The following is a 113,781-nucleotide window of genomic DNA, read 5'->3' on the forward strand; positions in this document are numbered from 1 at the left end:
TGACCAAGATCGGGCTGTGGAAATGACGGCGGCGGCCCTGCGTTTCGACGCTATCGGCAAAACCTTTCCCGGGGTCAAGGCGCTGGACGGCATCAGCTTCACCGCCCACCCGGGGCAGGTACACGCCCTGATGGGCGAGAACGGTGCCGGTAAGTCGACGCTGCTGAAGATCCTCGGCGGCGCCTATATTCCCAGCAGCGGCAGCGTGCAGATCGGCGCGCAGACCATGGCGTTCAAATGCGCCGCCGACAGCATCGCCAGCGGCGTCGCGGTGATCCACCAGGAGCTGCACCTGGTGCCGGAAATGACCGTCGCCGAAAACCTGTTCCTCGGGCATTTGCCCTCGCGCTTCGGCGTGGTCAACCGGGGCCTGCTGCGCAAGCAGGCCCTGGCTTGCCTCAAGAGCCTGGCGGATGAAATCGACCCCGAGGAAAAACTCGGGCGCCTGTCCCTGGGCCAGCGCCAACTGGTGGAAATCGCCAAGGCGCTGTCCCGTGGCGCCCATGTGATTGCCTTCGACGAACCCACCAGCAGCCTGTCGGCGCGGGAGATCGACCGCTTGATGGCGATCATCACGCGCCTGCGGGACGAGGGCAAAGTGGTGCTCTATGTGTCGCACCGCATGGAAGAAGTGTTCCGCATCTGCAACGCGGTCACCGTGTTCAAGGACGGCCGCTACGTGCGCACCTTCGATGACATGAGCGCGCTGACCCACGACCAGTTGGTGACCTGCATGGTCGGTCGCGACATCCAGGACATCTACGACTACCGCCCGCGCGAGCACGGCGAGGTGGCGCTCAAGGTCGACGGTTTGTTGGGCCCGGGTTTGCGTGAGCCGGTCAGTTTTGAGGTACGCAAGGGCGAGATTCTCGGCCTGTTCGGCTTGGTCGGGGCAGGGCGCACGGAGCTGTTCCGTTTGCTCAGCGGCTTGGAGCGCGCCAGCGCCGGCAGCCTGGAGCTCTGCGGTGAAGCACTGACACTGCGCTCACCGCGTGATGCCATCGCCGCCGGTGTACTGCTGTGCCCGGAAGACCGCAAGAAGGAAGGCATCATTCCGCTGTCCAGCGTCGCCGAGAACATCAATATCAGCGCCCGTGGCGCCCACTCTTCGTTCGGCTGGTTACTGCGCGATGGCTGGGAGAAGGGCAATGCCGACCAGCAGATCAAGGCGATGAAGGTTAAAACCCCGACCGCCGCGCAAAAGATCATGTACCTGTCCGGCGGCAACCAGCAGAAAGCCATTCTCGGCCGCTGGCTGTCGATGCCGATGAAGGTGCTGCTGCTCGACGAACCGACTCGTGGTATCGACATCGGCGCCAAGGCCGAGATCTACCAGATTATCCATAACCTCGCGGCCGATGGCATTGCGGTGATCGTGGTGTCCAGCGACCTCATGGAAGTGATGGGCATCTCCGATCGCATCCTGGTGCTGTGCGAAGGCGCGATGCGCGGCGAACAAACCCGTGAACACGCGACTGAATCCAACCTGCTGCAACTGGCCCTGCCGCGCGGCCTGGCGAACTGAGAGAAGACCATGACCACTCAAAACAACGCGCTGCCGACGGCACGCAAACCCCTCGATATGCGCGCACTGCTCGACAACTGGGCGATGCTGCTGGCGGCGGTGGGCATCTTTGTCCTGTGCGCCTTGCTCATCGATAACTTCCTTTCGCCGTTGAACATGCGTGGCCTGGGCCTGGCGATTTCCACCGTGGGCATTGCCGCCTGCACCATGCTGTTCTGCCTGGCATCGGGGCACTTCGACCTGTCGGTGGGCTCGGTGATCGCCTGCGCCGGCGTGGTGGCGGCGATTGTGATGCGCGACACCGACAGCGTCATGCTGGGCATCGGCGCGGCGTTGCTGATGGGCCTGATCGTGGGGCTGATCAACGGCATCGTGATCGCCAAGCTGCGGGTCAATGCGTTGATCACCACCCTGGCGACCATGCAGATCGTGCGCGGCCTGGCCTATATCTTTGCCGACGGCAAGGCGGTGGGCGTATCCCAGGACCAGTTCTTTATCTTCGGTAACGGCCAACTGTTGGGCGTACCGGTGCCGATCCTGATCACCATCGTGTGCTTCCTGTTTTTCGGCTGGCTGCTCAACTACACCACCTACGGGCGCAACACCATGGCCATCGGCGGCAACCCGGAAGCGGCGTTGCTGGCGGGGGTGAATGTCGACCGCACCAAGATCCTGATCTTCGCCGTGCACGGCCTGATCGGCGCATTGGCCGGGGTGATCCTCGCCTCGCGCATGACCTCGGGCCAGCCGATGATCGGCCAGGGCTTCGAGCTGACGGTGATCTCCGCCTGCGTGCTGGGCGGGGTGTCGTTGAGCGGCGGCATCGGCATGATCCGTCACGTGATCGCCGGGGTGTTGATTTTGGCGATCATCGAGAACGCGATGAACCTGAAGAACATCGACACCTTCTACCAGTATGTGATCCGCGGTTCGATCCTGCTGCTGGCGGTGGTCATCGACCGCATGAAACAACGCTGATGGTGGTAAACAAGCCGGTTGTAGTGAGCGGGCTTGCCCCGCGCTGGGGCGCGAAGCGGCCCCAACACAGTCACTGCATTCTTCCAGGCTGAACCGGGTCGCGGGTTTCAGGGCCGCTTCGCGCCCCAGCGCGGGGCAAGCCCGCTCACCACAAAAAAAGCCCGCTTCGTTAACCGAAGCGGGTTGATGTCAGGTTAATCAGCGGAGAACTTGAAGACGGTGTTCTGGGTATACGTCTGCCCTGGATTCAAACGGGTCGAGGCAAACGTCGGTTGGTTAGGCGCATCCGGAAAGTGCTGGGTCTCCAAGGTAAACCCGCTCCAGTGCAGATAGGTCTTGCCACCTTTGCCCTTCACCGAACCATCCAGGAAGTTGCTGGTATAGAACTGCACGCCCGGTTCGCTGGTGTAGAGCTGCAAGCGCCGGCCTGACGCCGGGTCGTGCACCTCGGCGGCAAGTTGCTTGACGTCGCCCTTGGTGTCCAGCGCCCAGTTGAAGTCAAACCCACCCTGTTTCGGCTCGGCAAATTTGAGCTGCGGGTGATCTTCCTTGATGTGCTGGCCGACCGAGGTGGGCTTGAGGAAGTCCATCGGCGTGCCCTTGACCGGCGCGAGTTCGCCGGTAGGAATCAAGGTGGCATTCACCGGCGTGTAATGGCTGGCATGCAATGTAGCGACGTGCTTCAGGATGTCGCCGTTACCCGCACCGGCCAGGTTGAAGTAGCTGTGATTGGTGAGGTTGAGTACCGTCGGCTTGTCGGTGGTGGCCTTGTAGTCGATGTGCAGTTCGTTCCTGTCGTTGAGGCGATAGGTGACTTCGGTTTTCAAATTACCGGGAAAGCCCATCTCGCCGTCCTTGGACAGGTAGCTCAGCTTCACGCCGACCGAGTCCTTGTCCTTGACCGGCTCGGCCTTCCACACCTGCTTGTCGAAGCCCTGGGCGCCGCCATGCAGTGAGTTGGGGCCGTCGTTGAGCGGCACCTGGAAGCGCTTGCCATCGAGTTCAAAGGCACCGCCGGCCAGGCGATTGCCGAAGCGGCCGATGGTTGCGCCGAAAAACGCCGTACCGGCTTGATAGCCTTGCACGTCGTCAAAGCCCAGCACCACGTCGTCGACCTTGCCGTTTTTGTCCGGCACTTTCAGCGACTGCAACACGCCGCCGTAGGTGATCACCGTGGCTTGCATGCCGTGGCTGTTGCGCAGGATGTACTGTTCGACGGCGGTGCCGTCGTTGGTTTTACCGAAAGGTTTTTGCTCGCTGCTCAGGCCGGCCGCCTGGGCGCCGCCGCTGGCGATCAGCATGGACAGCGCCAGGCCGGACAGCAGGTATCGAGGGTGCTTCATGGTCGAACTTCCTTTTGTTGTTTTGAGTGGAATAGTTCTACTAATAGCGATATTTTGTCGGTTGGACAGCGAATTTATAGCCTTTAAAGCCGATTTCGTAAAATAAAATAAGACTAATTGATCGAGGCATCCTTTTATGAGTACTGAACACGCCGTTTATCCCGACCTCAAGGGCAAGACCGTACTGATTTCCGGGGGCGCCTCGGGGATCGGCGAATTCATGGTGCGCGCCTTCGCCGTGCAGGGTGCCAAGGTCGGGTTTGTGGACCGCGCGCAAAGCCAGGGCGAACGCCTGGCGGCGTTGTTGAGTTCCCAGGGGCATGCCGTGGAGTTCGTGTGTTGCGACATCACCGATGAAATCGCCTACAAGGCGGCCATAGGGCGCTTCGAACATTCCCTGGGGCCGATCAGCGTACTGGTGAACAACGCCGCCAATGACGTGCGCCACACCCTGGAAGAAGTCGATTCGGAAACCTTCGACAAGCTGATCTCAGTCAACCTCAAACACGCCTTCTTTGCCGCCAAGGCCGTGGTGCCGATGATGAAACGCGCCGGCAGCGGCTCGATCATCAACCTCGGCTCCGTCGGCTGGATGATGGCCTCCGCCGGCTACCCGGTGTACGCCGCCAGCAAGGCCGCCGCCCACGGCATGACCCGCGCGCTGGCACGGGAACTGGGGCCGAACCGTATCCGGGTGAACACACTGGTGCCGGGCTGGGTGATGACCGAAAAACAGCTGGCCATGTGGGTGGATGACGCCGCCAAGGAACTGATCAGCCGCAGCCAGTGCCTGCCCGGCAGCGTACTGCCGGAACACATCGCCAATATGGCGCTGTTTCTCGCGTCCGATGCCTCGGCGATGTGTTCGGCGCAGAACTTTATTGTGGATGGCGGCTGGGTCTGAGCCGAACACGTCAGTTCATGCAACCCAAATCAATGTGGGAGGGGGCTTGCCCCCGATAGCGGTGGTTCAGGCAGTACTTCTATAACTGATCCACCCTTATCGGCGGCAAGCCCCCTCCCACATTTGAACTGCTGTGCTTAGGCGATGGGGTAACGCCTGAACGCCGGATGCTGCTCCAGCCTTTCGGCATGCCGTTGCAGGTTGGGAAATGCATCCGCCTTGACCACCGATGCCACGGTGAACTGGCTGAACGACCAGGCCACCGCCGCCGTAATCGACGCCTGGGTCAATGCTTCGCTGTCGCCCAATTGCTTGTCCAGCAACCCATAGGCCGCAAGCAATTGCCCGCTCACGCGCTCAAGCCATGGCGCATGCAGCTTCTCGGCCGGGCGCAGGTTGTGTTCATAGACGATCTGCACGCTCTTCTCGCAGGCTGCCAGCGCCAGTCCCAGAACGTGCAAGTCCTTGGCCAGTGCCGCAGGTTGCCGGGGCAACAGCTTCCTGTCAGCCGGGGCCAGGGTTTCCAGGTACTCCAGGATCAGGCTGGAGTCCATCAACACCGTGCCATCGTCCAGCACCAGGGTAGGGGCCTTGACCACCGGGTTGATCTGCGCAAATTCGTCGAAGGTGCGGAACACGGACAGGGGTTCATGCACGAAATCCACCCCGTACAGGTCCAGGGAAATAGCCACGCGGCGCACGTAGGGCGAGTCCAGCATGCCGATCAGTTTCATGAAGCCTCCATTGCTGTCAGGGTGACGAGCCCAAGAGATTAAGGGCACTCGGTCGCCCGGCGCAATTGTTGATACGCCTGCACCAGCTGCTCCAGGCTGAACGCCAGGTTGCGTCCGCTGGGATTGGGCAGCACCCACACTGACGCACCGCCCAGCACCTTTGGCTGCAAGCCCCAGGCGATCTCGCGTTGGCCGCTCAACGCGCTGTAGCCGGACTTGCCCATGAACGCCACGAAGCGCGGCGCGCAGTGGCGGATCTTGTGTTCAAAGCCCGTCGCGGCCTGGGTGAACTCATGCCGTGCCAATTCGCCCGCGCTGGCCGTGGGACGTTCCACCAACGTGGTCAGGCCGCAGTGGTAGTGCAGCAGCGTACGCCCGTGTTCGGGGCGGATTTCATGGGGCGTGAAGCCGGCCAGGTGCAGGGTGCGCCAGAAGCGGTTGCTGCGGTTGGCGAAATGCAGGCCGAGGGCGGCGGAACCCTTGCCGGGGTTTATGCCGCAGAACACGACCTTCAGGTGTTTGGCGAGAATATCTTCAAGTCTGTCGGCCATGTGGGGGTATCTGAATGTGAGCCAATCGGTAAGATGCGCTTTGAATTCATCCATCCCAAGCGCCTCAGGAGCAGTGAGCATGACCGATTCATCCAGCTATGTCCCACCCAAGGTCTGGACCTGGGACGCCGAAAGTGGCGGCACCTTCGCCAGCATCAACCGGCCCATCGCCGGCGCCACCCATGAAAAGCAATTGCCGGTCGGCAAGCATCCGCTGCAGCTGTATTCCCTGGCCACGCCCAATGGGCAGAAGGTCACCATCCTGCTCGAGGAACTGCTGGCCCTGGGGCACAGCGGCGCGGAATACGACGCCTGGCTGATCAAGATCGGCGACGGCGACCAGTTCGGCAGCGGCTTTGTCGGGGTCAACCCGAACTCGAAGATCCCGGCCTTGATGGACCATAGCGGCGTCCAGCCGATTCGCGTGTTCGAATCCGGCGCGATCCTGCAGTACCTGGCCGAGAAGTTCGGCGCCTTCTTCCCCACCGAGCCGGCGGCCCGCGCGGAATGCCTGTCGTGGTTGTTCTGGCAGATGGGCAGCGCGCCCTACCTGGGCGGCGGCTTCGGGCATTTCTATGCCTATGCGCCGAGCAAGATGGAATACCCGATCAACCGCTTTGCCATGGAAACCAAGCGCCAACTGGATGTGCTGGACCAGCGCCTGGCCGTGAGCGAATACATCGCCGGGGATGAATACACCATCGCCGATATCGCCATCTGGCCGTGGTACGGCGGGCTGGTCAAAGGCCGCTTGTATGGGGCGGCGGAGTTTCTCTCGGTGCACGAGTACAAGCACGTACAGCGCTGGGCGGACGCGATTGAGGCGCGGCCGGCGGTGCAGCGTGGGCGGCGGGTGAATCGGGTGTCGGGCGAGGAACAGTTGCCCGAGCGCCATGATGCAAGTGACCTGGACTGATTGAGATCCAAGTGTGGGAGGGGGCTTGCCCCCGATAGCGGTGGATCAGTCACGGATGTATCAACTGACCCACTGCCATCGGGGGGCAAGCCCACTCCCACATTTTGATCGCCTTATCTTCGATTTACTTGTAGCGCTGTTCGAACACCGCCACCTGTTCGGGCTTGATGAGCTCGAACGGCACCCACACCTCGGACTCGATCGGCTCGCCCTTGATCATCCTGATCGCCGACTGCACTGCCTGAGTGGCCTGGGCCTTGGGGTCCTGGAATACCGACGCCGTGAGCATGCCGCGCTTGATCGCCGCCAGACCGTCGGGCAAGCCGTCGATGCCGATAATCGCAATCTCGCCCTTGGCCTTGCCCGCCTGTTGCAAGGCCATGGCCGCGCCAATCGCCATTTCATCGTTATTGGCCACAATCGCATCGAACTGCGTGCCGGCCAGCAGCCAGTTGCTGGTCAGGTCCATGCCCTTGTTGCGTTGCCACTCGGCGCTTTGCTGCTCCACCACCTTGATGCCGGGAAAGTCCTTGAGCACCTGCTTGACGCCTTCGGTGCGGTCATGGGTGGCGTTCTGCGCGAGGTCGCCCATGATGATAGCCACATTGCCTTTGCCGCCGAGCTTTTCCGCGAGGTAGCGCATCTGCAATTGCCCGGCCTCGATATCGTTGGATGCCACGGTGACCACGCCCTTGGGCAAGGTGCGCTCATCCGGGTGGCGGTTGACGTACACCAGTGGCGTCTTGGCCGCCACGGCGGCGCGGGTCATGTTGGCGGTGGCGGCGGTGTCCACCGGCAGCACGATCACGGCGTCGACTTTCTGGTTGAGAAAGCCTTCGACCTGGTTGAGCTGGCGCACCACGTCGCCCTGGGCGTCTTCGAACTGGATCTGCACGTCCTGTTGCTTGGCGGCATTTTCCAGGCCGGTGCGCACGTAGGTCATGAAGTTATCGTCGACCCGCGCGATGCTCACGCCGATGCGATACGCGGCGAAGGTCCATTGGCTGAACAGCAGTAAAAACGCAGCAACAAGCAATGAATAGCGATGCATGAGGGTGTTCCTTTTATTGTTATAGGGTGAACGCTTGACGGAAACGCTCCAGGGCCAACTCGCTGTCGCCGCTGGCCCAGCCTTCGAGGCCGACCACGCCGTTGTAACCCATGGCGTGCAGGGCCCTGGCTATGGCCGGGTAGTGGATTTCGCCGGTGCCGGGCTCCTGGCGTCCGGGCACGTCGGCCACCTGGATTTCACCGATGGCGCTGCCTGCGCGCTGGATCAGCTCGATCAGGTTTCCTTCGCCGATCTGCGCGTGGTACAGGTCCAGGTTCATTTTCAGGTGCGGGCTGCCCACGGCTTCGATCAGCGCCAGGGTGTCGTCGGCGCGGGCGAACGGGGTGCCGGGGTGGTCGACCTCGGTGTTGAGGTTTTCCAGCAGGAACACGCGGCCGGCGTCTTCGCCCAGGCGCGCGATCTTTTCCAGCGCCTTGCACGCGCTCAGCCACATGCGCCCGGTGGTCTGGCCCACGGGCTGCACCGGCAGGCCGCCGTCACCGAGTCCGGTGCCGTGCAGGTTGAGGCTGGGGCAGTTCAGGCGCTCGGCGACGCCGATGGATTCGCGCGCACTGTCGAGCAGTTGGCGGATGCCGTCGGGGTCGGTGAGGGTGCCGCTGATATAGCCGGTCATCGAAGTGAAATCGGCGCCGGTGGCGGCCAGGGCGCTGATGTCTTTATTGGTCCAGTTCCAGATTTCGGCACTGAAACCCAGTGCATGGATGCGCTTCACGCGCTCGACGAAGGGCAGGTCGAGAAACACCATCTCGGCACTGATCGCCAGTTTGAACGGGCTCATCAGCGGGCTCCCTGCACGGCCACGGCCTTGCCGGTCTGGAACGACTCGATGCAGGCACGGGCAATCGCCAGGGCGGCGCGCGCGTCTTCGCCACTGGCCATGGGCTTGGCGCCGCTGCGCAGGCAGTCGACAAAGTGGTTGAGTTCGGCGATGTAGGCGTCGCGCAGCAGGTCGGTGTCCATGCGCTGGGTGTCGGCCTGGATGCCCTCGGCCAGGTAGCGCACCAGGTCGGAGTCGTTGAGGCTGCCCATGCTCAGCATGCCGGCGCTGCCGAACACTTCGCCGCGCACGTCGTAGCCGTACACCGCCTGGAAGTTGGCCTCGGCGGTGGCGATGGCGCCGTTGTCGAAGCGGATCGCGACCACGGCGGTGTCGAGGAAGCCTTTGCTTTTGTACTCCGGCGCGATCAATGCGTCGGCCATCACATACACCTGCACCGCTTCGGCACCGGGGTTGAGGTAGCGCAGGGTGTCGAAGTCGTGGATCAGGGTTTCCAGGAAGATCACCCATTGCGGCGAATTGGCCGGGTTGTTGAGTGCCGGGTCGCGGGTCAGCGAGCGCAACAACTGCGGCGTGCCGATGCGGCCGGCCGCCACGTCGAGGTGGGCCGTGCGGAAGCTCTTGGCGAAACGCCGATTGAAACCGACCTGCAGCGGCACGCGCGCATCGGCCGCGGCGGCAATGGCGCGGTCGGCTTCGTCGAGGGTGATGGCCATGGGTTTTTCGCAGAAGATCCCCTTGCCGGCGCGGGCGGCGCTGATCACCAGTTCGGCGTGGCTGCGGGCGGGGGCGGCGATGAGGACGCCGTCGATGTCCGGGTCGTCGAGCAGCTGCTGTGGGTCGGTGTAGACCTTGTCCACGCCCAGTTCGGCCGCCAGGCGTGCGGCTTGGCCGGGAGTGGGGTCGGCGATGGCGGCGAGGGTTGCGCCGGGGATGTGTCGCGCAGCGGTCAGGCCGTGGAAGCTGCCCATGCGACCTGCACCGATCAAGCCCAGGCGGATGTTCTGTGTACTCATGAAATAACCCCTTTTTATTGTTGGCCGCAGGACAGCCCTGGCTGGCAAAGGGGCTGGAGCAAAGGTTATGCCAATTTATAACTGTCTGATAATTAAGGCTTTATAAAATACAATAAACAAAATGTGTTCATTCTGATGACATGCCTATACTGACATGTCAAAAACATGAACATGGATACCGCCCGATGAGCATGGCGTTCAGCGTACAAGACCTCGACTACCTGGCGGCCCTGGGGCCTGCGGCGCTGAACGACGGCCCGGTTGCTGCGCTGGAACAGGCGTGGCGCGCGTGCCTGGCCGGGCGGGTGCAGCGCCCGGCCGAGGTGCGGCAGGTGATCTGGGATTCCTGGCGCCGCAGCGTAGAGGCGGGTATCGACCCGGATGACAGCCAGTACCGCTTCGTGGCGCCCCACGATCTTGCTGCCACCCTGGCCACCCACCGCGTCCTGATCGCCGCCGCCGCGCAGGTCATGCACGGCTTGTTGGCCTACAACCCTCGCGGCCATATCAACCTCACCGACGCCGAGGGCACCACCCTGTATTTCTGCGGGCTGGACATCACCCCCGTCGGCAGCCGCCTGCTCGAATCGGTCCAGGGCACCAACTGCACCGGCCTGGCCCTGGCCGAAGACCGCCTGGTGTACGTGCTGGCCGAGGAGAACTTCGGCAGCGGCCTGCGCCAACGCCGTATGCACTGCGCCGCCGCGCCGATCAGGAATGCCCAGGGCCAGACCCTGGCGATGCTGACCCTCACCGCCGAACCCGGCTGGTTTCATTTTCACACCCTCGGTACCGTACAAGCGGCTGCCGAAGCGGTCTCCCGCCAGATGGCCCTGCAAGCGCTGTTGGAAGAGCAGCAAACCGTGCTCGAAGTGCTTAACGAAGGCCTGGTGGTGCTCGATGAGCGTGGCTGCATCAAGGCGCTCAATCGTTATGCCCGGCAACTGTTCGGGGTGGGGCTGGAGCTGATCGGCAGCCCCTTCCAGCGCCTGGGCCGCAGTGAATTGAGTGACGCCATGCTTTTACGCGGCGGTGAGCCGGTGCGTGACCTCGATTGCACCTTCCACCTGCACGACCGCAGCCAGCTCGCCTGCCTGGTCTCGGTGTGCCCGCTGGAGCAGGGCGGGGTGATCGTGTCCCTGCGCGAAAACCGCCGCATCCGTGAAATCACCCGGCGCATCATCAGCACCCAGGCGCGCTACACCTTCGATACCATCCAGGGCACGTCGCGGGCGATCCAGGACGCGCTGCACCTGGGACGCATCGCCAGTCGCAGTGAATCCACCACCCTGATCCTCGGCGAAAGCGGCACCGGCAAGGAGCTGTTCGCCCAGGCCATCCACAACGCCAGCGACCGCGCCAACGGTCCGTTCGTGGCGGTCAACTGCGGCGCGATCCCACGGGACCTGGTGCAGAGCGAGCTGTTCGGGCACGTCGAAGGCGCATTCACCGGCTCGGCCCGGGGCGGGTCGGCGGGCAAGTTTGAACTGGCGGATGGCGGCACCATCTTTCTGGATGAGATTGGCGATATGTCCTTCGACGCTCAGGTCAGCCTGCTGCGGGTGTTGCAGGAAGGCGAAATTACCCGCGTCGGCGCGAAAAGTTCACGGCCCGTGGACGTAAGGATCATTGCCGCCACCCACCGCAACCTCAGCCAGGCGGTGGCCGAAGGGGCGTTCCGTGAAGACCTCTACTACCGCCTCAACGTCCTGAACCTGACCGTACCGCCGCTGCGCATGCGCCGTGAAGACATCCCGTTGCTGGCGCGGCACTTCCTCACGCGCTGCGCCCGTTCGCTGCGCAAATCGGTACAGGGCTTTGCCCCGGATGCGCTGGAATTGCTCTCGGCCTACGCCTGGCCAGGCAATGTGCGCGAGCTGGAAAACAGCATCGAACGCGCCACCAACCTGGCGACGGGCGAACTGATCCAGGCGGCCGATCTACCCCTGGAAACCAGACCGCGCGCCACGCTGCGCCACCACGAACCTCAGCCCGCCCAGGACCTGAGCAGCCACGAAATGCACGCCATCGTCGCCGCCCTCAAAAGCACCGGCGGCAACATCCGCCTGGCCGCCCGGCAACTGAACGTGTCCCGGGGTGGGCTGTACAACAAGATGAGTCGGTTCGGGTTGAGTGCCGCAGATTTTCGCGGCGCATAGGGTCGACATGTGGGAGGGGTTTTGCCCCCGATAGCCATAGGTATCTACCCAACGTTGGCTCAACGCTGAAAGCGCGGCGGATAGGGCTGTCGTGGTGAGCGGGCTTGTCCCGCGCTGGGCTGCGCAGCAGCCCCAAAACCAGCCTCTACAGAGTGTCTGATACACCGCGATCTTCTTGACTGGGGCTGCTGCGCAGCCCAACGCGGGACAAACCCGCTCGCCACAGGGAGATTTGTCAGGGTCTGAAAAGTTGCGTAGATGCCCTTGCCCCGATAGCGGAGTGTCAGTTGACATCTACTTAACTGATCCACCGCCATCGGGGGCAAGCCCCCTCCCACATTTTGATCTCCATGTATCAGGCACACATGTTCTCCGACGTCACAATCTGCGGCGCGATATACACCCGATGCCGCTCCGGATCAAACCCCTCGGCACTCTGCAATTCCACCAGCAACTGCACCAGCGCGTTCGCCGTCTGCCTGGGCTGGGAATCCATCACCACATCGATCAACCCCTGGCTCAGCGCCTGGCGTGACAGCGCCGTGGACTCCTGCAAAATGCAGCACAAGGCCGGGCGCTTGGGCAGTTGCGCCAGGGCGCTGATGATGCCGTCGCCACCGCCACCCACCACGCACAGGCCGCGCAGGTCGGTGTGGCGGGTGAGCAGGTCGAGGGTGGCTTCTTCGGTGATGTCGCAGTTGTCCAGGTTGATCAGCGGCTCCAGCGGTTTGAGCCCCGGGGCGTGTTCAGCCAGGTAGCTGTGCAGGCCTTCGACCCGTGCCTGGTGACCGAGGAAGCGATGGCCGCCGAGCAGGATCCCCACGCTGCCTTTGCGGGCGCCGCAGGTGCGGGCGAGCAGCCAGCCCATGGTGCGCCCGACCACGTGGTTGTCCTGGCCCACATAGGGTTCCAGGGCTTGCTCGTGAATATCCGAAAGCAGGGCCACCACCGGCACACCGGCCTCGCGGATCTGCGCCAGGCAGGCGTTGATCAGCGGGTGGGCGAAGCTGACCACGGCGAGGGCATCACACTGCACGGCCAGTTGTTCGATCTGCGCGACGATGACGCTGGGTGTGCGGTCGTGGATGTAGTCGAATTGGCAGGTCAGGTTGGCGCTGGCGTGATGCTGCGCCGCCTCGCTGATCGACTGCGCCAGGTGGGCATAGAACGCCTGGGCGGTGCCCAGCAGCAGGATGCCGAAGCGATAGGTGGGCCGGCGTTCGCGTATGCGCTGGCCGATCAACCGTGCAGCAAAATAGCCCACCGCTTCGGCAGCCTGGAACACCTGCTCGGCCGTTTGCGGATTGACTGGCGCGCGCGCATTCAGCACGCGGTCGACGGTGGCCACGCTGAGGCCCGCATGGGCGGCGACGGTGGCGATGGTCGGGCGTTTATTGTTGTTCATGACAGCCCCCTTGAGCGTCTTGATAGAAAACTATCAAGCCCCGCTGGGCCTGGATGATAGCTTGATAGGGAATGGATTCAAGGCCTTGAGGGTGATTTAGCCGCGCTCTATCGTTGGTTTCGCAAAGCACCTGAAACCTCTCGCTTGCGGAGAACAATAACAATGCCTGAACACACCGCTCACACCGCTCGGCGCGACTACAGCCTCACCGGCCCCGAAGCTGCCCGCGCGGCGGAAAAAGGCCTGGTCTCGGCCAGTTGGTACCAATCGCCGATTTCCCGTAAACGCATGAAAGAACTGATGCAACGCCGCGACGGCCCGGCCTTGCTCGACACTGCTATTTGGGCGGCCGCGCTGTTGGCCACCGGATTCGGCGGCTACTGGTTCTGGGGCACGTGGGCCTGCGTGCCGTTCTTCCTCGCCTATGGCGTGCTGTACGGCACCGCGTCCAACCCGCGCTGGCACGAAACCGGCCACGGCACCGCGTTCAAGACCCGCTGGATGAACGACGTGCTGTACCAGGTCGCAAGCTTCATGTGCATCTTCGAACCCCACGTGTGGCGCTGGAGCCATGCCCGGCACCACACCGACACCATCGTCGTCGGCCGCGACCCGGAGATCGTCGAGCCACGCCCGCCTAGCCTGCCGATGATGTTTCTCAGCCTGTTCAACCTGCCCCTGGCCTGGAAGACCTTCAGCGGCGTGGCGCGCCATGCCATCGGCCAGATGAGTGCCCAGGAGGCGGATTTCATCCCCGAATCCGAGTGGCCCAAGGTGTTCCGCGCTGCGCGTATCTGGGTCGGTATTTATGCGCTGGTGATCGGCACCGCGTTGTACCTGCACAGCTGGCTGCCGCTGATGCTGGTTGGGCTGCCAAGTATCTACGGCGCCTGGCTCGGCTACGTGTTCGGCCTCACCCAGCATGTGGGCCTGGCCGAAGATGTGCTCGACCACCGCAGCAACTGCCGCACCATCTACATGAACCGCGTGCTGCGCTTTATCTACATGGACATGAACTACCACCTCGAACACCACATGTACCCGATGGTGCCGTACCACGCCTTGGCGCAATTGCACGAAGAGATCCGCAGCGACTGCCCGCCGCCGTACGCCAACCTGTTCGAGGCGTACAAGGAGATCCTTCCGACGATCTGGAAGCAGCGCAGCGATCCGACTTACTTCGTCCAGCGTCCCATCCGCCCCAGCGCTGAACCGGCCGCCAGGGCCCCGATGCATGCAGAAGCCACTGCCGGCTGAATCCCACCCAAGAACAAGAGAAAACGCCATGAACGATCAATGGATCGACGTCTGCGCCGTGGGCGAAATAGACGCGGAAGACGTGCTGCGCTTCGACCACGGGGCGCACACCTACGCGGTGTTCCGCTCGGCGGACAATGAGTTTTTCGCCACCGCCGGCCTGTGCACCCACGAGAAAATCCACCTCGCCGACGGCCTGGTGATGGACCATGTGATCGAGTGCCCCAAGCACAACGGGCGCTTCGATTATCGCTCGGGCAAGGCCCTGGGCGCGCCGGTGTGCGTCAACCTCAAGACCTACCCGGTACGGGTCGAAGCGGGGCGGGTGTTGCTCGCCGTCACGGCTTGATGATGAACGCAGCCCTGATCATCGTCGGCGCCGGCCATGCCGGTGGCCGCGCGGCACTGACCCTGCGCGAGGAAGGCTACAGGGGCCGTCTGATCCTGATCGGCGACGAGCCGCACGTGCCCTATGAGCGGCCGCCCCTGTCCAAGGGCCTGTTGCAGGGCAGCATGGACCTGGCCGGCTGCAGCCTGTGCGACAGCGCCCGGCTCGCCGAGTTGGGCATCGAACATATCGCCGGTAACCCGGTCCGCGAACTGGACCCGCCGCAGCACCGCCTGCAATTGGCCGACGGCCAGTGGCTGTCCTACGCCGGCCTGTTGCTGGCCACCGGGGGCAGGGCGCGGCGTCTGCCCCAGGCGCAGGCCAACGTGTTGTACCTGCGCACCCACGATGAAGCGCTGGCGCTGAAATCCGCGTTGCGGCCCGGAGCGCGGCTGGTGATTGTCGGCGGTGGGTTTATCGGCCTGGAAGTCGCGGCGACCGCTCGTGGCCTGGGCTGTGAGGTGACGGTGCTCGAAGCCGGGCCACGCTTGGCGGGCCGGGTGCTGGCGCCGGTCATCTCCGAGGCGCTGCTGCAGGTGCATCGCCAACAGGGTGTCGACGTGCGCTTGAATGTGGCGTTGGAGTCGATCCATGCAGAGGCGGTGCAACTGGTGGACGGGCAGTTACTGCCCTGCGACCTGGTGGTGGTCGGCATCGGCATGCAACCGAATATCGAGCTGGCCGTGGCGGCGGGGCTGGAGGTGGGGCAGGGCATTCGCGTCGATGCGCATCTGCGCACCAGCGTGCCGGACATCTACGCGGCAGGTGACGTGTGCGAGTTTCGCCTCGGCGGTGAGTACCAGCGCCAGGAAACCTGGCGCAATGCCGAGGCGCAAGGGCGGCATGCCGCATTGAACATGCTCGGGCGTGAGGAGCCGTTCGAAGCGCTGCCCGGCTTCTGGTCCGACCAGTACGACTGGGGCTTGCAGACTGTGGGCGTGATCACGCCGCTGACCGTCAGCCGTGCCTTGCCGGGCGCGGGGCTGTTGCTGTTCTACCTCGACGCCGACCAACGTTTGCAAGGCGCCTGCGGCTGGGGCCCCGGCAACAGCGTGGCCAAGGACATCAAGCTGTGCGAACGCCTGATCAGCGCGCGCATCGCCCTGAACGCGGCCAGCCTGGTCGACCCCGACGTGTCCCTCAAACACCTGCTGCGAGGCTGATATGCGCCAATTCCTGGTATTCCAATCCCTCTGGGCGATGCACACCGAGCCCGGCCCCCTGGAGGCCCAACTCGACCGCATCAAGGCCGCCGGTTTCGACGGCATTACCGATCACTACTGGCAAGCCGCCGATGTCGCGCGCCTGCACGCCGCCGCCACGGCGCGGGGCCTGCAGATCGAAGGCCAGTTGTTCCCGCAAAGCGTCGACGACCTGGCGGCCGCACTGGATGTGATCAGCCGCCATGGCTGCCACCACCTCACCCTGCAAGCCGATGTGCGCCCGCGCACCCAAACCGAAGCCGCCCGCTTGATCGAAGGCTGGCAACGCCTGGCCGAGCAGGTGGACTTTCCGGTGCTGCTGGAAACCCACCGCTATCGCCTCACCAACGACCTGCTGTTCACCCTCGACCTGCTGGCGCAGATGCCCGATTTGAAGCTGCTGGCCGACCTGTCTCACTACGTGGTCGGGCGCGAGCTGCCCGAGCCCGGCGCCGTTGAAGACGATGAGCAGATCCGCACGATCCTGCGCCACAGCTGGGGCTTTCATGGTCGTGTGGCCAGCAGTGAACAGGTGCAGGTGTCGCTGGCGTTCCCCCAGCACCAGGCCTGGGTGCAGCGCTTTACCCAGTGGTGGCGCTACGGGATCGAGGACTGGCTGGCCCGCCCCGACACCCCGCACAGCCTGTCCTTCACCTGCGAACTGGGCCCGCCGCCCTATGCCATCACCGGTGCCGATGGGCGTGAAATCAGTGATCGCTGGGCCGAGGCGTTGCAGCTCAAGGCCTTGATTCGCGACGTGTGGCAGGCGTGCCGGAAATGATCTGCTAACCTGCGCGGGTTCACTCCCGCCCTTAGCCTGGATTTGCCCCATGCCGACTTCCTCCGTTCAGCCGCCTCTTGAACCGCAGTCCGTCTGCCACCCGATCACCAGCAGCGCGATCTTTATGGTCGCCACCATCGCCCTTGGCAGTGAAGACGGCGTGCGCGCCTGGTGCGCAGACATCGCCGGGCTGGTGCGTTCGGTGGGCAAGCGCGTGCCGGCGGGCAACCTCACCTGCGTCTGCGGCTTTGGCTCGCAGGCCTGGGACCGCTTGTTCGGCGCACCGCGCCCGGCGGCGTTGCACCCGTTTCGCGAGTTCGGTGTGGAAGGGCGCATGGCGTTATCGACGCCCGGCGACATCCTCCTGCATATCCGCGCCGAGCAGATGGACCTGTGCTTTGAACTCGCCACCCAGCTGATGACAGCGTTGGGCGATAGCGTGAAGGTGGTGGATGAAGTCCAGGGTTTCCGCTACTTCGACATGCGCAGCATCATCGGCTTTGTCGACGGCACCGAGAACCCGGTGGGGCGCAAGGCCGTGGGCTTCACTATCGTTGGCGACGAAGACCCCGGATTCGAAGGCGGCAGCTACGTGCTGGTGCAGAAGTACCTGCACAACATGACCGCCTGGAACGGCCTGACGGTGGAAGCCCAGGAGAAGGTGATCGGGCGCACCAAGCTGTCGGATATCGAGTTAGGCGAAGACGCCAAGCCGAGCAATGCCCACAGCGCCCTGACCGTGATCACCGACGAGAACGGCGAAGAAGTGAAAATCCTGCGCGACAACATGCCCTTCGGCCGCCCCGGTGCCGGGGAGTTCGGCACCTATTTCATCGGCTACGCACGCTCGCCGCAGCCGCTGGAGCAGATGCTGGAAAACATGTTCGTCGGCCGCCCGGCAGGCAACTACGACCGCTTGCTCGACTTCAGCACGGCGGTCACCGGCGGGTTGTTTTTCGTGCCATCGGCCGACCTGCTCGAAGCACTGGCGGAGCGTACGGGCGGGCTGTAAAGCAAAGCAGTTCAAATGTGGGAGGGGGCTTGCTCCCGATAGCATTGGGTCAGTTAAAGTTGCATCAACTGACACGCCCTCATCGGGGGCAAGCCCCCTCCCACATGAGATTGATGCCGGGTGTTATATCAACCCAGCAGCCCGGTACTGACGGCCACAATCAGGAACACCCCCAGCAGCGCGCGATAGATCACAAACGGCCAGGTGGAGAACCGCTCGAGGAACTTCATCAGGCCCCAGATCGCGAAAAACGCCGAGACGCTGGCCACCACCAGCCCGAACAACAAATGCGGCCAGGCATGGGCGGGCATATCGGCATGCAGCAGCACCCACAGCTCCTTCAAACCGGCGAGGGCGATGGCGGGCAGGCCCAGCAGGAAGGAGAAGCGCGCGGCTTCTTCGCGTTTGAAGTTGAGGAACAGGGCCGCGGTGAGGGTCGAGCCGGAACGCGATACGCCCGGAATCAACGCGCCGATCTGCGCGACCCCGACGATCAGCGCATCCCGCAGGCGCATCTGGCTGACCTCGCGGGTATGCCGGGCACGCAGCTCGGCCGCCGCCAGCAGCACCGCCATTACCACGCAGGAAATACCGATCACCAGCAGCCCGCGCAGCGGCGAATTGCAGGCGTTCAGGGTCGACGACAAGGCCAGCCCGGCGATCCCGATCGGAATGGTCGCCAACACAATCGCCACCGCGAGCTTGAACCATGGATCGTTGTAGTCGCCCCGGCGCACCGCGTCGATGCTGCCCGTGGTCACTTGGCGCACATCGCGCCAGAAGTAACTGACCACCGCCGCCAGTGCCGCCAGCTGCATGGCCGCCGAAAACGCCGATCCGGGGTCTTGCCAGCCGAGCAGGGCGGGCACCACACGCATATGGGCGGTGGAGGAGACCGGCAACAGTTCGGTAATGCCCTGGATCACGCCCAGGATAAAGATCTGCAGGTAATCCAGGGAGGCGAAGCCCACATCCAGGCCGGCGGTACAGACGTTGGTCAAAGTGCGTGTCCTTGAAAAAGTGGCGAGCCGGCGGAGTTTATTCGAAATGTTTCAGCGCTTCGGCAGGGCTCGCCGCTATTTGCAATCGGTTCAGCAAGTAGAAAGGTTCGCGGCGCTATTGGACTGCGCCGAGGTTTTGTGAACAATGGCGCCCTGCGTTTTTTGACCGAGAGCCCCATGCCTGAAACCACCGTGGAATTGATCCAGACCGGCCCCGAAGAAGCCGAGCTGATCCGCAATCTCTACCAGTACTACGCCTATGAATCGTCGGACTGGGAGCAGGAAGATGTCGAGGCGGACGGCCGTTTCTACATCCATGACCAGCACCTGAACCGCTATTGGCAAGACCCGCACTGGAGCGCCAACCTGTTGCTGGTGGACGGCTATATCGCCGGCTTCCTGCTGATCGAAGGCAGCGAGTTGCCGGGCATCGACGCCCTGGAACTGGCCGACCTGTTTATCCTCAAGCGCTATCGTCGCAAAGGCATCGGCCGCGCCATCGCCACCCAGGTGTTGTGCAGCGGCGAGGCGGATTGGCTGGTGCGGTTTTATGACCAGGACGAAGTGTCCCAGGCGTTCTGGCGTACGGTGCTGGATAACCTGCCGCGCCCAGTGCAGGCCCTTGAGCTGGCGGATGACCCGCAGTTGATGAGTTACCTGGTTACGCGGGCGGTGTTGCATTAAAGGTGTGCTGCATCGCCTGAGGCGGCTGCCCGAACGCCCTTAGAAACGCCTGGCGCATGCGCTCGCGATCACCGAACCCGGTTTCGCGGGCCACCACTTCCACCGGATGACGGCTGGTTTCCATCATCGCCCGTGCGGCTTCAACCCGCAGGGATTCGATGGCCTTGGCCGGCGTCTGCCCGGTTTCTTCGCGAAATACCCGGCTGAACTGGCGCGGGCTCAGCCTGGCCACCTCGGCCAGGGCGTCCACCGACAGGTCATGGGTGAGGTTTTCGCGGGCGTAGGCCAGGGCCAGTTGCACACGGTCGGACTTGGGGTCCAACTCCAACAGTGCAGACAACTGCGATTGCTCGCTGCCCCGACGCTGGGCGATCACCAGCTTGCGCGCAATGCGCCGGGCGAGGTCGCTGCCCAGGTCGTTCTCCACCATGGCCAGCGCCATGTCCACCCCGGCACTCATGCCGGCGCCGGTCCATACCTGGCCGTCAACGATAAACAGCTTGTCTTCTTCCAGGCGGATATCCGGGTAGCGCTTGCGAAAGGCCGGCGCGTGGATCCAGTGGGTGGTGGTGCGTTTGCCGTCGAGCAAACCGGCCTCGGCCAGCACGAAGATGCCCATGCACAGCGACGCGACACGCCGCGATTGAGCCGAGGCGGCCTTGACCAGTGCCAGCAGGTTGGCCTCCGGCAGGCGAAACTCCAGGTAACCGCTGACGATCAGCGTGTCGTAGCCTTGGGGCCGCAGGGGCGAGGTGTTCACCGAGAAGCCCTGGGACGTCATCACGGCGCCGCCGCTTTCCGACACCAGGTGAAACTCATAGGCGGGCTCTCCACGCAGCAGGTTCGCGCACTCGAACACCGAGCCCAGGCTGAGGCTCAGGGATTGGAAGTTCGGGTAAACCATCAGCGCAACGCTGTGCATCGCATGTCTCCAGGGGCGTGGGAGGGTGGATTGTCGGCGGCTGCCGGGAAAACGGCAACCGACTTCGGGTCATGTCCGGAATCCTTGCGCATATGACATTGTGAGGGGTTGGCGCGGCCTCTAACATTCCCTCAACGAACTAGACGACTGGTCTAATCGGACGGAGTGAAGCATGAGCAGCGAAACTAAAAGTGCACGGCAGACCATTCTCGACACGGCGCAGTTGATTGTTGGCCGTAAAGGATTTTCTGCGGTGGGCTTGAACGAAATACTGCAAGCCGCCCAGGTGCCTAAAGGTTCGTTCTATCACTACTTCAACTCCAAGGATGGCTTCGGTGTCGTGTTGCTCGACACCTACTTCGACAACTACGTGCACGGCATGCAGCAACTGTTCGACCAACCCGGTCTATCCCAGCACGCCAAGTTGATGCGTTATTGGCAGGCCTGGATCGACAATCAGACCGGTTGCACCGATGCGGGCAAATGCCTTGCCGTCAAACTGGGTGCGGAGGTGTCAGACCTTTCAGAGCCCATGCGCCTGGCGCTGGAACGTGGCACGTCGCGCACCATCGATTTACTCGCCATCGCCATACAGCGTGGCCTTGAGGACGGTTCCCTGAACGTCGACCAAGCCCCTGCAAGCCTGGCCCGGCGCCTGTACGCGCTGTGGCTGGGGACCAGCGTCATGAGCAAGATCACCCGGACATCCGCGCCGTTTGATGAGGCGTTGCTGCTGACCCGACAGCTGTTGGGTTGCCCTGGACACACAGACATTCACTGATCGAGGCACTGGAAAATGAAAGTATTAATGGTACTGACCTCTCACGACCAGCTTGGCGACACCGGCCGCAAGACCGGCTTCTGGCTCGAAGAATTTGCCGCACCCTATTACGTGTTCAAGGACGCGGGCGCCGAACTGGTGCTGGCGTCCCCGGCCGGTGGCCAGCCGCCCCTGGACCCGGTGAGTGACGCGCCCGACGCGCAAACCGAGCAGACCCGCCGCTTTGCCGCCGACCCTGCCGCGCAACAGGCCCTGGCCAGCACGGTCAAGCTGGACACGGTCAACGCTGACGACTTCGACACCGTGTTCTACCCAGGCGGCCACGGCCCGCTGTGGGACCTGGCAGAGTCGCCGGTGTCCATCGCCCTGATCGAGTCCTTCGAGCGTGCCGGCAAGCCCATCGGCTTTGTCTGCCACGCACCGGGCGCCTTGCGTCACGTCAAGGCGGTCAATGGCGAGCCGCTGGTCAAGGGCCGTCGCGTCACCGGCTTCTCCAACTCGGAAGAAGCGGCGGTGGGCCTGACCGAGGTGGTGCCGTTCCTGATTGAAGATGATTTCAAGGCACTGGGCGGCAACTATCAGAAGGGCGCCGACTGGCAATCCTTCGTGCTCGAAGATGGTTTGCTGATCACTGGGCAGAACCCTGCCAGTTCCAGTGACGTGGCCAAGGCGCTGCTCAAACTCACCGCGTAAGTTAATTAACCCTTTCATTCATTGGCGACTTGCAACAGTCGCCAATGCGTTTGCTCGTCTCGAATTTGGAATACCCCAATGACTAACAGCGTTTTAAGTACCCCGGTCAAACTGGGTCATCACACCTTGAACAACCGTATCGTGCTGCCACCGTTGACACGCCAGCGCAGCGCCCAGCCCGGCGATATCGCCACCGACCTGATGGCCGAGTATTACCGCCAGCGCGCTACGGCCGGTTTCATGGTCAGCGAAGGCACGCAGATCGAACCCCGTGGCCAGGGTTACGCCTGGACGCCGGGCATCTACACCCCGGCGCAGATCGACGGCTGGCGCAAGGTCACCGACGCGGTGCATGCCGAAGGCGGGGTGATCTTTGCCCAGTTGTGGCATGTGGGCCGTGTGTCCCATAACGCCTTGCAGCCTGACGGCGCCGCACCGGTGGCACCGTCGGCGATTCAAGCCCGGCAAGCCAAGGCCTTTATCGAGACCGGGCCTGGCGCGGGTGAATTGAAGCAACCGCCGGTGCCTCGCGCCTTGAGCGTGCTCGAGATTGAAGAATTGGTCGGGCACTACGCCCAGGCCGCACGCAATGCCCTGGACGCCGGGTTTGACGGCGTGGAAATTCATTCGGCCAACGGTTACCTGGTCAACCAGTTCATCTCGGCCCATGCCAACCAGCGCGACGATGAGTACGGTGGTTCGCTGCACAATCGCCTGCGTTTTTTGCGCGAGATCGTCGAAGCCGTCAGCAAGGTGGTCGGGCCGGAGCGCCTGGGCGTGCGGTTCTCGCCGTTGTTCAGCGGCACCGACCAGGACCGCGTGTACATCGGCCTGGTGGAAGAAGACCCGCACCACACCTACATCGAAGCGATCAAGGTGCTGGAACAGTCGGGCATCGCCTACGTGTCCATCGCCGAAGCGGACTGGGACAACGCCCCCGTGCTGCCCGACAGCTTCCGTGAAGCCGTGCGCAGCACCTTCAGCGGTCGCATTATCTACGCCGGTCGCTACACCGCTGAACGCGGCGCGAAACTGGTGGACGCCGGGCTGGCGGATTTGATTGCGTTCGGACGGCCGTTCATTGCCAACCCGGACCTGCCGCAACGGCTATTCAAGGGCTGGCCGTTGAACCCGCTGCGGGAAGAGGGGATGTATGGTGGCGGTGAGGTGGGCTACATCGACTACCCCACCTATTCCGAGTAAGAACGCGGTCAATGTGGGAGGGGGCTTGCCCTGATGCCAGCCATTTAAGAAGGAACACTATTAACTGTGGTGAGCGGGCTTTTTGTGGTGAGCGGGCTTGCCCCGCGCTGGGCCGCGAAGCGGCCCCAAACACAGCCCCGGAGCTGCCTGACACACTGCAGCGCTCTTATTGGGGCTGCTTCGCAGCCCAGCGCGGGGCAAGCCCGCTCACCACAGCAAGCCCGCTCATTACAGGTTGCTGCTTGCGCCTCACACATTTGCTTTGTGTTGCCTGCTGGTTACTCTACCCGCAACACAATCTTGCCGATATGGTCCCCACCTTCCATCCGCGCATGGGCCTGGGCGGCGTCGGTGTAGGCGTAGACCTTGTCGATGATCGGCAGGCAACGCCCGGCCTCCAGTACCGGCCAGATGTACTCGCGCAACTGTTCGGCAATCGCGGCTTTTTCAGCCTTGCTGCGCGCACGCAACAGTGAGCCGGTAATCACCGCGCGCTTGCCGAGGATGGTCAGCAGGTCGACGTCGTTGGCCTTGGCGCCGCCGAGGAAACCCAGCATCACCAGGTGCCCGTCCATGGCCAGGGCCTTGAGGTTGTTGTTCAGATACGAGCCGCCCATGATGTCGAGGATCACATCCACACCCTGGTCGTTGGTCTGTTGCGCGATGACCTCGGCAAAATCCTGTTCCCGGTAGTTGATCGGCTCGCCGCCCAGTTGGGCGATGGCTGCGCATTTGTCGGCGCTGCCGGCGGTGGCGAAGGCCTGGATGCCGAATTCGCGGCACAGCATCAGCGCGGTCGTACCGATGCCGCTGGTGCCGCCGTGGATCAGCACGCGCTGGCCGGTGTGCGCATCGCCGAGGCCGAACAGGTTGGCCCACACGGTGAAGAAGGTTTCCGGCACGGCGGCGGCTTGAATCCAGTCCATGCCTTCAGGAATCGGCAGCGCCTGGCTGGCGGGCACCGTGCAGAACTGCGCATAGCCGCCGCCATTGGTCAGGGCGCAGACCTTATCGCCCACGGCGAATTCGCTCACGCCGTCGCCCAGCGCGGCGACTTCGCCCGCCACTTCCAGGCCAGGCAGCGGGTTCATGCCGGGTTTCATCGGGTACTTGCCGGCGCGTTGCAGGGCGTCGGGGCGATTCACACCGGCCGCATGCACGCGAATCAGGATCTCGCCGGGGCCCGCCACCGGTACATCTGCACGGCGTGGTTGCAGCACCTCGGGGCCACCGGGGGTGGTGATTTCGATCAGGGTCATTTCTTTGGGAAGCGTCATTTCAGATTACCTGCAGCGATGAGCGTATGGGTTGGGACCGCGTCGGACGGCCGGCGGTTCAGCAGGCGCATGCCCGGTTCCAGGGCCAGGGCGACCACTATCGCCCCGGCGGCGATCATGAACAACAGCGCATGCTGGCCTCCGCTGACGTTGAACAGGGCGGAATAGGCAAACCCCGAGAGCGCCTGGAAAGTCGCAAAGGACACCGTGGCACGGCTCCACGCGACCTGCTGCTGATGATGGTCGGGGAGCAGTTCGTGCACCCGCGCCAGCGCCAACGGCACGATGCCCGGCGGGAAAGAACCGAGGATCACCGCGAGTACCGCCAGGCCAGTCAACGAGCCGGCAAACGGCAACGCACCGACGGCAATCGCCTGCACCACCAGCACCACGCGGATGCTCAAGCGCGCCCCCAGTTTGTCTGCCAGGAACCCGTAGGTGACCGGCCCCACAATCGACCCCAGGCCGTACATCACCCAGATCATCGCGCCGATATGCGCCCCGGCCCCCAGGCCACGGGCCACGTAATCCACCAGGAACACCATCGCCGGTACCAGCCCCGCGGCCATAAAGGCGTATTGGGCGAACAGCAGGTACACGCCGGAAGGCGTTGCTACGGCCGCGCCGGATGGCGGCGCGTCTTCATGGAGCGTGCCCGAAGGCCAGGCGAACCAGCTGGCGGCGGTCAGCACCACGGCCAGCAGGCCCAGGCCGAACCAGGTCTGCTGCAAACCCAGGCTCAGCAGCGGCGGCACAAGGGTGCCGGAGCCGGCGATGCCCAGGCCGATGCCGAGGAAGATCGCGCCACTGGCCAGGCCCCGGCGTGCGGCCGGTACATGGGGCAACACGGTCGCCGCCACCAGCACCATGATTGCGCCACCGGCAATCCCCGACAGCAGCCGCCAAGCGAAGAACCACACCACCGACAGCGGGAAGCCACAGGCGAAGAACGCCAGGGTCACCGCCACCATCATGATGCGCAGCGCGGTCCTGTTCGAGGTGCGCTGGGCAATGGGCCGCCCGATCAGCGCGCCGATCAGGTAACCCACCAGGTTGGCGGCACCGAGGTACACCACGTCATTGGCGCTGAACCAGTGGGCCTGGATCAGCGACGGAATCAACGGCGTGTACGCAAAGCGTGCCAGGCCGATGCTGACCAGGCTGGCGCACAGGCCGGCGAAGATCGGCAGCCACACGGAGCGGCGGGGTGGGGCGTGAGTGTCGAACATGATGGCGGTCCTGGGTATTTTTCTCTGGTGCCCAGCATATCCAGGTTTTTGGATGCAATAATGCAGCGAATACACGTCGCTGTGATGCAGATATGCAGCATAAGGAAACCGCATGAATTGGGATGATGCACGGGTGTTCCTGGCGGTTTGCCGCGAGTCGACGTTGCGCGGGGCCGCACGGGTATTGGGGGTCGACCAGGCCACAGTCGGGCGGCGGGTCAACGCCCTGGAAAAGTCCCTGGGTGCCACGCTGTTCCTGCGCACCTCCGAAGGCTACGCCCTGACCGCCGTCGGCGAGGCCGCCCTGCACTCGGTGGAAAAAATGGAACGCTCGGCCCTGGAACTGGAGCGCCAGATCCAGGGCCTGGATGACCGCCTGACCGGCACCGTACGGGTCAGCACCACCGACTCCCTGGCCATCGACTTCCTGATCCCGGCGATTGCGCGCCTGCACATCCAGCACCCGGATGTGCGCGTGCAGCTCGACGCGTCTACCCAGTTCCTGAGCCTGGCCAAACGCGAGACCGACATCGCCGTGCGCAACACCCGCCCGGACAGCCCCGACCTGATCGCCCGGCGTCTCGCGCGCTGGCCGGTGGGGTTGTTTGCGTCCCAGGCCTATATCGATCGCCAGGGTACGCCGGAGCCGGGCAGCCTGTTTGAAGGGCATGATCTTGTGGTCTATCAACCGTACCTGCAAACCCAGAAGGACATGACCCTGGTCTCGGAACCCCTGGGCCGTGGGCGCATCGTCGCCGCCCTGAGTTCCAGCCTGTTGGTGCGCCGCTCCATCGCCGCCGGGATCGGCATCGGCGAAATCCCGATCCTCACCGGTGAGCGCGACGGGCTGGTGCGCCTGTGGCCGGAGCGCACGCGGCCGTTGCCCTACGACGTCTGGCTGGTGACCCACGCCGACCTGCGCCACACCGCACGGGTGCGAGCGGTGATCGATGAAATCGTCGCGGGGTTTGCCGGCACCGGGGAGTGAGGTCAGCACACGGTTGCAAGCGTGCGTACCGCTCTGTGGACACAATCGAGGTCGATAACGTGTCAACCCACCGGAGCGCATATGAACGAATCAAGACACCAGGACCTGGGGCTGTTGTTTCTGCGAGGCAGCGGGGCGCTGTTCCTGCTATGGGTGCATGGCTTGCCCAAATTGCTCAACTACAGCGAGCAGTTGAAGCTGATCGAAGACCCGTTTCACCTCGGCGCCCATGTCACCTTGCTGCTGGCGATTTTCGCCGAAGTGCTGTGCCCGCTGCTGATCATCGCCGGGGTGCTGGTGCGCCTGGCGTGCCTGCCGATTCTGGCGGTGCTGTTGATTGCGATGGTGGTGGTGCATCCGGAGTGGACGCTGCTGGAAGGGCAATTCGGCTGGCTGCTGTTGATCATGTTCACCACGCTGCTGATCAGCGGGCCAGGGCGCCTGGTGCTGAGCCAGCGTTTCTCCTGAGCAAAAAAAGGCCGGGCGAGCCCGGCCAAAATAAGGAGCGGGTGTTTTAGCGATTGAGGAACGCCAGCAGGTCTTCATTCAAGGCCTGAGCGTGGGTCACGGCAAAACCGTGGGGCGCATCCTTGTACACCTTCAGCTCGGCGCCCTTGATCATCTCGGCCGCCACCTTGCCGGTGGTCTCGAATGGCACGATCTGGTCACCGTCACCGTGGATCACCAGGGTCGGCACGTCGATCCTGGCCATGTCCGGGCGGAAGTCGGTCTCGGAGAAGGCGGTGACGCAATCCACGGTCGACTTGAGGGACGCCAGCATGGCGATTTGCAGGGTCTGGGTCAGCGTACCTTCGGAAACGACCTGGCCCTTGTTGATGCCGAAGAACGGCGTGTTGAAGTCAGCGATGAACTGCGCACGGTCTTTCAGCAACCCGGCCTTGATGCCGTCGAACACTTCGGTCGGCACGCCCTGGGGATAATCGGGCTTCTGGCCGAAGATCGGCGTCACTGCGCCCAGCAGCACCAGGCCGGCCACGCGTGCACTGCCGTGGCGTGCGATGTAGCGGGCGACGTCGCCGCCTCCCATGGAGAAGCCCACCAGGGTCACATCCTTGAGGTCCAGGTGTTCGATCAACTGCGCGATGTCGTCGGCGAAGGTGTCATAGTCGTTGCCGGTCCACGGCTGGTCCGAGCGGCCAAAGCCACGGCGGTCGAACGCGATGGTGCGAAAGCCACGGCTGCTGAGGTACTCCATCTGGTATTCCCACATGTCGGCATCCAGCGGCCAGCCGTGGCTGAACAGCACGGGCTTACCGCTGCCCCAATCCTTGAAGTAGATCTGGGTACCGTCTTTGGCAACGAATGTGCTCATGGAAAACTCCTTGATTGAGGGACTGAAAAACCAGCCTCACTATTGCCCGAAACCGGGCCGGGGGCTTGTACGGGTGTGCTTGCCTGGGGTCACCAACTGAACTTGAGCTCGACCCCCAGGTAATTGCTGTCATCGCCGCCGGCATCGCGCAAGGTGCGGCCGACCGCGTAGTGCACCGCTTCAACCGCGCCGGTGAGGTTTGGCGTAAACACATAGTCGGTACGCAGCTGACCATAGGCACCGGTCCAGCGTTCACCCTGGCCTGCGGTGCCGGCGACGGGCAGGTTCGGCTGGGTGTACACCGCGTCGCTGGTGGTCTGGCGCCACAGCAGTCCGACGGCGGTCTGCACGCTGAGCTTGTCGATGGGCTTGACGGTGATCGACGGTTTGACGTGAATCAGGTTGCTGTAGCCCGTATAGCCGGCCAGGGAAAAATAGTAGCCGTTGGGGAACAGCGGGTTGAACGTGCCGACGGTGCCGTCCCCGGTCTTGCGGTCGCCCGAGGCAATGTCCAGCTGCAGGCCGATGCGCGGCTTCCACGCCAGGCTCTCGAAGGTGTACCCCGTGCGGCTGCCACCGGCCCAGGCGCGAATATCCTTGCTGCCCACCGAGCCGCTTTGCAGCATGGCTTCGATGTCCCAGTCGAATCCCTGGGCCGCACCGCCCAGGCGTGCGTCGAACAGATGGCGGGTTTCATCGCCGTCCGCGTCGAGGTAATGCGCGGCGCTGCGTTCGTACACGCCGTAGTAGGCCGACAGCTCATTCTTGCCGCCCACCAGCCGCTCGACCCGCAGCATGTGGAAGCGCGCGTCACGGTTGGATGTGTCGTCGAAGTGCCGATCGTCCTGATACTGCACCGGCTGGCTGGCGATCCCGATAAAGCGCCAGTTGGGCGTCTCCCAATCGGCCCACAGCGCATCGAAGGATTGCCGCACATTCGGGCCGTCCCGCGATGAGATGAAACGCTGCAGGTCGAAGGCGAAGTCCTGGCGCCCGACACGGGCCTTGAGGGTGCCGCTGCCGAAGGCATTGACGTATTCGGCGAAGGCCAGGCGCAGATCGACGCGGTTCTGATCGGCGCCGCCGACCGTGGTCTTGTCGTAGGCGCGTACGTCTTCCAGTTGGGTGAAGAGCCGCCAGTGTTCATTCAAGTGCAGGTCGGCGTGCACCTGGAAGCGCTGGATCAGGTAGCGATCTCGCTTCACGTCCTTCACCCCAAAACCACTGGCATCGTTCATCTCGAAGCGCTCACGCAGCGTCGCCCCCAATGACAAATAGGTGAACGGGTTGGCGCTGGACAGCGGGATGTACTTCAAGCTGTCCAGCGGTTGCGTGCGCAACGCCGGATCCTTGAGCACCGACCAGTCTTCCTGCCAGCGGTTGGTCTTGATGGCCGGTCGTGCCGGTTGCTCGTCGGCGTGGGCGCTGCCGACCAGCAGCGGCCACAGCACGGCCAGGCCCCAGCCTGTGCGGCGAATCATTTTGTGGCGTGGAGCTGGTGAATTTCCGCGACGTAGCCGCCGGGGAACTCAACCACGGCGCTGCGACGGCCCTTGCTGTCAAAGGCCGGCACCAACACCCTAGCGCCGGAACCGGTGGCCTTGCCCAGGGTGGCCGTCAGGTCAGGCACTTGGTAACCGGTGGTCTCGTGGCCGAAGGGGTAGGGCAGGTGGCCGTTGGTGACCAGCACCGCCATGCGCCCGAATGGCGACTCGATATCGACGCGACGGTAAGTGCCAGTGGCCTGACCCACATCGACGCCAGGCGCGTGTTTGTCATCGGCCAGGACCTTGCCGTGGGAGAAGCCCAGGAACGCTTTGATAAAGGCGTCAGCGCGATCGGTGGACAGGTACACGCGGTTTTCCGGCACGGTCTGGAACGCCGCGTAGTCCGGGGTCTTGGTGTGCCAGTAGAGCTGCATGTTCACGCCACCCGGCCATTGCACCACGGCGTCTCGGCCAATCGGGTCCGGGAAGTCGCTGACGATAACGGCGGCGCCGTTTTCCCGCGCGGCGTTGAGCGCCGCGTCCATGTCCTTGACCAGGTAGCCGTTGCGTTCCTGGCCGAAGGGGTGCGGGATGGGCGTGGTGAAGCCGAACAGCGACACCGTGCCCGCCGGCGTCTGCAGCAGTTGCGAGGTGGTGCTGCTCGGCACCGGCAGCACGTTCACCACCACCTGGGGCGTGCTCTTGCCGCCAAAGGTGGCGAGGAAACTCTGGGCGAAACGCTCCACATCCGCCGGGGCCACATACACGTGGCTGGTGTCGTATTGCGGCGCCACGGCCACGCTCGGGGTTGCCGCGAAGGCATTGCCCATCATTGCGCTCGCCAGCAGCGTCAATGCCACAGATACCTTGATTGCTTTGCTGCCCATGCCCACTCTCCAGCACTTCTACGGGATTGAAAGCCGTGAGGTTAGGGGCAGGGACGCGATGGAAATTGTACAAACGTGCTCGGTTGAACGGTTCAGCGTCTATGCTGGTCCACTGACCTCTACCGTCAGATCACACAGGTGGACGAAATGGCCAAGACCTACAGAGACGCCGCCCAGAACGCCACGGATGCCCTCAAGCCCTTTACCTTCGAGCGCCGCAGCCTGGCCGGTTCGCTGATCGGCGGGATCCAGGAGACCCAGGACATGCTCGACTACTGCGCCAGGCACGGGATTGTCTCGGACGTGGAGATGATCGACATCCAGGGCATCAACGAGGCGTATGAGCGCATGCTCAAGGGCGATGTGAAGTACCGGTTCGTGATCGATATGGACAGCTTGAAAAAGGAAAGCCACGCGGCTTGAAAACTGCTCCGGGAAACACTGGGGGCAATGTATGAGGGGGGCTTGCCCAAATGCCCGTCAGTTAAGGAGGAACACTGTAACTGTGGTGGTGGTGGTGGTGGTGGTGGTGGTGGTGGTGGTGGTGGTGGTGGTGGTGGTGGTGAGCGGGCTTGCCCCGCGCTGGGCTGCGAAGCAGCCCCAAAACCAGCCTCTACAGAGTGTCTGATACACCGCGTTCTTCTTTCCTGGGGCTGCTTCGCAGCCCAGCGCGGGCGGTGCGACGATTCGACAAGCCCGCTCACCACAACAGCTCTATCTGCCGGGGGGACAGCGTTTAGACAAAGTTGTGTAGATACCTATGCCCCTCCCACATGGGTGCTGTGTTGCTCAAACGGTCATCGAACACCTCAAGGCCGCTGCGGCTTCACCGAGGTGCCGAAGGTGTTGCCCATGCGCACGCTGGTCGCCGCCGGGGTGGCCAGGCCGACCTTGTTCGGCTGGCGTTTTTCCACGGCAATGCCTTGCGCCTCGCGGTTTTTCTTCGCGGCTTTGGCCGCATTCGTATCGTTGCCCATCTGCTGGCTCAGGCAGCCATAGTCGGGCGCCTTGTAGCCATCCACCGAGACTTCGGCGCAGTTGCCGGCGTGGGCGTGCAAGGGCAGGGCCGTGCACAGCAACAGGCTGGCGAGGAGCGGTAAGCGTTTCATCAAGGCCTCCTGGCGGGCCCGAGGGGGTGGGCCGGTTGGTGTGCAAGTCTAGTGCAGCGGGCCTCTCGTCACCGTGATGTTTTTTTTGCTATCACCGTAACATCAGGTTCATAAATTGGCCTCAGGATGACGGTTTTCTAGGGCGCGTCGGCCGTGCAGCGATGCAGAGCAGGGGGTGAACAGGAGTGCTGGAGGCGCGCCGTATGCGCCCTGGTCTTGCTGTTGCTGCTGGCCGGTGGTCGCGTCGCGCAGGCGGAGTCACCGCTGCTGCTGTTGAACCTGCCGGCGCAGGACCTGGAACATGCACTGCAAGCGTACAGCCGCGCCACCGGAATGGCGGTGCTGGTCGACCGCGAACTGATGCGGGGCCGGCGTTCCATCAGTGTGCGCGGGCGTTTTACGGCGCAGGAGGCTCTGGCGATGTTGCTGACGGGGAGTGGCCTGATGGCGCGTTATGCACGCGATGATGCGTTCACCTTGCAGTTGCCCGCGGTCAGCCAGCCGCCTGCCACCCGTGGTGCGGCGGCACGCAACGCCGCACGGATCAACAACAGCTACGCCACGGCCTTGCAGCAGGCCATCGAGACCAGCCTGTGCCGCTCGCCGCTGACCCGGCCCGGCAGTTTTCGCGCGCTGGTACAGGTGTGGGTCAACCCCCAAGGGCTGATCGAACACAGTCGGTTGGTCAGCTCCACCGGCGACGAACAACGCGATGAAGCACTGGTACGCAACCTGGGCACCACGCGGGTCGAACGACCGGCACCGAGCTCGCTGCGTCAACCGGTGACTTTACTTTTGATGCCCGACACCACAGGAATGCGCATGGAATGCACAGCAGCAAACGGAGCCTGGGGCGGATGAAAAATACCGGGCACAGTACGATGGTCGGGTTGTTCCTGGCCTCCTACGACGACTTCAAGGTGCGTTTGCGCAAGCGCCTGGGCTCGGAGGACCTGGCCAACGATGTGCTGCACGAAACCTATCTGCGGGTCGACCGCATGGAAGTGCCGCCCAACCTGGCACAACCCAATGCCTACCTGTACCGCATGGCCTTGAACATCGCCGCCGACCGCCGCCAGGCCGACGCGCGCCTGCTCACCGGCAGCGAGGTGGAAGAACTGCTGCAAAGCGCCGACGAAGCCCAGGACCCGTCACGGGTGGTGGGCGGCCAGAAAGAAATCCAGTCCCTGGTCAAGGCGCTCTACGAACTGCCGGCCCGCCGCCGCAAGATCCTTATCGCCGCCCGCCTGGAAGAAGCCCCGCACCTGGAAATCTCCCAGCGTTTCGGCATTTCCACGCGCATGGTCGAGAAGGAAATCAAGGCCGCCCTGGGCCACTGCGCCAAGCGCCTGGAAAGAAAAGTGATCCAGCGGTTCGGTCCCGGGGCCGGAAAACCGTCTTAGAGTCGAGTCCCTGATAAAACCGTGAGTATTTGCGCGCTTGAACATTTTTAGCCTCAGTGCCACTCGGCAATCCGCCGCCAGCCCCCTGCACGACGAAGCCCGCGACTGGCTGGTCCTGCTGACCTCGGGCCGCGCCACCGTGGCCGATGCCAAGGCGCTCAAGGCCTGGTGTGCGCAAAGCCCCGAGCATGCCCAGGCGTTCGAGCAGGCCAAGGCGATGTGGCAGCAACTGGCCCCGGCGCTTGAGCAAGTCTCGCAGCCGCGCAGCTTTGGGCGCCGGGCGTTCCTGGGCGGCGCGATTGCCGCATCGGCCGCCATGCTCATGGTGCAGGTCGGCTCCCCCGGTGGTTTTGCCGGCCTCACGGCGGACTATCGCACCGAAGTCGGCGAACAGCGCCAAGTGCTGTTAAGCGACGGCGTCAGCCTGGAACTCAACACCCAGACGCGCGTCAGCCGCGTGGGCCAGGGGCTTGAATTGCTCGAAGGCGAAGTTGAGGTGATCGCCCATTCCGCACAACCGCTCAAGGTGCTGGCGGGCGAAGGCTGGGTGAGCGCGGCGCAGGCACGTTTCAATCTGCGCAACACCGACCGCACGGTGTGCGTGACCTGTATCGAGGGCTGGCTGTCGGTGGCCGTGGCTGGGCGCAGCGTGCGCCTGGAAAGCGGCCGGCAACTGAGCTACGACGCGGCCGGCCTGGGCGAACCGGTGGTGGTGGACACCCAGGCGGTCGTGGCCTGGCGCGAACAGGTGCTGGTCTTCAACAACGCCACCCTGGCCACGGTGGTGGACGAAATCAACCGCTACCGCCCGGGGATGCTGGTGCTGCTCAACAAGCAACTCGGCCAACGGCGCGTCCAGGCGCGGTTCAGCCTGCAGCAGTTGGCAGGGGTGGCGCTGTTGATTCGGGATGCGTATGGGGCCAAGTGTACGGAGTTGCCGGGTGGGGTGGTGTTGTTGAGTTGAGGCCTGCCGCTCGTCGGGTAACTCCGATTTTTACGCTGTAAAAGAGCCGCGATCACCCGTTGTTCTACGCCTGTCGCTTTCAGGTATGCCTGTGTGCTCATGGGCTGAGCGACCGGTCTTTCCCCTCTGACAGACCTCCTTTCTTATCTTCTCTGAATTTTCTCTTTTGTTTGTAGGGGAAGAGATTTTTAACGTATGAAAAAACCAGGAAACACGCTCTTCAAGTCTCACTGCCTATCCGATTTCTTCCTTCGACTTACATTGTTCGGAAGCCTCTGACAGTCCTCGAACGGCTGTGTGACAGGCAGGGCGACGACGTCAAAAACGCCGAACTTTTTGTAACTTTTCCTCTTTTCCTTAAGCGTTTCAGCCTCGGCAGCATGGGTGCTCTTTCCATTTGAGTACCTGTGTGAGGGTGAAGGGATGCCAGCTGTTTTCCGACCTGCGCTGCTGGGGATGGCGCTGCTTTCAGGTCCGCTTTATGCCGCGTCCACCGTGTCGCCCGGCGACCGTGAACTGGCCCGTGAGCGTCAGCAGAAAGTGTTGGAAGAACAGCGTCGCCGCCTTGAAGACCTGCAACACCTGCCGGGCCAGATCGCTGCACCAACCGCCCCCGCGCCGCTGGACGACGGCCAGTGCATCACCCTCACGCGCATCAATGTCGAAGGCGCTGCGTTGCTGTCCGAGGCCCAGCGGCAGGCGCTGCTGGAACCCTGGCAGGGGCGGTGCCTGGGGGGGCCTCAACTCAACGCAGTGCTCAAAAGCCTCACTGATCATTACCTGCATCGCGGCTATGTCACCACCCGCGCCTACCTGCCGCAGCAGGACCTGAAAAATGGCGAGCTGACCATCATTGTGGTGGAAGGACGCCTTGAAGGACTCGACAGCTCATCGCTGGCCAGCCCGCTGGAGTCCGCCATGACCTTCCCCGGCACCGTGAGTGAGGTGCTCGACCTGCGTGAGCTGGAGCAATGGGTGGATCAGCTGTCGCGCTTGCCCTCGCGCCAGCCGCAGCTTGAGGTCCTGCCGGGGCAGGCGGTGGGCGGCAGTCGCGTGACGCTTAAAGGCGAGCGCTTCAAACCCTGGCGCGTCTCGGCCAACCGTAACAACCATGGCGATACCAGCACCGGTCGCCAGCAGGCCGGTATCGGCCTGGACTGGGACAGCCCCCTGGGCCTGGCGGATCAGTTGAACCTGCGGGCCAACCGCGACACCGTCAGCGACCGCTGGCGCCATTCCCACAGCCAGAACCTGTTCTACAGCCTGCCGTATGGTTGGTGGACCTTCAATTTCAGCCACGGCCAAAGCTACTACCGCACGCGTAACGACCTCTCCGGGTTTGCCTTTGCGCTGTCAGGTGAAACCTCCAGCCAGCAGTTGCGCGCCGAACGCGTGCTGCACCGCGATAACCTGGGCAAGACGGCATTTAACCTGGGCCTGAGCCACCTGCGCACCCGCAACTACCTGGAAGACGCGTTGCTGCGCACCTCCAGCCATCGCATCACTGAGCGTCAACTGGGCTTCAACCATGGCCGCCGAATCGGCAATGCCTTACTCAATCTCGATGCCGGTTGGCAACAGGGCATCGGTGCCCTGGACGCCCAGCGCGATCTCTCCAGGCAGCGCGGCGCGCCTACCTCGCGCTATCAGAAATACACCCTGACCCTCAGCTATTTGCAGTCCTTTCGCTGGCTGGGCCAGTACTGGAGTGTCGACAGCCTTGCTACCGGCCAACACGCCGAAGACGAACTCTACGGACCACAACGCCTGAGCGTCGGCGGCCTTGGTGCCGTGCGCGGGTTTCAGCAACAGAACCTGTCGGGCAACAGCGGCGGCTACTGGCGCAGCCAGGTGCGCTGGCGCCAACCGGTTGCCTGGGATGCGCTGCGCCCCTGGGTGCACGAAGTGGGCGTGGGCTTTGGCTACGACGTCGGTGTGATCAGCCGCGGCCCGCATAACCCTGAGGTGGCCGGGCGCCTTACCGGCCATGCCTGGGAGTTCAGCGCACGCGGCACTCACCTTGCGGCGTCGCTGGCGCTCGCCCGTTCCCTGGAGCGCCCGGCCGTCGTTGAGCGCCGCGAACACCCGATCTACGCCCGAATCGAGCTGTTTTTCTAATAACAACAAGGAACCTTGCCTATGGACGTGCGCAGCCCGTTTAACCAGTGCCTGGCCCTGAGCCTGGCGGGAATCATCTTTCTCAACCCCATTGTTGCCGCCGCCGCAGAGCTGAGCGTGGACCCGGCCAGCCCTGGCACCAGCGTCGGCCATGCACCCAATGGCGTGCCGGTGGTGAATATCGCCGGGCCCAATGGCAGCGGGCTGTCCCATAACCTGTTCACCGACTACAACGTCGGCAGCCAGGGGCTGATCCTCAACAACGCCACCCAGGCCACGCAACACACCCAGCTGGGGGGGGGGGGTGATCCTCGGCAACCCAGGCCTGCAAGGGCGACCCGCCAGCGTGATCCTCAACGAAGTCACCGGTGGCAACCGCAGCCACTTGGGGGGCTACACCGAGGTGGCCGGGCAGGCCGCGCGGGTGATCGTCGCCAATCCCCATGGCATCACCTGCAATGGCTGCGGGTTTATCAATACGCCTCGCGCGACATTGACCACCGGCAAGCCAGTGATCGAGGGCGGGCGGCTGGATCACTTTCGCGTAGAGGGCGGCGATATTGCAGTGGAGGGCGCCGGGCTCAATGCACGCAATGTCAGCCAGTTCGACCTGATTACCCGTACCGCCAAGCTGAATGCGCAGTTGCATGCCGACCACCTCACCGTCATCACCGGCCGTAACGATGTCAGCGCCGACAGTTTGCAGGCCCACGCCCATGCCGAGGATGGCCGGGACAAACCGCAACTGGCCATCGACGCCAGCGCACTCGGCGGGATGTACGCCGGGACGATTCGCCTGGTGGGCACTGAACAGGGCGTAGGCGTAAGGCTGGCGGGCGATATGGCCAGCACCGCCGGCGACATTGTGATCAACGCCAATGGCGGCCTGAGCCTGTCCCACACCACCAGCGTCGGCGCACTCACTGCCAAGGCCGAGTCGATTGACTTGCAGGGCCCGACCTTTGCGATGGGGGATGTCGACCTGCAGGCCCAGGGTGACCTGGTAGTGCGGCAAACCCTGGCCAGTGCTGGGAATGTGAGCGTTGAAGGCACCTCGGTCAGCAACCAGGGCAAGGTTGTCAGCGGCATCCTGGAAGATCGGCGTATCGCGGGCAAACAGCTGGCCATCCAGGCCCAGCGCCTGGATAACCAGGGTGAACTCAACGCCAGTGGCCACCTGGAAATCACCAGCGGCAGCCTCGATAACAACGGCCGGATCGCCGCCGGCAGCGCGAAAATCGAAGCTCGCCAGACCCTGAGAAACAACGGCCAGGTCGTCACCGTCCGCGAACTGGACATTGTCGCCCATCAGGCCGTCAACCACGCCGGGACGATTCATGCCGAAGGCGATCTGAGCCTGGTCGCCGACACTGTCGAGAACAGCGGCAAGATCGTGGGGGCGGGCAGTGAGCTGAGTATTGCGGCCGGCACGTTCACCAACGCTGGCGAACTGCTCGGCGACCACCATCTGCAACTGCAGATCGATGGCGATCTGAAGAACACCGGCCTCATCGCCGCCAAAGGCGATGCCGTCATCAGCGCATCAAACCTCACCCAAGACCACGGCCAGATCCTCAGCGGTCAAGACATCCAACTGCGCGTGCGCGATGTACTGCACAACCTCGGCGTGCTCAGTGCAGCGCGGCATCTGCAGATCAATGCCGCTCAGTTGAATAACCATGGGAGCGTCGGCAGCCAGGGCCATTTCCTGCTCACTGCCAACGTCACCAACACCGGCCTGCTGTTCAGCGGCGGCGACCTGCACGTGCGCGGCGAGCATTTCAGCAACCTCGAAGGTGATCTCTACAGCGTCGGTGATTTCAGTTTCAGCGGCACGCGCTTCAGTAACCTCTCCGGCAGCGTGGAAACCGAAGGCAACCTGCACATCAACGCCCGCGAGTTCGAAAACGCCCGCACCCACCTTGCCCTCGAACGCGAACTGGTCGGCGGCAGCATCCAGTGGGTCTGCGGCCAGCACTGCGACGGCGACGACAGCTTCAAGCGCGGCACCATCTATATCAGCGAAACCTGGCGCGAAACCGCCGCGCCCAACTCCACCCAGGCCGCGCGACTGGTGGCCGGCAAACACCTGAGTATCGACGCGCATACCCTGGAAAACCGCTACAGCCTGCTCGCCGCCAATGGCGACATGCACCTCGCCGCCCACCGTCTTATCAACCAGGGCGCGGCCTCCCAGACCGGTACTTCCAGCACCATCATCGGCACCCCCGGGCGCATCGACAAAGCCCTGTGGGACCAGATGGAGTTCCACGACCTGCCGGCCTTCAACAACGCCCCGTTCGACCCGGTGCGCTTTGCCGAACTCAAGGCGCGCTCGACAGGGGAGGGCTTCAGCAACCCCGGCACACTCACGACCTGGCGCGAGGATGGTCGCGCAGTCTATGCCGCTACCCTGCAAGCCGGCGGCAGCCTCAACCTGCAGGCCAGCGAGTACCTGCAAAACGGCACCCTGCGTGAAAACACCCTGGCGCAACTGACGGGCGAAACAGGCCACAACCCCAACGACCTCGAACTGAGCCCTGATCGCCTCAGCGAAGACCTGACCCAACCGCCGGAATTCCAACTGCCCAGCGGTGAATACGGGCTGTTTATCCCCAGCAGGAATCCGGGCAGCCCCTACCTGATTGAAACCAATCCACTCTTCACCCACCTTGCCAGCTTTCTCAGTTCCCAGTACCTGCTCGACAAGATCGGCTACAACAACGACGAAGCCTGGCGACGCCTGGGCGATGGCTACTACGAAAGCCGCCTGATCCGTGACGCCGTGCTGGCGAAGACCGGGCAACGCTTTCTCGCCGGGCTGGAGAGCGACGAGGAACAGTTCCGCTACCTGATGGACAACGGCCTCAGCGCCCGCGACAGCCTGCAACTGAGTGTCGGCGTCGGCCTCACCGCGCAGCAGGTGGCGGCCCTGACCCACGACATCGTGTGGATGGAAAAACGCCAGGTGCAGGGCGAAGACGTGCTGGTGCCGGTGCTGTACCTGGCAACGGTCGATGCCCATAACCTGCGGGGCGGCAGCCTGGTGCAAGGCCGGGATGTCAACCTGGTCAGCGGTGGCGATATCGTCAGCGTGGGCACCTTGAAAGCCTCGCAGGATCTGACCGCTATCAGCGATGGCAGCCTGCTCAATGGCGGCACGATCAGCGCCGTTGACCGCATCAGCCTGCTGGCCAGCGACAGTATCCGCAATGCGATGGCCGGTGAGATCCGTGGCAGTCACATCGATCTCACCAGCGTGAGCGGCGACATCATCAACGAACGCACCGCCCACGCCAGGCATCAGGGCGACGGCACCCTCGTCACCCATCTCGACACCGCCAGCCGGATCAGTGCCGGACAGCAACTCACGCTTAATGCCGGTCGTGACATCACCAACCGTGGTGATATCAACAGCGCTGGCGATGCCAGCCTGAGTGCGGGGCGCGACATCAACCTCATCGCCGTCACCGACACCCAACAGGTCCGCACCACGGAAAACGGCGGCCACCGCGTCACCCAACACAGCCGCACTGAACAGCTCGGCGCCAACCTCAACGCCGCCGGTAACCTGAGCCTGCACGCCGGGCGCGACATCACGCTATTGGCCAGCCAGGCCAACGCCGGCAAAGACCTGACCGTCGCCGCCGGTGGCAACCTCCACCTATTGGCCGCCGCCAACGAGACCGATCATGAGGTCAACAGCAAACGCGACGGCGCCAGGGTCCATGAGCAAACCACCCAGGTCCGCCACGTGGGCAGCCAGCTCACTGCCGGCGGCACCCTTACCGCCAGTGCGGGGCAAGACATCGTGCTGCACGCCAGCCAGGTTCGCAGCGGCAAGGATGCGTATCTGGTGGCCGGTGGGCAGTTGCAGCTGCTGAGTGCCAATGACAGCGACTACAGCCTGTATGACTACAAGAAAAAAGGCAGCTTCGGCGCACTCAAGACCCAACGCGACGAAGTCACCGACCTGCGCGCGGTGGGCAGCCAGGTCACCACTGGCGGCAACCTCAACCTGATCAGCGGCGGTGACCAGCTTTATCAAGGGGCCAGGCTGGAAAGCGCTGCGGACATCGCCATCACCAGTGGTGGAGCGGTGACCTTCGAAGCGGTGAAGGACCTGCATCAGGAGAGCCACGAGAAGACCAACAACAACGCATTCTGGGTGTCATCCAAGGGCAAGGGCAGCACTGACGAAACGCTGCGCCAGAGTCAGCTGGTTGCCGGGGGCGCCATTGCGATCAAAGCCGTCGACGGTTTGAAGATCGACATCAAGCAGGTCAACCAGCAGAGCGTCACCCAGTCCATCGATGCGATGGTCAAGGCCGACCCGCAATTGGCTTGGCTCAAGGACGCAGAGCAACGCGGGGACGTGGACTGGCGTCAGGTCAGGGAAGTCCACGACAGCTTCAAGTACAGCCACTCCGGGCTGGGCCCCGCCTCGCAAATGATCATTGCCATTGTGATGTCGGCAGTCATCGGACCCATGGCAGCGGCAGCCGCGGGGGGCGGCGTCGGCGGCGCCATGGTCGGTGCAGTAGCCACCGGCGCGTCGACCAATGCCGGCGTCAGCGTGGTCAATAACCGGGGCAATCTCGGTGCGGTTCTCAAGGATGTGACGGCGTCCGATGCCATCAAGGGCTATGGGATTTCGGCGATCACTGCGGGGCTGACGGTGGGCCATTTCGATCGATGGACCGGCACCCACACCCAGACCGACATAGGCAAAATTGTTACATCCGGCTCGCTGGGCACCTGGAGCGGTGTCGGCCAGTTCGCAGCCAACCAGGCGCTGCAGAACGGCACCTCTGTGTTGCTGAACAAAGCCCTGGGGCAGGGCGGCAGTGTCAGTGACGCGCTGAAAAATGCCTTGTTCAACACCTTGGCGGCCGCCAGCTTCAACCTGGTCGGGGATTACACGAAAAACCTCCTGGCGGACGGCTCGGCCCCGAAGGTGGTGATTCACGCCATGGTCGGTGGGTTGCTGGCAGAAGCCACCGGCGGCGACTTCAAAACCGGCGCATTGGCTGCGGCGGCGAGCGAAGCGCTGGTTGGCCACCTGGATGACTTGGTCAAGGGCAACGACAACCTGCTCACCATGAGCTCGCAGATCGTCGGCGTGCTCGCGGCTGCGGCGCAGAGCGATACGGACGCAGCCAAGCTGGAGACCGGCAGTTGGGTGGCGAAGAACGCCACGCAATACAACTACCTGTCACACAACCAACTGGAGCGAGCCGCCAAGCAGATAACGCGATGCACCGACGCCTCCTGCATCGAAGACGCGACGCGCAAATTCATAGAACTGAGCCTGCAGCAGGACATTGACGCGATAGTCAGCTGCCAGGCCGACCCCGACTCTTGCGCCGCACGCTCCATGGAAGTCGCCAACACCCAGGCGAACCTCAACGCCATCCGCGATATCGCTGACGACGCCTCGCCTGAGGCCCGGGCAGCAGTACAGAACCTCATCAACGGCAACTACGAATTCCAGGAAATGTTAGCGACCGCCACGACCGAGCACTCGGTGGGTGCGATGGTCGATTCGCTCAAGGCGAAATGGGAACTGAGCGACGCTCAGGCGCAGGACATTGCGGACAATTTGAAGATCGCGCTGGCGGTTGGGGTGGGGACTGCGGCGGGGGTGGTGGCTTATAGGCGGGCTGTGGCGGCGGGGGCAAAAGGAACTGCGAGCGGCTTGCCGTCTGGTGAAACGAAATTAGTCGATAACGGTACACCAGCGGCTGATGATGCGAGTTTTACAGCAACATCCACATCAGGATGGACGAGCATCTCGAGTGACGCTCGCGCGGTGGTCCGGGACGTCGAGTACTATTCAGGTGTGCCGATGCCCTCTAATCAGCGCACGCAACTTGCAGATGAGTTGCGTCAGGTGGATCACACTTATGTCGCGCCCAGAAGCGACTATCAAGCCTTACAGCGTGAATACAATAGCCAGCGAAATAATCTCAAGCGTGAGTGGGAGTTGAATACTGGCTTGATATGGCCGAAGACGGAGAGTGGTGTGGATTTCCAAGCGCACCATGTGATACCACAGCAGTATGGTGGACCTAACCAATGGTGGAATTTGCATCCGGTGCCGGGTGGAAGTGCTCACCAAGGTGGCGTTCATGCCCCAGCAAGTCCAACAACTACAGCATTTCCGCAGAACCCTCCGAGGCGACCATGACCATGTACGAAAAATTAGAAGCCTTCAATGCACTCGCATGCGTGCTATTAGAGCGTCTGACCCCTGTTTCTTCTGGTGACGTGAGTGGGATGCGACAGCAGTGGCCAGCAGCTCCCGATGATTACTTTACTTTTATGCAGGAGCGGGGGCATGGTGAGATAAAGGAGGACGACTGCGCGCTGTCGCTTTTGACTATTCAACCCATATTGTGTCCTGCGGCAGACTACTTTGGTGATGATGGGTTTTATAAAGACGGACCCTATGAATCGGGTGCTAAGGGCGAGGTGTGGCTGTTCGGCTGGGATAGCACCGGGACTGCTTTCGGTTTCGACAGTGGAGACAGCTGGCGATTGTTGGAAATCGACAATATGCGTTGGATAACGCGACTTGACTTGTCGTTTCGTCAGTTCGTCGAAGGGTTGTTGGTTTGTTATCCGCAGCGGCCGATAAGCTTTGCGAATGGAGTTTGGCGCGACTCGGGAGATGTTTCTTACACCCTGTCGGAGCTTCGTTGGTTGTAATGGTGGCTATGAGCTAACCGGTGACTGGGGGCGAGTAGCTATTAAGGGAGAAGCTGTAGATGTAATTGTGAAATATTAGTTGGTCAAAAAGCCATGGATGGAACAGTTCTTCTAAAGTTTGCATGGAGTCGACTTCTAGGAGGTGGCGAAAAATTAATATACTCCTCGAAAAAGATTGCGTTCATTAAAGGTAGACGAGGCCTGATCCCAAGTGGTCCTAAGACGTTAATTACCATGGATAAAGAGTTTAGGATAACTCTTGTTTCGCCAGAGTTTAAGGCGTGTGCCGAATGCTATGTAAAATTAATGATATGTCCTGGGGGTATGAGTCTGGAAGAAATCACTCGTCTTATGACGGTTGTGCTGACTCCAATTGATGTTGCGGGGAGTAGTGTTGCTAATAGTCGTGGAGTAACAAGGAGAGTGAAAGAATCAGGTTGGTTTCTATCTACTGAGGGATATTTTCTTTCAAAAGATATTAGGGAGCATGTTGATTGGTTGGTAAAAAATCACTACCCATCGAGAATAGTTAAGACTGATTCAGCAGTGGAATGGCGTTAAGGTTACATTAAGGTGTGTCTGGTTTTTCTCGCTGGACCATAGTAGTCCCGTCCTCTGACCGGAGTAAATGAGGGCTTTGGCGGATTTGGATTTAGAATGTTCTTTTGATATTTATTCTGTCGGTGACTAGTTTTTGAAGTGAATTGCAAAGCCATGATTTGTTGTTTGTCGCGGGGCTGGCCCTGAGTGACCAATTTTCACGAAAATAGCCCGGCAGTATTCTAGTATGACTTGAGAAGTACAAAAATCTCGAGTATTTGTTCTCACTAATAATTGGAATAATAAATGAATGATAGTGCTAAATTAGAATGCTGGAATTTTCAGGTGTTAATGCTTAGTCAAGCATTGTTGGGTGGGATAACTCCAAATTTCCGGATGGTGGTTTTATCCCGTGAAAGTGGTGTTTGGCTGATTAAGTTTTATCTTGAAAAGCATATTGCGGATGATATTTCTGAGATAGAGGATCTCATGTGTCAATACACTGCATATCAAGGGGTGAGTCTGAAGTGCAGGTCGGAAATTTTCGTTGGGAGTGAAAGTCTACCTAATATGTCTGGGGTTGATAGGGCCGTTTACCGTCGCAAAGAATGATTTCGCAAGGTCAAGGGAGTATCTATTTAGTGTGGGCGTCGAAAGTAATTTCGACTCGAGCCTTTCACTGGGAAAATAATTTGGTAAAAACGTCCTATAACGACATCTGAAAAATATTGCGCAGCAAATTTTACCGATAAGGCAGGCAGTTTGATAACAGCTTTCCCAGCTAAGGCAGCGAACTAATGCCATCTCTCCCAGTGTATGTATGGCGTGAACTTCGATTGGCTATGACGCTGCTGGATGAGAATTCATCTTTAAGGGAGGTTTTTGTGGTGGTTCTTTCGTGGATTAGGGGGGACTACAAATGCTTCACGGTTGAGCCGTTTTCGACCTATAGGTTTGATGAGTTTTCGCACATTGATGAGAATTTAATGCCGGTTGAATTTTCATCATTTCTACTTAGCGATATAGCTCATTTGAAGAAGGTAATTTTTGGGTGTCAAGCTAATGAGACAGAGGCTATTGCGAGATTTCTACGTGACACCTGGAACAGTTGATAACTGTTGAGGTCGATAGGAAATGCCCTAGGTGTCTATCCGACGGGATGCGAATTTTTATCGGTAGATATAACGGGTTGCTTGCTTTCCAGTGTAACGTCTGTGGTCATTCCACTTACTCAGATAGTTCTAAGGTGGGTAGTGGAGAGTTGGAGTTTGTGAACGAGAAAAAACTACGAGAACTCAACATGATTTAATGGTGAAAAAGCGGCAGGGGTTGCGGACGAAACTGCCGGTTCAATAAGGAATGTCAATCCAGGTTATCCAGGCGCTGGGCGAACTCATAACTGCGTTAATTGTTCAATTGCTACTGATGCTACACTGGCAGGTAATCCAGCATCTGCATTGCCGATAAATTCCACCAAGGGTGTTCCGTTGACCGTGCTGGAGAAGCAATATGGAGCTAAGTTTAGCGGTGTGTCTTCACCCGAAACCATCACCCAGCACATGATTGGTGGCGGGGACGGCGCACGTGGGATTGTGTTTGACTCCTATGGTCCAGGTCAGCCAAGCCATGTATTCAACGTGGTTGATCAGAATGGGGCTATTCGCTATCTCGATGGGCAGACTGGAAAGCCGGCAAATATGAGTGATTTTAAGACATTGCAGCTACTGAGAGCTAACTAATGATTACCTACGAATACGCTTTGGAAAGAGCTCAGGAATATTTGAAAGACTCTGAGATTGCTTTGCAGCTAACACATGAGGGCGAGTTCTCTGAGGGATGGTTTTTTTGCTATCAATCTAAAGAGTATTTGGAGACAGGGAGTCTGTCGGCTCAACTGGCTGGAAACGGACCATTCCTGATTGATAAGGAAACTGGAGAGCTTCATATTTTAGGGACCGCCAAGCCGCTGAAAGAATATCTTGATCACTATGTAATCAGTAAGTCAAAGAAATAAGATTGGTTTTTCGGTGCAAAAGCGACAGTCAGTTCTCCGTTAAAACTTGGCGAAACCAAGGTAATCAACGATGTCAGCACGACTCGTGTAGGAAGGTGGATGTCTCCTGATGAGCGGGTGCAGATGCAAAATACAAATAAAGTGGTGCAAGGCGCTGGAGTACAAACCTTTATTTCGACTAATGGCATCTCCGACTTTAAAGAAGCTGCACCCAGAGGCTCTGTCTATGTTGAGTTTGATTTTCCAGCTAACAGCTTGCTTCAGGGCGGGAAAGATGGCTGGTTTAAAATGATTGGCCCTGATGAAGGTAAGTCTCAGCAGTTCTTGCTTAATAAACAGGGCGGCGAGCATCTTCCGACGGTCAAGAACATTGAAAATCTAGATAAGAAGTGAGAAGTCTTATGATGGCTCCTGGTTTAATGAAAGCGTAAAACCACTTTTGAAGGGGTTTTCTCTAGAGTGCTCATTATTTGCTGATGGGGATTTTGGTGACCTTGAAAGGATAGAGCTGGAAGGTTTTAACAAGCTAGGAACTGTCGAATTTTGGTCTAAAGGTTGGGTGGGTATTGATATATATGACTGTGCTCTTGATGAGCAGGTTATGAATGTGTTGCTTTCTCCAGAAGAGGAAGAATCTGTTTCTCAGGCATTTGAGAGTTTTGTAAGGATATTGACGCAAGATAGTTGATGGTGCAAAAGGCGCAGTAACGGCTCTAGAGACAACCAGTCCTGTTGTCGTGACTGGGAAGTGCGCAATTGATAAGGTACAAAGTTACGAGGGGGCTCTTCGAGACGTATAGATGGCCCGTCTGTTTCACGCTGTCATATATCACGGTGATATTGACGGCTGGAGAAAGGATATTAAAGCCGGTGCCGAAGGCCTCGGGTTGCTGCTGGCTCGAATCGAAGGTAATCAATTTGTTATTACCGATGGTCGCTCCATTCCTCTTTCAGAGTGCAAAATAGAGTTCTCTTAAACTTGCTCCATTGACACCGACCTTGCGCCGGTGTTTTTGCACCCTACCTGCACACTTTCTGCAGTTAAGTGGGGGGTAAACGGGGTCTGACCGAGTGATCTCCAGATCACCCAACAGGTGTTCCAACGCTAATCTCAGAGACAAAGTTGACTCAAGGCGCAGGAAGATATAACTATGTCGTTCTTCAGGATGGTCAGTTAGTGAACCGACTGCTCTGCAATGGCTTGCGCTCGACAACTAGCATGAGAAGCGCGAGTGGGGGACGGCTATCTCAGTGGCCCCACCACCTGCCGATACTTCTCCACCCCCTGCGGCGTCTCCCGCACCAAACTGATCTCCAGCCCCAATGGATCCTCACGCCGATTCCCGCTCAACTGCCGCCAGCCCTTATCCGCCTCCCACACCCGCACCTGCAGGTCACGGACCCCGCTCAACACCACCACCCCATCTTTCGCCGCCGGCAGCGGATAGCGATCCCGCGCGGGTGCGGCAGCGCGATACAAACTGTCGCCCTTGAGCCACCAGCGCACCCGTTGCAGGCCATCGCCGGCGACGGGTGCGCTGCGAATGATGTCCAGCCGAAAGCCTTTGCTGTCGGAACTGCGCACGGTGATCGCCGCCAGTCCATCGAGCTTTTCTGCACTGTTCTTTGAGGGCTCCGGGGCGTTCAGTTCGACGCTGGCGCGCAGGCTGATGTCGCGCTGCAGTTGGTTGAGGGTGCGCAGCAGCACTTCGGTCTGTTCGCTGCTTGCCTGCAGGTGCTGGTCGGCGCGGGTGACGCTGTCCAGGCCGCGCCAGGCGATTACGCTGACCACGGCCATAAGCATGATCGCGACCATCACTTCGATCAGGGTGAAGCCTTGTTCGGAGCGCTTCATGGCTGGCTCACCACGCGCATCAAGCCGGCGGTGTCGCGTTGCAGGCTGAGGCTGTGTTGGCCGTCGGACAGTACTATGCGCACGGGTGGGTTGATCCATTCGGCGTCGAGCACCAGGGTTTGCCGGGGTTCGATATTGATGTGCATCGGTGTGCTTTCCCACAGGCGCGGGCGCAGTTGGGTGTCGCCCTGGAACGCTTCGACGCCGCTGCCATCGTCGGTACGGCGGTTGAAGCGAAAGCCCTTGGCGTCGGCGCGCCAGGTGATCGGGCGGCCGTCCGCGCGGGCTTCGGCCTGGGCCACTTGCAGCAGTTGGCTCAGGCGCTCGGCGTCCTTGCGCAGCAGGTGCAGCGGGTCGGGCTTGATGGTCAGGCTGATGGCGGCGCTGGCGATGCCGATGATCACCAGCACCACCATCAACTCGATCAGGGTGAAGCCTTGCTGTTTCATCGGTAGGCCCCTCGAAAGCTGGTGAGCTTGTGAAATAAAAACGTGCGAATTGGCCTGTAGGCTGGTGCCATGGACAAACAGGAGGTCCTTCCCATGGCATTCACCCTGCGTTTCTCACCGGCCCACGGTGTGCAGATCGTGGCGTTGCTGGCGGCATTGGCCGGTGTGGCGGTCTGGACGCCGCTGCTGCTGACGTCCGCCGAGTCCCATACGCCCCAGGCCGCGCCCCAGGTGCTGGCGGCGCGCAGCGATAACCCGGCGCTGCAATGGTTTTCCAATGCGCCGGCGGCGTTGCAGGTCAAGGTCTCTGGGGTGCTGGCCGGGGCGCGAGGTGCGGTGGCGATCCTCAGTCTCAACGACGGCCCGCCGCGCAGTTTCCTGCTGGGCGAGCGCCTCAGCCCGGGCGTGCGGCTCACGGCCATCGAAGGCGACGGGGTCGAGATCGAGCGCGGCGGCGAGAAGCTGCGCGTCAACCTCGACAAGTTGCCCGATGGGCCGGCCTTGCCGCGGCTCACTCGGCCCTGACCTGTGTCTCCACGCGGGCCAGCGGCGGCGCCTCGCGGCTGGCGTCGAGCACCTGCACGTTGACTTGAAACAGGCGGCCATCGCGACTGATGGTCTGCTCGCACCGCAGTTTCAAGCGCCCCTGGTCACAGCTGAAGGTCTTTGTGCCGTCGCGCAAATGCCCCTCCAGGCGCAACTCCGCCAGGCGACTCTGCGCCGCCAGCAACCCCATGGATTTGTCCCGCAGCAGGCCGTTGCCCTGGGTCATCAACCCGGCCACGCGGATGGCGGCGGCCATCGCCACAGCGATAATCGCCAGCGCCACCAGCACCTCGATCAGGGTAAAACCTTGCTCCTTGCGACGGCCGTACATGGCGTTCTCAAAGCCGGGAAACAGGCCCGCAGACTAGCGCCGGCAGTTGACCGATTGGCGACCGAAACTCCCGAGGATTTTCAATACGACTGACATGTGTTCTTGCAACACTGCGCCACGAAATGTACCCAAGCCAAGGAATGTCGAGATGGATATCGCGCGCCTAACATCCCCATTGCCAGGCCCTCGCGGCCAGCGTGGCTTCACCTTGATCGAGATCATGGTGGTGGTGGTCATCCTCGGGATCCTCGCGGCGATGGTGGTGCCCAAGGTCCTCGATCGCCCGGACCAGGCGCGGGCCACCGCCGCGAAACAGGACATCGGCGGGTTGATGCAGGCGTTGAAGCTGTATCGCCTCGATCACGGCACCTACCCGAGCATGAACCAGGGCCTGAAAGTGCTGGTGGAGCGCCCGGCGGATGCCAAGAACAATAACTGGCGCGCCTACCTCGATCGTTTGCCCAACGACCCCTGGGGCCACCCTTACCACTACCTCAATCCGGGCGCCAACGGTGAGGTCGATGTGTTCTCCCTGGGCGCCGATGGCCAACCGGATGGCGATGGCGTCAATGCCGATATCGGCTCCTGGCAGTTGTAAGGCGCGCCATGAAAGGGTATTCGCCCCCAGCGGCGAAGCAGCGCGGCATGGCGATTATCAGTGCCTTGCTGATCGCGGCGGTGGTGGCGGTGATCGCCGGCGGCATGCTCACGCGCCAGACCGTATTCACCCGCAGCCTGGAAGCCGAACAGTCGCGCGTGCAGGGCCAATGGCTGTTGCTCGGTGGCCTTGAACGCAGCCGGCAGATGCTCTGGGAGGCGCGCCAGAAGGACGTGCTGACCCGCCTTGACCAGCCCTGGGCGCGGGCCCAGGCCGGCGTGTTCGAGGGGCGGATCGACGATGAACAGGGCAAGTTCAACCTGCGCAACCTGGTTAACCGCCAACAGCCCGACGCCGAGCAATTGCAGAGCTTCGAGCGCCTGTGCCGCACCCTGGGCGTGGCCCCGGCCGTGAGCCGGCGCATCAGCCAGCGGGTGATTGCCTCCTACGAACAGAACGGGCAGCCCGCCAAATACCCGATGCTGCGCAGCCTCGACGACCTCAGTGGCCTCGAAGGCCTGACCCCGGAGGTGTTGCAGCGCCTGCAGGCGTACGTCAGCGTGCTGCCCGGTAATACCTGGGTCAACGGCAACACCGCCAGCGCCGAAGTGCTCAGCGCGGTGGTGCCGCAGCTCAGCCTGTCCCAGGCCCACGGGCTGGTGGCCGAGCGCGACAACGGGCATTGGTTTATCAACCGTGGGGATTTCGTCAACCGTCTGCACTTGCCCCAGGTGGAGTTGGAAGCGGTGCAAGTGGGCATCACCAGCGAGTGGTTTCGCCTGCAGGGCCAGGCGCGCCGCGAGCGCCGGCGGGTGACGATCGACGCGTTGCTGCACCGCCCCGAAGACCGTGAGCCCAGGGTGATCTGGTCGCGGGTGGGCGTATGAAACGCCTGCGCATTGCCTTGCCGCCGCTGGATCAGGTCTGTGCTGAAAGCCAGGTGAAGTTTGCCTGGCTCGAGCGTGGCGTGGTGGTGGCCGAGGGGCAGGAAAGCCTGGCGCAACTGGGCAAGCGCCGGCAGGCGGTGGACTGCTTTCTGCACCCGCGTGACAGCCTGCTCACCAGCCTGGAGCTGCCGCCATTGCCCGCAGCAAAGAACCAGGCGGCGGTGGCCTGTGCGGCCCAGGCGCTGATCCTCGGGCCGGTGGAACAGATGCACGTGGCCCACGGCCCGCGCGAAAGCGATGGGCGCGTGCAGGTGGGCTGGGTGCCCAAGGCCGGGCTGGAACGGCTGGGCCAGGTCTTGACCCAGGTGCAGCTCAAGCTGCGCGGCCTGTACCCGGCGCCCTATGCCTTGCCGGTGGGGGCGGCGGCGTTGGACGACGGCTATCTGTTGACCCGCGACAGCCTGCAGCAGGGCGCTGTGCACCCGCTGGGGTTGCAGGCGCTCGACGTGCCGCTGGTGGCGGAGGCGCAGCGTTGGAGCGGCGCGGTGCCTGGCTGGGGCTTGCACGCTCGCCTCGGTCAAGCCTCCGGCGCCGGATGGGGCAGGGCGCTGGCCTGTGTGGCGCTGGCCGCTGCCATCTGGACCGTCGGCCTCAACCTGTATGCCGCGCGCCAGGTCGACGAAGGCCAACGGCTCAAGGCGTTGATGAACCAACAGGTGCGCCAGGCGTTTCCTGAATTACCCGTGGTGCTCAACCCCTTGCAGCAGGCCCGTCAACAGTTGGCCGCACGTCAGAGCGGCGCGGCTGCCGATTCGGGCCAACGCTTCAGCAGCCTGCTGCAACTGGCAGGCAGCAACCTGCCCTTTATGGTGGGCAGCGTCGACAACCTCAATTTTGAACAGGGCACCTTGCACCTGGCGTTACTCGCCGACAGCCGCAACCCGGCGGCCGAGGGCGAGTGGCAGGCCGCGTTGGCCCAGGCCGGTTTTGCCGCCACGCGCGATGAGCAGGGCTGGAGCATCGGCCCGGCGCCGGCCACGGAAAAAACGGAGGCCGGCGATGAATAGGTGGCTGCGCCTGCGCACTCAGGCCCAGGTGTTCTGGAGCGGCCTGGCCCTGCGCGAGAAACGCCTGCTGATCGGCGCCGGGCTGGTGTTGGCAAGCCTGCTGACCTGGCTGGTGCTGGTGCAGCCGGCGTTGAAAAAGATCGACTACTGGCAGGCCGAAACCCCCAGGCTGCGCGCCCAGGCCGAAGCCTTGCAGGGGCTGTTGCAGGACGTCGCCGCGCCGCGCCAGGCCGACGAAGCCGCGTTGCGCCAGGCCCTGGACAGTGCCGGCCTGCAAGGGCATTACCAGGTGCAGGCGCTGGAGGCCGGCGGTTGGCGCCTGACCTTCGACAACGCCCCGGCCGACGCCGTGGTGGGCTGGCTGCTGGGCAATCCCCGTTCATTTTCCCTGGAGGTGTCCGAGGCGCGTTTGCAACGTGCTGCGGATGCCGTCGATAACTCGGCCGGCACTGTGTCCGGGACCGTTCGCATGGATCAGGCGCCTGGCGCTAAGGAAGCTTCATGAAGTGGTCAGTCCTCCCTTTTCGCAAGGCCGCGCCGTTGCTGTTGCTGGCCTTGAGTGCGTGCAGCAGCCCGTCAACCACGCCGTTATTGGTGGACAGTGAGCTTGGCCAACCCCTGGCCGATACCCGTCGCAGCGGCGATACCCTGCTGGATCGCCAGCGCGACGAAGCGCCGAAACCGCGGGTCCAGCACCCGGTGACCAACAGCGTCCGTGGCCAGGCCCCGGCGCCGGTCAAGGCGCGCAACCCGCTGGGTGACCAGCCGGTGCAGCTCAACTTCGTCGATGCCGATATCCAGGCGGTGGTGCGCGCGCTGTCCCGTGCCACCGGCCAGCAGTTCCTGGTGGACCCGCGGGTAAAAGGCAAGCTCACCCTGGTCAGCGAAGGCCAGGTGCCGGCCCATCAGGCCTACGACATGCTGCTGGCGGCGCTGCGCATGCAGGGCTTCAGCGTGGTGGATGTGGGCGGCGTGGCCCAGGTGGTGCCGGAGGCCGATGCCAAGTTGCTCGGCGGGCCGATCTACAGTGCCGGCAGCAGTGGCATGCAGACGCGCACCTTCCGCCTGCAATACGAAAATGCGGTGAACCTGATCCCGGTGCTGCGCCCCATCGTGTCGCCGAACAACCCGATCAACGCCTACCCCGGCAACAACAGCATCGTCATCACCGACTATGCGGAAAACCTCGCTCGGGTCGCCCAGATCATCAGCGGCATCGACACCCCCAGCGCCATCGACACCGATGTGGTGCAGATTCAGAACGGCATTGCCGTGGACATCGCCGCCATGGTTTCCGAGCTGCTGGAAACCCAGGGCGCCGACCAGACCCAGAAGATCAATGTGGTCGGCGACCCGCGCTCCAATTCGATCATCATCCGTTCCGGCAGCCCCGAGCGTACGGAGCTGGCGCGCAACCTCATCTACAAGCTCGACAATGCCCAGAGCAACCCCAGCAATATGCACGTGGTGTACCTGCGCAACGCCCAGGCCGCCAAGCTGGCCCAGTCGCTACGCGGGCTGCTCACCGGCGAGAGCGATTCCGGGGTGAGCGACGATGGGCGTGGCAAGCTCAGCGCCATGGGCGGCAATGGCAATAGCAGCCAGGGCACGAGTAATGCCCAGAACAGCAGCGGCACGCCCACCGGCAGTGGCGTGCAGTCGGGCTACGGGCAAGCCACCGGTTCCAGCACCAGCACCAGCAGCGGCAATACCGCCAACGAGCAGGACACCGCGTTCAGCGCCGGCGGGGTGACCATCCAGGCCGACGCCACCACCAACACCCTGCTGATCTCCGCGCCGGACCCGTTGTACCGCAACCTGCGGGAAGTGATCGACATGCTCGACCAGCGCCGCGCCCAGGTGGTGATCGAAAGCCTGATCGTGGAAGTGGGCGAGGACGATGCCACCGAGTTCGGTGTGCAATGGCAGGCCGGCAACCTGGCGGGCAAAGGTGGCTTCGGTGGCGTTAACCTGGGTGGCAGCGGTGTCGTGGGCACGCCCGCCAGCCCCACCAGCATCGACGTACTGCCCAAGGGCCTGAATATCGGCGTGGTCAACGGCACCGTGGATATTCCGGGGATCGGCAAGGTGCTCGACCTCAAGGTCCTGGCCCGTGCCTTGAAGAGCAAGGGCGGCACCAACGTGCTGTCCACGCCGAACCTGCTGACCCTGGACAACGAAGCGGCGAGCATTTTCGTCGGGCAGACCATTCCATTCGTCACCGGCAGTTATGTGACCGGTGGCGGCGGTACCAGCAATAACCCGTTCCAGACCGTGCAGCGCGAAGAGGTGGGGCTCAAGCTGAATGTACGCCCGCAGATCTCCGAGGGCGGCACGGTGAAGCTGGATATCTACCAGGAGGTCAGCACCGTGGACACACGGGCATCGGTGTCGGCGGGCACGGTGACCAACAAGCGCGCGATCGATACCAGCATCCTGTTGGACGATGGGCAGATCATGGTGCTGGGCGGGCTGTTGCAGGACGGCTACAGCCAGAGCAATGACGCGGTGCCGTGGCTCTCGGATATTCCGGGGTTGGGGGCGTTGTTTCGCAACGAGAAGCGCAGTGTGAGCAAGACCAACCTGATGGTGTTTTTGCGGCCTTACATTATTCGCGACAGTGGCGCGGGGCGCAGCATTACCTTGAACCGCTATGAATTCATGCGTCGTGCCCAGGGTGGGTTGCAACCGGAGCACAGCTGGGCGATGCCGGATGTGCAGGCGCCGCAATTGCCGGCGGTGGAGAAGGCGATTCCGGGCGGGCAGCAGCAGGGGCCGAGGGCGGTGATTCGCGCGGTGCCTGTAGGTGCACGACCATGAGCCTGCTGTACGCAGGACCAAATGTGGGAGGGGCGGTGCGACGATTCGACTTGCCCCCGATGAGGGTGTGTCAGCCACAGATGTACAACCTGACCCACCGCTATCGGGGGCAAGCCCCCTCCCACATTTGGACCGCGCTCGGTCAGGAAGATGTCTTGTGAGCCTTCTCCCTTACGCCTGGGCCAAATCCCAACGCATCCTCCTGCGTCCCGGCGCCGACGGCATGCTGCTCACCGTCTGCCCCTCAACCCCCGGCTGGTCGATCAGCGAAGTACGGCGCCAGTTCGGCCAGGCCCACCTCGAGCAGGTACGCGACGACGAACTCGACGGCCTCCTCGCCAGTGCTTATGCCGATACGGGCAGCGCCGCCGCCGTGGTGGGCGCGGCAGAGAACGAGGTCGACCTCGACCGCCTGATGCAGGACATGCCCGAGATCACCGATCTGCTCGACACCCAGGACGGCGCGCCGGTGATCCGCATGATCAACGCCTTGCTCACCCAGGCGGCGCGGGACGAGGCCAGTGATATCCATATCGAGCCCTATGAAACCCACTCCGTGGTGCGCTACCGCGTCGACGGCACGTTGCGGGATGTGGTGTCGCCGCGCAAGGCGCTGCATGGCGCACTGGTGTCGCGGATCAAGATCATGGCCCAGCTCGACATCGCCGAAAAACGCCTGCCCCAGGACGGTCGTATCGCCTTGCGCGTGGCGGGTCGGCCGATTGATATTCGTGTGTCGACCGTGCCCACCGGGCATGGCGAACGGGTGGTGATGCGCTTGCTCGACAAGCAGGCCGGGCGGCTGCAACTGGAGACCCTGGGCATGGAGCCGCAGCTGCTGGCGCGCCTCGACACCTTGATCCGCCAGCCCCATGGCATCGTGCTGGTCACCGGGCCTACGGGCAGCGGCAAGACCACCAGCCTGTACGCCGCGCTGGCGCGGCTGGATGCGAGCACCAGCAATATCCTCACCGTGGAGGACCCGGTGGAATACGACCTGCCGGGCATCAGCCAGATCCAGGTCAACGCCAAGATCGACATGACCTTCGGCCTGGCGCTGCGAGCGATCCTGCGTCAGGACCCGGACATCATCATGATCGGTGAAATCCGCGATTTGGAGACCGCCCAAATCGCGGTGCAGGCCTCGCTCACCGGACATTTGGTACTCGCTACATTGCACACCAACGATGCGGTGTCGGCGGTCAACCGCCTGATCGACATGGGCGTCGAGCCGTTCCTGCTGGCCTCGTCACTGCTGGGGGTCTTGGCGCAACGCCTGGTCCGCCGCCTGTGCCCGCATTGCAAGCAGGAAGACCCGGCCGCGCCCGGCACCTGGCGCCCGGTGGGCTGCGCGCAGTGCAACCAGATCGGCTACAGCGGACGTACCGGTATCCATGAATTGTTTTGCGTCGACGACGAGGTGCGCAGCCTGATCCACCAGGGCGCCGGCGAGCAGGATCTGCGCGTGGCGGCACGCCGTGCGGGGATGTTCAGCATGCGTGAAGACGGCGAGCGCTGGGTGCGCAGCGGCGCCACCGCACCGGAAGAAATCCTGCGCGTGACCCGGGACGCCTGATGAATCGCTACCGCTATGAAGCCGCCGATGCCAGCGGCAAAGTCGAGGCCGGGCACCTGGAGGCCGACAGCCAGAGCGGGGCGTTTGCCGTGCTGCGCAGCCGTGGCCTGACCGCGCTGCTGGTGCAGGTCGAGGGCGGCCAGCAAAGCGCCGCCGGCAGCAGCCTGTTCAGCGCCAAGCTGTCGGATAACGACCTGGCCTGGGCCACGCGGCAACTGGCGAGCCTGCTCGGCGCCAGCCTGCCCCTGGAGGCGGCATTAAGCGCCACGGTGGAACAGGCGGAGAAAAAACACATCGCCCAGACCCTGGCCGCCGTGCGTGCCGATGTACGCGGCGGCATGCGGTTGGCGGATGCGTTGGCCGCGCGACCACGGGACTTTCCGTCGATCTACCGCGCACTGATCGCGGCGGGGGAGGAGTCCGGTGACCTGGCCCAGGTGATGGAACGCCTGGCCGACTACATCGAGGAACGCAACAACCTGCGCGGCAAGATCCTCACCGCGTTTATCTACCCCGGTGTGGTCGGGCTGGTGTCCATCGGTATCGTGATTTTTTTGCTCAGCTACGTGGTGCCCCAGGTGGTCAGCGCGTTTTCCCAGGCGCGCCAGGACTTGCCCGGGCTGACATTGGCGATGCTCAACGCCAGCGACTTTATCCGCGCCTGGGGCTGGCTGTGTTTCGGCGGGATTGTCGGTGGGTTCTGGGGCTGGCGCCTGTACCTGCGCAACCCGGTGGCGCGCTTGAACTGGCACAGCCGCGTGCTACGCCTGCCGCTGATCGGGCGTTTTGTGCTGGGCCTGAACACCGCGCGCTTTGCCTCGACCCTGGCGATCCTCGGCGGTGCCGGCGTGCCGTTGCTGCGAGCCCTGGAAGCGGCGCGGCAAACCCTGTCCAACGAGCGCCTGAGCCAGTGCGTCAACGATGCCACGGCCAAGGTGCGTGAGGGCGTCAACCTGGCCCCGGCACTGGCGGTGGAAAAAGTCTTCCCGCCGGTGCTGATCCACCTGATCGCCAGCGGCGAAAAAACCGGCTCGCTGCCACCGATGCTGGAGCGGGCGGCGCAGACCTTGTCGCGAGATATCGAACGGCGGGCCATGGGCATGACCGCGTTGCTGGAGCCACTGATGATCGTGGTGATGGGCGCGGTGGTGCTGGTGATCGTGATGGCGGTGCTGTTGCCGATCATCGAGATCAACCAACTCGTTACCTGAATGCATGCGGTTAAAAAATGTGGGAGGGGCGGTGCGACGATTCGACTTGCTCCCGATAGCGGTGGGTCAGTCACCTCAGTTATTGCTGACATACCGCAATCGGGGGCAAGCCCCCTCCCACATTGAACCCTGTCTGTTCAGTTGATTTTGGGGCAGGCCGATATCGCCGGCTCCCAACCTCGGGTTCCTCATTCCGTCACATCCAGGCCCCGCGCCACAGCCCGCGCCGCCTTGGCGAAACCCCCGCTGAAACCTCGCTGTCACCTGCCGCCAAACCGCTCACAATCATGACCAAAACACCCGAGAATCTTTTTAAAAATCAAGCCCTTCCTCCCGAGGTTTTTTCCTTTTGCTGTCATCGGAAACTGCGAAATTTCCTACCCATGGCCTCACCCCTCGCCACCCCCGAGACCCGGCCTGGGACCGAAGCCATGGCGTCATGCAAGAGCCATCTACCCCAACGTACAAACACGACGAAAGGAGATTCTTCATGTTTAAGCGCAACGTTCTCGCGGTATCCATGACCCTCGCTGCACTGTGCTCGGCACAGGCTGCAATGGCTGACATCAACGGCGGTGGTGCCACCCTGCCACAAGCGCTGTACCAGACCTCCGGCGTGCTGACGGCCGGTTTCGCCCAGTACATCGGTGTCGGCAGCGGCAACGGCAAGGCAGCCTTCCTGAACAACGACTACACCAAGTTCCAGGCGGGCGTGACGAACAAGAACGTGCACTGGGCCGGCAGCGACTCCAAGCTGAGCGCCACTGAGTTGTCGACCTACGCCTCTGCCAAGCAACCGACCTGGGGCAAGTTGATTCAGGTGCCATCGGTGGGGACTTCGGTTGCCATTCCTTTCAATAAAAGCGGTTCCGCCGCTGTAGACCTGAGCGTTCAAGAGTTGTGCGGCGTGTTCTCGGGCCGTATCAATACCTGGGACGGGATTTCCGGTTCTGGCCGTACCGGTCCGATCGTTGTGGTTTATCGCAGCGAAAGCAGTGGTACCACTGAGCTGTTCACCCGTTTCCTCAATGCCAAGTGCAACGCAGAAACAGGCAACTTCGCCGTCACCACCACCTTCGGCACCAGCTTCTCCGGCGGCTTGCCTGCCGGCGCCGTTGCTGCTACTGGCAGCCAAGGTGTAATGACTGCCCTGGCCGCCGGCGATGGCCGCATCACCTACATGAGCCCTGACTTCGCCGCCCCGACATTGGCCGGCCTGGACGACGCCACCAAAGTGGCTCGCGTGGGCAAAAACGTCGCCACCAACACCCAAGGCGTTTCGCCAGCCGCCGCCAACGTGTCTGCCGCCATCGGCGCAGTACCGGTACCGGCTGCCGCTGATCGTTCCAACCCGGACGCCTGGGTTCCAGTCTTCGGTCCGGATAACACCGCCGGTGTACAGCCTTACCCAACCTCGGGCTACCCGATCCTGGGCTTTACCAACCTGATCTTCAGCCAGTGCTACGCCGACGCGACCCAGACCAGCCAAGTGCGTGATTTCTTCACCAAGCACTACGGCGCCTCCAACAACAACGATGCAGCCATCACCGCCAACGCTTTCGTTCCGCTGCCAACCGCTTGGAAAGCCACCGTTCGCGCCAGCTTCCTGACCGCGAGCAACGCCCTGAGCATCGGCAACACCAACGTCTGCAACGGTATCGGTCGTCCGCTGTAACCCTCGCTTTCAACGACCTGCACCACCTGATCAGCAACGGCCTGTGCCGTTGCTGATTTTTTCATTGACGACTGATGCTCAGTGCCCACCTCTTGCTCGAATCTGGCTCAGCTTGATTAGGAAAGGACTACTTCAATGCAAAACGTTTATGGATGGATTGCGTCTTTTGTGTGCGGCGCGCTGTGCGCTCAGTCGGCGCTGGCAGATATCAATGGGGGTGGTGCAACCTTGCCATCACCGCTGTATCAGACCGCAGGCGTATTGACAGCTGGTTTCGCGCCTTATATCGGTGTAGGCAGTGGTAACGGTAAGGCGGCGTTTCTGAACAACGATTACACCAAGTTCGTATCTGGCGTGACTAACAAGAATGTGCACTGGGCTGCCAGCGATTCCAGGCTGACGGCGCTGGAGTTGGCGACCTACGCTTCGACCAAGCAACCGACCTGGGGCAAGCTGATTCAGGTGCCTTCGATGGGGACTTCGGTTGCCATTCCCTTCAACAAAAGTGGCACCGCCGCCGTTGACTTAAGCGTCAATGAGCTGTGCGGGGTGTTCTCGGGCCGTATCGTTGACTGGCGCGATATATCCGGTTCCGGTCGTGCGGGTGTGATCAACGTGATTTACCCTGGCGAAAGCAGTGGCACTACCGAGTTATTCACCCGTTTCCTCAATGCCAAGTGCAATGAAGGAGGCCTCTTCAAAGTCACCACCACCTTCGCCACCAGCTTCACCGGTGGCTTGGCTGCCGGCGCCGTTGCCGCCACAGGCAGCCAAGGTGTAATGGCAGCCCTGGCCGCCCGCGATGGCACGATCACCTACATGAGCCCTGCCTTCGCAGCCAACACGTTGGAAGGCTTGGATGACGCTACCAAAGTTGCTCGCGTAGGCAAGAATATCGCCTACAACATTCAAGGCGTATCGCCTACCCCGAGCAACGTCTCCGCTGCCCTTTACGCGATACCGATCCCTGCTCCAGCTAATCGTCCTAATCCGGACGCCTGGGCTCCAGTCTTTGGTCCGAACAACACCGACGGTGTACAGCCTTACCCAACCTCGGGCTACCCGATCCTGGGCTTCACCAACCTGATTTTCAGCCAGTGCTACGCTGATCCAGTTCAGACCAGCCAGGTACGTGACTTTCTCACCAGACATTACGGCGTTCGTGTCACCGCCAACAATGACACCGTTATCGCCGCCAACGCCTTTGTTCCGCTTCCGCCTAACTGGAAAGCCATCATTCGCGCCAGCTTCCTGACCGCGAGCAACGCCCTGAGCATCGGCAACACCAACGTCTGCAACGGTATCGGTCGTCCGCTGTAACCCACGCCTTCAACGACCTGCACCACCTGATCAGCAACGGCCTGTGCCGTTGCTGATTTTTGCGTTTGTGCGGTTTTTCGACCCGTTAACAGCCCTATATGAACTTTGCATGACAGAAGTTCAGTCCCGTCCCTCGCCAACCGCCTAACCCTCATACGTGAGCCTGTCTTGCTCCCTGCGTGATAACAAAGAAGGAAGATCCCCGATGGTCCGCTGCAAATCGCCGGTTAACCTGAAAGCCCAAGAAACTGTGCTGTGCCTCAAGCCCCTGGCCCAGGCCATCGCCTTGTTGATGGTGGCGGGCAATGCCCATGCGGCCACGGCGTTCAGTTCCAGCTGGTTTGCCGATAAAGGTGCGACCCAGGCGGCGACGGCGGCGCGGATCAGTGCCGGGCAGGTGCAGGGGATTCCTTCGCTGAACCAGCAGGCGCGGGTCAACCAGCAGTTGGCGCGCTCCATCAGCACCTTGAACACCAGCGTCGCGGCGATTGCGGCGCAGCAGGCAGCACAAGCGGCGGGGCGTCAGGCGGCGTTTGGCCAAGTCTCGACGATTCCAGACGGCCTCGGCAAAGGCGGCCTGCAGGTCGATAACAGCCTGACCCAGGGCTGGACCAACGCCAAGGGCCCGACCCAAACCCAGTCCGGTGGCAAGACCACGGTGAGTATCGAGCAGACCGCCGACAAGGCGATCCTCAATTGGGAGACCTTTAACGTCGGGCGCAACACCACGGTGGATTTTCAGCAGCAATCCAGCTGGGCGGTGCTCAACCGCGTCAACGACCCCGATGCACGACCGAGTGAAATCCAGGGTCAGATCAACGGCGCCGGCACGGTGATGATCGTGAACCGCAACGGCGTGGTCTTCAGTGGCACCAGCCAGGTCAACGTACGCAACCTCGTTGCCGCCGCTGCGAACATCACCGACCAGCAGTTCACCCAGAGCGGTATTTACGTGGATGGTAACGGCACCCAGCCGACCTTCACCGACGCGGCAGGCAAGGTCGAAGTGCAGCGCGGTGCGCTGATCCAGACCCACAACCCGGCCACTTCGACGGATGCGGGCGGCTATGCCTTGCTGCTGGGTTCGGAAGTGGACAACGCCGGTACTATCAGCACCGCCAAGGGGCAGACCACCCTGGCCGCCGGCGACAGCTTCTACATCCGCAGGGGCGTCGGTACCACGGGCAACGACCGCTCCACCACGCGCGGCAATGAAGTGGCGACCAGCCTCAAGGTCGGCAGCAGCGCCGGCAAGGTCAGCAACAACGGCCTGATCATGGCGTCCACCGGGGACATCACCCTGGCCGGGCACCAGGTGCAGCAAAATGGCGTGGTCCTGGCCAGCACGTCGGTGGACACCCGTGGCACGATTCACCTGCTCAATTCCGCCACCGATACCACCGGCAGTGTGACCCTGGGCGAGGGCAGTACCACTTCGATCCTGTTGGACAGCAGTGGCAGCACTGCGCTGAACAGCCAGCAAAGCAATGGCCTGATCAAGCTCGACGGCATGCCCGCCAACTTGATCACCGGGCAGTTCAACAACCTCAGTGCGGTGGCCGACCGTACCGACCAGTCGCGCATCGAGATCGTCAGCGGCGGCACGGTGGATTTCCAGCAAGGCTCGATCACCCTGGCCACCGGTGGGCAGGTCGCGGTCAGTGCCACCGGGCGCAGCCTGGTACGCGACGGGGCGATGATCGATGTCTCCGGGGCGGTCGGTGTCAAGGTGTCGATGGAATCCAACAACATCAAGATCAACGTACAGGGCAACGAGCAGCGCGACGCACCGGTCAACCGTGACGATGGGCAGTTGATCAATAACGATGTATGGGTCGACCTGCGCGAGCTGGTGTTTGTGCCCGCAGGCACCAACGGCTATGCGACGGATCGCTGGTACACCGCTGGCGGCTTGCTGGAAGTGGGCGGCTACCTGGGCACCCAAGGCCACTCGGTGGGTGAGTGGATGGCCCAGGGCGGTACCGTGACGTTTACCGGCAAGGACGTGGTGACCCAGAAGGACGCGCAGATCAACCTGTCGGGCGGCACCGTGGATGTGCAGGCCGGGTATATCCGGCAGACCTGGCTCAAGGGCCCGGACGGGCGCCTGTATGAACTGTCCAACGCGCCGGGCGACATTCTCTATTCCGGGTTCTACAAGGGGTATGAAGACACCAGCAAGCGCTGGGGCCAGACCGATTACTACTACAACCCGATGATCGCCAAGCAGCGTCGTTATGAGAGCGGTTACACGGTGGGCCGCGATGCCGGCAAGCTGGTGATCGGTACCACCAGCGCGGTGCTCGAGGGCCAGGTGATCAGTGACGTGTTCCAGGGCGATCGCCAGACCCAGGCGCCGAACATCAACCTCGACGGTTACCAGCAGTCGCAGAAGGCCATGGCCCAGCGCGCGCAATTGATCATTGGCGGCTACACGCCTATCTACAACAAGACCACCGGCACCCTGCGCTATGCCCTGGGCGCAAACGCGGACGAGGTATTGATCGAGGGCGGTACGCAAAAAATCGCCGATGGCCTGGACCTCACCACCGCGCTGCCCGCGGACCGCCAGGGCAAGATGGTACTCGACAGCGACCAGCTCAATGGCTATCAGTTGGGCGCGATCAAGGTCGCGGCCAAGCAGCAGGTCACCGTCAACGGAGCGCTCAAGGTGGCCGATGGCGGCGATATCACCCTGTTCGGGCCAAGGGTCGACATCAACGCCAACCTCACGGCCCACGGCGGCAGCCTCAACGCGGGCAATATCCTCAGCCAGGTCGACCCGCTTAAAGGCGGTGCGGTAGGCGACAGTATCCTCAACGGCGGCGGCACGCTGAACGTGGCCAGCGGGGTCACGCTGGATGCCACCGGGCGCTGGAACAATCTGCTGCTGGATCCGGCCAACAGCAGCGGCTTGGCCTATGTGAACGGCGGCAAGGTGTCGCTGCGCAGCACTGGTGGTGTGAACCTGGCGGCCGGCAGCGTGGTGGACACCTCCTCCGGTGGCACCCTCGGCTTGGATGGCAAGCTCAACGGTGGCAAGGGCGGCGACGTGACCTTGGCGTCTCTCGGTACCCTGGGTTTGGACGGCGAGATTCGCGGTTATGGCGTGAGCGGTGGCGGCACCCTGGCGTTACAGGCGCGCAAAGTACAGATCGGCGACAGCGCCACGGCGCCCGATGTTGGCACCGTGCAACTGGCGGGGGATTTTTTCAACAAGGGCTTCTCGGCCTATGACATCACCGGCAATGAAGGGCTGCTGGTCACGGACGGTACCCAGGTCGACGTCACGACGCCGGTCTACCGTATTGGCGAGCGGACCTCGGCCGCTCCCACGGGCAGCGACCCGGCCACCGCCCTTGAACGCTGGACGCCGGCGCTGTACCAGGAAGACGCTGCCAAAGGCGTACTGACCCAGCGCCGTGGCGCCAGCCTGACCTTGACCGCCGGCAATCTAAATTCCACGGCGGCTGAACTGGCCACCACAGCCTTGAGCGTGGCGCAGGGCGCGGTGATCACTGTCGACCCAGGCCAGGCCATCAACCTGCGCAGCGTCGGCCAGTTGACCATGAACGGCCGCCTCAATGCCTGGGGCGGCAGCGTCAGCCTGGGCGGCCTGACGGCGACGGGCTCGGAAGCGGCCAACGCCGCCGGCCATAGCCGTTCGATCTGGGTGGGTGAAAACGCGCTGATCGACGTGGCGTCGCGTGCGGTCACGGCGGTGAGCAACCGTGGCAATGTCTACGGCCAGGTGCGCAATGGTGGCACCATCAGCATCGGCGGCGACATCAACCTGGCCACCGGTATCGCCAAGGCCAGTGACCTGTTTGTGGTGGTGCGCGACGGCGCGCGCCTGGACGCGTCCGGTGCCCAGGCGATGCTGGATGTTCCCGGCCAGGGCCGCGTGCCGGTGGCCAGCAATGGCGGCAGCATCAGCTTTGCGTCGAACAACGGCCTGTACCTGGACGGCAGCTTCGTTGCCCGCGCGGGTGGCGCAGGTGCTGCGGGCGGTAGCCTGGCCCTGGCCCTGGAAAGCCCGTATTACCTCAAGGCCGGCGTCAACGACAGTGTGCTCAAGGTGCGTGAACTGGTGCTCAGCCAGACCCATCAAGCCAGCCCGACTTCCAGCCTCGAGTACGGCCATGGCCGCCTCGGCGTGGACCAGATCAGCGCCGGCGGCTTTGACAATCTTGCGCTGCTCAGCAACGGCTTGCTGAGTTTCGACGGTGACGTGTCGTTGAGCATGGGCCAGAGCCTGCGCCTGTACGGTGGCAGCTATAACCTCAGTGAAAACGCGGCGGCCAGTTCGCGGGTCAACCTGTCGGCGCCATACCTGCTGTTGGCCGGCATCCTCGCGCCGGCAGAATCCGGCAAGGAAGCCTATACCCGCGCGGTGCCGGTGTTGCCCAATCCCTCCGCGCTGGCCACCACGGCGCAGTTCAACGCCAACGCCAACCTGATCGACGTGCGTGGCAATGTGCTGTTCGGCAACAAGAGCTATCTGTTGCGGCCCGACAACAGCCAGGTCAGCCTCGAACGGCGGGGGTTTGATGATGTGCAACTGACCAGCCAGGGCGACTTGCGCTTCCTGGCGGGGGCGGGGGCAGATGTGATTGCCCAGGGCATCAGCACGCAATTAGTGACCAGTGGTGACATGACCCTGCGCGCGGCGCAGTTGTATCCGGCGACTGAAGTCGGCGCCCGGGTACTGGCGGGCTATCTGAATAATGCTGCCAGCAATGACACAGGCTTCAATTACGATCCGACACGCACCCTGACCATCGCACGCACCGCCAATAGCAATGCCGCCATGCCTTACTCGGCCTTTGGTCGTCTGCAATTGGGCGGGCCCACCATCAGGCAGGGCGGGGTGGTGCGTGCGCCACTGGGGCTGATCGAGATTGGCAACCTGGGCTCTACCAACGTGCAACTGCTGCCGGGCAGCCTCACGTCGGTGAGTGGCAAGGGCCTGGTATTGCCTTACGGCGGTACCGTGGACGGCCAGATCTACAAGTACAACGGCAAGACAGTGACGTTTGTCGGCCAGGGTGGCGGCAACAGTGCGGGCAGCCTGAACGTTGGGGTGATTCTCGGTGGCCAGCAGTTGACGGTGCTGCCGCAGGCGACGGTGGATCTGTCCGGCGGTGGCGAACTGCTCGGCGCCGGATTTATTTCCGGGCGCGGGGGCTCTACGGATGCACGTTACAACCCACTGGTACAGTTCGGTGCCAACGGCGGGTTTGTACTGCCGGGTCTGAGCACCAACCCGATCTATGCGATTGTGCCGGGCGTGCAACCGGGCTATGCACCGGTGGCGCCGGAAGGTGGCGCGGTCGATCCGTTGATCGGCCAGCAGATCACAATCGGCGCCGGCGTGCCGGGCCTGGCGGCCGGCACCTATACCCTGATGCCCTCCACCTATGCGTTGATGCCCGGGGCTTTCCGGCTCGAGATCAACGGCCTGGCCGGGATGGGCGCCGACGGTGCGGCCCAGGCGTTGCGCAATGGCTCATGGGCCACGGCAGGGCGCTTGTCCATCGCCAATACCGGGATCAGCAACAGTACGGCCAGCCAGGTGATTCTCACGTCGGCCGATATGTTGCGTCGTTACTCCCAATACAACGAAACCGGCTACGCACAGTTCGCCGTGGCCGACGCCACCAGGCTTGGTGTACCTCGGGCACTGCTGCCGGTGGATGCCAAGACCCTGCAACTGGCCCTGCGGCCAGGCGCAGGTGCGGATGCCTTTTCGTTCCAGGGGATCGGCCGCTTCGAGGCCGCTGACGGCGGTTACGGCGGTACCGTATCGCTGATAAACGAAGAAAAGGGCAGCCTGGGAAGGGACATCGAAATTGTCGCGGCAGGCAACGCGGCTACCGCCAATTTCAAAGGCATTACGGTGGATGCGGACAGCCTGAATGCAATGGACGCGGCTCGCCTGTTGATCGGTGGAATGACCTATGTCACGTACGGCCAGGGTGGCAACTACATCAACCTCCCCAGCAGCATCATCAGTTCCATCATCCTGCGCGACGGCGCGAAACTGGCGGCACCGGAGGTATTACTGGTGACCTCCACCGGAAAAATTACGCTCGAACAAGGCGCCTCGATCAACACGATAGGCCAGGGCAAGGCCAGCTACGACGCACGTGACGGTTTTATCTACAACCTGAGCAATGTGCTGGCGGTGTCCAACGGTTTGCTCAACGTAATCGCCGCGCCGTCATTGGGCGAAGTCATCAGTGGGGGCATCCAGTTAGGCGTGTGCAACCGCGCGCCCTGCAGCGGCCAGACAGCCCTGTATTCCGAAGGCAGCATCGTTACCTTGACCGACAGCTCCCTGCAGATGGGCGATGAGGTGCGCTATGGCACCCGCCACCTGAACCTGGGCGTGTCCAGCATCAACGTCGGCAGCCCCGAAGCCCTGGCCGCTGCAGCCGCCAACAATCGCCTGCCGGTGGGCATGACCCTCAACCAGCAAGTGCTGGAACGCCTGCTGCGCGGCGACACCCAATTCGGCGCCCCGGCCCTGGAAACCCTGCAACTGTCGGCGCGTGACAGCTTTAACTTCTACGGCACCACCACCCTGGATACTTATGACGCCGTGACCGGCAAGTCGTTGCTGAGCAACCTGATGCTGTCCACGCCGGCGATCTACGGCTCTGGCGGCATGAACGATGTGGCGACTATCCACACCGCCAATCTGATCTGGCAAGGTGCCGTCGCGCCGCCTGTGGCGGCGGTGACCGGCGGTGCCGGCAGCGGCAGCGGGCGCCTGGACATCAATGCCGAGCGTATCGAATTCGGCTATGGGGATTTTGCCCAGCCGAGCACGACCAATACCTTCGACCGCCTCGCCCTGGGCTTTGCCAGCGTCAACCTCAATGCCAGTGAGCGCATCACCGCCAACCACAAGGGCAGCCTCTCGGTGTACCAGAGCCAGGGCGCGTTTGATGCGATCAAGGGCTTTGCCTACAGCGGCGGCAACCTGAATATCCTCACGCCGCTGATGACCGGTGAGGCCGGCTCGGTCAACCGTATTACCGCCGGTGGCGCGATTGATGTCAGCGCCTCGGCTGGCGCAGTAGGCAAGGTGGACGGCATCGGCGGCGAATGGTCATTGCAAGGCGATAGCCTTCGCCTGGCCACTGCCGTGGTGCTGCCCAGCGGCAAGGTCACTTTGGGCGCGCGGGGCGACGTGGTGTTGACCGATGCCGCCTCGATTGATGTGTCCGGCCGGGCCATTGCCTTCAATGACTTGACCAAATACAGCGCAGGCGGCGAGGTCTTGCTGGAGAGCCGTGCCGGCAATGTGCAGCAGGCCGCCGGTTCGACCATCGACCTGTCGGCGCAGCACAACCAGGCGGGCAAGTTGCGCGCGGTGGCGGTGGACGGCGCTGCGGGGATCGTCGACCTGGCAGGCAAGATCATCGCCGGCAGCAGCGGTGACTACGATGCCGGTGGCACGCGGGTGCCATACCTCGCGGGTGCGGTGGAGATCCAGGCCCAGCGCCTGGGCGGCAGCGGTACGCTCAGCGACCAGTTCGCAGCGCTCAACCAACGCCTCAACCAAGGCCAGGTCTACGGTGCGCGCAGCTTCCAGCTCAAGCAGGGCGACCTGACCATCGGCAATGACGTCAAGGCCAACAGCGTCAACGTCTCGATCGACAATGGCAGCCTGCGCGTGACCGGCCTGGTAGACGCCAGCGGTGAGCGCGTGGGCAGCATAAACCTGGCCGCCAAGCAGGGCCTGAGCCTGGACGGCACGGCGGTGCTCGATGCCCATGGCAGCCAACTGCGGGTGGACAGCTACGGCAAGATCATCGATTCGCCTAACCGCGCCATCGTGGTCCTCGGCTCTGGCCAGGGCCAGTTGACCCTGGCCAACGGCGCGCGCATCGACCTGCGCCATGGCACCGAGGCCGCGACCGGCAATGACGGGCGCAACCGTGGCACGCTGGAACTCAACGCGCCGCGCGTGGGCGGCAATGACATCGCCATTGATGCCAGTGGGCAGTTGACTATCCAGGGCGCGCGTTCGATTGCGCTCAATGGCATGAGAACCTACGACGATGCCCCGACCAACACCGATGAAACGCCCAATGGACGCCCGTACCAAGTGATTGATCAGGACTACCTCACGAAAGTCGTCGATCCAGCAAATACGAATTTCATCAACGCCGCGCGTGTTAACAGCAACTTGCTGCGCAAGCTCGCCGGCTTGAACAACGCCACGTACGGCGATGTGTTCCACCTGCGCCCCGGCGTAGAGATCATCAGCAAAACCCCGGATGGCGACCTTGTAGTGCAGGGCGATCTGGACCTCTCCGGCTATCGCTACGCCAGCCTCAAATCAACGGCCAAGACCGAGTCCGGCAGCCTGACCCTGCGCGCCGGTGGCGACCTGAATATCTATGGCAGCATCAACGACGGCTTTGCCGCGCCACCGGCCACCGACGATGACAATGGCTGGGTGCTGCGCGCCGGTATCGACTACACCGGCGGCACCGTGGTGGTACCGGGCAGCGGCGTGACCCTGGAGGTGGGCACCGTGTTCCCCGCGGGCGCTGCGCTTAATTTCGATGTACTGACCAACCCCCTGTTTCTGCCGCCGGGCACCCGATTGCCCGTCGCGGCTACGCTCAAACAACCGTTGGTACTCCCGGCGGGTACTGTGTTGGCGGCGGCTGTTCGGGATGCCTCGGGCAATGTGCTGTTCGCGGCGGGCACGTTGCTGACTCAGAGCCAGACCCTCGCCATCGGCAGTGTCCTGGATGCCGGCAGCCTGTTGAGCACGTCAGCCAGTGTCGACGGCTTGATCTGGCCCAAGGGCGTGCCATTGGCCACCAAGGTGACGTTGACCGCCAGCCAAGTGCTGCCCCGGGGCGCCCTGTTGCCGTCGGGAACAGACGTGAAGCTGCCGGGCGGCGTGGAGTCGGTGACGTTGCGTGACGCCGGCCACCCAGGCAAGAACTGGGCAATTGCACCCATGCTGGAGGAGGGTGCGCAGTCGTGGTCGATTCGCCTGGTTGCGGGGGCCGACACCGAGGCAGCCGACAGTCGCCTGCTGCAACCGCATCCGGTAAGCGGCAATCTACGCTTGGCGGACAGTCACTATGGGACGTTCGGGAAAGGAGCCCAGGTCTGGACCGAGGAGGGCTCCATGGGGTGGTTCGGCGATGACAGCATGGTAGGCCAACCGGTTGATTTCGACGCAATACAATACCCAGGCGTATGTGACGACTTCCCGGAATACTGCGTTATCAGTGGTGAGGCCTACACGCTGCTGGTGGGCGGCAGTACTCGCTTCAGCGTAATCCGCACCGGCGCCGCAGACCTTGACCTGCTGGCCGCCGGCAACCTGAGCATGGAGTCGCTGTTCGGCGTATACACGGCAGGCAGCTCGTCCACCGGCACCTCGACCAACGATCCGTATAACCTCAAGCGAGCCCTGGGCAGCAATGGCAAGGTATTGGCTAACGCCGGGGGCAACGAAAAGCTGGTCAACGCAGACACCGGCAGCCTGTACCGCGCCTGGTACCCGGATACGGGCGGCAACTTGCTGCTTAAAGTGGGCGGCAACCTGACGGGCAATATCACCAGCCCGGCGCAGAATGGCGTTGGTCGTCCGGTACCCAGCGACCAGGGTCAGGATTCAGCCAACGTCGGCAACTGGCTGTGGCGTCAGGGCAATGGGCTCAGTGGGAGCCAGGCGCAAGCTACCGCCTGGTGGATCAATTTTGGTTCCTACGTCGCCAGCGACCGTTCGGACCAGATGGTCGGGTTCACCGGGTTTGGCACCCTGGGAGGCGGCAACCTGAATGTTGATGTGGGTGGCGATGCAGGACTCATCAGCCCTGTCTCGTCAACAGCTCTGAACGTCAGTCGCCGCAGCCAAGGCCTGGTACTGGCAGTCGGCAGCACCGGTCGGGTCGGGGCCGATGGCAGTGTGCAACTGACGGGGGGCGGTGATCTGAACCTGCGGGTCGGCGGAGCGGTGAACCCCGCCAGCCAGACCTTCGCAGACCACCTCAATGGTGCGCTGGTGAACCTGCGTGGGCACGTGCAATTGACCGGTGGCGCCCTGGGCAGCCTGACGCTGCGTTATGGCAACCGGTTCACAGACCAGAGCCCCAGCGAAGTGCGCGCCTACGATCCTTTACGTTCCACTTCGGCCATGGCCTCGGGTGGTTTGAGCCTGTTGCCGGGCGATGCCACTTTCAGCCTGTCCACCCGTGGCGACCTGGTGTTGCAGGACGTCGCCGACCCTGGGCGCGCGCCGCAGATGAACGCCTTGACCTTCGTCAATAAGGGGGTCAACGGGATCGGACAAAGCTGGTTCAGCTTGTGGACCGACCGCACAGCAGTGGACCTGTTCTCTGCCGGGGGCAACCTCACGCCGCTGACCCAGACCCTGGAAACCGATATGGCGGCGGTCTATCCCGCGACATTGCGTGCGGTTGCCGCTAACGGCAGTCTCTATTACGGCAGCGCCTCGACCAGTAATCCTGGCGACGTGCAGCCGCTCAGGGCGTTGGTACTCGCACCTTCGTCCAATGGGCAACTGGAATTGCTGGCCGGCGATTCGATCTCCGGCGGCGATCTGACGATCAGCCGCTCCAGTGCGGCACCCAACAGCCTGGCGACTATTCTGCGTCCGGCCTTCGCCGGTTTCCTGACGGATCAAAAAACGGCAATAGTGGGCAGTGGCAATCTTTCCAGCGATGGAAACCTTGCCACCTTGACGGTTTCCCCGCTGTTTGCCTTTGGCCCCAACACCGCCAGCATGGCCTGGGGTGACGCCCTGGAACCTGCGCGTTTCTATGCGCTGAGCGGGGACCTGCTGGGCGTCAATAGTGGGCGCGCCCTCACGATCACGGGGGTGGGTGACGCTCGGTTCGGGCAAACCTTTTACGAAGGCGCAGGCCCGGTATGGATGCAAGCCGGACGCGATATTGTTGGCAGCGGCACGCGCTTGAGCGGTGCCAGCGCAGGTGTCATCGTTACGGGGCAATACACCTTTACCGGCAACCTGTTCGTGCACAACAGCCCCACCGATATCTCCATCGCCAGCGCCGGCCGCGACATCCTCTACAGCAGCTTTAACGTTGCCGGCCCCGGTACCCTGGAACTGACGGCGGGGCGCAACATCCAGATGGAAGACAAAGTCGCTGTGAACAGCCTGGGTGCTGTGGCGGCGGGCGACAGCCGCCCTGGCGCAAGCATCGTCATGCAAGCCGGCATGGGCCCCAATGGCCCGGATTACCGCCGCTTCGTCGAGGCCTACCTGAATCCCGCCAACCTGGCTCAACCGGGTGAATCCCTGCAAGGCGCCAAGGTGGCCAAGACTTACGAAAACGAGCTGGTTACCTGGCTCACCGAACGCTTCGGCTTTGCCGGCGACAGCGAACAGGCCCGGACCTACTACGCCACACTGCCCGCCGAACAACAACGGATCTTCGCCCGCGACGTGTACTTTGCCGAACTCAAGGCCGCCGGCCGTGAGTACAACCAGGACGGCAGTGTGCGCCAGGGCAGCTATGTGCGTGGTCGTGCCGCGATTGCCCGGTTGTTCCCCGAGACCGACGTGGCCGGCAACCCGATCACCTACAAGGGCGATATCACGATGTTCGGCGGTGCCGGCGTGCACACCAACTTCGGTGGCTCGATCCAGATGCTCACGCCGGGCGGCCGCCAGACGTTCGGCATCGAAGGTTTCGCACCGCCGTCCACGGCTGGGGTGATCACCCAGGGCGCGGGAGATATCCAGCTGTACTCCCTGGGCAGTATCCTGCTTGGCCAGAGCCGCATCATGACCACCTTCGGCGGCTCGATCATGGCCTGGACCAGCGAGGGCGACATCAACGCCGGGCGCGGCTCCAAGACCACCGTGGTGTACACGCCGCCCAAGCGTGTCTATGACAACTGGGGCAACGTGAGCCTGTCGCCATCGGTGCCGAGCACCGGTGCGGGGATCGCCACGCTGAACCCGATCCCGGAAGTGCCGGCGGGGGATATCGACCTGATCGCGCCGCTGGGCACCATCGATGCGGGCGAGGCGGGCATTCGGGTGTCGGGTAACGTCAACATCGCCGCCCTGCGGGTGGTGAACGCGGCGAACATCCAGACCCAGGGCAAGTCGTCCGGGGTGCCGGTGTCGGCCACCGTCAACACCGGCGCCATGAGCTCGGCCAGCGCAGCAGGAGCGGCGGCGTCCCAGGCCGCAGAAGACGCGGCGCGCAGCCAGCAGGCGGCGGCCAGGCAGGGCCGGCCGTCGATCATGACCGTGGAGGTGCTGAGCCTGGGCACCGAGCCGTTGCCGCGTGAACCGGAACCTCGGAAAACCTCGGGCTACAACCCCGACAGCCCGGTGCAGGTGCTGGGCGCGGGGCCGCTGAGTGATCAGGCGCGGGCGCGGTTGACGGATGAGGAGCGTAAGCAGATCAGTTTGTAGAACTTCAGAAGGACCTCTCGATGTACCGTTCGGGGCGATCAGTGATCGCCCCATTTTTTTGCGCAAGCAGAAGGGTGGCGAGCTTCTTATTAGCCGACCGGTATGGTGGGGGAGACTCGGTTAAAACTGTGGGTGCGACGATTCGACTTGCTCCCGATGGCGGCCTTTGGGTCGACCATTTGTTGGAGTTGGAATGAGTACATATCCGTTGCTGCGGTAACGGCTGCCTATGGTTCCGCTCTTACAGCGGGTCACTTTTGGCAAACGCCCCAAAAGTAACCAAAAGGTCTTGCCCCACCACTTGGTGCCTCGCCTAGGCTCGGCATGCCCTCACTCCGGCTTGAATCCGTGGGCCGCCGTCATGGGCCATCCCTGGCCCAGGACGGCTAACCCGGCGTCCTGCCGGGTTACCCACGGATTCAAGCCTGCGTTCGGCCAGCGTGTTTGACGGGGCGCCTAGGATCAAGATCAAAAGCCAGAGCAAAAGCAGAGCAAAAGCAGACCGAGGTCCATCTGATATATGGAGATCCAAATGTGGGAGGGGGCTTGCCCCCGATGAGGGAGTGTCAGTTGATGGATTTGGTACTGACCCACTGCAATCGGGGGCAAGCCCCCTCCCACATTTACCCAGTACACCAGACCCAACTCCGGTCGGCTCCAGGGCCGCACATGCCGACCCGGAAAAATTGCCCCCCTCACAATCCCAAATGAAGCTTTCATGACAAAAGTTCGGTAGCTCATCGCCACTTCCGTCTTGCCTATGTAACGCGCTGGAGGCCGCCACGAGCCGCCTCCCCAGCCGTCAGCGGGACGCCAGGAGTGGGGCAATGGGAACTATGGAACGTTACTCGAAAGTTGGCATGCAGGAGCTCGACCAGCGCCTGTCGAAGATCGTCGAGGCTGCGCGCAAGAAGCCGGTTTCGGTGTACCGCTACGGCGCGCCGTGGGTGTGGATCGTCTCCCAGGACGACTGGCAGGGCGCCTTGAAGGAAGTGTCCAGCTACATCCCGGCGGGGCATTCGCTGGTGTTGTTGCGCCCGCAGATCGACGAGGTGCTCGAGCAGCATCGCGACCTGCTCCAGGCCGCGCCGGGCATGGCGATCGCGCCGCAGACCGTGGTGCAGATCCTGCTGCTGCAACTGCTGTATTCGGTGCCCAGCGAACAGCAGCTGCACGAGCAACTGAACTACAACCTGCTGTTCCGCTGGTTCGTCGGCCTGGAGCTGAACCAGAAGGTGTGGAGCATCCACGCTTTGCAGCGCGACATCGCCAGCCTGTTGAACAACCCGCAGGCCGTGCAGTTGATCCAGACCATCATCGGTGACGTGTTCTGTGGCGCCTTGCTGCACATGCCGGAGTTCTCTCTGAACTTCGCCTTGCTGCACACCTGGCTGGCGCGGCACAGCCATCTTTCGACCAGCAGCAATTGAGCAGGCCAGACGCCGTGCAATCGGCGACGGCGCAAAATCTTAGACAGTTAGGGGGCGGTGTGGAGCATCTGTTCAAATCAACGCTGGCGTTGTGCTGCCTGACGCTGGGCGTCCTGGCGCAAGCGGTGTGGGCCGAGGAGGGCGATGAGGCCCCGGCGCGCAAGGTGGACGTCAACGAGTACTTCGTGCGCGGCAATACCGTGCTCGATGCGGCGACGATCGAGGAGGCGGTGTACCCGTTCCTTGGCCCGCAAAAGACCCTGGACGATATCGAAGGCGCGCGCGATGCGTTGCAGAAGATCTACCAGGCGCGTGGCTACCAGTCGGTGTTTGTCGAGCTGCCGGAACAGAAGGTCGATGACGGCATCGTCTATCTGCAGGTCAGCGAAACCAAGGTCGGCCGCGTGCGTGTGGTCGGCGCCAAGCACTACTCGCCGGTGGAGATCCGCGAGGAAGTGCCGGGGCTCAAGGAAGGCGCGGTGCCGGATTTCACCACGGTGCAAACCCAGCTGGCCGGGCTCAACCGCAGTGCCGGCCGGCAGGTCACGCCACTGGTCCGCGAAGGCCAGCGCCCGGGCACCATGGACGTGGATCTGCAGGTCGAAGACCAGAACCCCTGGCACGCCAGCCTCGGCCTGAACAACGACTACAGCGCCGACACCGAAAAGCTGCGCTCGGTCGCCACCCTGGGCTACGACAACCTCTGGCAACTGGGCCACAGCATTTCCCTGACCTACTTCACCGCGCCCCAGGACACCGAGAATGCCAAGGTCTGGTCGGGCTCCTACAGTGCGCCGCTGAACGAACGCTGGACCTTGCAGTTCTCCGGTTACCAGTCCGACAGCAACATCGCCACCATCGGCGGCAGCAACGTGTTGGGCAAGGGCCATTCCTACGGCGTATCCGCCATCTACAGCTTGCCGGCGGCGGGCAACTGGGCCAATTCGTTTTCGTTCGGTGTGGACTTCAAGGATTTCGACGAGCAGATGAAGTTCGGCGCCAGCAGCGACCAGGTGCCGCTCAAGTACGCGCCGTTCACCCTGGGCTACAACGGCTATCGCTACACCGAGCAATCCCAGCTGGGGCTGGGCTTGAACCTGGTGGTCGGCACCCGTGCATTTTTTGGCTACGGCAGCGACGCCGAGGAGTTCGATTACAAGCGCTACAAGGCCAGTGCCAGTTTCGCCGTGCTCAAGGGCGACCTGAATTACACCTACACCTTCGCCAACGATTGGCAGTCGGCCTCCAAGGGCGCTTTCCAGCTGGCCTCCGGGCCGCTGGTGTCCAACGAGCAGTATTCCGCCGGCGGCGCCACCTCGGTGCGTGGCTACCTGGCGGCCGAGCGCACCGGGGACGAGGGCTATTTGCTCTCCCAGGAACTGCGCACGCCGTCCCTGGCCAAGTTCCTCGGCAGTTATGTGCAGGAGTGGCGCTTCTATGCGTTCGCCGAAGGCGCGCGCATGCGCCTGCACGACCCGCTGCCCGAGCAGGAAGACGAATACAGCCTGGCCAGTGTCGGCCTGGGCACCCGCGCCAGTTTGAGCAAGTGGTTGTCCGGCAGCCTGGATTGGGGTTACCCGCTGCTCGATGGACCGAACACCCAGAAACAGGACTCGCGACTGCACTTCAGTGTGCAGGCGACTTTCTGACTTTTTCTTCCGGAGACTTCACCCATGCAACGCCTATTCCTGAGCCTGTTGATCTGCCTGGGCTTCGCGCTCCCGGCCACTGCCCACGCCTGGTGGCAGGACGATTGGCACTACCGCAAACAGATTTCGGTGGACACCACCGCCCAGGGCGCCGCGATCAGCCAGGCCCTGGGCCGCACCGCGTTGCTGGTGCGCCTGCACACCGGCAACTTCACCTTTGACGGGGTCAAGGACGACGGCGCCGACCTGCGCTTTGTGAGTGCCGATGACAAGACCGTGTTCAATCACCAGATCGAAAGCTTCGACCCGTTGATGGGCATGGCGTTGATCTGGGTCGATGTGCCCAAGGTCGAAGGCGGCCAGCGCCAGGACTTCTGGATGTACTACGGCAACCAGAAGGCCCCGGCCACCGCCAATGGCCAGCTGACGTTCGATCCGAATTACACCGCGCTCTATCACTTCGATGGCGCCAACGCGACGCCGCCACGGGACACCACGGCCTACGCCAACACCGCGTTGAACGCCACCGGCGCGAGCATCGACGGCGTGATCGGCCGCGCCTTGCAGTTCGGCGGCCAGCCGCTGCTGTTGCCGGCCAGCCCGTCGCTGCAACACGCCGCCGGCGCTGCCTTCACGTTCAGCGCCTGGCTGCGCCTGGACCAGGCCAGCGGTGAGCAAATCGTGCTGGCCCGACGTGACGGTGCCCACAGCCTGTTGCTGGGCCTGAACCAGGGCTCGCCGTTTGTGGAGATCGACGGCCAGCGCGCGGTGTCGACCCAACCGCTGAACCCGGGCCAATGGCAGCACCTGGCTTTCACCGCCGAGGGCGACAAGGTCACGCTGTATGTGAATGGCCGTGAAAGCGCCACGCTCGCCGTGGCCATGCCTGGGTTCAACACGCAGCTGGCGGTCGGCGCCGACCTGCCGGAAGCCGGCAGCACGCACCTGCCGTTCGCCGGGGCCATGGATGAGCTGCGCCTGTCCAAGGTGGCGCGCCCGGCTGCGCTGTTGCTGGCTGACGCGAGCGCCCAGGGCGCCGAGTCGAAACTGGTGGCCTACGGCGTGGATGAAGAACAGTCCGGCTTCGGCTTCGGCAGCCTGGGCTTTTTGCTCAACGCCGTACCGGTGGACGCCTGGGTGATCATCCTGGTGCTGGTGGCGATGATGTTCCAGTCGTGGGTCATCATGCTGCGCAAGAACCGTCAGGTCGGCCGCCTCAGCAGTGCCAACGAAGTGTTCCGCGAGCACTTCGCCCAGATCGGCACGCGCCTGGAGATGTATGCCGACGACGCGCAGTTGGCTGAGCGCCTGAGCCACTCTTCGCTGTGGCGCCTGTACCTGGTGGCGGTCAAGGAGATCCGTACCCGGCGTGCCCAGGGCGCCGACACCTCGTCGGTGTCGGCGGCCACCATCGAAGCGATCCGCTGCTCCATGGACGGCGTGCGCACCCGTGAGAACCAGGCCCTGAGTTCCAAATTGTCGACCCTGTCCAACGCCATCGCCGGCGGCCCGTATATCGGCCTGCTCGGTACGGTGCTGGGGATCATGGTGGTGTTCCTCGGCACGGCCATGGCCGGCGACGTGAACATCAACGCCATCGCTCCGGGCATGGCGGCGGCCTTGCTGGCCACGGCCATGGGCCTGTTCGTCGCGATCCCCGCGTTGTTTGGCTACAACCGCCTGATCACGCGCAACAAGGAAGTCAGCGCCGACATGCGCGTGTTCGTCGACGAGTTCATCACCCGCCTGGCGGAGATGCACGGCGAGAGCCAGCACAGTGAAACCGCGCACCGCCGCGACCATCACGCATCGGTTCCGGCCTGAGGAGAATCGCCATGGCTTCCGTAAATGCCTCCCACGACGATGACGATGATGCCGCCGTCGACAGCATCAACATCACGCCCCTGGTGGACGTGCTGATGGTGGTGCTGGTGATGTTTATCCTCACCGCCACCGCCCAGGTCTCGGGGATCCAGATCCACCTGCCCAAGGCCAGCGCCTCGGTGTCGCTGTCGGAGGCCAAGACCAAGGCCATCTCCGTGAATGACGGAGGCCAGGTGTTCCTCGACGCGTACCCGGTGACCCTCGGCGAACTGGAGGAGCGCCTGCGCATCGAGAAAGCGCTGAACCCGGACTTCCCGGTGATCGTGCGCGGCGATGCGATGGTGCAGTACCAGAAAGTCATCGAGGTGCTCGACCTGTTGCGCCGGCTGGAGCTGTCCCAGGTCGGGCTGGTCACCGGCAAACCGAGCCAGGGCTGAGTGATGACCGCACAGATCCCGATCGCGCCATTGCCGGTGAAGAACAAACCGCCGTTGCGCCCGTTGAAGTGGGGCGCCGGCCTGTTGCTGGGCGCCGTGGCGGCCTGGTTTCTCTGGCAGTGGGCCAATGACATGAGTGGCGTACGCCGTGAAGCGCCGAAGGTGCCGACGATTATTCCGTTGCCGCCACCGCCGCCGCCACCCCCGGAAAAACCCAAGGAACCCGAGCCCCAGGTTGAAGAGAAGGTCCCGGAACCGGTGCCCAGTCCCGAACCCGAAGAGGTCAAGCCGGCCGAGGAAGCACCGCCTTCACCGAATGAAGACCTGGCCAACCCGATGCAGATCGACGGGGATGCGCAGTCCGGTAACGACGGCTTCAACATCGGCGCCGGCAAGGGCGGCGGCATGGCCGGCAGTGGCGGCGGCGGGCTGGGGACCGGCACGTACAAGCAGTACCTGGCCGGTACCTATCAACGGCTGATGCGTGAAGACCCGGAGCTGCGCAAGAAGGCCTTTGCGATACAGATCGACCTGTGGCTGGGCACCGACGGCCAGGTGACGAAGGCGCTGGTGGCCAAGTCCAGCGGGGATGCCGACACCGACGCCCAGATGCTGGCGCTGATCCGTGCGCCTCGCGCCACCCAGAAACCTCCGGCGTCGCTGACGCTGCCCATGCGCCTGTCCCTCAAGGGCCGGCGCCCGGATTGATTGCACGAAACCTCTTACCTACGGTTTTTTACAGGAGTTGCGTACACATGATTTCCCCCGTGAATCGACTGACCCTGGCGGTTGGCATGGTCATCGCGACCCTGGTCGGGCAGGCGGCGGCCGCCCCGGTTGCGCCTTCGGAAAACGTCACCATCAACCTGATTCGCCTGCTGGTGCAGCAGGGTGTGCTGACCCAGGACACCGCCAATGGGCTGATCGCCCAGGCCGAAAAAGAAGCCCAGCAGGCCCGCCAGGCCAACGCTGCGCCGGTGGTCGCCAGTGGCCCGGCGACCGCGCCCGGCGATGTGCGCGTGCAGTACGTGCCGCAGGCGGTGCGCGACCAGATCCGTGACCAGGTCAAGGCCGAAGTCATGTCCACCGCCAAGAAGGAAAACTGGGCGCAGCCCAATACCTTCCCCGACTGGATCTCGCGCATCAGCTTTGATGGCGATATTCGTCTGCGCGACGAGTCGCGCTACTTCTCGGGCAATAACAGCAACAACATCACCGATTTTGCCAAGCTCAATGACACCGGCCCGTACGACGTCAACAAGAACTCCAACACCAAGTTCCCACCGCTGATCAACACCCGCGAGGACCGCGAGAACCTGTTCCGCCTGCGGGCACGCCTGGGCATGAAAGCGGTGATCTCGCCGGAATGGACCGCCGGCATTCGTATCGCCACCGGCTCCGACAATAACCCGGTGTCCACCACCCAGACCCTGGGCGGCGGCTTTGGCAAAAAGGACATCTGGCTCGACCAGGGTTACCTGAGCTGGAAAACCACCGACTACATGACGTTGACCGCCGGGCGCATCGGCAACCCGTTCTATTCCACCGACATGATGTATTCCAACGACCTCAACTTCGACGGCGTGGCGGCGATCTTCAACCATAGCCTCAACAGCGAGTGGGGCCTGTTCGGTACCCTTGGCGCCTTCCCGGTGGAGTACACCTCCGACACCGCCAGCACCAATGGTATCGACAAGGAAGACAGCGACACCAAATGGCTGTTTGGCGGGCAGATCGGCGCGGATTGGAAGATCAACCGCAGCAACCGCCTCAAACTCGCCGCGGCTTATTACCAGTTCCAGGACATCGAAGGCGAGCGCTCCAGCCCTTGCTCCACCTGGCAGGGCGCGGCAGGTTGCGACACCGACGGCACGCGCGTGGCCTTCATGCAGAAAGGCAACACGGTGTTCAACCTGCGCAACAACACCACCAACCCGGCGGATCCTGCGCGCACACCCGACCCGCAGTACGTAGGCCTGGCGTCCAAGTTCGATGTGCTGGACCTCAACCTGGTCTGGGACAGCGAACTGCCCAGCGACTTCAAGCTGCGCAGCCAGGCCAACTTCATTCACAACCTGGCCTACGACAAGGGCGAGATGCTCAAGCGCAGCGAAGGCGAGATCGTCAACAACATCAACAGCAACGGCCAGTTTGAAAGTGGCGGTAATGCGCTGATGGTCTCGTTCACCCTCGGCAGCGCCCTGGAGATGCGCAAGCGCGGCGACTGGAACCTGTTGGCCGGCTACAAGTACATCCAGCCCGACGCCTTGCCCGACGGCTTCAACGACTCGTCGTTCCACCTGGGCGGCACCAACGCCAAGGGCTATTTCATTGGCGGCAACTACGGTATCGACAAGAACATCTACGCCAGTGCGCGTTGGTTGAGCGCCTCCGAAGTGTATGGCCAGCCGTTCGAAGTCGATGTGATGCAACTGGAACTCAACACGCGCTTTTGATGCGCAGGGAGATGCCACATGAACACACGAATCTGCGCGCTGTTACTGCTGCTGGTGAGCACCGGCGCGTCGGCCGAAGGCATGGAGGAGCGCCTGCGTACGCAACTGCGCAGCACCACCCAGCAATTGCAGGCGCTGCAAAGCGAACAGGCCCAGGCCAGTGCCGCACGGCTGGCCGCCGAAAACCAGGCCAAACAGGCCCAGGCGCAAATCAAGCAATTGACCGCTGAGCTGGAAAAGGCCCGTGGCACCGCCGAGCAACTGGCCGGCCAGCAACAGAGCCTGCACAGCCAGGCGCAGGCCCAGGTGGCGGCGAGCAACGAGCAGATCGGCAAGTTCAAGAAGGCCTATGACGAACTGCTGGTGCTGGCCAAGGGCAAGGAAGCCGAGCGCGCGCGCCTGCAGGCGGCCTTAAGCGAACGTGACACACAAGTGCAGCAATGTTCAGTCAAGAATCAACAGATGTACGGCGTGGCCCAGCAACTGCTCGCGGCCTACGAAAAAATCGATGTGGCCGAGGTGATGAGCATTCGCCAGCCGTTCGCCAGCAGCGCACGGGTCAAGTTCGAGGAACTGGCCCAGGGTTTTGGCGACGATCTGTACAAGAGCCGTTTTGATGCGCCCCAGGCAGCCGCCAATCACTGATAGACAAGGAAGAGATCACCATGAGCGAATTGATCACCAGCGTCACCGTCCAGAGCCTCACCGACCTGTTGCAGGACGCCGGCTACCGGGTTAACCAGAGCGAACAGAACGGCATCGTTCAGTTGCTCAGCGCCAGCCAGGGCATCGGCTTTGCCGTGCGCTTCGGCAACCCGGCGGCGGAGCAGGGCAGCTATGTTGACTTCACCTACAGCTGCGCGCTGCGGGTACAGGGCGAGTTGCCCGAAGGCCTGGCCCCGGTATGGAACGCCTCGCGGCGCTTTGCGCGGTTGTCGGTGCAGGGCGAGTTCCTGTTGATGGAAATGGACGTGGTGGTGGCCGGGGTTGGCGTCACGCACCTGCGCAGCCAGTTGGAATTGTGGGATCGCCTGTTGCAGGAGTTTATCGTCTACCTGCGTGAGTACAGCCAGCAGGCCGCGCAGTTGCAGGCTGCCGCGGTGGGTGAAGAGGTGGCGGTGCTGTGAAAAAGCCAACCCTGATGCTCGGCGCGGGGGCGCTGGCTGTGCTGGTGGTGGCCGTGGCGTTGAGCCTGCGACCGGGCAGCGACCCGGTGGCGGCGCAGCAATCGGCGCCGGTGATCACTCCCGCGCCTAGCGGGCCAGCGGTGGCGCGCCTGGGCAACCAGCAGATCGACCTGGCGGAGCTGAAAAGCGTGCTGGCCAGCCTGCCGGCCGAATCCCGCGAGCAATTGCGCGGCAACCGTGGCGCCCTGGAAACCTGGATTCGCTCGAGGCTGGCGCAAAAAGCCGTGCTTGAACAGGCCGATGCCCAGGGCTGGCGCCAGCGCCCGGAGGTGGAGCAGCAGACCCGCGCCGCCGCCGAGCAGATCGTGTTTCGCGACTACATGCTCTCGGTCAGCCAGGTACCGGCCGACTACCCCAGCGCCGCCGAGTTGCAACAGGCCTACGACAGCGGCAAGGCGCAATGGGTGACGCCGCCGTTGTACCAGGTGAGCCAGATTTTCCTCGCGGTGAATGACCCGCAAAACCTCGACGCCGTACGACGCCAGGCCCAGGAACTGAGCCGCAAGGCCCAGGCCGCGCCGGCTGATTTTGCCGCCCTGGCCACGCAGTTTTCCCAGGACCCCGACAGCGCCGCGCGCGGCGGCGATTCGGGGATGCAGCCGTTGCAGCAACTGGTGCCGGAGGTGCGCGGCGCGGTGGCGCGGCTCAAGGTCGGTGCGGTCTCGGACGTGGTGCAGAGCCCGGCCGGGTTTCATGTGCTCAAGCTCATCGGCCAGCAGCCGGCGCGCACCGCCACCCTGGACGAGCTGCGTGAACGCCTGACCCAGGCCCTGCGCGCCCAGCGCCAGGAACAGATCGCCAAGGCCTACCTGGAAGGCATGCTCAACACCGCGACCTTGAGTATCGACGGCGCCGAGTTGAACAAAGTGCTGGAGTAACACGCCTCAACCCGCATTGGATGCACAGACCAACCAGACAGGGAGTCTCCCATGGCATTTCTCGAACCGTCTGCCCCACAGGGGCCCACTGCTTACCGTGCACCTACCGAGCCACGCAGTGCCTGGCTGGCCCTGGCCAGCGAGATCGACCCGGAGGTGGCCCGCTACTTTCTGGTGAGTGCGCGCTGCGGCTGTTTCATGCAGGCCGCGCGCAGCCTGAATATCAAGGCAACCCTGTTGCGCAAGCGCCTGGCCCAGCTGGAAGAACACCTGCGCCATGCGCTGTTCAGCTACCAGGGCAACGGCCTGGTGCTCAGCCGCGACGGCCAGCAGTTGCAGGCCCAACTGATCGCCCTGGCCCATGAACGGCGCCTGCCGGTACTGGAACAGCCGCTGATTCGCCTGGCGGTGGCCGAGCCGATCCTGCACGACATCCTCGGCCGCGACCTGATCGCCTTGCTGCGCCGCAATGCCAGCGTGCGCCTGGAGATCATCTCCCTCGACAGCCACCTGTCCCTGCAAGCGGTGGACGTGGATGTGGTGCTGTGGCTGGCGGACACCGACGGTCCGGTGCCCGGCCCGAGCTTCGTCACCGAACCGCCGCGGGCGCTGGCGCGATTGCGGTACCTGCCGCATATCGCCAAGCGCTATTCACGCCTGACCACGCGCCCGGACAGCGTGGAAGACCTGGCTGACTACATGCTGGTGCAATGGCAGCCGGACGCCCAGGTCGAGGCCCTGCAGCCGTGGAACCAGGTGGTGCAACAGCGCCTGGCGGCGGTGGTGCAGGTGCATGCCTATTCGCTGATGCTGGAGATGATCCGCTGCGGCGCCTGCATCGGTTTGCTGCCGCACTACATGAGCAGCTTCGACCGGGGGCTGGTGGCGTTGCCGGGGTTGTTGGCCGAGGACAGCATGCAGCGCCAGGTGTGGCTGGCGGTGAATGCGCAGGTGCGCCACCCCGAGGCGGTGCAGATGATCGTCGAGTTGATCATCAGCACCTTTGAGGGGCGGCGGGAGTGGTTTGACTAGCGCAGCAATGCGAGGCTAACGGTGTCGTTAGCTTGCCTTGGTATCAACCTTGAGTGTTTCGAGGTATACCAGTCTGGTTTTACCTTCCTCGACCTTGTAGGTAAAGACAGGATATGACTTCCCATCGAACTCGGGGCCGGCTCGGTTAATGGCTCTCTGAAACTGTGGCTTGGCGGCCTCCCAGGTCTGACCGTTTGAACCATAGAAAACCAGGCCGGCCAGTGCGTCGGGTGGCACGCCCACTGTCTGGATTTCGCTGTTTTCAAGTGGGTTGTCGGGATGCTCGCCTTGTTGGGTTTTCAGTTCCGTCAATAAGTCTTGCATGCCTTTGCGGGCGTTCTCCTGCCCCATGTAACGCGTGTCGGCCTGGATGTTCCCAGAGAAGGCATCTTTTTCATGTATGGCGGTGATGTTGTTCTGGAGTTTTTCCGGAAACGCCAAGATGGCCATGTTTCGCGGCAGGGCTCCAGCGTTGTCACCCATTTTGTAGTAGTTGGGCAGCAAGTCTGCTTGAGCCAGGCTCCATTTGCGCAGCCCTCCATGTCCTCTGTTGGCATCGCCCTGTGCGCGAATGTTGTCAAGGGTCTCACCGGTGTTATGAAACTCCAGATGCGCGTTTCTGAGCTGAAGGGTTCTGATCAGTAATCCGTCTTTTTCGAAGGCTTCAATGACGGGGCGATATTGCGTTCCATCTGTTGCAGTCGAGGTTGTTACTTCGGTGGTGGGCACACGATTGTTTTCAACGACCGTTGTTGGTGGTTCGATGCGGCCTCCTGACACGAAGGCATTGTCAGTTAGTGGCGGTCGCCCACTATTTTCGGGCAGCATGCCGACGGCACTGCTTGAGTTTGAACGTGCAGCAGATCTTGATCCTGCAGCACGATGAAGAAACAGCAACATTGCGAAGTTGACCAACAGATCGGCTGCGGCGGTTAGTTTATCGCCCTTTTTACCTTCTTCTTCATTAGTCAGAGTTTCGAGATCGCCAAGGACGCCGTAAAGCTGCATTGCCATGCCGAGGACGGCAGCGGGTCCGCGAAGAACGGGCAATACTGCGGAGAGGACCATAAATCCACCTTCTTTCAGTGTCGCCCACCGACTTTCCGAATCCGAAACCGTGTGCTGTTCTTGCAACGAGATCATGGCCTTGGCATTGGCCTCGTACAGATAGTTCATCAATTGACCGGATTGCAGTTTTGTTTGCAGGTCATCCATCGCAGTTCCGGCGGTGGCGATCGTCGGCGCATCCGGCTTTCGCAATGCATTGAAGTCACTAAAAAAAACTCGGTTAGCTGGCAGGTGAGGTTCGCTGAACCCTCCATGGCGATAAACCGTGCGGCTGGACTCATCCGGTAGCCAGGCAATAATATCGGTTTGCAACTTTCCGGGCTTCTGGATGGCTTCCATCAATGCCTGCCGCGAAGGAAACTGCAGCAAAGGTGCATCGTTCATCAGTGGGCGATAGAGAATATGAGGGCCTTGGGTGCTGTCCTTGGGTTCGATCAGGAACATATTCTCAACAACGTCAGGGCTGCTGCCGGGCTGACGTACGAACGCCAATGGACGCATTGTGATCTCTTTGCCGTCAACCGTTTTATTGCCTGGCGTGGGATCAAGAATTGCCTGGAGATAGCGAAACCCCATTGCGTTATCGAAGCCGGACTCGCCTTTGGCGGTCAGTTCCAGGGCTTTGATTTTTAATTCAATGGGCACTTGCTGCCCATAACGTTGTTGGCGCTCTGTCTTTTTAGTTGGGTCGTCAAGCAATTCCTTTTTAAGTAACTCAGGATAGTTCTTGCCGACATCGATGCCCGCAATAAGCGTGTCGAAAGCATCTCTATTGCTTAGGGCGGGTATAAGCGCTCCCGTTGTTTTGTTTCGTACTTCTACTTCGGTGAACATGAACTGTGCAAGGTTCTGCATGAACGCTTCGGTGAGGGACATTTTACCGGACTTTTGGCGCACTAACGGGGTTGTAAGGTAGGCAAGATTCGTGGAGTAGTGCACTTCCACATCATCGATATCACAGGTGAAGGGGGGCGGTGAGAGGGCTTTTACTTGGTCCTGTATATACGTGTGGAGGTCAGGGATCCCGCTGTTATAGGTTTGTTCTTTGTTGCGATGCATGTAGCCCGCCAATTCCGTGGTGAGCTCATACAGCATGAAACGGTTGACATCGGTGGTGTTTTTTATCCAGTCGGACACCTTTTCCGCGGCTGCGTCAGAGGGCTGGGAGGAGAGCAGTGCAGGGTAGGTGGTGACTGCATCCGCGTTGTTTCTGTTGATAAGATTGCTTGCCTGGATATAGAACGCATCGGCATCCACTTTGGTCACTTCAGTGCTGAACGTTGCGTTCGGTTGTTGTATTTTCAGGTTCCCTTCCCACGCCTGTTTGGCTGCATTCAACGAGTTGTAGGGGGTCACCTTGCCGCTCGGCTCGCACACCAGCACGAGCGTACGCCCCGGGTACATACGTTCTATGACCAGGTTGGGGGTCAGGGATTGCGGGGTATCGGGGCGGGCATTGTCGGTGCTGGAGAAAGCGAACACGGTTACGGAGCTATCCGCCAATTTGGGGCGTGTCGAGCCGTGGGGGTACCTGGCCACCAGGTCGAGGGTTTCCCGTTGCATGTCATTCAACCCAGGGTGTTTCATACTGGCCAGGAGCAGGTTGCTGCGCATCAGTTCACCGAGCATCAATCGGCGATCTCCGCCGAAAATGGACGCGTCGGCACCGACACCAGGGGCGGGTTCATTGAAAGGTGGCTTGCCCCAATAATCGAGCCTGGCTGCTTGCATGGCTTCGTCCAGCTTGCCTGGCAACTGACTGATAGCCGTTTGCAGCGCCGATCTATCGATGTTCAGCGCGGTGCCCGGCGGATTGCCCGTAAGTGCCTGCGCGTTCGCACGCGTGTCGACAAACTTGCCGTCATGGCTGAACACCGGTGCATCGGCACCGGCAATATGGTTAAGGGCGAGTTCCATAAGGGGTGTTTCCAGGAACTGGCCCGGATTCTGCGGGTCCGGGGCGGCGAAGGCCAACTGCTGGACATCGACGTTCAGAGAGGGAGATGCCGTGCTGATGGCATCCTTTAGCAATCCGGCTACCACTGTTTGACGGTTCGGTTCGCCCCCAAACAGACGCTGTCCGATGATATCCGCTGGCGTTACAGGCTGGGCGGATGGCATGGCCGGCGTAGGTATGGCCGCGTCGATCTGGTTGCGTCTGAACGGCGTTGTGGGAACGGGGAAGCTTGGCGGGGGGAGTCCTTCCGTATGCGCCAGGCGCTGTTTGGCTGCCTGTTGGTGTTCGCGCACAGCAAGGGAGAGTGGGTCGTTTGGAGGATTGTCTTTGTCCAGGGCAGGGAACCCATCGCGAATGAGTGCTGCGCTTTGTTCGAGCCACTGCGGTGAGCCGTAATGCTCGCGGACTCCGTAAAAATCCAGAATGCCCGCCATGGGGAGATTTTCCCTAACGTAGTTATAGTTCTGCAATCTCTGCGAACTGCTACCCCTTATCTCGCGCGCCGCTTTCAAAATGTCATCTTGAATGGGTTTCCAATGTCGATTTTTAACCGGGAAATGGATCCATTTGAAGCTGCCGTCCGAGCTCCTTATCTTGCAAAACAGAGTCCCTTTATTATCGATTTCTACAGTTCTTGGATCTACGCAGTGTGTTTGCATGAACTTCTTGAAAGTATCGCTGGAGAGAGCCTCTTTATAGGCTTGCACTGCCTGCATATAGGATGAATCCTTAGGAAGGTCGGAGACCGTCAATTCAGTCGCTTCGTTCTGGCCGCCTGTGGCTTTGACTCCCACCCATCTGCTGACATCACGGGCAAGTTCCCGGTCGGCCTCCTCGACACGTTGCGAGATTGTCGGCGTGCGGTTGGCATCTGCTACACCCCTGGTTTCGTTGTAGGTCGCCGTGGCGATGGCGTTCTCGACTTCGCCTTGTGCCTTCCTGACGCGCATGAATTGCGGCGCCAACGGACCGTTGTGGGGCATCAGGGATTTGAAGGTGCCGCCCTGGAGGCTGCGGATTGAACTGAGCAGGTTGATCTGACGGCTCGCGGGCTCTTCGCCATAGAAGTTACCCACTACGTCAATCGGGGCACTGTGTTCGCCGGTGTACTGGAACGATTCAACTCGACCGGCAGCCACCTCTTTTGCCGCGGCTGCGACAGCGGCGCTGGCTTCTCGCCAGCCAGGTGTCGCGTGGGAGAAAAGTTGAGTCTTGCCATTGATAGTGCATTCCATCGAGTCCGCATGGGGGAACCACCTGAGGCTGGAAATATCGATGTTGTGGTTCTTGGCATAGCTTGCGAACGGCTCTTGTTTGAGCGCCAGTGTGAAGAGTGCCCAAGCCTGGCCGAAGGTGGAAAACGGTGGAATGTCAGTGACCGTGGGAGGCTGGTCGGCGGTTTTCGGAACAGAACCTTTGCGACTTTCCAGCAGCATCAATGCGGCGCAATACTGGAACGCCATTTCCTTATCGCTCTTGTGCAGCAGTTGCTTGCTTTGTTCCAGGGTGTGTTGAAAATGGGGATCCCTGGGGCTGGGCGGTGGATTCACAGGCCACTGTGTGACGGTTTGAATCAGTGACCGTTTGGTCCTGCCCTGTACTGACGGTTCGCCGTCCTGAGCGCTCGCCGATGATCGGGTTGTGGCTGGCTGTGGTTGTACGGTTACCGGCTGGGACATGATGGTCATAGGATTTTCTCGTAATGGTCAGGGAAAAGACGACACCGTAATCGCGTTTTGTTGCCTGCGACCTGTGGCTTGTAGGGAGTGGCATGTCTAAACTCGGCAGTTCCGCCCATGTGTTTCTGGTGTATACGGAGCCCTATCCCGATGCAGAGCGAGCAGTGATGCAGGCCACCCGCTTGACCCTCATTTGCCACGCCGCCACGCCTGCTCAACAGTACGGGCGTTTTCCCGATAACGAGTCCGTGGCGATGGATTGGCAAGCCGCCGCGCTGTCCCTGGCCGGGCGCTATAAGAAAACCCCGCGCCTGGTGTGTGCGCCCGAGGCACGCGCCAGGCAGACTGCAGGACTGTTCGGCAGTGACGCGGTGATTGAGGATGCCCTGCGCGATGGCGATTTCGGACGATGGAAAGGTGTGGACATTGGTCGCCTGCACGGCGATGAGTTGCAGGCCTGGCTCGCTGACAGCGCCAGCGCGCCCCATGGCGGCGAGTCGGTCGATCAGGTGTGCAGGCGGGTGGCGCAGTGGATGCAAACCCTGGAGGCCCAGCCCGGGCACATCGTGGCCATCACCCATCCCTTTGTCGTCCGCGCCGCGTTGCTGCATGTCATGCAGTGCCCGGTGTCGATGTTCTACCGGATCGACGTCGAGCCGCTGTCCGCCACCGAGCTGCGCTTCAACACGGTGTGGCGCCTGCGCCTGGAAACTCACGCCTGAGGGCGTGAACATGGCAAAATCCACGCCCCGCAATGAGAGCACCCCATGAAACGCATCCAGATCATCGGCATTGGCGCCGGCAACCCTGACTACATCACGATGCAGGCCGTGAAGGCGCTGAACCGCACCGACGTGTTTTTCCTGATGGACAAGGGCCAGAGCAAGGACAAGCTGATCGACCTGCGCCGTGAGATCTGCGAGACCTATATCACCGAACCCGGCTACCGCTTTGTCGAGGCCGAATGCCCCGAGCGCGTACGCGGCGACGTCGACTACACCACCGCCGTGCAGGACCTCAACCGCGACAAGCAGGCCACCTTCGAGCGCATGATCAACGAAGAAATGGCCGACGGTGAAGTGGGCGCCTTCCTGGCCTGGGGCGACCCGGCACTGTACGACAGCACCATCCGGATCCTGCAGGCGATCCTGGCCAGTGGCCGCTGCGCCTTTGAATTCGAGGTGATTCCCGGCATCACCAGTGTGCAGGCCCTGGCGGCCCAGCATAAGGTGCCCTTGAACCGTATCGGCAAGTCCATCGAGATCACCACGGGGCGTCGCCTGGCGGCGGGGCAGGCCAGCGAGGCCGATACCCTGGTGGTCATGCTCGACGCAGAAGATTCCTACCGCACGGTGGCTGATCAGGACCTGGAGATTTACTGGGGGGCCTACCTGGGCACGCCGGATGAGATATTGATCAGCGGCAAGGTCAGTGACGTGGCGGAACAGATCGAACGGGTGCGCAAGGCGGCGCGCCTTGAGAATGGCTGGATCATGGACACCTATTTATTGCGCAAACCCTGAGGTCATTTCCCATGCTCAAACTGTTTGCCTTGGCGCTGACCCTGATGGCCGGCGTTGCCCACGCCGATTCCGAGTTGCACACCGATTTGCCGCTGGCGTACCTGGAACAGACCCAGGGCGATGCGCGCAACGAGCCGCTGGTGATTTTCCTGCACGGGTTCGGCAGTAATGAGGAAGACCTGTTCGGCATCAAGGACGCACTGCCGTCCACCTGGACCTACCTCTCGGCCCGTGCGCCGACGCCGGTGCAACCGAATGGCTTTCGCTGGTTTACCAAGACCCCGGGTGACGGCGATTACGATGGTGTGACCGCCGATTTGCACAGCAGCGCCCAACTGATCAAGGATTTTGTCGGCCAAGCCACCGCGAAGTATCACACCCAGCCTGACCGCGTATTCCTGGTGGGGTTCAGCCAGGGCGCGATCATGGCGTATGAGGTGGCTTTACGTGACCCGCAGCTGGTGCGTGGCATTGCGGCGCTGAGTGGCAGCGTGCTGCCGGTGCTCAAGGCTGAGCTCAAGCCGGATCAACGCTTGAACAACCTGGCGATCTTTATTGGCCATGGCACCCTGGACCAGGCACTGCCCTATGCCTCGGCGACGCGGGCGAATGAGGTGTTGGTGGGGCTTGGGTTGAAGCCGGAGTTTCATGGCTATCCGGGGATGAACCACACGGTCAGTGAGGCGGAGGTGCAGGATCTGAAGGCCTGGCTGGAAACGAGTTTGAAGTGAGCGCGCTGAACAAAGGTGGGAGGGGGCAAGCTCCCTCCCACCTTTGATGGGTGTTGTCAGGACTCTTTGTTATTTGCCGCCGGTAATCTGCTTCACCAGCTCTGCATGCCCCTTCGCATCATCGGCCCGCGAGATCGCCTGGATTACCAGCAAGTGGTTGCCGGAGCCGCCGAGGAACGTGGAGTTCAAGGTCTTGCCGCCGCCCTGGGTGGCGGTGCTGTCCACCTGGCGCAGGCCGAGGCCCTTGAAGGTCAGTTTCTTCTCGCTCAGCTTCTTGAAGTCGGGCAGGGCAGCACTCTGGTCCTTGACGAAACCGGCCACGGCACCATCGAGGAACTGCGGGTCGTTGTCCTTGATGCTCACCCCGTCGTTACGCACGGTTTCGGCGACGATCACCACGCTTTTCGTGCTCTGGTTGGCGTACATCGTGCCTTGGGTATTGGCGCTGCCGTCCTCGGCCTTGCCGGCCGGGAGGGTGTCGGCGGCATATCCCTTGGGCAGGTTGAAGTTGAACTTACCGCCCAGGGTGGAGATGGTTTGCGTGGCCGGCTTGGCGGCGGCGAAGACGCTGCCGGCGGTCAGCGCGAGGGCCAGCAGGATAGCGGTCTTGGTGAACGTGGCCATGAAGCGCTCCAGGGGTGAACGAGATTACGGCACATTCTGTCAGAAAATTCGCAATATCGTTCGCCCTTAGCCTCACACCTTGTCGGACTCTTCCTCAAGCCGATCCATTTCAAACAGTCGCGCCAGTTCCGCCCGGGCTTCCTGGGCGGTCTGCATCACCTTGGCCGCATCGTCGTACACCGCGTGCTGGGCGGCGAGCACTTGCAGGTCGTGGTGCTTGAAGCGGGTGATGCGGGCATCGGCCTGGGCCTGGGTCAACCCGAGGCCCACCAGGGTACGGCGGCTCATTTCCAGGCTGGAGTAGAAGGTCTCGCGAACCGGCGAGGCGTCGAGGTCCACCAGGCGGTGCACGTGCTGGCGGTTACGCGCACGGGCGATGATCTGCATGTGCGGGTAGAGGTTGCGCACCAGTTCGGCGGTCTTGATGTTGATCTCCGGGTCGTCCATGGCGATCACGAAGAACTCGGCCTGGTCGACCTTGGCGGCGTGCAGGATCTCCGGACGTTGCGGATCACCGTAGAACACCGGCATGCCGCCGAAACTGCGGGTCAGTTCGATGGTTTCCACCGAGGTGTCGAGGGCGATGAAGGAGATGTTCTGCGCGCGCAGGATCCGCGCGACGATCTGGCCCATACGGCCCATGCCAGCGATCACCACGCGCGGCGCATCGCTTTCGATGGCGCGGTATTCCTCCGGTACTTCCACCGGCTTGACCTTGGGCTTGAACAGCTTGGGGCAGACCAGCAGCAACAGGGGGGTGACGGCCATGGACAGGGTGATGGTCAGCACCAGCACGTCGTAGAGGTGCGGTTCGAACAGGCCCTGGTCGCGGCCGATCTTGAACACCACAAAGGCGAACTCACCGCCCGCGGCCAGCACCACGCCCAGGCGCAGAGCGCTTTCACGGTTGAGATCACCCACCATGCGGCCCACGGCGTACAGCAGCGGCAGCTTCAAACCGATCAACAGCAGGGTCAGGCCGATCACCACCAGCGGCGAGCTGAGCAGCAGGCTGAGGTTGGCGCCCATGCCCACGCTGATAAAGAACAGCCCCAGCAGCAGGCCCTTGAACGGCTCGATCTGGGATTCCAGTTCGTGGCGATACTCCGAGTCCGCCAGCAGCAGGCCGGCGAGGAAGGCACCGAGGGCCATGGACACACCCACCAGTTCCATCAGCCAGGCGGTGCCGATCACCACCAGCAAGGCGGTGGCGGTGGACACTTCGCGCAGGCCGGTCTTGGCGACGATGCGAAACACCGGCCGCAGCAGGTAGCGCCCGCCGATGATCACCACGGCAATACTGCCGAGGATCTGCAGGACGTGTTGCAGGCCCTGGGCTTCGGTGGCCGGATGATCGCTGCCGGCCAGCAGCGGCACCATGGCAATCAACGGGATCGCGGCGATGTCCTGGAACAGCAGGATCGCAAACGCCAGGCGCCCGTGGGGCTGGTTCAGCTCCTTGCGCTCGGCCAGGCTTTGCAGGCCGAACGCGGTGGACGACAGCGCCAGGCCAAGGCCGAGCACGATGGCGCTGTTCCACGACTGGCCAAACAGCCACAACGCCACCGCGCCCATGACCAGGCCGGTGAGCAGCACCTGGGCCAGGCCGACGCCAAATACCGCCTTGCGCATCACCCATAAACGCTTGGGCGACAGCTCCAGGCCGATGATAAACAGCAGCAACACCACGCCCAGTTCGGAGAACTGCGCGACGCTTTGCGGGTTACCGATCAGGCCCAATACCGACGGGCCGATGATCACACCGGCAAACAGATAGCCCAGCACCGCGCCCAATTGCAGGCGCTTGGCCAGGGGCACGGTCAGCACGGCGGCGAGCAGGAACACCACGGCTGCTTGTAACAGATTGCCTTCATGGGGCATTGCGAACTCCAGGATCTTTAAAACCAATCGACAGGAGGGTATTAGAGCGCTTTTTACCTTTCGAAAATTGTGTTTTTGCTGCGTTTGAGGGGACAACACGCCAGTGTGTGTCTGGCGGCGGGCGGTTCACGCCGGCTTGCGGTACAAACCCACGGCTAGGCCGACGACGATGATCGCAATCGAGATCAGGTCTGGCGCGGGAACGCGCTCGCCAATCAGCAGCATCGAACTGCTGATCCCGAACACCGGAATCAACAACGACAGTGGCGCCACCGTGGACACCGGGTACAGCTTGAGCAGCGAGTTCCAGCCCCAGTAGGCAAAGTGCGTCGCCAGGTACACCTGAAACAGAATGGACAGGATCGCAATGATGTCGAGGCTGGATTGCAAGCCTTCGAACGGCGCGCTGCCATGCATCAGCCAAGCCATGAGAAATAACGGGATCGGCGGAAACAGGCTGGCCCACACCATGAACGAGAAGACCTCAGTGACCCCCGACTTCTTGACGATGACGTTACCCACGCTCCAGGCCAGCGCACTGAGTACGATCAACATCACGCCCAGCACTGCGTGGCTGCCTTCTCGGGTGGAGATGATAGCTGCCAGGCCGATCAGGGCCATAAATGCACCCGCCATTTGCGTCCCGCGGAGTGTTTCCCTGAACAACACGCAACCCCAGCCCATGGTGAAAAATACGCTGAGTTGAATGATCAATGACGCGATGCCGGGGCTCACACCCCTCTCGATGCCATAGTTGATCACGCCCCACATGCCCAGCCCGAAGATGACGCCGTAGGCGGCCACGTAGCTGAATTTGACGGCGGGGCGCTTGATGAAGAACACCAGCGGCAGGGCGGCGAGGGAAAAGCGGATGCCCGTGAGGACAAAAGGGTCGACCGAGCGCAGGCCGAGTTTGGTGATGGGGAAATTCACCCCCCATACCAGGGTGACGAGCACGGCTAACGCCAGGTGTTTTTTCAGCATGGAATGTTCCCTTGGTCATGACGCTTTTCGAGGGCGTTGATGTTAGGGAGGGGCGGGTTGGCCCGCTTGCTATACAAGGCCATTTTTTGACAGAATCGGGCCATGATTCCGACCTTTGATTCCGCCAGCCCAGAAGCCGTGGTAACGCTGCGCGAATACCCTTGCGGCACCGTCTTTGAGCGGCACACGCACTCACGTGGGCAGTTCGCCTATGCCTCCACCGGCGCGCTGAAAATGTTCACCGATCTCGGCAACTGGGTGGTACCGCCGCAACGGGCGATCTGGGTGCCGGGTGGTGTGCCCCATGAAATGCATATGCGCGGGGATGTGGTGATGCTCAATACCTACCTGGACGCCGATGCCGCTAAGCGGGCGCGGTTGCAGGAGCGCTGCCAGGTGTTTGAAGTGTCGCCCCTGCTCAGGCATTTACTGGAGGCGGCGCTGGCTATCGACTCCTCGGCATTACCCAGCGTGAGGCATCACTGCGTGCTGACGCTGTTGATTGATGAAATCGCAGCCATGCCCGAGCTGCCACTCAGCGCGCCATTGCCGCGCGAGCCGCGGCTGGCGCGAGCATGTCAGCGCTTCCTGGATGCGCCCACGCAGAAAATCACCCTCGATGAGATGGCTGATTGGTCGAACATGAGCCGGCGCACCTTCACCCGCCATTTCTACGAGGGCACGGGGATGACGTTCGTGTCCTGGCGCCAACAGGTGTGCCTATTGGAAGCCACCGCACGGCTAAGCCATGGCACGTCCATCACCGATGTTGCGTTCGAATTGGGGTTCAGCAGTTCCAGTGCATTCACCTCCGTGTTCCGGCGCAACCTGGGGGATTCGCCGGCGCGCTACCTGGCCAAATCAAAGGCTGCGGCGCAGTTCTGAGCCTTCGCGACCGCCACGCCGGTCAGGATTCACCGTTCTGCAGGCCTCCCTTTGTTATTATCGCCGTCCCTCGTCACCAGGAGTCACCGGCCCATGCAGCACCAGTGGGATGAAATGCACCGCACCCGCAAGCCCACGTTCGTATTGTGCGGCGAGCCTCAGGGCGATGTGCTCAATCTCTATGTTCACGGTTACTCGGCGTTCTTTAACCGGCAACAGCTGGGCAATTTCAAGCAACAGCTGGCGGGTATCGAGGGTTCGACCAACCTGATGCTGTTCTGGCCGGCGGGGCATTTCCTGGAAAACCTGTTTGCGCCCTTCAAGGAGGTGATCGCCGCGATGCTGGGGGGCGGCAGCATCGGTGCCGCGACTGTCGGCGTGGGCAAGGCGATTGCCTATTTTCTCGACCACTACAAAAGCGTCGAGGCGCGGGTGGACGAAGTGGCCAGGAGCTTGCTGCCGGAGCTGGCCAGCTACCTGCATGGCGAGGCGCTGGAGGTGCGGCGTATCAACCTGATCGGGCATTCCCTGGGGGCGCGGATTCTGGTCAAGAGCCTGCTGGCCAGCCCGGATACCGCCCGGGAACTGCCGTTGGACAACCTGCTGTTGATGGGCGGGGCGATCTGTACGTCCAGCCCTTGGGATGAGGTGTGCGCGCCGCTCAAGGGGCGGGTGATCAATTGCCACTCCAGCAAGGACTGGGCCCTGGCCATGAAGCCGGACACCGAGCGGTGCATCGGCCGGTATGCGATCCCGGTGACGCCGGCACTCAAGGCCAAGGTTACCAATGTGCACCTGGCTACTTTTGATCATGCCGCGTACTGGCCGCAGTTGCAGACCGTGGTGCAGTACACCGACCTGTTGCAGGAGCGGCGCGGCCTGATCCGCGCCGACCAGCGCAGCAGCGAGGTACGCTTTGCCGAAGAGGACACCGACTTGTTTGCGGCCCTGGTGCAGGCGCGGCCGGAGGAGCTGGCGTTCCTGGCCGAATTGATGGCGCAAAAGCGCAGTGCATCGATCGACGCCACGGTGCGCGAGCCGCTCAAGCTGGCCATCGAGTTGCAGCGCATGGGCGGCGACAGCTTTATGAACCTGGCCCGTGGCCATGGCGTGAACTATCGGCAGATTGCCGAAGAGGTGGCGCAGCGACTGGGAATCAAGTTTGCCGAGCCCGTTGAAACGGTGGCATTGGCTGACCTCGAAGCCCGGGTCGCGGAAAAGCTGCTCGAGCAGTACAAGGACAAACTCAGCCACGCCGACCGCCAGGTATTCGATGCTGAGCTCAAGGCGGCCGCGCAAAAGGAGCAGGGTCTGTTCAGCCGTTTCGATCTCGGCCGAACAGCCACTACGGCGTTGAGCGGCACGGCGCTGGCCGGGTTGACCGGGTTTATCCTGCGTCGGGGTGCGGCCTCCGCGATCCCGGTGGTCGGCCAGGCGTTGGCGGCGGCGATGCTGCTGGTGAGTGGTGTACGGGCGTTTTCCGGCCCGGCGTACTCGATCACCACCCTGGCCGTGCTGGTGATTGGGGGGATTCGCCAGCGCATGGAGCGTGAAGCCTTGAACCAGGAGATGGACCTGGTGGTGCAGGTCGTGGAGGCGTTTGACCTGCCTCGGAAGACGGTGATGCGCACGGTTGCTTCCGACTGATAAGCTGAGCCCCTGTCGAGTGTGTTTGCCTGGGATACCGCGTGAAATTCAGCCTGCCGAAAATCGCTACCGCTCCATTCTGCCCGCCGGAAGTGGCCGGCTCCGTTGCCGTTGACCCCAAGGCGTCCTTCTTCAAGCGCATCCTGATGTTCGCCGGCCCCGGCCTGCTGATCTCCATCGGCTACATGGACCCGGGCAACTGGGCCACGGCCATCGAAGCCGGGTCGCGCTACGGCTACAGCCTGTTGTTCGTGGTATTGCTCGCCAGCCTGGCGGGGATGGCGGTGCAGTGCCTGTGCTCGCGCTTGGGTATCGCTACCGGCAAGGACTTGGCGCAACTGTGCCGTGAGCGCTACAGCAAACGCTCGGCACGCACCCAGTGGGTGCTGGCGGAAATCTCCATCATCGCCACCGACCTCGCCGAAGTACTCGGCTGCGCCCTGGCGTTTCACCTGTTGCTGGGCGTTTCCCTGACCACCGGCATTGTCATCACCGCCTTCGATACGCTGTTGGTCCTGGCCCTGCAAAACCGGGGGTTCCGCCGCCTGGAAGCGATCATGCTGGCGCTGGTGGCGACCATCGGCGTGTGTTTCTTCATTGAGCTGGTGCTGATCAAACCGTATTGGCCGGATGTGTTCAGCGGCTTCACCCCATCACTGTCGGCCATCAGCGATGCCGCGCCGTTGTACCTGGCCATCGGTATTCTCGGCGCCACGGTGATGCCCCATAACCTCTACCTGCACAGCTCGGTCGTGCAAACCCGCCTGATCGGCAAAGACCTCGCCAGCAAACAGGACGCGGTCAAGCTGGCCCGGATCGACACCATTGGCTCCCTGGCCCTGGCACTGCTGGTCAACGCCGCCATCCTGATACTCGCGGCCTCCGCCTTCTACAAGACCGGGCACACTGGGGTGGTGGAGATCCAGGACGCCTACCGCTTGCTTGACCCGTTGGTGGGCGGCGCCTTTGCCAGCATCCTGTTCGGCATCGCCTTGCTGGCGTCCGGGCAAAGCTCGACCTTTACCGGCACCATCGCCGGGCAAGTGATCATGGAGGGGTATCTCAACCTGCGCATTCCCTGCTGGCAACGCCGCCTGATCACCCGTGGGCTGGCGCTGATCCCGGCGTTTCTCGGGGTGTGGTTGATGGGCGACCAGGCCATTGGCAAGCTGCTGATCCTCAGCCAGGTGGTGCTCAGCCTGCAGTTGCCGTTTGCGTTGTACCCGTTGATCCGCATGACCGGCGACAAGCAGCTGATGGGGCCGTTCGTCAATCGCCTGCACACCCGGGTGCTGGCATGGTTTCTGTTTGCGCTGATCAGTGGCGCCAATGCGTGGTTGATCGGGCAGTGGGTGTTCTGAGTTCCAGGCCGTAGGTGCGGGCTATACCAGGATTGCCAAGGATGTGTACTGGGCAATCTGCGTGTCGGCGGTCAATAGCCTCATCGGTTCACTGATGGCTGTCGCTACGATGAGCCGATCAAAAGGGTCTTTGTGATGAGGCTCAAGCTCCTTGACGGCGATCGCGTGTTCCGAGGTGATGGGCAGTTCGACGAAACCGCTTTCAAGGCAGTATCCCCGGATTTCGTCCAGGTCTGCATCGAGTTTTCCAAGGCCGACCTTGATCGCCATTTCCCAGAAGGTTGCCGCGCTGACGTAGATCTCTGCGGCATTCTCGATCAGTCGTCGGGCTTTGCTGGATAGCTTCGGGTCGTCACTCAGTGCCCAGAGCAGAACATGGGTATCCAGCAGCACCCTCATGGATGGCTGCTCTCAAACGCATCCAGCAGATCGCCTGGCAGGGGCGCATCAAAGTCCTCGGGGACAACGAGCTTTCCTTTCATCGCGCCAATTCGCTGACCGTTGGATTTCCCCACGGGAACAAGTTGTGCCATCGCACGCCCATGCTTGGCAATGGTGATAATTTTGCCGGCGGCGGCGTCATCCACCAGTTTTGACAGGTTATTTTTTGCTTCGCCCAAGGGTACGGTAATCATGAGGTGCTCCGCGTATTTTGGCCAAATATAGCCAAAACTGGGTGAGCTATCCAAGACGAGCCGACCGCTGGTTGCCGCCTCACGTTCAGCGCGTGACGGCTTTGGGTACATGAAAACCATGGCATCTCTCCAAAAAGGACATCGCCAAAGTCTGCCCCAATGCACCCGGTCCAAAATAGGGTGGCCCGTTAAATCAGACCGAACCTACTTTTACTACTCGGAAAATTCCTCAACCGTTTATCGATCCCAATACGGCACCGTCCCAAAACACTCCACGAAATAATCGATCACCGTGCGCACCTTCAGCGACAGCCTGCGGCTCCCCGGCCACAGCGCCGCGATCTGCTGCGGCTCCAGCGTGGTCGCCACTTCATATTCCGTCAGTACTGCTTGCAGGGTGCCAGCGCGCAGGCCTTCGCCGATCAGCCAGGACGGAAACACCACCAGGCCCAGGCCTTGTTCAGCGGCGTGGGTGAGGGTGTCGGCGTGGTTGCCGGTGATCGGGCCCTTGACGCTGTAGGGCGTCCAGTCGTCCTGGCCTTTGCGGAAGAACCAGCGTTGCTGGCCGGTGATGCCCTTGTAGGCCAGGCACTGATGATGGAGCAGTTCCTCGGGGTGCTGGGGCGTGCCCTGGCGGGCCAGGTAGGCTGGGCTGGCGGCGAGGCGAAAGCGCTGGGGGGCGAAGATGCGTGCCTGCATGCTGGAATCGTTGAGCACGCCGATACGGAACAGCAGGTCGGTGCCGTCTTGCAGCGGGTCGACGTATGTATCGGTTTGCTGGATGTCCAGTTGCAGCTTCGGGTAGCGCCGGCATAACTCGCCCAGCCACGGTGACAGGTGACGCTGGCCGAACACCATCGGCGCGTTGATGCGCACCAGGCCGCTGGGTTCGCTTTCCTGTTCCTGCAGGGCCTGGCCGGCGGCTTCCAGCTGTTCGAGCAGCAAGCGCGCGTGTCGCCCCAGCAGGCGCCCGGCCTCGGTGGGGCTCACTGCGCGGGTGTGGCGGTAGAGCAACTGCTGGCCGAGGGCCTGCTCCATCAGTTGGATCTGCCGGGAGATGGAGGAGGGCGCCAGGCCTTCGCGGCGGGCCACTTCGGAAAAGCTGCCGTGATCCAGCACCGCGACGAACAGGCGCAGCGCCTTGAAACTCAATTCATTCAAGCCCTGCATCAGGCCTCCGGGTTGTGCGTATTGCGCAAAGGTGTTGTCGGCATACTCCCATTTATCGCACAGGCAGGCCACCGGATAATGCGTGCCATGTTTCCTTTATTGACGCGCAGGTGATGTATGCAGGCCAGTTCTATCGAGGGTGTGGCGCAAGCCAGGCCAAAAAACAGCCTTTTACGGTTGCTGTTGTTGCCGCTGGTGATCCTGGCAGGCATGGGGCTGTCGGTGGAGGCCGGGTTGCTCGGGCCATTGGGCGTGCAGGTTGGGCATTTATGGGCAACCTTGAGCATCTTCGGTGTCGGCTCGGCGATTCTGTTTTTGCTGCTGCTGTTCAGCGGCCCGCAAAAGGGCCCGGCGTTGTCCGAGTTGCCGCGCTGGCAACTGATCGGTGGGTTCCTGGGGCCGATGTATGTGGTGGTGCTGACCCTGGCCACGCCGCACATCGGTATTGCCATGACCATGATCGCAATTTTGTCCGGCCAGGTGGGCAAGAGCGTGCTGATCGACCATTTCGGCTGGTTCGGCACCGCACGCAAACGGGTCAATGGCGAGCGCTGGATAGCCCTGGCGTTGATTGTGGCGGCACTTGTTCTGATTGCACGAGGGTAAGGCGATGAATCTGATTCTGTTATTGGTGCTGGTGATCGCGGCGGGCGCGGTGTTGAGTGTGCAGGCGGCGATCAATGGTCGCCTCGGCCAGGCGGTGGGCGTGTTGCGCAGCAGTCTGCTGACGTTTGCGGTGGGCGCGCTCACTACCGCGTTGTTGATTTTCTTCTTCGAGCCGGCCCAGTCCGTGAGCCTGCTCGACGTACCCAAATGGCAATTGACCGGCGCCCTGTTCGGCGTGGTGTACATGATGGTGATGGTCGGGGCCGTGCCGGTGGTCGGTACTGCAGTGGCGACCGTGGCCGTGATTACCGGGCAATTGGGCATGGGCATGCTGATCGATAACTTCGGGTGGCTGGGCAACCCGGCCGTCGAACTGTCGAGCAGCCGCATCCTGGCGATGGTATGCCTGGCTCTGGCCTTGGTGTTCATGTACCGCAGCAATACGCGCACCGACTGATGGTTTGAACCATCGCCGACGCCTGGCAGTCACTGCTTAAGGTGCCGGCAACCGCCGCACCGGACGACCATGAAGAAGGAGTCTGGCCATGCCTGATCAAACCTGTGCCTGCCCGCATTGCAAGTGTGTGCTGGGCGTCGATGCGGTAATGAAGGACGGTAAGGGCTATTGCTGCCAGGGCTGCGCCGAGCATCATGCCCATGGCGAGCCTTGTGCGGCGGCGACGGGGTGCGAGTGCGCCAAGTCGGCTAAAGGCTGAATACGTTCGCAGGGAGCGTCGATAGTGGGCTCCCTGCGTATCCCTTACTGGGGTTCCAGCTCCAGGCGCAGGCTGTGGTCGGACAAGCGCCGGCTGTCTTTTACCACGCCGCTGGTTCGTCGACCTTCGAGGGCCAGCACCAGGGTCTGCGCATCATGCAAATCGTCCGGCAGCGGCTGGAACACCTTCAGCACCAGCCAGCCGGGCTTATGCTGCACGCTCACCTGGCACTCGACATGCTTGGCCAGTGGCCCGAACAATGTGTCCCGGGTGTAATCGATGCGTGCCTTGCCGTTGATTGAATCCATGCTCATTTCTCCTTGATCAAGCCTGGGCGCGCGCATCCGAGCGGCGCCATTGCACGTTTTTTATGCCGAATTTCTCGGCCTGTTCCTGGCTGGTTTTCTTCACCCGCTCGCGGGCGAAACGGCCGATACGGCCCACGCCAGCGTCACAGCTTGCCCAATGCCAGGCCTCCAAGGTATCGAGCTTTTCCAGACGAATAATGAAGGACTTGGCTTCGCCATGAAGGGTGTAGTCGATCACAAACAGTTTTGCGTTATTCATTGGCCCCTCAACCCTGGTGGTGTAAGCAAGTGATCGCCCTCGGCGGCAAAAATTCACTCGGATTGTCCGGCGGTGGTCATTACCATGGCGGCTGACTCCCGATAGATGTGCTCCCCATGGCCCTGGCCGCACCCCCTGACCTCAGTGATCACGCCGTCCCCGTGCAACCCTTGGCGCGTACTTACCCGCGTGGTCTGTACGTGGAGCCCCATCGCCACGACTGGGGCCAATTGCTCTATGCCATGAGCGGCGTGATGTGGGTCGAGACCCCTCGTGAAGCCCTGGTGGTGCCGCCCCAGCGTGCGGTCTGGCTGCCGCCGGGTGTGGAGCATGGCATCCGGGTGGTGTCGGATTTACAGATGCGCAATATCTACTTGCGCCCGGCCTTGGCGGCGACATTGGACCGCCAGGTGCAGGTGATTGAAGTCGGTGGGCTGCTGCGTGAGTTGATCGTCACGCTGGTGGAACAGGGCGACAGCGGTGACGCGGGGTATTACGCCGCCTTGGTCGGCCTGGCCCTGCTGGAGTTGCAACGGGCGCGGCGCTCGCAGATTCGTATCGCCATGCCGGTGGAAGCTGACCGCCGGTTGATCAGCGCTTGCCAGGCGGTGATGGCCGCACCTTCGCTGGACATCCCTTTCGAGCAGCATGCCGAAGCGGCGGGTGCCAGCGTGCGCACCTTGGCGCGACTGTTCCAGCACCACCTGGGCATGGGCTTTGCCGAATGGCGCCGCCAGGTGCAATTGGCCACGGCGGTGGCCGAGTTGATCCAGGGCCAGTCGGTCAGTGCTGTCGCGCGTTCCCTGGGCTATTCGCCGAGCAGTTTCAGCGACATGTTCCGGCGTGAACTGGGGATGGCGCCTTCCCAGTACGTGAGTTGGCCGAAATCCTGAAGCCCTTGGCCGATGCTGCCGGGATGGGCTCCCTACACTAAGCCCATCAACCCAACAGGCGTCGCCCCCATGAGTTACCTGATCTCCCTTGGCATTGGCCTTTTTGTCGGCGTGATCTACGGCGCGCTGGACTTCCGTTCGCCCGCACCGCCTGCCATTGCGCTGGTGGGCCTGATGGGCATGCTGCTCGGCGAAAAACTCTGGCCCATGGGGCGGCAGTTGCTCAGCGGTTGGTGGTCCTGATTCCTTTTCTCCCTTCGATGGATACTGGCAATGAAAGCACTGCAATTTTCCGCTACTGGCGACCTCGGCGCCCTGAGCTTCGTCGACGTCGCCACGCCGGTACCGGCCGCCGATGAAGTGCTGGTACAGATCAAGGCGGCGGGCCTCAACCCCAGCGACGTGAAGAACGTACTCGGGCGTTTCCCCTACACCACCGTGCCGCGCATACCTGGCCGCGACTTCGCCGGCGTGGTCGTGCAGGGGCCCCAGGCGCTGGTGGGGCAGGAGGTCTGGGGCACCGGTCGCGACCTGGGCTTTTTCGCCGACGGTTCCCACGCCCAATACCTCACCGTGTCGGCCAAAGGCGTGGCGCATAAACCTGCCCACCTGAGTTTTGCCCAGGCCGCCAGCCTGGGTGTGCCCTACACCACGGCCTGGGATGCGCTGCAGCGCAGTGGCGTGGGCAAAGGCACGCGCTTGCTGGTGATCGGCGCCAATGGGGCGGTGGGCAGCGCGGCATTAGCCTTGGGGAGGGTCCTGGGTGCCCAGGTGTTGGCGGCGGTGCGCAAGGCTGACCAGGTCGAGGTATTGCAGGCGCAAGGGTTCGACGCGATTGCGTTGGGCAAGCCCGAAGCGCTGGGCGCGCAGGTGAATGCGGTGTTCAAGGGCGGCGCCGATGTGATCTTCGACACCACCGGTTTCTGGCTGCCGGCGGCCGTGGCAGGCCTGGCGCCGTTCGGTCGCATCGCGATCATTGCCGCGCCGGTGGACGGTCACGTACAACTGCCGGCCCTGGCCCTGTATCGCAAGGGCGGCTCGGTGGTGGGGATCAATTCATTGCTCTACAACTGTGAGCAGTGCGCGGTGATGCTGGAGCAGTTCGGACGTTTTTTCGACGAAGGCTTGTTGCCGCTGCCCACCGGCCTGCGCGAGGTGGCGCTGGCCGATGGCGTGCAGTGCTATGAGGACGTGAATCAAGGCTGTGCGGACAAGATCATCTTGCTGCCTTGACCCATGTCGCTCCGCACTAGGCTTCTGGGACGCCTTTTTCCCACGCCTGCCAGTTCTTGAGGATCGCCTGTACCAGCGGGTTCCCCGTGCGGTACAGGTTTTCCAGCGCCGGTACGAACCCGCCCTGGTCGGCGTACTTGAGCAGGTTGTCGACTTCGCTGTAGCCGGGGTATGGGCGGTCGAAGTCCGAACCGGCACGTACGACGGCCAGGCGCTGGATGTCCACCAACCCCTCGCGGCTGGCGCGCAGCAAGGCTTCGTAGGTGGAGTTGTCTTCCTGTTGGGTGGTGCAGTACTCGCCTTTGTTATCCGTGAGCAGCTTGGTCCACACCTCGGCGCGTTCGCTCAGGCGCGTACCGGAGAACCAGGTGTTGCCCGCCAGGGTGTCGCAGCGGGTGACTCGCGGCGGCTGGTTGGCGGGGGCGGCGGGGTAGTGTTTGCGCCAGGCGGCGGACTCTTTGCTTTCCGTAAGTTCGACGGTGTGCGACAGGGCGAACGCCTTGGCCTGCAGCTTGGGGTTCAGCTCAAACACTTCGGTCTTGTAGTCCAGCGGCGGCTTTTCGTTGGGCCCCTTGGTGTTGATGCCAAGGTAGCCGGTCGGCCAATCCTTGGGCGCATCCCGCGAATCCAGCTCCCACTGGGTGCCGAACTCCACCAGGTAGTGGGCCCAGGCGGCAGTGCCGATGGTGCCGTGTTTCGGGCTGATCCCGGCAATCCCGGCGATCAGGAAATAGCTCTGGCGCAGGTCGAACTTGGGCGACAACGCCAGGGCCAGGGTGGACGCGGCGGCGTTGGTCTGGCCCATGCCGGTCACCAGCAGGCACACGTCCCGGGTGTTGCAGCGGATCACCGGGTATTCGGCAGACAGGCCCGGCACGCGCACTTCCTGCTTGAGTTCCAGGCGGTCGATCCAGGTTTGCGCCTCGGGGGCGAACATGGTGATCAGCATCACCTTGGGCTTGATGGGGGCAGCAGAATCAGCCAGCACCACATGGGGCAGCAGGGCAAGGCCGACGGCCAGCGAAAGACGGGTAAATGTATTCATCTAATACTCCTTGATCAGAATTGGTAGCCCACGCCAGCGTAATAACCCCAGCCGTCGGAGCGGGCGCGGAAGTTACCCTCGCCGAAGTTCAACTCACTGCCATCTTCCCAGTTGCCGCCGTTATGAAAATAACGACCGACCAGGGTGAAGCGCAGGTGGGTGAAGGAATACAGCAGCACGTTGGTCGCCACCAGGGCGTTGGCGGTGCGCGCCGGGTTGTCCTTGTGCAGGTCCGAGCCGAAATCGTAGTTGGTGAAACCGATATAGGTCAGCGACGCACCGTTATCGAACTTGCCGATGGGCACGATGTATTTCATCTGTGCGCGGTAGCCATCCCAGGAATACTCATTGCTGGCGCCGTAGTTTTCCCACTGGTAACGCCCGTAGAAGTTCGCCGACAAGTTGACCCGCGAGTGGGTGTCGATATCGGTGCCGAGGCCGCTGTACAGGGTGTTGGCACGGTTGGCTTTGTTGCTGCCGTGGTCGTAGATCCAGTCGAACGCCACATACCATTCCTTGAACGGGCCGATGGCCAGGCTGCGTCCGGCCAGGTAGTCGATGGAGATACGCGGCTCGTGCTCCATGAACACCGGCGAGCCATGGTCCCACGCGCCTTTGTCGTTACTGTTGCCGATGCCGAGGATCTTCGGCACGTCGATGTAGCCGTACAACTCGAAGGGCCCCTTGCGGCCGAAGTACTCGTATTCCAGGTACACATCATCCTGGGGCTTGGGGCCGAAGCTGATGTCTTTACTGCCGATCAGCGTCAGGTCCTGGTTGAACCATTCCGACAGATAGACGCCTTTTTTTGCCGGGCTGGCCTCAGGGCTCAGGGTTTCGCCCTGTGCTGAGTCATCCACGGGTTTTTCCTGCGCCAAAATGGGCGCGCTGAGTACTCCCGTTACGGCGGCCAGTAGCAAGGAAACACCAAAGCAGGCACGGGGCCTTGAGGTGGGGTGCATTGAAAGTCCCTATTCGTACGCGGTTTGAACCCGATTCATCGGGTCGTGGTGAACTTGGCGGTCAAGTTCGTACCGCAAACGGTTGCACAGGCTGTACCAACTTTTCTTAATGGCTTGAATGTCATGGAAAAAAGCAGAATTACTCGACCTTTTGATCAGAAATGACTGGGTGTCATTTTCTCGATGGGGTTGAACAGGTGTATCGGCGGTTCGCGGCGATATTCACTGGGCGTCTGGTGCATCTCGATCCGGAAGTGCCGGTTGAAGTTGGACAGGTTGGCGTAGCCCACTTCAAAACAGATATCCGCCACCGACATCTCGCTTTGCAGCAATAACCGACAGGCGCGTTGCACGCGGAATTTGCGCATCAGGTCGATAAACCCATGGCCCGTGTTGCGCTTGAAGAAACGTGAGAAGCCCGGTTCGCTCATGTCCAACTGTTGGGCGATGACCGAGAGGCGCACGTCGCCGGTGAGTTCGCGCATCAGGTAGTCGAAGGCCTTGTTGATGCGCTCGGCGCTGCGTGCGTCCAGGGTCGGGGCGTAACAGGGGCTGGCCAGGGCCTTTACCTGCTGGGCCGGGGCGTTTTTCAGGCTGTCGAGCAGTTGCAGGAACAGGGTCAGCCGTTGCAGGCCGTGGGCGTTGCCGATAGCTTCCATCAACCTCGCAGCCTGTACGGCGGTGTCGCCGCTGAACTCCAGGCCGCGCCGGGCCTGTTCGAACAACGGCTGCAAGTCGCCGAGTTCCGGCAGGGTGTTGCGCAGGGCGAGGAGGGCGGCGCCGTCGAATTGCAGCACCACGTCGCGGCCGGCCAGGTGTTCGCCGGGGGCCAGTTCGCCGATCCAGTCATGGGGCAGGTCCGGGCCGATCAGCGCCACATGCCCGGCACTGAACGCACCGATATAGTCGCCCGCCACCAACTTGCCGCTGCCTTGGCGGATCAGGTGGATTTCAAATTCGGGATGGTGATTCCAGCGCGCCAGATCGTAAGGGTAGTCGTGCTCAAACCAGCGAAAGCAGTGCTGCGGCTCGGGCAGGATCACCTCAAGCTCGGCGGGGCGATGTTCGAACAGCTTGGCGCGACTGACGGGCATGGTGCTGCCTCTTCTATGGGTGCAGTCGCCTCAAAATACGCGGGTGGCACTACCTGCGCTACCCCCGGTTTCGCCCGGCACTGATACTTTTTTGCGCCCTATTCAGCGGTTAAAAAAGTATCAGCCAGGCATGCGTCAGGCGTTTGTGAGGGCCTGGCCCAAGCTGCTGTAATCGGCCCTCAACAACAAAAACAACAGGTGGAAACCGCTATGTCCAAGATTCCGCAAGCGTTGTTCCTGCTTTCCGGCCTGGCCTTGGCTATGCCCAGCCAGGCAGCCGACACCGTGACCATCGCCACGGTCAATAACAGCGACATGATCCGCATGCAGCGCCTGTCCAAAGTGTTCGAGCAGCAGCATCCGGACATCCAGCTCAACTGGGTGGTGCTGGAAGAAAACGTGCTGCGCCAGCGCCTCACCACCGATATCGCCACCCAGGGCGGCCAGTTCGATGTGCTCACCATCGGCACCTACGAAACCCCGCTGTGGGGCGCCAAGCACTGGCTGGAACCGCTGACCCAATTGCCGGCCGATTACGACGCCGACGATATCTTCCCCTCGGTCCGCCAGGGCCTGTCGGTCAACGACACCCTGTATGCCTTGCCGTTCTACGGGGAAAGCACCGTCACCTACTACCGCACCGACCTGTTCAAGCAGGCCGGTCTGAGCATGCCTGCGCACCCGACCTGGACCCAGCTGGGTGAATTCGCCGCCAAGCTCACGGACAAGAACAACGGCCAATACGGCATGTGCCTGCGCGGCAAGGCCGGTTGGGGCGAGAACATCGCGCTGCTGAGCACCATGGCCAACGCCTTCGGTGCGCGTTGGTTCGATGAGCAGTGGAAGCCTGAGCTGACCAGTCCCGAATGGACCGCCGCCGCCAACTTCTACGTCAACACCCTCAAGCAATACGGCCCGCCCGGCGTGTCCAGCAACGGTTTCAACGAAACCCTGGCGCTGTTCAACAGCGGCAAGTGCGCGATCTGGGTCGATGCCAGCGTCGCCGGCTCCTTCACCACCGACAAGAGCCAGAGCAAAGTCGCCGACAGCGTAGGCTTCGCCGCGGCCCCCACCGAAGTCACCGACAAGGGATCCTCCTGGCTGTACGCCTGGTCGCTGGCCATCCCGGCCACGTCCAAGCACAAGGACGCCGCCAAGGCCTTTATCGCCTGGGCCACGTCCAAGGACTACATCCAGCTGGTCGCCGATAAAGAAGGCATCACCAACGTACCGCCTGGCACCCGCCAGTCCACCTACAACGCGGGGTACCTCCAGGCCGCACCGTTTGCCCAGGTGACCCTGGAGATGATGCGGCATGCCGACCCCGCGCACCCGTCGGCCAAACCCGTGCCGTACGTGGGCATCCAGTACGTGACCATTCCCGAGTTCCAGGCCATCGGCACGTCCGTCGGCAAGCTGTTCTCGGCGGCGCTGACGGGGGGCATGTCGGTCGAGCAGGCGTTGCTCCAGGCGCAGTCCACCACCGAGCGCGAAATGAAACGCGCCGGCTATCCCAAATAATGTTCAAAGGACAGATGCCTTATGAAACGACTCGAAGGTAAGAGCGCGCTGATCACCGGCTCGGCGCGCGGGATTGGCCGCGCGTTTGCCCAGGCCTATATCGCTGAAGGCGCGACCGTCGCCATCGCCGACATCAACCTGCAGCGGGCCCGGGACACCGCCGCCGAACTTGGTCCGCAGGCCTACGCGGTAGCGATGGACGTCACCGACCAGGCTTCCATCGACAGCGCGATTGCCGCCGTGGTCGCCCAGGCCGGCAAGCTCGACATCCTGGTCAACAACGCGGCGCTGTTCGACCTGGCGCCTATCGTCGATATCACCCGCGACAGCTTTGATCGGCTGTTCTCGATCAACGTCGCCGGCACGCTGTTCACCTTGCAGGCCGCTGCCCGGCAGATGATCCGCCAGGGCCATGGCGGCAAGATAATCAACATGGCCAGCCAGGCCGGGCGGCGTGGCGAGCCGTTGGTGGCGATCTACTGCGCGACCAAGGCGGCAGTGATCAGCCTCACGCAATCGGCGGGGCTCAACCTGATCAAGCAGGGCATCAACGTCAACGCCATCGCCCCGGGCGTGGTGGATGGCGAGCATTGGGACGGGGTGGATGCGTTGTTCGCCAGGCATGAAGGGCTGGCGCCTGGCGAGAAGAAGCGGCGGGTGGGGGCCGAGGTGCCGTTCGGGCGGATGGGGACGGCCGAGGATTTGACCGGGATGGCGATCTTCCTGGCGTCCAAAGAGGCTGACTACGTAGTGGCGCAAACCTATAACGTGGATGGCGGTAATTGGATGAACTAAGCCATACACCGCTCAAAATGTGGGAGGGAGCAAGCCCCCTCCCACATTTGAAGGTCATCGTTCTTGAAAAGGGTGCCTAGTCGGCAAAACTGCGATCAAAGAAGTAAACCGCCCCAGGCTTCAGGTTCTCCACCGTCGCCTGGGGCCTGCCGCCTTCACCCTGTTTCTTGCGCCCCGTCTCGCGCAAATATCCCGCCTCCGTCAGCTTCAACAGGCGCTGGCGAATACTGGTCTTGAGCACCGGCCGTTCCAGCACCAGGGAAAAGATCGTGGTCGCCTCCGGCGCGCTGAATTCATTGCCCAGGAACATCAGCGGCAGGTTGCTGTACAGCGACTTGGAGAACAACCGCTCCTGCACGGCCGCGGCGATGCTGTTGTGATCGAACGGCAACTTGATGCTGCCATCAGCCACCGCCTTCAGCGCGAACCAGCCTTGATGCGCACTCGGCGCCACCTCATCCGCGACGATCGCCAGGTAGTACGTGGACGACGACCAGCAACGCGGATCGCGAAACGCATCGCCCACCGTGCCCACTTGCTCGCTCCAGGCCAGCTCCAGGCCGACCTTGCTGCTGGCGCGCAAGCGTTCCACCGCATCCTGGAGGCTCAGATCTTGCACGCCGCCATTCACCACCACCCCCGGCAACGCCCAATGCCCGGCGAAGGGTTCGGCTTCGCGCTTGTTCAGCAACAACTTGAGTTCCCCGGCGGCGCGGCAGTAGCACAGCACGCATAGGTCGACGGTATGGAGGTAGGGGCTAAGGGGCATGTGACGTCCTTCTGAACAGCGGTGGGGCACAGTCTAACGGATCGAACAGATATGTCATGTACTTGGTTCAGGATAGATAAATAAATGTTTCTTGCAATGAAAGTACATGACGTGTACTTTTGTTTCCAGGCCACAGGAGAACCGCCATGACCCTTGCGAAAACTGCCATTGCTTCATTCGACGTCGATGCCCAGAAGAGCTTCACGCCGTTGTGCCCCAACGAGTTGCCGGTGGCCGGCGGTGACCGGATCGGTGCCGAACTCAACTACATGGCCAGCCTTGCCGGCCACCGCGTCGGCAGCAAGGACGCCCACACCCCGCACGCACCCTGGGTGGTCGCCCAGCACAGCGAGATGCTCCAGCCCACTGGCCTGGTACACGCCGACGTGACCTGGGTCAGCCACTGCGTACCGGGCACCGAAGGCTTTACCTTGCTCGACGAGTTGCCCACGCCCTATGACTACGACTACTTCATCTGGAAGGGCGTCGAACCTGACCTGCACCCCTATGGCGCCTGCTACCACGACCTGCACGACAAACTCTCCACCGGCGTGATCGAGTACCTCAGGGCCCAGGGCGTCACTCGCGTGATCGTCGGCGGCCTGGCCCTGGACTACTGCGTCAAGACCACCGCCTTGCAACTGCTCAAGGCCGGCCTGGAGGTGGTCCTGCACCTGCCGGCGTGCCGGGGGATCAGCGAGGAGGGCGGCGTACAGGCCGTCAATGAGTTGCTCAAGGCCGGTGCCGTCATCAGCAGCACCCGCGAAGAACTGGCCGCGATGGCCACGCGTTAAGGAGATACACCATGGAAAGTGCCTACGACTACGAAGCCCCGGTGATCCAGGGCTTGCTCGACACCGACTACTACACCTTCACCATGATGCAGGCGGTGTTGCACCAGCACCCGAATGTCGATGTGGAATACAACTTCATCGTGCGCGCCAAGGAAAAGCTCGGCCACCTGATCCCCGAGTTACGCGCCGAGCTTGAGAACATGGCTGGCCTGCAGATGCGTGAGGGCGAGCTGCGCTTTCTGTTCAACCCACGCTTTCGCGAATACCTGACCCCCGACTACGAACGCTTCCTCGGCCTGTTCCGCTTCAACCTGCGCTACATCCACGTCAGTGAAGTCGACGGCCAACTGAACATCCGCGTGGTCGGGCCGATGCTGCACTGCATCATGTTCGAACAACCGCTACTGGCGCTGGTCAGCGAGCTGCGCAACCGCGCCAAATACCCCGACGTGACCCTGGAAGACGTCACCCGCAAGCTCTACCAGAAGTTCGACTGGCTGGAGAGAAACCTCAGTCGCGACGAGTTGGCCGACCTGCGGGTCTCCGATTTCTCCACGCGCCGGCGCCTGTCGTTCAAGGCCCAGCGCGAAGTGGTGGACATCATGCGCCGCGACTTTCCCGGCCAGTTCGTCGGCACCAGCAATGCGCACCTGGCTTACGAATTCGACCTGCCACTGATCGGCACCATGGCTCACCAGTGGATGATGGTGCACCAGCAACTGGGGCGGTTGCGCGAAAGCCAGAACGCCGGCCTGGAAAACTGGGTGCGTGAATACCGCGGCCGCCTCGGCATTGCCTTGACCGACACCATCAGCACCGACTTTTTCCTCAAGGATTTCGACCTGTACTTCGCCAAGCTCTACGACGGCCTGCGCCAGGACTCCGGTGACCCCATCGCCTGGGCCGACAAGGTGCTGGCCCGCTACAAACAGCTGGGTATCGACCCGATGACCAAGGACCTGATGTTCTCCGACGGCCTGAACTTCGAAAAATGCCTGCCGATCCTGCGGCACGTGCGTGGCAAGGCCAAGTTCGGTTTCGGCATGGGCACCAGCCTGGCTTGCGATGTGGAAGGCGTCGAGCCGCTGAGCATCGTCATGAAACTGGTGCGCGTGCACGGCGAACCGGTGGTGAAGTTCTCCGATGACCCGGTGAAGAACGTCTGCGAAGACCCCTCGTTTTTGCAGTACGCAGCGAAGGTATTCAATGTCGGCAACGTGGAGGTGTGACATGCAGGAACGTATCGCGCAGGAACTCAATATCGATCGCACATTGGTGAAGGGCGGTGAAGCCCAGGAAATCCAACGGCGTCTCGACTTCATCAAGACCACCTTGCGCCATTCAGGCTGCAAGGCCCTGGTACTGGGCATCAGCGGTGGCGTCGACTCCCTCACCGCTGGGCGCCTGTGCCAATTGGCGGCGGAGCAATTACGCAGCGAGGGCTACGCCGCGCGCTTTATCGCCATGCGCCTGCCCTACAAGACCCAGGCCGATGAGAGCGATGCCCAGGCCTCGCTGGATTTCATCACCCCGGACCACATCGACACCCTGAACATCGCCGCCAGCGTCGACGGCCTGATGGCCAGCCTCGGCGCCACCGAAGCCAGTGCCTCGCAGGTGGATTTCATCAAGGGCAACGTCAAGGCCCGCACCCGCATGATCGCCCAGTACGCCGTGGCCAACCTGCACAACGGCCTGGTGGTCGGCACCGACCATGGCGCCGAAGCATTGATGGGCTTCTTCACCAAATTCGGCGACGGCGCGTGCGACCTGGCGCCATTGTCGGGCCTGACCAAGACCCAGGTGCGCCTGTTGGCCAGTGCCCTTGGGGCCCCGGCGAAGCTGGTGCACAAGCAGCCCACTGCCGACCTCGAAGAGTTGGCGCCGGGCAAGCTGGATGAGCACGCCTATGGCTGCACGTACGAGGAGATCGATGCGTACCTGATGGGTGAGCCAGTGAGTGAGCGGGTACGGGCGATTGTCGAGGGGGCGTATAGCAAGACAGCGCACAAGCGCGCGCTGCCTGTCGTGCCTACACCTTGATATTTTCGCGAATGTTCCAGCCGAACCGGATGGCCCCGCCATCCTTGCCGCCATCGGCTTTCTGTGGCTGGTAACTGACTTCCACCTTGGCGAAGTTAAGGCTGATTTCTTCCGTCAGTACGTCATTGGTTGCCGCTGCACGCGTGTCGTAAGTGGCAACCATGACCTCCTTCAACGTGATCACCAGATACTCCACGCTGCTGTCGCCTCCAGCCTTGCGCACCACAATGCGTGCTTCGGGGTAATGCTTGCCGGTGGCACAGGCCATCATCAGGTTTGGGGTGGATTTATCCAGTGTCTTCTCAATCGCGATATTCGCCATATTGACCTTGCCCGCGCCGCCGCCCGTACCGCTATGCATGGAGCCGGATTGGGACAGGCTCCAACCCCAACGGGTGATATCGATTTCATCACGATGCACCTGGTCCCTGGACTCGCCCTTGATGTCTCCCAGCTTCAAAAACATATCGGTCGCCATATTCGCTCCTTGTCTGATCGTTCGCCGGTGGTGGCGCGGGGCGTACTTTTCCTATTCCCAGGATTGACTACAAGACGCTGAGGCCAGATCGGGAAGTGCCTGTCTTAAAAAAGGAAACCTTCCTACATTCCTGGCAGATATTGATTCTTTACGCTCTGCGCTCTTGTGGATTCAGGAGTAAAGGAATGGCCACCAGCTTATTGAAGGACGGTTTCCCGAAGGCTCACCTCACCACCCGTGAGCGGGTAGAAAGCAGCATTGACCTGCGTCGACTGTTTGCTGTGATCGACGCCGATCCTGCAATTGCCGGGGCAGGGGTGGTTTACCTCGACGCCCAACTGTGGCCGGTGACGTTGCGTGAGTTTCAGCCGATTTGCAGTGTGTTGCCCAAGCGCGTGATCTTGCGGGAGATGCCGAGGTCGGTGGCGCGGTTGGATTTTGTGCGGCGGTTGGAGCATGAGCCGGTGGAATCGCAACTCGTGTTTGAGGCGCTCGGGATGGGGCTTGCATGCGGCAGTGCGATTTTAGGTTGGCTTGTGGCAGTCAGTGGTACTGCTGCAATCCCATTTACTGGCGGTATCGGCTCAGTGGTTGCAGTTGTTGGCTATACGTCTGCTACGGCCAGTTTCGCTCAGTGCATTGTTGGCGGGTATCGTGTGTACAACGAATTGACCGATCCCTCGAAAAATCAACTGCTGGACAGTGATCCTTGGTATCAACATGCAACCGCTGCTCTGGACGCTGTTGCGCTTGTGGGGGCCGGCACCTCCTTCCTAACGACTGTAAAGCTAGTCAGTTTGACGAAGGCAACCACCGGCAAGGGTTGGTACCCAGTACTCAAGGGGCTTACTCGACAGGAAAGAGCAAAATTGACGAAGGAGTTGTTGAGTATTCAACATCCGCGGTTGACTTCGAAAATGATCAAGTTGAAACAGCTGGCAGGTGATTTACCTAAGCGACTGACCCCTGCGAAGCTTCGTCATGCCACGGTTACTCAGATCAAGGATGTCGTAGGCGCTTCAATGACTGTGGGAGGTAGCGTTGTAAATGGCAATTTTCGAACGATTGCCGTG

Annotated in this window: 100 protein-coding genes and 2 pseudogenes (1 of these 102 only partly in view); 70 read left to right on the top strand and 32 right to left on the bottom strand. The window is 62.2% G+C overall.

What is annotated here, in order from left to right; genetic code table 11:
* Positions 1-22: 22 nt before the first annotated feature.
* Both araG and araH read left to right on the top strand, forming a co-directional pair.
* Positions 23-1,525 carry an L-arabinose ABC transporter ATP-binding protein AraG gene (araG, locus tag B9N88_RS28080; protein WP_085205433.1) on the top strand — a complete coding sequence of 501 codons (1,503 nt, stop codon included), beginning with the start codon at positions 23-25 and terminating at the stop codon, positions 1,523-1,525.
* A 9-nt stretch (positions 1,526-1,534) separates the two neighbouring features.
* Positions 1,535-2,503 carry an L-arabinose ABC transporter permease AraH gene (gene araH, locus B9N88_RS28085; RefSeq protein ID WP_027607587.1) on the top strand — a complete coding sequence of 323 codons (969 nt, stop codon included), beginning with the start codon at positions 1,535-1,537 and terminating at the stop codon, positions 2,501-2,503.
* Between the two features lie 194 nt (positions 2,504-2,697).
* On the opposite strand, the gene B9N88_RS28090 is transcribed toward araH, so the two are convergent.
* Positions 2,698-3,846 (bottom strand): aldose epimerase family protein, encoded by a 1,149-nt coding sequence (locus tag B9N88_RS28090; RefSeq protein WP_027607586.1) that lies wholly within the window; start codon positions 3,844-3,846, stop codon positions 2,698-2,700.
* Positions 3,847-3,982: 136 nt separating this feature from the next.
* On the opposite strand from B9N88_RS28090, the gene B9N88_RS28095 reads away from it, so the two are divergent.
* Entirely contained in the window at positions 3,983-4,750 is a 768-nt protein-coding gene (locus B9N88_RS28095; RefSeq protein WP_027607585.1) for an SDR family NAD(P)-dependent oxidoreductase, read from the top strand.
* A gap of 137 nt (positions 4,751-4,887) precedes the next feature.
* Here the strand turns inward: B9N88_RS28095 and B9N88_RS28100 are convergent, their stop codons facing one another.
* Complete coding sequence (locus B9N88_RS28100; RefSeq protein WP_027607584.1) at positions 4,888-5,484, bottom strand: glutathione S-transferase family protein; 597 nt, start codon at positions 5,482-5,484, stop codon at positions 4,888-4,890.
* A gap of 38 nt (positions 5,485-5,522) precedes the next feature.
* Positions 5,523-6,035 (bottom strand): G/U mismatch-specific DNA glycosylase, encoded by a 513-nt coding sequence (mug, locus tag B9N88_RS28105; protein ID WP_027607583.1) that lies wholly within the window; start codon positions 6,033-6,035, stop codon positions 5,523-5,525.
* Positions 6,036-6,114: 79 nt separating this feature from the next.
* On the opposite strand from mug, the gene yghU reads away from it, so the two are divergent.
* Positions 6,115-6,951: a glutathione-dependent disulfide-bond oxidoreductase gene (gene yghU / locus B9N88_RS28110; protein WP_027607582.1), complete on the top strand. Its 837-nt coding sequence runs from the start codon at positions 6,115-6,117 to the stop codon at positions 6,949-6,951.
* A gap of 124 nt (positions 6,952-7,075) precedes the next feature.
* Here the strand turns inward: yghU and B9N88_RS28115 are convergent, their stop codons facing one another.
* The 3 genes from B9N88_RS28115 to B9N88_RS28125 are packed head-to-tail and all read right to left on the bottom strand — an operon-like array spanning position 7,076 to position 9,817.
* Positions 7,076-8,002, bottom strand: coding sequence for a sugar ABC transporter substrate-binding protein (locus tag B9N88_RS28115; RefSeq protein ID WP_027607581.1), 927 nt, complete (start codon positions 8,000-8,002; stop codon positions 7,076-7,078).
* Between the two features lie 19 nt (positions 8,003-8,021).
* Entirely contained in the window at positions 8,022-8,801 is a 780-nt protein-coding gene (locus B9N88_RS28120) for a TIM barrel protein (protein ID WP_027607580.1), read from the bottom strand.
* Complete coding sequence (locus B9N88_RS28125; protein WP_027607579.1) at positions 8,801-9,817, bottom strand: Gfo/Idh/MocA family oxidoreductase; 1,017 nt, start codon at positions 9,815-9,817, stop codon at positions 8,801-8,803. The genes B9N88_RS28120 and B9N88_RS28125 overlap by 1 nt, the downstream gene beginning before the upstream one ends.
* A gap of 185 nt (positions 9,818-10,002) precedes the next feature.
* On the opposite strand from B9N88_RS28125, the gene B9N88_RS28130 reads away from it, so the two are divergent.
* Positions 10,003-11,976 (top strand): sigma-54 interaction domain-containing protein, encoded by a 1,974-nt coding sequence (locus B9N88_RS28130; protein ID WP_027607578.1) that lies wholly within the window; start codon positions 10,003-10,005, stop codon positions 11,974-11,976.
* A 355-nt stretch (positions 11,977-12,331) separates the two neighbouring features.
* Here the strand turns inward: B9N88_RS28130 and B9N88_RS28135 are convergent, their stop codons facing one another.
* Positions 12,332-13,381 carry a LacI family DNA-binding transcriptional regulator gene (locus tag B9N88_RS28135; protein ID WP_027607577.1) on the bottom strand — a complete coding sequence of 350 codons (1,050 nt, stop codon included), beginning with the start codon at positions 13,379-13,381 and terminating at the stop codon, positions 12,332-12,334.
* A 162-nt stretch (positions 13,382-13,543) separates the two neighbouring features.
* On the opposite strand from B9N88_RS28135, the gene B9N88_RS28140 reads away from it, so the two are divergent.
* Genes B9N88_RS28140 through B9N88_RS28160 form a run of 5 tightly spaced genes read left to right on the top strand, consistent with a single transcriptional unit; the run spans position 13,544 to position 18,021 of the window.
* The gene (locus B9N88_RS28140) at positions 13,544-14,638 is read left to right on the top strand and encodes a fatty acid desaturase family protein (RefSeq protein WP_027607576.1); all 1,095 of its coding nucleotides are present in this window, start codon (positions 13,544-13,546) and stop codon (positions 14,636-14,638) included.
* Between the two features lie 28 nt (positions 14,639-14,666).
* Positions 14,667-14,987 (top strand): MocE family 2Fe-2S type ferredoxin, encoded by a 321-nt coding sequence (locus B9N88_RS28145; RefSeq protein ID WP_027607575.1) that lies wholly within the window; start codon positions 14,667-14,669, stop codon positions 14,985-14,987.
* 2 nt (positions 14,988-14,989) lie between these two features.
* Complete coding sequence (locus B9N88_RS28150) at positions 14,990-16,189, top strand: NAD(P)/FAD-dependent oxidoreductase (RefSeq protein WP_027607574.1); 1,200 nt, start codon at positions 14,990-14,992, stop codon at positions 16,187-16,189.
* A 1-nt stretch (position 16,190) separates the two neighbouring features.
* A complete protein-coding gene (locus B9N88_RS28155; protein ID WP_027607573.1) occupies positions 16,191-17,009 on the top strand; it encodes a sugar phosphate isomerase/epimerase family protein in 819 nt (272 codons plus the stop codon).
* 49 nt (positions 17,010-17,058) lie between these two features.
* On the top strand, positions 17,059-18,021 hold the full coding sequence (locus B9N88_RS28160; protein ID WP_027607572.1) for a Dyp-type peroxidase: 963 nt from the start codon (positions 17,059-17,061) through the stop codon (positions 18,019-18,021).
* Between the two features lie 128 nt (positions 18,022-18,149).
* Here the strand turns inward: B9N88_RS28160 and B9N88_RS28165 are convergent, their stop codons facing one another.
* Positions 18,150-19,022 (bottom strand): undecaprenyl-diphosphate phosphatase, encoded by an 873-nt coding sequence (locus B9N88_RS28165; RefSeq protein ID WP_027607571.1) that lies wholly within the window; start codon positions 19,020-19,022, stop codon positions 18,150-18,152.
* A gap of 177 nt (positions 19,023-19,199) precedes the next feature.
* On the opposite strand from B9N88_RS28165, the gene B9N88_RS28170 reads away from it, so the two are divergent.
* On the top strand, positions 19,200-19,706 hold the full coding sequence (locus B9N88_RS28170) for a GNAT family N-acetyltransferase (protein ID WP_043293772.1): 507 nt from the start codon (positions 19,200-19,202) through the stop codon (positions 19,704-19,706).
* On the opposite strand, the gene B9N88_RS28175 is transcribed toward B9N88_RS28170, so the two are convergent.
* Positions 19,684-20,628, bottom strand: coding sequence for a GlxA family transcriptional regulator (locus tag B9N88_RS28175; protein WP_027607569.1), 945 nt, complete (start codon positions 20,626-20,628; stop codon positions 19,684-19,686). The two genes, B9N88_RS28170 and B9N88_RS28175, sit on opposite strands and share 23 nt — an antisense overlap.
* A 172-nt stretch (positions 20,629-20,800) precedes the next feature.
* Here B9N88_RS28175 and B9N88_RS28180 point away from each other — a divergent pair.
* From B9N88_RS28180 to B9N88_RS28190, 3 genes and pseudogenes are all read left to right on the top strand, one after another.
* A pseudogene (locus tag B9N88_RS28180) lies at positions 20,801-21,428 on the top strand (TetR/AcrR family transcriptional regulator).
* Positions 21,425-22,102, top strand: a complete 678-nt coding sequence (locus tag B9N88_RS28185; protein ID WP_027607567.1) for a type 1 glutamine amidotransferase domain-containing protein — start codon at positions 21,425-21,427, stop codon at positions 22,100-22,102. The pseudogene B9N88_RS28180 and the gene B9N88_RS28185 overlap by 4 nt, the downstream one beginning before the upstream one ends.
* 78 nt (positions 22,103-22,180) lie before the next feature.
* Positions 22,181-23,305, top strand: coding sequence for an alkene reductase (locus B9N88_RS28190; RefSeq protein WP_027607566.1), 1,125 nt, complete (start codon positions 22,181-22,183; stop codon positions 23,303-23,305).
* Between the two features lie 278 nt (positions 23,306-23,583).
* Here the strand turns inward: B9N88_RS28190 and B9N88_RS28195 are convergent, their stop codons facing one another.
* Both B9N88_RS28195 and B9N88_RS28200 read right to left on the bottom strand, forming a co-directional pair.
* On the bottom strand, positions 23,584-24,582 hold the full coding sequence (locus tag B9N88_RS28195) for an NAD(P)H-quinone oxidoreductase (protein WP_027607565.1): 999 nt from the start codon (positions 24,580-24,582) through the stop codon (positions 23,584-23,586).
* Positions 24,579-25,811, bottom strand: a complete 1,233-nt coding sequence (locus B9N88_RS28200; protein ID WP_027607564.1) for a YbfB/YjiJ family MFS transporter — start codon at positions 25,809-25,811, stop codon at positions 24,579-24,581. The genes B9N88_RS28195 and B9N88_RS28200 overlap by 4 nt, the downstream gene beginning before the upstream one ends.
* Positions 25,812-25,923: 112 nt before the next feature.
* On the opposite strand from B9N88_RS28200, the gene B9N88_RS28205 reads away from it, so the two are divergent.
* Both B9N88_RS28205 and B9N88_RS28210 read left to right on the top strand, forming a co-directional pair.
* Positions 25,924-26,799 (top strand): LysR family transcriptional regulator, encoded by an 876-nt coding sequence (locus B9N88_RS28205; protein WP_027607563.1) that lies wholly within the window; start codon positions 25,924-25,926, stop codon positions 26,797-26,799.
* Between the two features lie 81 nt (positions 26,800-26,880).
* The gene (locus tag B9N88_RS28210; protein WP_027607562.1) at positions 26,881-27,267 is read left to right on the top strand and encodes a DoxX family protein; all 387 of its coding nucleotides are present in this window, start codon (positions 26,881-26,883) and stop codon (positions 27,265-27,267) included.
* A 46-nt stretch (positions 27,268-27,313) separates the two neighbouring features.
* On the opposite strand, the gene B9N88_RS28215 is transcribed toward B9N88_RS28210, so the two are convergent.
* The 3 genes from B9N88_RS28215 to B9N88_RS28225 form a co-directional block, all read right to left on the bottom strand.
* On the bottom strand, positions 27,314-28,132 hold the full coding sequence (locus B9N88_RS28215) for an alpha/beta fold hydrolase (protein ID WP_027607561.1): 819 nt from the start codon (positions 28,130-28,132) through the stop codon (positions 27,314-27,316).
* Positions 28,133-28,221: 89 nt separating this feature from the next.
* Positions 28,222-29,613, bottom strand: a complete 1,392-nt coding sequence (locus B9N88_RS28220) for an alginate export family protein (RefSeq protein ID WP_027607560.1) — start codon at positions 29,611-29,613, stop codon at positions 28,222-28,224.
* Positions 29,610-30,506 (bottom strand): VOC family protein, encoded by an 897-nt coding sequence (locus tag B9N88_RS28225; protein ID WP_027607559.1) that lies wholly within the window; start codon positions 30,504-30,506, stop codon positions 29,610-29,612. The genes B9N88_RS28220 and B9N88_RS28225 overlap by 4 nt, the downstream gene beginning before the upstream one ends.
* 213 nt (positions 30,507-30,719) lie before the next feature.
* Here B9N88_RS28225 and B9N88_RS28230 point away from each other — a divergent pair.
* Together B9N88_RS28230 and B9N88_RS33025 are read left to right on the top strand one after the other, a co-directional pair.
* Positions 30,720-30,929 (top strand): annotated as a pseudogene (locus B9N88_RS28230) (NAD(P)-dependent alcohol dehydrogenase); the annotation flags it as partial.
* Positions 30,930-31,011: 82 nt separating this feature from the next.
* The gene (locus B9N88_RS33025) at positions 31,012-31,134 is read left to right on the top strand and encodes a hypothetical protein (RefSeq protein ID WP_256221335.1); all 123 of its coding nucleotides are present in this window, start codon (positions 31,012-31,014) and stop codon (positions 31,132-31,134) included.
* Between the two features lie 181 nt (positions 31,135-31,315).
* On the opposite strand, the gene B9N88_RS28235 is transcribed toward B9N88_RS33025, so the two are convergent.
* Positions 31,316-31,615 (bottom strand): hypothetical protein, encoded by a 300-nt coding sequence (locus tag B9N88_RS28235; RefSeq protein ID WP_027607557.1) that lies wholly within the window; start codon positions 31,613-31,615, stop codon positions 31,316-31,318.
* A 216-nt stretch (positions 31,616-31,831) separates the two neighbouring features.
* Between B9N88_RS28235 and B9N88_RS28240 the strand changes: the two genes are divergently transcribed.
* The 13 genes from B9N88_RS28240 (at position 31,832) to B9N88_RS32605 (ending at position 46,342) form a co-directional block, all read left to right on the top strand.
* Positions 31,832-32,476, top strand: a complete 645-nt coding sequence (locus tag B9N88_RS28240; RefSeq protein ID WP_027607556.1) for a secretin and TonB N-terminal domain-containing protein — start codon at positions 31,832-31,834, stop codon at positions 32,474-32,476.
* On the top strand, positions 32,473-33,018 hold the full coding sequence (locus B9N88_RS28245; RefSeq protein WP_027607555.1) for an RNA polymerase sigma factor: 546 nt from the start codon (positions 32,473-32,475) through the stop codon (positions 33,016-33,018). Before B9N88_RS28240 ends, B9N88_RS28245 begins: the two co-directional genes overlap by 4 nt.
* 37 nt (positions 33,019-33,055) lie before the next feature.
* Complete coding sequence (locus B9N88_RS28250) at positions 33,056-33,982, top strand: FecR family protein (RefSeq protein ID WP_027607554.1); 927 nt, start codon at positions 33,056-33,058, stop codon at positions 33,980-33,982.
* A 423-nt stretch (positions 33,983-34,405) separates the two neighbouring features.
* Positions 34,406-36,100, top strand: a complete 1,695-nt coding sequence (locus B9N88_RS28255) for a ShlB/FhaC/HecB family hemolysin secretion/activation protein (RefSeq protein ID WP_027607553.1) — start codon at positions 34,406-34,408, stop codon at positions 36,098-36,100.
* Between the two features lie 304 nt (positions 36,101-36,404).
* The gene (locus B9N88_RS28260) at positions 36,405-42,290 is read left to right on the top strand and encodes a two-partner secretion domain-containing protein (RefSeq protein ID WP_043293769.1); all 5,886 of its coding nucleotides are present in this window, start codon (positions 36,405-36,407) and stop codon (positions 42,288-42,290) included.
* Positions 42,287-42,811, top strand: a complete 525-nt coding sequence (locus tag B9N88_RS28265) for a hypothetical protein (RefSeq protein ID WP_027607552.1) — start codon at positions 42,287-42,289, stop codon at positions 42,809-42,811. The genes B9N88_RS28260 and B9N88_RS28265 overlap by 4 nt, the downstream gene beginning before the upstream one ends.
* 234 nt (positions 42,812-43,045) lie before the next feature.
* A complete protein-coding gene (locus tag B9N88_RS32510; protein ID WP_143491277.1) occupies positions 43,046-43,372 on the top strand; it encodes a hypothetical protein in 327 nt (108 codons plus the stop codon).
* Between the two features lie 285 nt (positions 43,373-43,657).
* Positions 43,658-43,963, top strand: coding sequence for a hypothetical protein (locus B9N88_RS28270; protein ID WP_081744485.1), 306 nt, complete (start codon positions 43,658-43,660; stop codon positions 43,961-43,963).
* Between the two features lie 740 nt (positions 43,964-44,703).
* A complete protein-coding gene (locus B9N88_RS28280; RefSeq protein ID WP_081744484.1) occupies positions 44,704-45,090 on the top strand; it encodes a toxin glutamine deamidase domain-containing protein in 387 nt (128 codons plus the stop codon).
* The gene (locus tag B9N88_RS28285) at positions 45,090-45,365 is read left to right on the top strand and encodes a YrhB domain-containing protein (RefSeq protein ID WP_027607551.1); all 276 of its coding nucleotides are present in this window, start codon (positions 45,090-45,092) and stop codon (positions 45,363-45,365) included. Before B9N88_RS28280 ends, B9N88_RS28285 begins: the two co-directional genes overlap by 1 nt.
* A 99-nt stretch (positions 45,366-45,464) precedes the next feature.
* A complete protein-coding gene (locus tag B9N88_RS28290) occupies positions 45,465-45,758 on the top strand; it encodes a TreTu family toxin (protein WP_027607550.1) in 294 nt (97 codons plus the stop codon).
* Positions 45,759-45,804: 46 nt separating this feature from the next.
* Entirely contained in the window at positions 45,805-46,053 is a 249-nt protein-coding gene (locus B9N88_RS28295; protein WP_218188758.1) for a hypothetical protein, read from the top strand.
* Positions 46,054-46,165: 112 nt separating this feature from the next.
* The gene (locus tag B9N88_RS32605; protein WP_155954384.1) at positions 46,166-46,342 is read left to right on the top strand and encodes a hypothetical protein; all 177 of its coding nucleotides are present in this window, start codon (positions 46,166-46,168) and stop codon (positions 46,340-46,342) included.
* A 266-nt stretch (positions 46,343-46,608) separates the two neighbouring features.
* On the opposite strand, the gene B9N88_RS28300 is transcribed toward B9N88_RS32605, so the two are convergent.
* Both B9N88_RS28300 and gspH read right to left on the bottom strand, forming a co-directional pair.
* Positions 46,609-47,220, bottom strand: a complete 612-nt coding sequence (locus B9N88_RS28300) for a type II secretion system protein GspJ (RefSeq protein ID WP_027607549.1) — start codon at positions 47,218-47,220, stop codon at positions 46,609-46,611.
* Positions 47,217-47,669 carry a type II secretion system minor pseudopilin GspH gene (gene gspH, locus B9N88_RS28305; protein ID WP_027607548.1) on the bottom strand — a complete coding sequence of 151 codons (453 nt, stop codon included), beginning with the start codon at positions 47,667-47,669 and terminating at the stop codon, positions 47,217-47,219. Before gspH ends, B9N88_RS28300 begins: the two co-directional genes overlap by 4 nt.
* Positions 47,670-47,762: 93 nt before the next feature.
* Here gspH and B9N88_RS28310 point away from each other — a divergent pair, with 93 nt between their 5' ends.
* Positions 47,763-48,194, top strand: a complete 432-nt coding sequence (locus B9N88_RS28310; protein ID WP_027607547.1) for a type II secretion system protein N — start codon at positions 47,763-47,765, stop codon at positions 48,192-48,194.
* On the opposite strand, the gene gspI is transcribed toward B9N88_RS28310, so the two are convergent.
* Positions 48,181-48,546: a type II secretion system minor pseudopilin GspI gene (gene gspI, locus B9N88_RS28315; protein WP_027607546.1), complete on the bottom strand. Its 366-nt coding sequence runs from the start codon at positions 48,544-48,546 to the stop codon at positions 48,181-48,183. The two genes, B9N88_RS28310 and gspI, sit on opposite strands and share 14 nt — an antisense overlap.
* A 148-nt stretch (positions 48,547-48,694) precedes the next feature.
* On the opposite strand from gspI, the gene gspG reads away from it, so the two are divergent.
* The 20 genes from gspG to B9N88_RS28420 all read left to right on the top strand — a co-directional run bounded on the left by gspG (position 48,695) and on the right by B9N88_RS28420 (position 83,047).
* On the top strand, positions 48,695-49,144 hold the full coding sequence (gene gspG / locus B9N88_RS28320; protein ID WP_027607545.1) for a type II secretion system major pseudopilin GspG: 450 nt from the start codon (positions 48,695-48,697) through the stop codon (positions 49,142-49,144).
* Between the two features lie 8 nt (positions 49,145-49,152).
* Positions 49,153-50,031, top strand: coding sequence for a type II secretion system minor pseudopilin GspK (gspK, locus tag B9N88_RS28325; RefSeq protein ID WP_027607544.1), 879 nt, complete (start codon positions 49,153-49,155; stop codon positions 50,029-50,031).
* A complete protein-coding gene (gspL, locus tag B9N88_RS28330; RefSeq protein ID WP_027607543.1) occupies positions 50,028-51,098 on the top strand; it encodes a type II secretion system protein GspL in 1,071 nt (356 codons plus the stop codon). Before gspK ends, gspL begins: the two co-directional genes overlap by 4 nt.
* Positions 51,091-51,603, top strand: a complete 513-nt coding sequence (gene gspM, locus B9N88_RS28335) for a type II secretion system protein GspM (RefSeq protein ID WP_027607542.1) — start codon at positions 51,091-51,093, stop codon at positions 51,601-51,603. The genes gspL and gspM overlap by 8 nt, the downstream gene beginning before the upstream one ends.
* Entirely contained in the window at positions 51,600-53,918 is a 2,319-nt protein-coding gene (gene gspD, locus B9N88_RS28340; RefSeq protein WP_027607541.1) for a type II secretion system secretin GspD, read from the top strand. The genes gspM and gspD overlap by 4 nt, the downstream gene beginning before the upstream one ends.
* A gap of 157 nt (positions 53,919-54,075) precedes the next feature.
* Entirely contained in the window at positions 54,076-55,494 is a 1,419-nt protein-coding gene (gene gspE / locus B9N88_RS28345; protein ID WP_027607540.1) for a type II secretion system ATPase GspE, read from the top strand.
* The gene (gene gspF, locus B9N88_RS28350) at positions 55,494-56,705 is read left to right on the top strand and encodes a type II secretion system inner membrane protein GspF (protein WP_027607539.1); all 1,212 of its coding nucleotides are present in this window, start codon (positions 55,494-55,496) and stop codon (positions 56,703-56,705) included. The genes gspE and gspF overlap by 1 nt, the downstream gene beginning before the upstream one ends.
* 490 nt (positions 56,706-57,195) lie before the next feature.
* Entirely contained in the window at positions 57,196-58,380 is a 1,185-nt protein-coding gene (locus B9N88_RS28355; RefSeq protein WP_027607538.1) for a substrate-binding domain-containing protein, read from the top strand.
* Positions 58,381-58,515: 135 nt separating this feature from the next.
* Positions 58,516-59,700, top strand: a complete 1,185-nt coding sequence (locus B9N88_RS28360) for a substrate-binding domain-containing protein (RefSeq protein ID WP_051429399.1) — start codon at positions 58,516-58,518, stop codon at positions 59,698-59,700.
* 205 nt (positions 59,701-59,905) lie between these two features.
* Entirely contained in the window at positions 59,906-72,154 is a 12,249-nt protein-coding gene (locus B9N88_RS28365) for a filamentous haemagglutinin family protein (RefSeq protein ID WP_027607536.1), read from the top strand.
* A gap of 836 nt (positions 72,155-72,990) precedes the next feature.
* Positions 72,991-73,584, top strand: coding sequence for a transposase (locus B9N88_RS28375; RefSeq protein WP_027607535.1), 594 nt, complete (start codon positions 72,991-72,993; stop codon positions 73,582-73,584).
* 59 nt (positions 73,585-73,643) lie between these two features.
* Positions 73,644-75,233, top strand: coding sequence for a ShlB/FhaC/HecB family hemolysin secretion/activation protein (locus B9N88_RS28380; RefSeq protein WP_027607534.1), 1,590 nt, complete (start codon positions 73,644-73,646; stop codon positions 75,231-75,233).
* Positions 75,234-75,257: 24 nt separating this feature from the next.
* Entirely contained in the window at positions 75,258-77,057 is a 1,800-nt protein-coding gene (locus tag B9N88_RS28385; protein ID WP_027607533.1) for a DUF2341 domain-containing protein, read from the top strand.
* Between the two features lie 11 nt (positions 77,058-77,068).
* Positions 77,069-77,494: an ExbD/TolR family protein gene (locus B9N88_RS28390; RefSeq protein ID WP_010211136.1), complete on the top strand. Its 426-nt coding sequence runs from the start codon at positions 77,069-77,071 to the stop codon at positions 77,492-77,494.
* A 3-nt stretch (positions 77,495-77,497) separates the two neighbouring features.
* Positions 77,498-78,202 (top strand): energy transducer TonB family protein, encoded by a 705-nt coding sequence (locus B9N88_RS28395; protein WP_027607532.1) that lies wholly within the window; start codon positions 77,498-77,500, stop codon positions 78,200-78,202.
* 47 nt (positions 78,203-78,249) lie between these two features.
* Positions 78,250-79,950 (top strand): putative porin, encoded by a 1,701-nt coding sequence (locus tag B9N88_RS28400; RefSeq protein ID WP_027607531.1) that lies wholly within the window; start codon positions 78,250-78,252, stop codon positions 79,948-79,950.
* A gap of 18 nt (positions 79,951-79,968) precedes the next feature.
* On the top strand, positions 79,969-80,595 hold the full coding sequence (locus tag B9N88_RS28405; protein WP_027607530.1) for a hypothetical protein: 627 nt from the start codon (positions 79,969-79,971) through the stop codon (positions 80,593-80,595).
* Positions 80,596-80,615: 20 nt separating this feature from the next.
* Positions 80,616-81,077: a YbjN domain-containing protein gene (locus B9N88_RS28410; protein ID WP_043293764.1), complete on the top strand. Its 462-nt coding sequence runs from the start codon at positions 80,616-80,618 to the stop codon at positions 81,075-81,077.
* On the top strand, positions 81,074-82,015 hold the full coding sequence (locus B9N88_RS28415) for a peptidylprolyl isomerase (protein ID WP_027607528.1): 942 nt from the start codon (positions 81,074-81,076) through the stop codon (positions 82,013-82,015). Before B9N88_RS28410 ends, B9N88_RS28415 begins: the two co-directional genes overlap by 4 nt.
* A gap of 51 nt (positions 82,016-82,066) precedes the next feature.
* The gene (locus tag B9N88_RS28420; protein ID WP_027607527.1) at positions 82,067-83,047 is read left to right on the top strand and encodes a LysR family transcriptional regulator; all 981 of its coding nucleotides are present in this window, start codon (positions 82,067-82,069) and stop codon (positions 83,045-83,047) included.
* 27 nt (positions 83,048-83,074) lie between these two features.
* Here the strand turns inward: B9N88_RS28420 and B9N88_RS28425 are convergent, their stop codons facing one another.
* Positions 83,075-87,760, bottom strand: a complete 4,686-nt coding sequence (locus B9N88_RS28425; RefSeq protein ID WP_133822157.1) for a dermonecrotic toxin domain-containing protein — start codon at positions 87,758-87,760, stop codon at positions 83,075-83,077.
* A 158-nt stretch (positions 87,761-87,918) separates the two neighbouring features.
* Here B9N88_RS28425 and B9N88_RS28430 point away from each other — a divergent pair, with 158 nt between their 5' ends.
* Genes B9N88_RS28430 through B9N88_RS28440 form a run of 3 tightly spaced genes read left to right on the top strand, consistent with a single transcriptional unit; the run spans position 87,919 to position 90,005 of the window.
* On the top strand, positions 87,919-88,473 hold the full coding sequence (locus B9N88_RS28430) for a histidine phosphatase family protein (protein ID WP_027607525.1): 555 nt from the start codon (positions 87,919-87,921) through the stop codon (positions 88,471-88,473).
* Between the two features lie 45 nt (positions 88,474-88,518).
* Positions 88,519-89,274, top strand: a complete 756-nt coding sequence (gene cobF / locus B9N88_RS28435) for a precorrin-6A synthase (deacetylating) (RefSeq protein ID WP_027607524.1) — start codon at positions 88,519-88,521, stop codon at positions 89,272-89,274.
* Between the two features lie 11 nt (positions 89,275-89,285).
* The gene (locus B9N88_RS28440; RefSeq protein WP_027607523.1) at positions 89,286-90,005 is read left to right on the top strand and encodes an alpha/beta hydrolase; all 720 of its coding nucleotides are present in this window, start codon (positions 89,286-89,288) and stop codon (positions 90,003-90,005) included.
* Positions 90,006-90,074: 69 nt separating this feature from the next.
* Here B9N88_RS28440 and B9N88_RS28445 read toward each other — a convergent pair whose 3' ends face one another.
* The 3 genes from B9N88_RS28445 to B9N88_RS28455 form a co-directional block, all read right to left on the bottom strand.
* Complete coding sequence (locus B9N88_RS28445) at positions 90,075-90,629, bottom strand: DcrB/PsbP domain-containing protein (protein WP_027607522.1); 555 nt, start codon at positions 90,627-90,629, stop codon at positions 90,075-90,077.
* A gap of 72 nt (positions 90,630-90,701) precedes the next feature.
* Positions 90,702-92,510: a monovalent cation:proton antiporter-2 (CPA2) family protein gene (locus B9N88_RS28450; protein WP_027607521.1), complete on the bottom strand. Its 1,809-nt coding sequence runs from the start codon at positions 92,508-92,510 to the stop codon at positions 90,702-90,704.
* Positions 92,511-92,636: 126 nt separating this feature from the next.
* On the bottom strand, positions 92,637-93,494 hold the full coding sequence (locus tag B9N88_RS28455) for an EamA family transporter (protein WP_027607520.1): 858 nt from the start codon (positions 93,492-93,494) through the stop codon (positions 92,637-92,639).
* 102 nt (positions 93,495-93,596) lie between these two features.
* On the opposite strand from B9N88_RS28455, the gene B9N88_RS28460 reads away from it, so the two are divergent.
* From B9N88_RS28460 to B9N88_RS28470, 3 genes are all read left to right on the top strand, one after another.
* The gene (locus tag B9N88_RS28460; RefSeq protein WP_027607519.1) at positions 93,597-94,379 is read left to right on the top strand and encodes an AraC family transcriptional regulator; all 783 of its coding nucleotides are present in this window, start codon (positions 93,597-93,599) and stop codon (positions 94,377-94,379) included.
* Between the two features lie 93 nt (positions 94,380-94,472).
* Positions 94,473-96,026, top strand: coding sequence for a DUF726 domain-containing protein (locus B9N88_RS28465; RefSeq protein ID WP_027607518.1), 1,554 nt, complete (start codon positions 94,473-94,475; stop codon positions 96,024-96,026).
* A 41-nt stretch (positions 96,027-96,067) separates the two neighbouring features.
* Positions 96,068-97,387, top strand: a complete 1,320-nt coding sequence (locus B9N88_RS28470; RefSeq protein ID WP_027607517.1) for an Nramp family divalent metal transporter — start codon at positions 96,068-96,070, stop codon at positions 97,385-97,387.
* A 21-nt stretch (positions 97,388-97,408) separates the two neighbouring features.
* Here B9N88_RS28470 and B9N88_RS28475 read toward each other — a convergent pair whose 3' ends face one another.
* From B9N88_RS28475 to B9N88_RS28485, 3 genes are all read right to left on the bottom strand, one after another.
* Complete coding sequence (locus tag B9N88_RS28475) at positions 97,409-97,786, bottom strand: type II toxin-antitoxin system VapC family toxin (RefSeq protein ID WP_027607516.1); 378 nt, start codon at positions 97,784-97,786, stop codon at positions 97,409-97,411.
* Positions 97,783-98,133 (bottom strand): type II toxin-antitoxin system Phd/YefM family antitoxin, encoded by a 351-nt coding sequence (locus B9N88_RS28480; RefSeq protein ID WP_371263389.1) that lies wholly within the window; start codon positions 98,131-98,133, stop codon positions 97,783-97,785. The genes B9N88_RS28475 and B9N88_RS28480 overlap by 4 nt, the downstream gene beginning before the upstream one ends.
* A 126-nt stretch (positions 98,134-98,259) precedes the next feature.
* Complete coding sequence (locus B9N88_RS28485) at positions 98,260-99,192, bottom strand: LysR family transcriptional regulator (RefSeq protein ID WP_027607514.1); 933 nt, start codon at positions 99,190-99,192, stop codon at positions 98,260-98,262.
* Between the two features lie 117 nt (positions 99,193-99,309).
* On the opposite strand from B9N88_RS28485, the gene B9N88_RS28490 reads away from it, so the two are divergent.
* The 3 genes from B9N88_RS28490 (at position 99,310) to B9N88_RS28500 (ending at position 100,514) form a co-directional block, all read left to right on the top strand.
* Positions 99,310-99,798, top strand: a complete 489-nt coding sequence (locus tag B9N88_RS28490; RefSeq protein WP_027607513.1) for a DMT family transporter — start codon at positions 99,310-99,312, stop codon at positions 99,796-99,798.
* 4 nt (positions 99,799-99,802) lie between these two features.
* Positions 99,803-100,255 carry a DMT family transporter gene (locus B9N88_RS28495; RefSeq protein ID WP_027607512.1) on the top strand — a complete coding sequence of 151 codons (453 nt, stop codon included), beginning with the start codon at positions 99,803-99,805 and terminating at the stop codon, positions 100,253-100,255.
* An 88-nt stretch (positions 100,256-100,343) separates the two neighbouring features.
* Positions 100,344-100,514 carry a metallothionein gene (locus B9N88_RS28500; RefSeq protein WP_074846300.1) on the top strand — a complete coding sequence of 57 codons (171 nt, stop codon included), beginning with the start codon at positions 100,344-100,346 and terminating at the stop codon, positions 100,512-100,514.
* A 44-nt stretch (positions 100,515-100,558) separates the two neighbouring features.
* Here B9N88_RS28500 and B9N88_RS28505 read toward each other — a convergent pair whose 3' ends face one another.
* Positions 100,559-100,822, bottom strand: coding sequence for a hypothetical protein (locus B9N88_RS28505; protein WP_027607511.1), 264 nt, complete (start codon positions 100,820-100,822; stop codon positions 100,559-100,561).
* Between the two features lie 16 nt (positions 100,823-100,838).
* Positions 100,839-101,081 (bottom strand): DUF6555 family protein, encoded by a 243-nt coding sequence (locus tag B9N88_RS28510; RefSeq protein ID WP_027607510.1) that lies wholly within the window; start codon positions 101,079-101,081, stop codon positions 100,839-100,841.
* Positions 101,082-101,197: 116 nt separating this feature from the next.
* Here B9N88_RS28510 and B9N88_RS28515 point away from each other — a divergent pair, with 116 nt between their 5' ends.
* From B9N88_RS28515 to B9N88_RS28525, 3 genes are all read left to right on the top strand, one after another.
* The gene (locus B9N88_RS28515) at positions 101,198-101,974 is read left to right on the top strand and encodes an AraC family transcriptional regulator (protein WP_027607509.1); all 777 of its coding nucleotides are present in this window, start codon (positions 101,198-101,200) and stop codon (positions 101,972-101,974) included.
* 69 nt (positions 101,975-102,043) lie between these two features.
* Entirely contained in the window at positions 102,044-102,217 is a 174-nt protein-coding gene (locus B9N88_RS28520; protein ID WP_081744482.1) for a DUF1427 family protein, read from the top strand.
* A 30-nt stretch (positions 102,218-102,247) separates the two neighbouring features.
* Positions 102,248-103,207, top strand: a complete 960-nt coding sequence (locus tag B9N88_RS28525) for a quinone oxidoreductase family protein (protein WP_027607508.1) — start codon at positions 102,248-102,250, stop codon at positions 103,205-103,207.
* Between the two features lie 16 nt (positions 103,208-103,223).
* On the opposite strand, the gene B9N88_RS28530 is transcribed toward B9N88_RS28525, so the two are convergent.
* From B9N88_RS28530 to B9N88_RS28540, 3 genes are all read right to left on the bottom strand, one after another.
* Positions 103,224-104,252, bottom strand: coding sequence for a purine-nucleoside phosphorylase (locus tag B9N88_RS28530; RefSeq protein WP_027607507.1), 1,029 nt, complete (start codon positions 104,250-104,252; stop codon positions 103,224-103,226).
* A 14-nt stretch (positions 104,253-104,266) separates the two neighbouring features.
* Positions 104,267-105,214: a nucleoside-specific channel-forming protein Tsx gene (locus tag B9N88_RS28535; protein WP_027607506.1), complete on the bottom strand. Its 948-nt coding sequence runs from the start codon at positions 105,212-105,214 to the stop codon at positions 104,267-104,269.
* Between the two features lie 155 nt (positions 105,215-105,369).
* Positions 105,370-106,308 carry an AraC family transcriptional regulator gene (locus tag B9N88_RS28540; RefSeq protein ID WP_027607505.1) on the bottom strand — a complete coding sequence of 313 codons (939 nt, stop codon included), beginning with the start codon at positions 106,306-106,308 and terminating at the stop codon, positions 105,370-105,372.
* 210 nt (positions 106,309-106,518) lie between these two features.
* Here B9N88_RS28540 and B9N88_RS28545 point away from each other — a divergent pair, with 210 nt between their 5' ends.
* Positions 106,519-107,829: an ABC transporter substrate-binding protein gene (locus tag B9N88_RS28545; protein WP_027607504.1), complete on the top strand. Its 1,311-nt coding sequence runs from the start codon at positions 106,519-106,521 to the stop codon at positions 107,827-107,829.
* Between the two features lie 21 nt (positions 107,830-107,850).
* Positions 107,851-108,624, top strand: a complete 774-nt coding sequence (locus B9N88_RS28550) for an L-iditol 2-dehydrogenase (RefSeq protein WP_027607503.1) — start codon at positions 107,851-107,853, stop codon at positions 108,622-108,624.
* Between the two features lie 76 nt (positions 108,625-108,700).
* Here B9N88_RS28550 and B9N88_RS28555 read toward each other — a convergent pair whose 3' ends face one another.
* Positions 108,701-109,393, bottom strand: coding sequence for an NUDIX hydrolase (locus B9N88_RS28555; protein ID WP_027607502.1), 693 nt, complete (start codon positions 109,391-109,393; stop codon positions 108,701-108,703).
* A 146-nt stretch (positions 109,394-109,539) separates the two neighbouring features.
* Here B9N88_RS28555 and B9N88_RS28560 point away from each other — a divergent pair, with 146 nt between their 5' ends.
* The 3 genes from B9N88_RS28560 to nadE are packed head-to-tail and all read left to right on the top strand — an operon-like array spanning position 109,540 to position 112,230.
* On the top strand, positions 109,540-110,187 hold the full coding sequence (locus tag B9N88_RS28560) for a nicotinamidase (protein WP_027607501.1): 648 nt from the start codon (positions 109,540-109,542) through the stop codon (positions 110,185-110,187).
* A gap of 11 nt (positions 110,188-110,198) precedes the next feature.
* Positions 110,199-111,416 carry a nicotinate phosphoribosyltransferase gene (pncB, locus tag B9N88_RS28565; RefSeq protein WP_027607500.1) on the top strand — a complete coding sequence of 406 codons (1,218 nt, stop codon included), beginning with the start codon at positions 110,199-110,201 and terminating at the stop codon, positions 111,414-111,416.
* Position 111,417: 1 nt separating this feature from the next.
* On the top strand, positions 111,418-112,230 hold the full coding sequence (nadE, locus tag B9N88_RS28570) for an ammonia-dependent NAD(+) synthetase (RefSeq protein ID WP_027607499.1): 813 nt from the start codon (positions 111,418-111,420) through the stop codon (positions 112,228-112,230).
* Here the strand turns inward: nadE and B9N88_RS28575 are convergent.
* Entirely contained in the window at positions 112,220-112,708 is a 489-nt protein-coding gene (locus B9N88_RS28575) for an Hcp family type VI secretion system effector (protein WP_027607498.1), read from the bottom strand. The genes nadE and B9N88_RS28575 overlap by 11 nt on opposite strands.
* 185 nt (positions 112,709-112,893) lie before the next feature.
* Here B9N88_RS28575 and B9N88_RS28580 point away from each other — a divergent pair, with 185 nt between their 5' ends.
* Positions 112,894-113,781, top strand: the 5' portion of a protein-coding gene (locus B9N88_RS28580; RefSeq protein WP_027607497.1) for a hypothetical protein. Its footprint extends 27 nt past the window's final position; 888 of the gene's 915 nt are visible here — the first part of the coding sequence; its start codon is at positions 112,894-112,896; its stop codon lies beyond the right edge, outside the window.

Source organism: Pseudomonas sp. LAMO17WK12:I1 (assembly GCF_900177315.1).
In the GTDB taxonomy this organism is placed as follows: Bacteria; Pseudomonadota; Gammaproteobacteria; order Pseudomonadales; family Pseudomonadaceae; genus Aquipseudomonas; species Aquipseudomonas marginalis.

What these genes read in the sequence shown, in the direction of transcription:
- araG (WP_085205433.1), top strand. Translation starts at nt 23, where the DNA reads ATGACGGCGGCGGCCCTGCGTTTCGACGCTATCGGCAAAACCTTTCCC.
- araH (WP_027607587.1), top strand. Translation starts at nt 1,535, where the DNA reads ATGACCACTCAAAACAACGCGCTGCCGACGGCACGCAAACCCCTCGAT.
- B9N88_RS28090 (WP_027607586.1), bottom strand. Translation starts at nt 3,846, where the DNA reads ATGAAGCACCCTCGATACCTGCTGTCCGGCCTGGCGCTGTCCATGCTG.
- B9N88_RS28095 (WP_027607585.1), top strand. Translation starts at nt 3,983, where the DNA reads ATGAGTACTGAACACGCCGTTTATCCCGACCTCAAGGGCAAGACCGTA.
- B9N88_RS28100 (WP_027607584.1), bottom strand. Translation starts at nt 5,484, where the DNA reads ATGAAACTGATCGGCATGCTGGACTCGCCCTACGTGCGCCGCGTGGCT.
- mug (WP_027607583.1), bottom strand. Translation starts at nt 6,035, where the DNA reads ATGGCCGACAGACTTGAAGATATTCTCGCCAAACACCTGAAGGTCGTG.
- yghU (WP_027607582.1), top strand. Translation starts at nt 6,115, where the DNA reads ATGACCGATTCATCCAGCTATGTCCCACCCAAGGTCTGGACCTGGGAC.
- B9N88_RS28115 (WP_027607581.1), bottom strand. Translation starts at nt 8,002, where the DNA reads ATGCATCGCTATTCATTGCTTGTTGCTGCGTTTTTACTGCTGTTCAGC.
- B9N88_RS28120 (WP_027607580.1), bottom strand. Translation starts at nt 8,801, where the DNA reads ATGAGCCCGTTCAAACTGGCGATCAGTGCCGAGATGGTGTTTCTCGAC.
- B9N88_RS28125 (WP_027607579.1), bottom strand. Translation starts at nt 9,817, where the DNA reads ATGAGTACACAGAACATCCGCCTGGGCTTGATCGGTGCAGGTCGCATG.
- B9N88_RS28130 (WP_027607578.1), top strand. Translation starts at nt 10,003, where the DNA reads ATGAGCATGGCGTTCAGCGTACAAGACCTCGACTACCTGGCGGCCCTG.
- B9N88_RS28135 (WP_027607577.1), bottom strand. Translation starts at nt 13,381, where the DNA reads ATGAACAACAATAAACGCCCGACCATCGCCACCGTCGCCGCCCATGCG.
- B9N88_RS28140 (WP_027607576.1), top strand. Translation starts at nt 13,544, where the DNA reads ATGCCTGAACACACCGCTCACACCGCTCGGCGCGACTACAGCCTCACC.
- B9N88_RS28145 (WP_027607575.1), top strand. Translation starts at nt 14,667, where the DNA reads ATGAACGATCAATGGATCGACGTCTGCGCCGTGGGCGAAATAGACGCG.
- B9N88_RS28150 (WP_027607574.1), top strand. Translation starts at nt 14,990, where the DNA reads ATGAACGCAGCCCTGATCATCGTCGGCGCCGGCCATGCCGGTGGCCGC.
- B9N88_RS28155 (WP_027607573.1), top strand. Translation starts at nt 16,191, where the DNA reads ATGCGCCAATTCCTGGTATTCCAATCCCTCTGGGCGATGCACACCGAG.
- B9N88_RS28160 (WP_027607572.1), top strand. Translation starts at nt 17,059, where the DNA reads ATGCCGACTTCCTCCGTTCAGCCGCCTCTTGAACCGCAGTCCGTCTGC.
- B9N88_RS28170 (WP_043293772.1), top strand. Translation starts at nt 19,200, where the DNA reads ATGCCTGAAACCACCGTGGAATTGATCCAGACCGGCCCCGAAGAAGCC.
- B9N88_RS28175 (WP_027607569.1), bottom strand. Translation starts at nt 20,628, where the DNA reads ATGCACAGCGTTGCGCTGATGGTTTACCCGAACTTCCAATCCCTGAGC.
- B9N88_RS28185 (WP_027607567.1), top strand. Translation starts at nt 21,425, where the DNA reads ATGAAAGTATTAATGGTACTGACCTCTCACGACCAGCTTGGCGACACC.
- B9N88_RS28190 (WP_027607566.1), top strand. Translation starts at nt 22,181, where the DNA reads ATGACTAACAGCGTTTTAAGTACCCCGGTCAAACTGGGTCATCACACC.
- B9N88_RS28195 (WP_027607565.1), bottom strand. Translation starts at nt 24,582, where the DNA reads ATGACGCTTCCCAAAGAAATGACCCTGATCGAAATCACCACCCCCGGT.
- B9N88_RS28200 (WP_027607564.1), bottom strand. Translation starts at nt 25,811, where the DNA reads ATGTTCGACACTCACGCCCCACCCCGCCGCTCCGTGTGGCTGCCGATC.
- B9N88_RS28205 (WP_027607563.1), top strand. Translation starts at nt 25,924, where the DNA reads ATGAATTGGGATGATGCACGGGTGTTCCTGGCGGTTTGCCGCGAGTCG.
- B9N88_RS28210 (WP_027607562.1), top strand. Translation starts at nt 26,881, where the DNA reads ATGAACGAATCAAGACACCAGGACCTGGGGCTGTTGTTTCTGCGAGGC.
- B9N88_RS28215 (WP_027607561.1), bottom strand. Translation starts at nt 28,132, where the DNA reads ATGAGCACATTCGTTGCCAAAGACGGTACCCAGATCTACTTCAAGGAT.
- B9N88_RS28220 (WP_027607560.1), bottom strand. Translation starts at nt 29,613, where the DNA reads ATGATTCGCCGCACAGGCTGGGGCCTGGCCGTGCTGTGGCCGCTGCTG.
- B9N88_RS28225 (WP_027607559.1), bottom strand. Translation starts at nt 30,506, where the DNA reads ATGGGCAGCAAAGCAATCAAGGTATCTGTGGCATTGACGCTGCTGGCG.
- B9N88_RS28235 (WP_027607557.1), bottom strand. Translation starts at nt 31,615, where the DNA reads ATGAAACGCTTACCGCTCCTCGCCAGCCTGTTGCTGTGCACGGCCCTG.
- B9N88_RS28245 (WP_027607555.1), top strand. Translation starts at nt 32,473, where the DNA reads ATGAAAAATACCGGGCACAGTACGATGGTCGGGTTGTTCCTGGCCTCC.
- B9N88_RS28255 (WP_027607553.1), top strand. Translation starts at nt 34,406, where the DNA reads ATGCCAGCTGTTTTCCGACCTGCGCTGCTGGGGATGGCGCTGCTTTCA.
- B9N88_RS28265 (WP_027607552.1), top strand. Translation starts at nt 42,287, where the DNA reads ATGACCATGTACGAAAAATTAGAAGCCTTCAATGCACTCGCATGCGTG.
- B9N88_RS32510 (WP_143491277.1), top strand. Translation starts at nt 43,046, where the DNA reads ATGGATAAAGAGTTTAGGATAACTCTTGTTTCGCCAGAGTTTAAGGCG.
- B9N88_RS28270 (WP_081744485.1), top strand. Translation starts at nt 43,658, where the DNA reads ATGAATGATAGTGCTAAATTAGAATGCTGGAATTTTCAGGTGTTAATG.
- B9N88_RS28285 (WP_027607551.1), top strand. Translation starts at nt 45,090, where the DNA reads ATGATTACCTACGAATACGCTTTGGAAAGAGCTCAGGAATATTTGAAA.
- B9N88_RS28290 (WP_027607550.1), top strand. Translation starts at nt 45,465, where the DNA reads ATGTCTCCTGATGAGCGGGTGCAGATGCAAAATACAAATAAAGTGGTG.
- B9N88_RS32605 (WP_155954384.1), top strand. Translation starts at nt 46,166, where the DNA reads ATGGCCCGTCTGTTTCACGCTGTCATATATCACGGTGATATTGACGGC.
- B9N88_RS28300 (WP_027607549.1), bottom strand. Translation starts at nt 47,220, where the DNA reads ATGAAGCGCTCCGAACAAGGCTTCACCCTGATCGAAGTGATGGTCGCG.
- gspH (WP_027607548.1), bottom strand. Translation starts at nt 47,669, where the DNA reads ATGAAACAGCAAGGCTTCACCCTGATCGAGTTGATGGTGGTGCTGGTG.
- B9N88_RS28310 (WP_027607547.1), top strand. Translation starts at nt 47,763, where the DNA reads ATGGCATTCACCCTGCGTTTCTCACCGGCCCACGGTGTGCAGATCGTG.
- gspI (WP_027607546.1), bottom strand. Translation starts at nt 48,546, where the DNA reads ATGTACGGCCGTCGCAAGGAGCAAGGTTTTACCCTGATCGAGGTGCTG.
- gspG (WP_027607545.1), top strand. Translation starts at nt 48,695, where the DNA reads ATGGATATCGCGCGCCTAACATCCCCATTGCCAGGCCCTCGCGGCCAG.
- gspK (WP_027607544.1), top strand. Translation starts at nt 49,153, where the DNA reads ATGAAAGGGTATTCGCCCCCAGCGGCGAAGCAGCGCGGCATGGCGATT.
- gspL (WP_027607543.1), top strand. Translation starts at nt 50,028, where the DNA reads ATGAAACGCCTGCGCATTGCCTTGCCGCCGCTGGATCAGGTCTGTGCT.
- gspM (WP_027607542.1), top strand. Translation starts at nt 51,091, where the DNA reads ATGAATAGGTGGCTGCGCCTGCGCACTCAGGCCCAGGTGTTCTGGAGC.
- gspD (WP_027607541.1), top strand. Translation starts at nt 51,600, where the DNA reads ATGAAGTGGTCAGTCCTCCCTTTTCGCAAGGCCGCGCCGTTGCTGTTG.
- gspF (WP_027607539.1), top strand. Translation starts at nt 55,494, where the DNA reads ATGAATCGCTACCGCTATGAAGCCGCCGATGCCAGCGGCAAAGTCGAG.
- B9N88_RS28355 (WP_027607538.1), top strand. Translation starts at nt 57,196, where the DNA reads ATGTTTAAGCGCAACGTTCTCGCGGTATCCATGACCCTCGCTGCACTG.
- B9N88_RS28360 (WP_051429399.1), top strand. Translation starts at nt 58,516, where the DNA reads ATGCAAAACGTTTATGGATGGATTGCGTCTTTTGTGTGCGGCGCGCTG.
- B9N88_RS28365 (WP_027607536.1), top strand. Translation starts at nt 59,906, where the DNA reads ATGGTCCGCTGCAAATCGCCGGTTAACCTGAAAGCCCAAGAAACTGTG.
- B9N88_RS28375 (WP_027607535.1), top strand. Translation starts at nt 72,991, where the DNA reads ATGGAACGTTACTCGAAAGTTGGCATGCAGGAGCTCGACCAGCGCCTG.
- B9N88_RS28385 (WP_027607533.1), top strand. Translation starts at nt 75,258, where the DNA reads ATGCAACGCCTATTCCTGAGCCTGTTGATCTGCCTGGGCTTCGCGCTC.
- B9N88_RS28390 (WP_010211136.1), top strand. Translation starts at nt 77,069, where the DNA reads ATGGCTTCCGTAAATGCCTCCCACGACGATGACGATGATGCCGCCGTC.
- B9N88_RS28395 (WP_027607532.1), top strand. Translation starts at nt 77,498, where the DNA reads ATGACCGCACAGATCCCGATCGCGCCATTGCCGGTGAAGAACAAACCG.
- B9N88_RS28400 (WP_027607531.1), top strand. Translation starts at nt 78,250, where the DNA reads ATGATTTCCCCCGTGAATCGACTGACCCTGGCGGTTGGCATGGTCATC.
- B9N88_RS28405 (WP_027607530.1), top strand. Translation starts at nt 79,969, where the DNA reads ATGAACACACGAATCTGCGCGCTGTTACTGCTGCTGGTGAGCACCGGC.
- B9N88_RS28410 (WP_043293764.1), top strand. Translation starts at nt 80,616, where the DNA reads ATGAGCGAATTGATCACCAGCGTCACCGTCCAGAGCCTCACCGACCTG.
- B9N88_RS28420 (WP_027607527.1), top strand. Translation starts at nt 82,067, where the DNA reads ATGGCATTTCTCGAACCGTCTGCCCCACAGGGGCCCACTGCTTACCGT.
- B9N88_RS28425 (WP_133822157.1), bottom strand. Translation starts at nt 87,760, where the DNA reads ATGACCATCATGTCCCAGCCGGTAACCGTACAACCACAGCCAGCCACA.
- B9N88_RS28430 (WP_027607525.1), top strand. Translation starts at nt 87,919, where the DNA reads ATGCAGGCCACCCGCTTGACCCTCATTTGCCACGCCGCCACGCCTGCT.
- cobF (WP_027607524.1), top strand. Translation starts at nt 88,519, where the DNA reads ATGAAACGCATCCAGATCATCGGCATTGGCGCCGGCAACCCTGACTAC.
- B9N88_RS28440 (WP_027607523.1), top strand. Translation starts at nt 89,286, where the DNA reads ATGCTCAAACTGTTTGCCTTGGCGCTGACCCTGATGGCCGGCGTTGCC.
- B9N88_RS28445 (WP_027607522.1), bottom strand. Translation starts at nt 90,629, where the DNA reads ATGGCCACGTTCACCAAGACCGCTATCCTGCTGGCCCTCGCGCTGACC.
- B9N88_RS28450 (WP_027607521.1), bottom strand. Translation starts at nt 92,510, where the DNA reads ATGCCCCATGAAGGCAATCTGTTACAAGCAGCCGTGGTGTTCCTGCTC.
- B9N88_RS28455 (WP_027607520.1), bottom strand. Translation starts at nt 93,494, where the DNA reads ATGCTGAAAAAACACCTGGCGTTAGCCGTGCTCGTCACCCTGGTATGG.
- B9N88_RS28460 (WP_027607519.1), top strand. Translation starts at nt 93,597, where the DNA reads ATGATTCCGACCTTTGATTCCGCCAGCCCAGAAGCCGTGGTAACGCTG.
- B9N88_RS28465 (WP_027607518.1), top strand. Translation starts at nt 94,473, where the DNA reads ATGCAGCACCAGTGGGATGAAATGCACCGCACCCGCAAGCCCACGTTC.
- B9N88_RS28475 (WP_027607516.1), bottom strand. Translation starts at nt 97,786, where the DNA reads ATGAGGGTGCTGCTGGATACCCATGTTCTGCTCTGGGCACTGAGTGAC.
- B9N88_RS28480 (WP_371263389.1), bottom strand. Translation starts at nt 98,133, where the DNA reads ATGTACCCAAAGCCGTCACGCGCTGAACGTGAGGCGGCAACCAGCGGT.
- B9N88_RS28485 (WP_027607514.1), bottom strand. Translation starts at nt 99,192, where the DNA reads ATGCAGGGCTTGAATGAATTGAGTTTCAAGGCGCTGCGCCTGTTCGTC.
- B9N88_RS28490 (WP_027607513.1), top strand. Translation starts at nt 99,310, where the DNA reads ATGCAGGCCAGTTCTATCGAGGGTGTGGCGCAAGCCAGGCCAAAAAAC.
- B9N88_RS28495 (WP_027607512.1), top strand. Translation starts at nt 99,803, where the DNA reads ATGAATCTGATTCTGTTATTGGTGCTGGTGATCGCGGCGGGCGCGGTG.
- B9N88_RS28500 (WP_074846300.1), top strand. Translation starts at nt 100,344, where the DNA reads ATGCCTGATCAAACCTGTGCCTGCCCGCATTGCAAGTGTGTGCTGGGC.
- B9N88_RS28505 (WP_027607511.1), bottom strand. Translation starts at nt 100,822, where the DNA reads ATGGATTCAATCAACGGCAAGGCACGCATCGATTACACCCGGGACACA.
- B9N88_RS28510 (WP_027607510.1), bottom strand. Translation starts at nt 101,081, where the DNA reads ATGAATAACGCAAAACTGTTTGTGATCGACTACACCCTTCATGGCGAA.
- B9N88_RS28515 (WP_027607509.1), top strand. Translation starts at nt 101,198, where the DNA reads ATGGCCCTGGCCGCACCCCCTGACCTCAGTGATCACGCCGTCCCCGTG.
- B9N88_RS28520 (WP_081744482.1), top strand. Translation starts at nt 102,044, where the DNA reads ATGAGTTACCTGATCTCCCTTGGCATTGGCCTTTTTGTCGGCGTGATC.
- B9N88_RS28525 (WP_027607508.1), top strand. Translation starts at nt 102,248, where the DNA reads ATGAAAGCACTGCAATTTTCCGCTACTGGCGACCTCGGCGCCCTGAGC.
- B9N88_RS28530 (WP_027607507.1), bottom strand. Translation starts at nt 104,252, where the DNA reads ATGAATACATTTACCCGTCTTTCGCTGGCCGTCGGCCTTGCCCTGCTG.
- B9N88_RS28535 (WP_027607506.1), bottom strand. Translation starts at nt 105,214, where the DNA reads ATGCACCCCACCTCAAGGCCCCGTGCCTGCTTTGGTGTTTCCTTGCTA.
- B9N88_RS28540 (WP_027607505.1), bottom strand. Translation starts at nt 106,308, where the DNA reads ATGCCCGTCAGTCGCGCCAAGCTGTTCGAACATCGCCCCGCCGAGCTT.
- B9N88_RS28545 (WP_027607504.1), top strand. Translation starts at nt 106,519, where the DNA reads ATGTCCAAGATTCCGCAAGCGTTGTTCCTGCTTTCCGGCCTGGCCTTG.
- B9N88_RS28550 (WP_027607503.1), top strand. Translation starts at nt 107,851, where the DNA reads ATGAAACGACTCGAAGGTAAGAGCGCGCTGATCACCGGCTCGGCGCGC.
- B9N88_RS28555 (WP_027607502.1), bottom strand. Translation starts at nt 109,393, where the DNA reads ATGCCCCTTAGCCCCTACCTCCATACCGTCGACCTATGCGTGCTGTGC.
- B9N88_RS28560 (WP_027607501.1), top strand. Translation starts at nt 109,540, where the DNA reads ATGACCCTTGCGAAAACTGCCATTGCTTCATTCGACGTCGATGCCCAG.
- pncB (WP_027607500.1), top strand. Translation starts at nt 110,199, where the DNA reads ATGGAAAGTGCCTACGACTACGAAGCCCCGGTGATCCAGGGCTTGCTC.
- nadE (WP_027607499.1), top strand. Translation starts at nt 111,418, where the DNA reads ATGCAGGAACGTATCGCGCAGGAACTCAATATCGATCGCACATTGGTG.
- B9N88_RS28575 (WP_027607498.1), bottom strand. Translation starts at nt 112,708, where the DNA reads ATGGCGACCGATATGTTTTTGAAGCTGGGAGACATCAAGGGCGAGTCC.